This is a genomic window from Gemmatimonadota bacterium, from assembly GCA_016704275.1.
In the GTDB taxonomy this organism is placed as follows: domain Bacteria; phylum Gemmatimonadota; class Gemmatimonadetes; order Gemmatimonadales; family GWC2-71-9; genus Palsa-1233.
Genome location: JADJAK010000005.1, coordinates 115,344 through 230,686, shown reverse-complemented (window position 1 = coordinate 230,686; position 115,343 = coordinate 115,344). Strand labels below are relative to the sequence as shown.

Annotated in this window: 100 protein-coding genes and 3 tRNA genes (2 of these 103 cut by a window edge); 16 read left to right on the top strand and 87 right to left on the bottom strand. The window is 69.2% G+C overall.

All coding sequences use genetic code 11. From position 1 onward, the window contains the following. The 35 genes from IPG05_11765 to IPG05_11595 form a co-directional block, all read right to left on the bottom strand. Positions 1–815 carry the 5' portion of a DUF2264 domain-containing protein gene (locus IPG05_11765; GenBank protein ID MBK6495754.1) on the bottom strand. It extends 436 nt beyond the left edge of the window, so the window shows 815 of its 1,251 coding nt (coding positions 1–815); the start codon lies at positions 813–815; its stop codon lies off the left edge, out of view. Beyond that, positions 812–1,429 carry a UDP-N-acetylglucosamine--N-acetylmuramyl-(pentapeptide) pyrophosphoryl-undecaprenol N-acetylglucosamine transferase gene (locus IPG05_11760; protein MBK6495753.1) on the bottom strand — a complete coding sequence of 206 codons (618 nt, stop codon included), beginning with the start codon at positions 1,427–1,429 and terminating at the stop codon, positions 812–814. Before IPG05_11760 ends, IPG05_11765 begins: the two co-directional genes overlap by 4 nt. Continuing rightward, positions 1,426–1,914 carry a glycosyltransferase gene (locus tag IPG05_11755; protein MBK6495752.1) on the bottom strand — a complete coding sequence of 163 codons (489 nt, stop codon included), beginning with the start codon at positions 1,912–1,914 and terminating at the stop codon, positions 1,426–1,428. The genes IPG05_11760 and IPG05_11755 overlap by 4 nt, the downstream gene beginning before the upstream one ends. Further along, positions 1,911–2,390 (bottom strand): FtsW/RodA/SpoVE family cell cycle protein, encoded by a 480-nt coding sequence (locus IPG05_11750; protein MBK6495751.1) that lies wholly within the window; start codon positions 2,388–2,390, stop codon positions 1,911–1,913. The genes IPG05_11755 and IPG05_11750 overlap by 4 nt, the downstream gene beginning before the upstream one ends. Next, positions 2,324–3,070: an FtsW/RodA/SpoVE family cell cycle protein gene (locus IPG05_11745; GenBank protein MBK6495750.1), complete on the bottom strand. Its 747-nt coding sequence runs from the start codon at positions 3,068–3,070 to the stop codon at positions 2,324–2,326. Before IPG05_11745 ends, IPG05_11750 begins: the two co-directional genes overlap by 67 nt. Further along, positions 3,067–4,437: a UDP-N-acetylmuramoyl-L-alanine--D-glutamate ligase gene (gene murD, locus IPG05_11740; GenBank protein ID MBK6495749.1), complete on the bottom strand. Its 1,371-nt coding sequence runs from the start codon at positions 4,435–4,437 to the stop codon at positions 3,067–3,069. The genes IPG05_11745 and murD overlap by 4 nt, the downstream gene beginning before the upstream one ends. Further along, a complete protein-coding gene (locus tag IPG05_11735) occupies positions 4,434–5,555 on the bottom strand; it encodes a phospho-N-acetylmuramoyl-pentapeptide-transferase (protein ID MBK6495748.1) in 1,122 nt (373 codons plus the stop codon). The genes murD and IPG05_11735 overlap by 4 nt, the downstream gene beginning before the upstream one ends. Positions 5,556–5,561: 6 nt before the next feature. Next, positions 5,562–6,917 carry a UDP-N-acetylmuramoyl-tripeptide--D-alanyl-D-alanine ligase gene (locus tag IPG05_11730; protein ID MBK6495747.1) on the bottom strand — a complete coding sequence of 452 codons (1,356 nt, stop codon included), beginning with the start codon at positions 6,915–6,917 and terminating at the stop codon, positions 5,562–5,564. Further along, positions 6,914–8,362: a UDP-N-acetylmuramoyl-L-alanyl-D-glutamate--2,6-diaminopimelate ligase gene (locus tag IPG05_11725; protein ID MBK6495746.1), complete on the bottom strand. Its 1,449-nt coding sequence runs from the start codon at positions 8,360–8,362 to the stop codon at positions 6,914–6,916. Before IPG05_11725 ends, IPG05_11730 begins: the two co-directional genes overlap by 4 nt. Then, the gene (locus tag IPG05_11720; protein ID MBK6495745.1) at positions 8,359–10,332 is read right to left on the bottom strand and encodes a penicillin-binding protein 2; all 1,974 of its coding nucleotides are present in this window, start codon (positions 10,330–10,332) and stop codon (positions 8,359–8,361) included. The genes IPG05_11725 and IPG05_11720 overlap by 4 nt, the downstream gene beginning before the upstream one ends. After that, entirely contained in the window at positions 10,333–10,638 is a 306-nt protein-coding gene (locus tag IPG05_11715) for a hypothetical protein (GenBank protein ID MBK6495744.1), read from the bottom strand. Further along, positions 10,604–11,539, bottom strand: a complete 936-nt coding sequence (gene rsmH, locus IPG05_11710) for a 16S rRNA (cytosine(1402)-N(4))-methyltransferase RsmH (protein ID MBK6495743.1) — start codon at positions 11,537–11,539, stop codon at positions 10,604–10,606. Before rsmH ends, IPG05_11715 begins: the two co-directional genes overlap by 35 nt. Positions 11,540–11,593: 54 nt before the next feature. Beyond that, positions 11,594–11,667 (bottom strand) — tRNA-Asp (locus tag IPG05_11705). Between the two features lie 49 nt (positions 11,668–11,716). Continuing rightward, on the bottom strand, positions 11,717–13,450 hold the full coding sequence (locus IPG05_11700) for a hypothetical protein (GenBank protein MBK6495742.1): 1,734 nt from the start codon (positions 13,448–13,450) through the stop codon (positions 11,717–11,719). 65 nt (positions 13,451–13,515) lie between these two features. Next, positions 13,516–13,589: transfer RNA gene (locus IPG05_11695), tRNA-Val, on the bottom strand. Between the two features lie 13 nt (positions 13,590–13,602). Next, complete coding sequence (locus tag IPG05_11690) at positions 13,603–13,794, bottom strand: hypothetical protein (protein MBK6495741.1); 192 nt, start codon at positions 13,792–13,794, stop codon at positions 13,603–13,605. A gap of 11 nt (positions 13,795–13,805) precedes the next feature. Then, positions 13,806–14,732 carry a hypothetical protein gene (locus tag IPG05_11685; GenBank protein MBK6495740.1) on the bottom strand — a complete coding sequence of 309 codons (927 nt, stop codon included), beginning with the start codon at positions 14,730–14,732 and terminating at the stop codon, positions 13,806–13,808. Beyond that, on the bottom strand, positions 14,717–15,556 hold the full coding sequence (locus IPG05_11680; protein MBK6495739.1) for a tetratricopeptide repeat protein: 840 nt from the start codon (positions 15,554–15,556) through the stop codon (positions 14,717–14,719). The genes IPG05_11685 and IPG05_11680 overlap by 16 nt, the downstream gene beginning before the upstream one ends. Further along, positions 15,553–17,175, bottom strand: coding sequence for a tetratricopeptide repeat protein (locus IPG05_11675; protein MBK6495738.1), 1,623 nt, complete (start codon positions 17,173–17,175; stop codon positions 15,553–15,555). The genes IPG05_11680 and IPG05_11675 overlap by 4 nt, the downstream gene beginning before the upstream one ends. Beyond that, the gene (locus tag IPG05_11670; protein MBK6495737.1) at positions 17,175–19,127 is read right to left on the bottom strand and encodes an ATP-binding protein; all 1,953 of its coding nucleotides are present in this window, start codon (positions 19,125–19,127) and stop codon (positions 17,175–17,177) included. The genes IPG05_11675 and IPG05_11670 overlap by 1 nt, the downstream gene beginning before the upstream one ends. 7 nt (positions 19,128–19,134) lie before the next feature. Next, positions 19,135–19,740 (bottom strand): GTPase domain-containing protein, encoded by a 606-nt coding sequence (locus IPG05_11665; GenBank protein MBK6495736.1) that lies wholly within the window; start codon positions 19,738–19,740, stop codon positions 19,135–19,137. A gap of 2 nt (positions 19,741–19,742) precedes the next feature. Next, positions 19,743–20,210, bottom strand: coding sequence for a hypothetical protein (locus IPG05_11660; protein ID MBK6495735.1), 468 nt, complete (start codon positions 20,208–20,210; stop codon positions 19,743–19,745). Then, a complete protein-coding gene (locus tag IPG05_11655) occupies positions 20,210–20,527 on the bottom strand; it encodes a roadblock/LC7 domain-containing protein (protein MBK6495734.1) in 318 nt (105 codons plus the stop codon). The genes IPG05_11660 and IPG05_11655 overlap by 1 nt, the downstream gene beginning before the upstream one ends. Beyond that, entirely contained in the window at positions 20,481–21,314 is an 834-nt protein-coding gene (locus tag IPG05_11650; protein ID MBK6495733.1) for a roadblock/LC7 domain-containing protein, read from the bottom strand. The genes IPG05_11655 and IPG05_11650 overlap by 47 nt, the downstream gene beginning before the upstream one ends. Beyond that, on the bottom strand, positions 21,307–22,224 hold the full coding sequence (locus IPG05_11645; protein MBK6495732.1) for a DUF4388 domain-containing protein: 918 nt from the start codon (positions 22,222–22,224) through the stop codon (positions 21,307–21,309). Before IPG05_11645 ends, IPG05_11650 begins: the two co-directional genes overlap by 8 nt. Positions 22,225–22,227: 3 nt before the next feature. Further along, a complete protein-coding gene (locus IPG05_11640) occupies positions 22,228–23,382 on the bottom strand; it encodes a tetratricopeptide repeat protein (GenBank protein ID MBK6495731.1) in 1,155 nt (384 codons plus the stop codon). Position 23,383: 1 nt separating this feature from the next. Then, positions 23,384–24,004, bottom strand: a complete 621-nt coding sequence (locus IPG05_11635) for a chemotaxis protein CheC (GenBank protein MBK6495730.1) — start codon at positions 24,002–24,004, stop codon at positions 23,384–23,386. Between the two features lie 61 nt (positions 24,005–24,065). After that, complete coding sequence (locus IPG05_11630) at positions 24,066–25,565, bottom strand: chemotaxis protein CheW (protein MBK6495729.1); 1,500 nt, start codon at positions 25,563–25,565, stop codon at positions 24,066–24,068. Beyond that, complete coding sequence (locus IPG05_11625) at positions 25,562–25,927, bottom strand: response regulator (protein ID MBK6495728.1); 366 nt, start codon at positions 25,925–25,927, stop codon at positions 25,562–25,564. Before IPG05_11625 ends, IPG05_11630 begins: the two co-directional genes overlap by 4 nt. A 20-nt stretch (positions 25,928–25,947) precedes the next feature. Next, positions 25,948–26,307, bottom strand: a complete 360-nt coding sequence (locus tag IPG05_11620; protein ID MBK6495727.1) for a chemotaxis protein CheW — start codon at positions 26,305–26,307, stop codon at positions 25,948–25,950. Continuing rightward, positions 26,300–27,298 (bottom strand): RluA family pseudouridine synthase, encoded by a 999-nt coding sequence (locus IPG05_11615; protein ID MBK6495726.1) that lies wholly within the window; start codon positions 27,296–27,298, stop codon positions 26,300–26,302. Before IPG05_11615 ends, IPG05_11620 begins: the two co-directional genes overlap by 8 nt. Before the next feature lie 16 nt (positions 27,299–27,314). Beyond that, complete coding sequence (gene lspA, locus IPG05_11610) at positions 27,315–27,824, bottom strand: signal peptidase II (protein MBK6495725.1); 510 nt, start codon at positions 27,822–27,824, stop codon at positions 27,315–27,317. After that, positions 27,808–28,191: a TraR/DksA C4-type zinc finger protein gene (locus IPG05_11605; GenBank protein ID MBK6495724.1), complete on the bottom strand. Its 384-nt coding sequence runs from the start codon at positions 28,189–28,191 to the stop codon at positions 27,808–27,810. Before IPG05_11605 ends, lspA begins: the two co-directional genes overlap by 17 nt. Further along, positions 28,188–31,394 carry an isoleucine--tRNA ligase gene (locus IPG05_11600; protein ID MBK6495723.1) on the bottom strand — a complete coding sequence of 1,069 codons (3,207 nt, stop codon included), beginning with the start codon at positions 31,392–31,394 and terminating at the stop codon, positions 28,188–28,190. Before IPG05_11600 ends, IPG05_11605 begins: the two co-directional genes overlap by 4 nt. 11 nt (positions 31,395–31,405) lie before the next feature. After that, complete coding sequence (locus IPG05_11595; protein MBK6495722.1) at positions 31,406–32,095, bottom strand: YggS family pyridoxal phosphate-dependent enzyme; 690 nt, start codon at positions 32,093–32,095, stop codon at positions 31,406–31,408. Between the two features lie 109 nt (positions 32,096–32,204). On the opposite strand from IPG05_11595, the gene IPG05_11590 reads away from it, so the two are divergent. The 3 genes from IPG05_11590 to IPG05_11580 are packed head-to-tail and all read left to right on the top strand — an operon-like array spanning position 32,205 to position 35,249. Continuing rightward, positions 32,205–32,771 carry a sigma-70 family RNA polymerase sigma factor gene (locus IPG05_11590; protein MBK6495721.1) on the top strand — a complete coding sequence of 189 codons (567 nt, stop codon included), beginning with the start codon at positions 32,205–32,207 and terminating at the stop codon, positions 32,769–32,771. A gap of 2 nt (positions 32,772–32,773) precedes the next feature. Next, positions 32,774–35,098, top strand: coding sequence for a serine/threonine protein kinase (locus IPG05_11585; GenBank protein ID MBK6495720.1), 2,325 nt, complete (start codon positions 32,774–32,776; stop codon positions 35,096–35,098). Next, positions 35,088–35,249, top strand: a complete 162-nt coding sequence (locus IPG05_11580; protein ID MBK6495719.1) for a hypothetical protein — start codon at positions 35,088–35,090, stop codon at positions 35,247–35,249. Before IPG05_11585 ends, IPG05_11580 begins: the two co-directional genes overlap by 11 nt. Positions 35,250–35,261: 12 nt before the next feature. Here the strand turns inward: IPG05_11580 and IPG05_11575 are convergent, their stop codons facing one another. From IPG05_11575 to IPG05_11460, 24 genes are all read right to left on the bottom strand, one after another. Further along, entirely contained in the window at positions 35,262–37,634 is a 2,373-nt protein-coding gene (locus tag IPG05_11575) for a hypothetical protein (GenBank protein MBK6495718.1), read from the bottom strand. 86 nt (positions 37,635–37,720) lie between these two features. Further along, entirely contained in the window at positions 37,721–40,087 is a 2,367-nt protein-coding gene (locus tag IPG05_11570; GenBank protein MBK6495717.1) for a DUF2723 domain-containing protein, read from the bottom strand. Then, the gene (gene folP, locus IPG05_11565) at positions 40,084–41,259 is read right to left on the bottom strand and encodes a dihydropteroate synthase (protein ID MBK6495716.1); all 1,176 of its coding nucleotides are present in this window, start codon (positions 41,257–41,259) and stop codon (positions 40,084–40,086) included. Before folP ends, IPG05_11570 begins: the two co-directional genes overlap by 4 nt. Beyond that, positions 41,256–43,241, bottom strand: coding sequence for an ATP-dependent zinc metalloprotease FtsH (gene ftsH, locus IPG05_11560; GenBank protein ID MBK6495715.1), 1,986 nt, complete (start codon positions 43,239–43,241; stop codon positions 41,256–41,258). Before ftsH ends, folP begins: the two co-directional genes overlap by 4 nt. Continuing rightward, on the bottom strand, positions 43,234–43,773 hold the full coding sequence (gene hpt / locus IPG05_11555) for a hypoxanthine phosphoribosyltransferase (protein ID MBK6495714.1): 540 nt from the start codon (positions 43,771–43,773) through the stop codon (positions 43,234–43,236). The genes ftsH and hpt overlap by 8 nt, the downstream gene beginning before the upstream one ends. A gap of 1 nt (position 43,774) precedes the next feature. After that, positions 43,775–45,085, bottom strand: coding sequence for a tRNA lysidine(34) synthetase TilS (tilS, locus tag IPG05_11550; protein MBK6495713.1), 1,311 nt, complete (start codon positions 45,083–45,085; stop codon positions 43,775–43,777). Continuing rightward, positions 45,082–45,900, bottom strand: a complete 819-nt coding sequence (locus tag IPG05_11545; protein ID MBK6495712.1) for a cation transporter — start codon at positions 45,898–45,900, stop codon at positions 45,082–45,084. Before IPG05_11545 ends, tilS begins: the two co-directional genes overlap by 4 nt. A 61-nt stretch (positions 45,901–45,961) precedes the next feature. Further along, positions 45,962–48,343: a prolyl oligopeptidase family serine peptidase gene (locus tag IPG05_11540; protein MBK6495711.1), complete on the bottom strand. Its 2,382-nt coding sequence runs from the start codon at positions 48,341–48,343 to the stop codon at positions 45,962–45,964. Continuing rightward, positions 48,316–48,954: a pyridoxamine 5'-phosphate oxidase gene (pdxH, locus tag IPG05_11535; protein MBK6495710.1), complete on the bottom strand. Its 639-nt coding sequence runs from the start codon at positions 48,952–48,954 to the stop codon at positions 48,316–48,318. Before pdxH ends, IPG05_11540 begins: the two co-directional genes overlap by 28 nt. Beyond that, a complete protein-coding gene (locus IPG05_11530; GenBank protein ID MBK6495709.1) occupies positions 48,951–49,466 on the bottom strand; it encodes a GNAT family N-acetyltransferase in 516 nt (171 codons plus the stop codon). Before IPG05_11530 ends, pdxH begins: the two co-directional genes overlap by 4 nt. Continuing rightward, positions 49,463–50,758 (bottom strand): fumarylacetoacetase, encoded by a 1,296-nt coding sequence (gene fahA, locus IPG05_11525; protein ID MBK6495708.1) that lies wholly within the window; start codon positions 50,756–50,758, stop codon positions 49,463–49,465. Before fahA ends, IPG05_11530 begins: the two co-directional genes overlap by 4 nt. Next, positions 50,755–51,639 (bottom strand): hypothetical protein, encoded by an 885-nt coding sequence (locus IPG05_11520; GenBank protein MBK6495707.1) that lies wholly within the window; start codon positions 51,637–51,639, stop codon positions 50,755–50,757. The genes fahA and IPG05_11520 overlap by 4 nt, the downstream gene beginning before the upstream one ends. Before the next feature lie 92 nt (positions 51,640–51,731). Then, the gene (locus tag IPG05_11515) at positions 51,732–52,502 is read right to left on the bottom strand and encodes a sigma-70 family RNA polymerase sigma factor (GenBank protein ID MBK6495706.1); all 771 of its coding nucleotides are present in this window, start codon (positions 52,500–52,502) and stop codon (positions 51,732–51,734) included. A gap of 145 nt (positions 52,503–52,647) precedes the next feature. Next, entirely contained in the window at positions 52,648–52,953 is a 306-nt protein-coding gene (locus IPG05_11510; GenBank protein MBK6495705.1) for a hypothetical protein, read from the bottom strand. Beyond that, the gene (locus tag IPG05_11505; protein ID MBK6495704.1) at positions 52,919–56,164 is read right to left on the bottom strand and encodes a hypothetical protein; all 3,246 of its coding nucleotides are present in this window, start codon (positions 56,162–56,164) and stop codon (positions 52,919–52,921) included. The genes IPG05_11510 and IPG05_11505 overlap by 35 nt, the downstream gene beginning before the upstream one ends. Beyond that, on the bottom strand, positions 56,161–58,224 hold the full coding sequence (locus tag IPG05_11500) for a VWA domain-containing protein (GenBank protein MBK6495703.1): 2,064 nt from the start codon (positions 58,222–58,224) through the stop codon (positions 56,161–56,163). The genes IPG05_11505 and IPG05_11500 overlap by 4 nt, the downstream gene beginning before the upstream one ends. Then, positions 58,224–59,126: a DUF58 domain-containing protein gene (locus IPG05_11495; protein ID MBK6495702.1), complete on the bottom strand. Its 903-nt coding sequence runs from the start codon at positions 59,124–59,126 to the stop codon at positions 58,224–58,226. The genes IPG05_11500 and IPG05_11495 overlap by 1 nt, the downstream gene beginning before the upstream one ends. Before the next feature lie 7 nt (positions 59,127–59,133). Next, positions 59,134–60,138, bottom strand: a complete 1,005-nt coding sequence (locus IPG05_11490) for a MoxR family ATPase (protein ID MBK6495701.1) — start codon at positions 60,136–60,138, stop codon at positions 59,134–59,136. Positions 60,139–60,178: 40 nt separating this feature from the next. Further along, positions 60,179–60,949 (bottom strand): DUF4159 domain-containing protein, encoded by a 771-nt coding sequence (locus IPG05_11485; GenBank protein MBK6495700.1) that lies wholly within the window; start codon positions 60,947–60,949, stop codon positions 60,179–60,181. Further along, positions 60,949–63,396, bottom strand: a complete 2,448-nt coding sequence (locus IPG05_11480; protein MBK6495699.1) for a tetratricopeptide repeat protein — start codon at positions 63,394–63,396, stop codon at positions 60,949–60,951. Before IPG05_11480 ends, IPG05_11485 begins: the two co-directional genes overlap by 1 nt. Continuing rightward, positions 63,393–64,379, bottom strand: a complete 987-nt coding sequence (locus tag IPG05_11475; protein ID MBK6495698.1) for a hypothetical protein — start codon at positions 64,377–64,379, stop codon at positions 63,393–63,395. The genes IPG05_11480 and IPG05_11475 overlap by 4 nt, the downstream gene beginning before the upstream one ends. Next, positions 64,376–64,768, bottom strand: a complete 393-nt coding sequence (locus IPG05_11470; GenBank protein MBK6495697.1) for a hypothetical protein — start codon at positions 64,766–64,768, stop codon at positions 64,376–64,378. The genes IPG05_11475 and IPG05_11470 overlap by 4 nt, the downstream gene beginning before the upstream one ends. A 1-nt stretch (position 64,769) precedes the next feature. Further along, positions 64,770–66,584, bottom strand: coding sequence for a VWA domain-containing protein (locus IPG05_11465; protein ID MBK6495696.1), 1,815 nt, complete (start codon positions 66,582–66,584; stop codon positions 64,770–64,772). A 91-nt stretch (positions 66,585–66,675) separates the two neighbouring features. Then, the gene (locus tag IPG05_11460) at positions 66,676–67,218 is read right to left on the bottom strand and encodes a hypothetical protein (protein MBK6495695.1); all 543 of its coding nucleotides are present in this window, start codon (positions 67,216–67,218) and stop codon (positions 66,676–66,678) included. A gap of 165 nt (positions 67,219–67,383) precedes the next feature. Between IPG05_11460 and IPG05_11455 the strand changes: the two genes are divergently transcribed. Beyond that, entirely contained in the window at positions 67,384–68,031 is a 648-nt protein-coding gene (locus IPG05_11455; protein ID MBK6495694.1) for a hypothetical protein, read from the top strand. A 15-nt stretch (positions 68,032–68,046) separates the two neighbouring features. Here the strand turns inward: IPG05_11455 and IPG05_11450 are convergent, their stop codons facing one another. Beyond that, the gene (locus IPG05_11450; protein MBK6495693.1) at positions 68,047–71,199 is read right to left on the bottom strand and encodes a protein kinase; all 3,153 of its coding nucleotides are present in this window, start codon (positions 71,197–71,199) and stop codon (positions 68,047–68,049) included. A gap of 142 nt (positions 71,200–71,341) precedes the next feature. Here IPG05_11450 and IPG05_11445 point away from each other — a divergent pair, with 142 nt between their 5' ends. After that, entirely contained in the window at positions 71,342–73,303 is a 1,962-nt protein-coding gene (locus IPG05_11445) for a hypothetical protein (protein ID MBK6495692.1), read from the top strand. After that, positions 73,300–73,893, top strand: a complete 594-nt coding sequence (locus tag IPG05_11440) for a hypothetical protein (protein ID MBK6495691.1) — start codon at positions 73,300–73,302, stop codon at positions 73,891–73,893. Before IPG05_11445 ends, IPG05_11440 begins: the two co-directional genes overlap by 4 nt. Before the next feature lie 31 nt (positions 73,894–73,924). On the opposite strand, the gene IPG05_11435 is transcribed toward IPG05_11440, so the two are convergent. The 6 genes from IPG05_11435 to IPG05_11410 form a co-directional block, all read right to left on the bottom strand. Continuing rightward, positions 73,925–75,010, bottom strand: a complete 1,086-nt coding sequence (locus IPG05_11435; GenBank protein ID MBK6495690.1) for a hypothetical protein — start codon at positions 75,008–75,010, stop codon at positions 73,925–73,927. A 182-nt stretch (positions 75,011–75,192) separates the two neighbouring features. Continuing rightward, a complete protein-coding gene (locus IPG05_11430; GenBank protein ID MBK6495689.1) occupies positions 75,193–75,843 on the bottom strand; it encodes a hypothetical protein in 651 nt (216 codons plus the stop codon). Between the two features lie 2 nt (positions 75,844–75,845). Next, entirely contained in the window at positions 75,846–77,033 is a 1,188-nt protein-coding gene (locus tag IPG05_11425) for a hypothetical protein (GenBank protein ID MBK6495688.1), read from the bottom strand. Positions 77,034–78,257: 1,224 nt separating this feature from the next. Further along, positions 78,258–79,169 carry a hypothetical protein gene (locus IPG05_11420; protein ID MBK6495687.1) on the bottom strand — a complete coding sequence of 304 codons (912 nt, stop codon included), beginning with the start codon at positions 79,167–79,169 and terminating at the stop codon, positions 78,258–78,260. 80 nt (positions 79,170–79,249) lie between these two features. Next, positions 79,250–81,496, bottom strand: a complete 2,247-nt coding sequence (locus IPG05_11415; GenBank protein MBK6495686.1) for a TonB-dependent receptor plug domain-containing protein — start codon at positions 81,494–81,496, stop codon at positions 79,250–79,252. Positions 81,497–81,601: 105 nt separating this feature from the next. After that, a complete protein-coding gene (locus tag IPG05_11410) occupies positions 81,602–82,717 on the bottom strand; it encodes a PAS domain-containing sensor histidine kinase (protein MBK6495685.1) in 1,116 nt (371 codons plus the stop codon). A gap of 157 nt (positions 82,718–82,874) precedes the next feature. Between IPG05_11410 and IPG05_11405 the strand changes: the two genes are divergently transcribed. Next, positions 82,875–82,948 (top strand) — tRNA-Met (locus IPG05_11405). 346 nt (positions 82,949–83,294) lie between these two features. Here the strand turns inward: IPG05_11405 and eno are convergent. The 3 genes from eno to IPG05_11390 all read right to left on the bottom strand — a co-directional run bounded on the left by eno (position 83,295) and on the right by IPG05_11390 (position 85,338). Next, entirely contained in the window at positions 83,295–84,575 is a 1,281-nt protein-coding gene (eno, locus tag IPG05_11400) for a phosphopyruvate hydratase (GenBank protein ID MBK6495684.1), read from the bottom strand. Positions 84,576–84,656: 81 nt separating this feature from the next. Beyond that, entirely contained in the window at positions 84,657–84,812 is a 156-nt protein-coding gene (locus IPG05_11395) for a hypothetical protein (protein ID MBK6495683.1), read from the bottom strand. Continuing rightward, the gene (locus IPG05_11390) at positions 84,784–85,338 is read right to left on the bottom strand and encodes a hypothetical protein (GenBank protein MBK6495682.1); all 555 of its coding nucleotides are present in this window, start codon (positions 85,336–85,338) and stop codon (positions 84,784–84,786) included. Before IPG05_11390 ends, IPG05_11395 begins: the two co-directional genes overlap by 29 nt. Positions 85,339–85,403: 65 nt before the next feature. On the opposite strand from IPG05_11390, the gene IPG05_11385 reads away from it, so the two are divergent. Then, positions 85,404–85,568: a hypothetical protein gene (locus IPG05_11385; GenBank protein ID MBK6495681.1), complete on the top strand. Its 165-nt coding sequence runs from the start codon at positions 85,404–85,406 to the stop codon at positions 85,566–85,568. Between the two features lie 43 nt (positions 85,569–85,611). On the opposite strand, the gene IPG05_11380 is transcribed toward IPG05_11385, so the two are convergent. The 12 genes from IPG05_11380 to thrS all read right to left on the bottom strand — a co-directional run bounded on the left by IPG05_11380 (position 85,612) and on the right by thrS (position 98,070). After that, complete coding sequence (locus IPG05_11380; GenBank protein ID MBK6495680.1) at positions 85,612–85,881, bottom strand: hypothetical protein; 270 nt, start codon at positions 85,879–85,881, stop codon at positions 85,612–85,614. Positions 85,882–85,993: 112 nt separating this feature from the next. Next, positions 85,994–86,929, bottom strand: a complete 936-nt coding sequence (locus tag IPG05_11375; protein MBK6495679.1) for a hypothetical protein — start codon at positions 86,927–86,929, stop codon at positions 85,994–85,996. 53 nt (positions 86,930–86,982) lie between these two features. Further along, positions 86,983–87,435 carry a hypothetical protein gene (locus tag IPG05_11370; GenBank protein MBK6495678.1) on the bottom strand — a complete coding sequence of 151 codons (453 nt, stop codon included), beginning with the start codon at positions 87,433–87,435 and terminating at the stop codon, positions 86,983–86,985. Next, positions 87,408–88,397, bottom strand: a complete 990-nt coding sequence (locus IPG05_11365) for a hypothetical protein (protein MBK6495677.1) — start codon at positions 88,395–88,397, stop codon at positions 87,408–87,410. Before IPG05_11365 ends, IPG05_11370 begins: the two co-directional genes overlap by 28 nt. Before the next feature lie 367 nt (positions 88,398–88,764). Further along, the gene (locus IPG05_11360; protein ID MBK6495676.1) at positions 88,765–90,453 is read right to left on the bottom strand and encodes a M28 family peptidase; all 1,689 of its coding nucleotides are present in this window, start codon (positions 90,451–90,453) and stop codon (positions 88,765–88,767) included. A gap of 116 nt (positions 90,454–90,569) precedes the next feature. Next, positions 90,570–90,959 (bottom strand): hypothetical protein, encoded by a 390-nt coding sequence (locus tag IPG05_11355; GenBank protein ID MBK6495675.1) that lies wholly within the window; start codon positions 90,957–90,959, stop codon positions 90,570–90,572. A 5-nt stretch (positions 90,960–90,964) separates the two neighbouring features. Further along, entirely contained in the window at positions 90,965–92,209 is a 1,245-nt protein-coding gene (locus IPG05_11350) for a serine hydroxymethyltransferase (protein MBK6495674.1), read from the bottom strand. Between the two features lie 26 nt (positions 92,210–92,235). Then, the gene (rpiB, locus tag IPG05_11345; GenBank protein MBK6495673.1) at positions 92,236–92,676 is read right to left on the bottom strand and encodes a ribose 5-phosphate isomerase B; all 441 of its coding nucleotides are present in this window, start codon (positions 92,674–92,676) and stop codon (positions 92,236–92,238) included. 170 nt (positions 92,677–92,846) lie between these two features. Next, positions 92,847–93,914: a Glu/Leu/Phe/Val dehydrogenase gene (locus IPG05_11340; GenBank protein MBK6495672.1), complete on the bottom strand. Its 1,068-nt coding sequence runs from the start codon at positions 93,912–93,914 to the stop codon at positions 92,847–92,849. 76 nt (positions 93,915–93,990) lie between these two features. Then, positions 93,991–94,839, bottom strand: coding sequence for a 3-hydroxybutyryl-CoA dehydrogenase (locus IPG05_11335; protein ID MBK6495671.1), 849 nt, complete (start codon positions 94,837–94,839; stop codon positions 93,991–93,993). 61 nt (positions 94,840–94,900) lie between these two features. Continuing rightward, a complete protein-coding gene (locus tag IPG05_11330; GenBank protein ID MBK6495670.1) occupies positions 94,901–96,088 on the bottom strand; it encodes an acetyl-CoA C-acyltransferase in 1,188 nt (395 codons plus the stop codon). A gap of 14 nt (positions 96,089–96,102) precedes the next feature. Beyond that, positions 96,103–98,070 carry a threonine--tRNA ligase gene (gene thrS, locus IPG05_11325; protein MBK6495669.1) on the bottom strand — a complete coding sequence of 656 codons (1,968 nt, stop codon included), beginning with the start codon at positions 98,068–98,070 and terminating at the stop codon, positions 96,103–96,105. Between the two features lie 78 nt (positions 98,071–98,148). Here thrS and IPG05_11320 point away from each other — a divergent pair, with 78 nt between their 5' ends. From IPG05_11320 to IPG05_11305, 4 genes are read left to right on the top strand one after another with little or no spacing between them, the layout of a single operon-like run. Continuing rightward, entirely contained in the window at positions 98,149–98,595 is a 447-nt protein-coding gene (locus tag IPG05_11320) for a hypothetical protein (protein ID MBK6495668.1), read from the top strand. Continuing rightward, the gene (locus tag IPG05_11315) at positions 98,592–101,261 is read left to right on the top strand and encodes a valine--tRNA ligase (protein ID MBK6495667.1); all 2,670 of its coding nucleotides are present in this window, start codon (positions 98,592–98,594) and stop codon (positions 101,259–101,261) included. Before IPG05_11320 ends, IPG05_11315 begins: the two co-directional genes overlap by 4 nt. A 44-nt stretch (positions 101,262–101,305) precedes the next feature. Continuing rightward, the gene (locus IPG05_11310; GenBank protein MBK6495666.1) at positions 101,306–102,556 is read left to right on the top strand and encodes a carboxypeptidase regulatory-like domain-containing protein; all 1,251 of its coding nucleotides are present in this window, start codon (positions 101,306–101,308) and stop codon (positions 102,554–102,556) included. Next, the gene (locus IPG05_11305) at positions 102,553–103,098 is read left to right on the top strand and encodes an HAD family hydrolase (protein MBK6495665.1); all 546 of its coding nucleotides are present in this window, start codon (positions 102,553–102,555) and stop codon (positions 103,096–103,098) included. Before IPG05_11310 ends, IPG05_11305 begins: the two co-directional genes overlap by 4 nt. 4 nt (positions 103,099–103,102) lie before the next feature. On the opposite strand, the gene IPG05_11300 is transcribed toward IPG05_11305, so the two are convergent. Then, the gene (locus tag IPG05_11300) at positions 103,103–105,727 is read right to left on the bottom strand and encodes a carbohydrate binding family 9 domain-containing protein (protein ID MBK6495664.1); all 2,625 of its coding nucleotides are present in this window, start codon (positions 105,725–105,727) and stop codon (positions 103,103–103,105) included. A gap of 146 nt (positions 105,728–105,873) precedes the next feature. On the opposite strand from IPG05_11300, the gene IPG05_11295 reads away from it, so the two are divergent. From IPG05_11295 to IPG05_11280, 4 genes are read left to right on the top strand one after another with little or no spacing between them, the layout of a single operon-like run. Beyond that, on the top strand, positions 105,874–106,464 hold the full coding sequence (locus tag IPG05_11295) for a phosphoribosylglycinamide formyltransferase (protein MBK6495663.1): 591 nt from the start codon (positions 105,874–105,876) through the stop codon (positions 106,462–106,464). Between the two features lie 22 nt (positions 106,465–106,486). After that, positions 106,487–108,016: a bifunctional phosphoribosylaminoimidazolecarboxamide formyltransferase/IMP cyclohydrolase gene (gene purH / locus IPG05_11290; protein ID MBK6495662.1), complete on the top strand. Its 1,530-nt coding sequence runs from the start codon at positions 106,487–106,489 to the stop codon at positions 108,014–108,016. Positions 108,017–108,070: 54 nt separating this feature from the next. Then, positions 108,071–110,227, top strand: coding sequence for a DUF2723 domain-containing protein (locus tag IPG05_11285; protein MBK6495661.1), 2,157 nt, complete (start codon positions 108,071–108,073; stop codon positions 110,225–110,227). Between the two features lie 10 nt (positions 110,228–110,237). Then, positions 110,238–111,266 (top strand): oxidoreductase, encoded by a 1,029-nt coding sequence (locus tag IPG05_11280; GenBank protein MBK6495660.1) that lies wholly within the window; start codon positions 110,238–110,240, stop codon positions 111,264–111,266. Here the strand turns inward: IPG05_11280 and IPG05_11275 are convergent. The 5 genes in view from IPG05_11275 to IPG05_11255 are tightly spaced (at most 26 nt apart) and all read right to left on the bottom strand, a layout consistent with a single transcriptional unit that may run on beyond the window. After that, positions 111,263–112,099, bottom strand: a complete 837-nt coding sequence (locus tag IPG05_11275) for a 2,3,4,5-tetrahydropyridine-2,6-dicarboxylate N-succinyltransferase (GenBank protein MBK6495659.1) — start codon at positions 112,097–112,099, stop codon at positions 111,263–111,265. The two genes, IPG05_11280 and IPG05_11275, sit on opposite strands and share 4 nt — an antisense overlap. Next, on the bottom strand, positions 112,096–112,986 hold the full coding sequence (locus tag IPG05_11270; protein ID MBK6495658.1) for a 4-hydroxy-tetrahydrodipicolinate synthase: 891 nt from the start codon (positions 112,984–112,986) through the stop codon (positions 112,096–112,098). Before IPG05_11270 ends, IPG05_11275 begins: the two co-directional genes overlap by 4 nt. A gap of 2 nt (positions 112,987–112,988) precedes the next feature. Beyond that, positions 112,989–113,651: a 4-hydroxy-tetrahydrodipicolinate reductase gene (locus tag IPG05_11265; protein ID MBK6495657.1), complete on the bottom strand. Its 663-nt coding sequence runs from the start codon at positions 113,649–113,651 to the stop codon at positions 112,989–112,991. Positions 113,652–113,677: 26 nt separating this feature from the next. Continuing rightward, positions 113,678–115,024 carry a lysine-sensitive aspartokinase 3 gene (gene lysC / locus IPG05_11260; GenBank protein ID MBK6495656.1) on the bottom strand — a complete coding sequence of 449 codons (1,347 nt, stop codon included), beginning with the start codon at positions 115,022–115,024 and terminating at the stop codon, positions 113,678–113,680. Then, positions 115,021–115,343, bottom strand: partial view of a M20/M25/M40 family metallo-hydrolase gene (locus IPG05_11255; protein MBK6495655.1) — the end only. It continues 688 nt past the right edge of the window; the window shows 323 of its 1,011 coding nt (coding positions 689–1,011); the start codon falls outside the window, past its right edge; the stop codon is at positions 115,021–115,023. The genes lysC and IPG05_11255 overlap by 4 nt, the downstream gene beginning before the upstream one ends.

Below are 115,343 nucleotides of genomic sequence, written 5' to 3'. Positions count from 1 at the left end.
GTCACCCGGGAGGCGATCTCCTTCCACGCCGAGACCTTGGGGCCAACCGTGCCGAGAATGTCGAGCAACATCGGTTGGATCACGAAGCTGTTGTAGTAGTCCCAGTGGAAGGCGGGACCGTCACCGTACATGCCGTCGCCCTTGTACCAGAGCTCATGCTGCCGCACGGCGTAGTCCACCCGCATCTGATCCCACGACTCACCGACGGAGGCGAGCGCCGCCTCGACCATGGCGCTGAAGAGGAGCCAGTTGTTGTAGCCTGGTCGGATGACGCGGGTGGCCCGCAGCGACGCGAGCACGTTGGCTTGTGTTGCCGTTGGCAGCTCTTGCCACAGCGTGCGCGGGGCGCGCAGCATCGCATGCGCGAGAAACGCCGCATCGACGAGCGGCTGCGCCCCGTCGGTGAAGTTCATCCGATCGGGCGACGACGGCTTGGTGGCCGCCTCCATCCCCTGCTGCGCCAACGTGGCCAGGCGCGCGCGGCTGCGTTCCTCGTCGCCGCTCGGCAGCCGCTGCTCGAGCCACGGCGACAGCCCGGCGAGCAATCGCCCGAACCCTTCGAGGTATGTCACCTTCCGGCGATCGGCCTCCGCACCAGCCACGGCCTCGACCGGCATGCGGGCCTTGAGTTCGCCGCGTGCCAATGCACCAAGCAGTGGATCGGCCATCCGCGTCGCCACGGCCACCCAGCGCGCACGATCGTCGGCGCCGGTCGCCGGCACGGGCGCGGGCTCCGCACCGGCGCGCGACCCCAACGACGCGTGCACGGCCCCACCGGCCGTGACCGCCTGCAGAAAATCACGGCGCGACGTCACTGCGATCCACCCGAGGCCATGAGCGCCTCACACCGTTCGGCGATCACCTGCGCCGCGTCGGGCTTGCCCCGCATGCGCGCGGCCGTCGCCATCGCGGTGCGGCGCGGGGCGTCGGCCAGCAGCGCCGTGAGCGTCTCGCCCAGGTGCTGCGCCGTGAGTCCCGCCTGTGGCAGCATCACGCTTGCGCCCGCCGCGGCCATCGCCTCGGCGTTATGGCGCTGGTGATCCGCGGCGGCGGTGGGCAACGGGACAAGCACTGAGGGAACTCCCCAGGCGCAAAGCTCGGCGAGCGTCATCATGCCGGCACGCGCCACACAGAGATCGGCCACCGCCCACGCATCGGCCATCGGATCGAGGAACGGCACCACGGTCACATCCGGTGGCAGGTGATGGTGCGCGAACTCCTGGTAGCTGCCCCGCCCGGTGGCCCAGATCAGGTGGGCATCCGCCGCACCGCCGTCGCGCAGCCAGTCGGCCATCAGGCGGTTCATCGCGAGGGAACCCTGACTGCCACCAGTCATCACCAGCACCGGTCGCTCGTCGGTCAGGCCGAACTTCTGTCGGGCGGCATCACGACGCATCAGGTCGGGCGGTGTGATCGGCGCGCCGGTCACCACACCGCGCGATGCGGCCGCGCTCCCCAGCGCGGCGAGCCCTCAGAGGATGCCGTCCAGATCTCCTGGACCATCGGCGCCGCACGGCGGGTGGCGAAGCCTGGCCGCACATCGAGTTCGAGAATCGCCGTGGGGATCCCGCGACGCGCCGCTCGCCACACGACGGGGCCGCTCACGTAGCCGCCGGTCCCGATCACCAGGGACGGACGTTCGTCGTCGAGCATGCGATCGACGGCACGGGCCACGCGCCAGGCAAGCAGCGGCCACTTGAGGTTGCGCCACCACTGCCGGCGATGGATCGGTTCGAAGGGGAAGAGACGGTGCGGCACGCCACGTTCTGGGAGGACGGTCGCCTCGATGCCACGTTCGGCGCCCGCGAAGACCATTCGCCACTCAGGATGACGTGCCTGCAACTGCTGGGCAATCGCGAGCGCCGGCATCAGGTGACCGCCCGTGCCACCACCAGCCAGCAGGACGGTGGTCATGATTGCCGCGCGGGCCGCCCGCGGCGACGGCCGATGCTGACCAGGACGCCTGCCGACAAGAGGTACAGCACCAACGAGGAGCGGCCCGCCGACATGAAGGGCAGCGTCAGCCCCGTCACTGGTCCCATCCGCGTGACGACGGCGGTGTGGAAGAGGGCCGTGAATCCGACGGCGACGACCAGCCCGGTGGCCAGGTAGGTGCCGAAGGGGTCTCGGGCTGTTCGCGCGATTCGGAGGCCGAGCCAACAGAAGAGGGTAAAGCCGATCCAGACGAAGAGCACGCCAACGAAGCCCCACTCCTCGCCAATCACCGAGAGGATGAAGTCGGAATACGCCAGCGGGAGGTGACCGAGCTTCTGCGTCCCCTGGCCGAAGCCGACGCCGAAGACGCCGCCACTCCCGAACCCGATCAGCGACTGGCACGATTGGTCATTGCGCGGAATGCACTCGAGCGCGGAGACGGACGCCGTCTCCATGCGCCCCTTGCGCACGTCGTCGAACTTGAGGACCGCGACCAGGGCCAGCGCCGCGATCGCGGCCAGCGGGAGGAAATGGGGATGCGAGCACCCGCGGTGAAGATGATCATCGTGCCGATCGCCGCCAGCACGATCGACATCGACAGCGAGGGCTCGATCGCCACCAGCAGGACGGTCCCGATCACGACGCCGATGATGGGCAGGAAGCCGGTCGTGAAGTGTCGCAGCTTCTGCCCGGCGTCAGCCGCCCGCATGGCGATATACGCGGCGAGGGTGAATCGGGCGATCTCGGAGACCTGCACCTGCACGCCGACCCAGATCCAGCGATGGGCCCCGAGCTTGTAGGGAAAGATCCGGTCGAGGAACGAGGGCGCCTTGCCCCGGTGCCAGATGATCGAGACCACCGCCAGCAGGACAAGTCCCGCCAGGGTCGCGTAGAACATCGGCTTGGCGAACTTCCGCCAGACGTTGTAGTCGACGTACGCGGCCACGATGAAGAAGACGCCGCCGATGAGCGCACCCGAGAGTTGCTGCGACGACTCGGCATACCACCGTGTGACGTAGCTGCCGGTGCTGTAGCAATTCATCACGCCGAAACCGGTGAGCGTCAACGTCACGCAGGCCAGGAGGTTGGTCTCCCAGCGCAATTCACCCGGATGGCGCACCGCGGACGGGCTCACCAGGACTCCACAATCTGGCGGAAGGTGCCGCCACGGTGTTCGTAGTGATCGAACATGTCGTAGCTGGAACAGGCCGGCGAGAGGAGCACGGCCCCGCCGCGCGGCGCGAGCGCCCGCGCCGTCGCCATGACCTCCGCGAAGTCTCCGGCAGGCACCACACGGATGTCGGCGCCGAGGTCTGCCTGGATGAGTCCAGCCGCTTCACCATAGGCCACCACCGCCACGCCATGTGCCGCCAGTGGCTTGCGCAGCGCGGTGTAGGGCTCCCCCTTGTGACGGCCGCCGAGCAGGAGGACGAACGGCCGTTGCATCGCCTCAACCGCCACGACCGTTGAGGCCACGTTGGTCGCCTTGGAGTCGTTGACCCAGAGCACGCCATCGACCTCGCGCACCGGCTCGAGCCGATGGGCCATCGGGCGGAAGCTGCGGATGCCGTCGGCGAGTGCGGCGTGGCCGATCCCGGTGGCGTGGAGCGCCAGCGCCGCCGCGAGGACGTTGGCGACGTTGTGGTCGCCAAGGAGCGGGAGCGCCTCGCGCGGCAGCAGTGGTGCGCCGGCAAGCATCAACTGGTCGTTGGGACGGTCATACCAGGCGTCGGCGCGAACACCTGGCGCCACCGAAAAGGCGAGGTGACGACCGGGGACGGCGGCGATCATCCGCCGCGACTCAGGATCATCGAGGTTGGTCACCCAGCATGACGTCCCCGAGGCCCGCGCAAAGAGGCGCGCCTTGTCGGCGTAGTAGGCGGCCAGGTCCGGATAGCGATCGAGATGGTCGGGGGCGAGGTTGGTGAGAATCCCCACGGCCGGCATCAGGTCGGGGCAATCGTGCAGCTGAAAGGACGACAGTTCCACGGCCAACCACTCGGGCTGGGTGCCGCTGCGCGCAACGTCCGAGAGCGGCAGGCCGATGTTGCCCGCCGCGACGGCGTGCCGGCCAGCGGCCTGCATCAAGTGCTCGAGCAGGGCGGTGGTCGTGGTCTTCCCGTTGGTGCCGGTCACCGCGATGTACGGGACGCCGGCGAGCGCGTCGAGGCCGAGCTGCGCCTCGGCCAACACCGGAACGCCCGCGTCGATGGCGGCGCGCACCACGGCTGCCGTGGGCGGGATCCCGGGTGAGAGCACCAGGGCCGCGGAACGACCGATCCGCGCCAGGTCATGTGCGCCAACCTGCACGTCAAGCTGCGGGTCGTTCAGCGCCCGCAACTCCGCGGCGACTGCGAGCACCTTCTCCCCCGCCCCGCCATCCGAGACATACACTGGAATCCCGCGCGCGCGCAGCAGCTGCGCCGCGGCGGCGCCGCTCCGGGCGAGTCCCGCCACGGCGACCTCGCGACCGTCCGCCTGCCACGTCGTGAAGCGACTCATCGGAGCTTCAGCGTGGCCAGTGCCACCAGCGCACAGAAGATCCCGAGGATCCAGAAGCGCACCACCACCGTCGTCTCGGCCCAGCCGAGCTTCTCGAAGTGGTGGTGCAGCGGCGCCATCCGGAAGACTCGGTGCGAGTCGGCATACTCCCGGCCCCGGGTCCGCTTGTTCCACTTGTACACCGAGGTCTGCAGCATCACCGAGACCGCTTCCGCGACGAAGACGCCGCCGATGATGACGAGCAGGAATTCACTCTTGAGCAGAATCGCGACCGTGCCGAACGCACCGCCCAGGGCGAGCGAGCCGGTGTCGCCCATGAAGACCTTGGCCGGATGCGCGTTGAACCAGAGGAAGCCGAGGCACGCTCCCATCAGCGCGGCGCAGAAGATCGAGAGTTCGCCCGAGCCGGGGAGGTAGAAGAGGTTCAGGTACGCCGTCGTGTCGACACGGCCAAGCACATACGCGAAGGAGGCGAAGGCGCCGGCCGCGATGGTGGAAAGACCTGTCGCGAGTCCGTCCAGTCCATCGGTGAGATTGACGGCGTTCGAGAAGCCCGTCACCACGCCGGTGACGAAGACGACATACAACCACGGCGCGAAGGTGACGACCAGATACTTGAAGAACGGAACCGTCGTCCCCTCGGCGGGAATCATCGCCGGATTGACCACCGGCCAGACAATCAGCAGGATGCCGAGGGAGACACCGAAGGTCACCTGTCCGGTCAACTTCCACTTGGCGACGAGCCCGCGTGACTGGCCCTGGACCACCTTGAGGTAGTCGTCGAGGAAGCCGATCGCTCCGCACCAGAGCATCGCCACCACACTCACGATGACGAAGCGGTTGGTGAGCGGCGCAAAGAGCAGCGTCGGAATCACCGTTGCCAGGATGATGATGATGCCGCCCATCGTCGGCGTGCCGCGCTTGGCCTGGTGGCTGGCCGGCCCTTCGGCGCGGATCACCTGCCCCACCTTCAACGCGTGCAGCTTCCGGATGATCACCGGGCCAAGCAGGAACGCGATGCCGAGCGCGGTGACCATGGCGGCCGCCGCACGGAAGGAGATGTAGGTGAGGAGGTTGGACAGCAGCCCCGACTTGCCGGCGAGCAGGTGGTAGAGCATCGGCCCTCAGGCGGTGGTGGCGGCGCGTGGCAGGATGGCGGGAAGGATACGCTCAAGGGTCACCCCGCGAGAACCCTTCAACACCACGAGTTCATCCCCCTTCAACCGCTCCGCCAGCAAGGGCCCCATCGTCTCGGCGTCGGGGGCCTCGAGCAGTCGGCCGGCGAAGGCGGCCCGGTAGGGCGCGAAGGCCGGCACAAACTCCCCGACCAGTGCCAGGAGCTCGGGGCGCAGCTCGGCCAACTGTGCCGCCACCTCGGCGTGGAGCGCCGGGGCGTGGTCGCCCAGTTCCCGCATCGTCCCCGCCACGAAGACCAGCGTCTTCCCGGCCCGCATCTCCTGCGCGAGGGCGATCACACTGGCGAACGACTGCGGATTGGCGTTGTAGCCATCGTTCAGGACGGTCAGCGCCCCGTGCTGCTTCAGTTCGCCACGGCCGCCGGGAATGATGAACGATTCCAGCGCCTTCGCGACGGCATCGAGATCCAGCCCAAGCTCCCTGGCCACGCCCCAGGCGAACATGGCATTCCCGGCCTGGTGCCGGCCACGGGCCGCGAGGTGGAAGGTGCGGCCATCGATCGATACGACTGGCCGTCCGTCGGCAGCGAGCGTCACGCTGGTCGGCGTGACGTCAGCGTCGCCGAGCCCGGCGGTGATCACTCGCTGTGCAAGGGCACGAGCACCCGGGACGAGGTCTGCCGGTTCGAGCCCGACGATGGCCAGCGGCACGTCGCGCGTGAGTGACAGCTTCTCCTTGACGACGCCGGCGACCGAGCCGAATCCCTCGAGATGCCCAGCACCGGCATTGGTGACGAGGGCGATGTCGGGGCGGAGGATCTCGCGGTACCGCGGAATCTCGCCCGGCACGTTGGCACCGGCCTCGACCACCATCGCCTCGGTGTCCTCGGGCGCCTGCAGCACGGTCAGCGGCACCCCGACGAGGTTGTTGTCATTGGCCCGGGTGCGGTGCGTCTTCCAGCGCGTGGCGAGCACCGCGGCCACCATCTCCTTCGTCGACGTCTTCCCGTTCTGCCCCGTGATGGCGATCACCGGGCCGGTGAAGCGTTCGCGCCGTGCATGCGCCAGCTCGCCGAGCGCGTGAAGCGTGTCGTCGACCGGGTAGAGCGTCAGGCCCTCAACCGGCGGTGTGCCACGGCGGACCACGGCAGCGGTGGCGCCGGCGTCCCGTGCTGCGTCGAGATAGTCGTGGGCATCGAATCGGTCACCCACCAGCGCGACGAAGAGCGAGCCGGGGACGAGCGCGCGGGTATCGGTACCGACCTGTGCGTAGTGCGCCTCGGATCCTGGAGCGGCGAGCCCAAGTGCCTCACACACCTGTGCGGCCGTCCACGCGATGCTCATCGGCCGACCAACCCCAGCACGATCGCGCGCTCGTCGAACGGCTCCTTCTCGTGGCCGATCACCTGATAGGTCTCGTGCCCCTTGCCGAGCAGCAGCACCACGTCGCCGGGGCGCGCCTGGCCGGTGGCCATCGCGATCGCGATGTAGCGGTCGAGCTCGCGCTCGTACGACCCTTTCGGCATCCCCGCCGCGATGTCGTCGATGATCCGGTCGGGGTCCTCAGTGCGCGGGTTGTCGCTGGTGAGGATGACGTGATCGGCCAGCCGCGCCGCGATCTCACCCATGATGGGGCGCTTCCCGCCGTCGCGATCGCCGCCACAGCCGAAGACCACGATGATCCGCCCCGGAGTCAGCGGACGGATGGTCGCCAGGACCCGCTCGTAGGCATCGGGGGTGTGGGCGTAGTCGCGGATCACGTGGAACGGCGCATCGATGATCCGCTCCATCCGGCCGGGGATCTGCGGCGACTCGCCGAGACGCGCCACGACCTCGGCCATCGGCATCCCGAGGCCGAGCATCACCGCGGCAGCACCGACCGCGTTGGCGACGTTGAATTCGCCGGGGAGCGGGATCGCCACCTCGGCGGTCCCGAAACGACCGGTGAGGGTGAATCGGCTCCCGGCGGTGAGCGCCACCAGTTCCTCGATACGGAGATCGGCATCGGCGGCATAGCCCCAACGCACCGCCCGCCGATCGCCGTGCAGCGCCGACCACGCCGGATCATCGGCGTTGATCGCGAGGACGCCATCGGGGGCGACGAGGTCGGCGAGCCGCAGCTTCGCGGCGAGGTACGCCTCCATCGTGTGGTGGTAGTCGAGGTGTTCGCGCGTCAGGTTGGTGAAGATCGCGCCGGCGTACGTGATGGCATCGAGTCGCCCCTGGTCGAGCGCGTGCGACGACGCCTCCATCGCGACATGGCGCACGCCCGCGTCGACCATCGCGCGGAGCGTCGCCTGCATGTCGACGCTGCCGGGTGTCGTCAGCGTGCCGGCCGTTGAGCTCACGGCCCGACCGCTGCCATCGAAGGCGCCCAGCGTGCCGATACTCCCGGCGGTGCCCTCGGCGTTGAGGAGGTGACGCACCAGCGCCGTGGTCGTGGTCTTCCCGTTGGTTCCGGTGACCGCGACGATCCGCAGGGCATCCGCCGGATGGTGGTACCACGCCTCCGCCAGACGGCGGGCCGCGGCACGGCCGTCCGTGACGACGATCTCCGGAGCCGCGCTTCCCATCGGGTGCTCGACCACCACCGCGCTTGCCCCCGCCGCGACGGCGGCGGCGACGTAGGCATGGCCGTCGGCATCACTGCCGCGCTCCGCGATGAAGAGTGTCCCTGGTGTGACGCGACGCGAGTCCACCGCCACTCCGCCCACCGCCGGATCGTCGGTTGGGGCGGTCACGAGGAGATCGTACTGTCGGAGCACGGCAACCAGCGACTGCAGCGTCATGGGATCGAGTCGGCGTAAAGGGTCACGATGCGGGCGCGCGCCAGCGTGTCGCCGCCCACAGGCAGGGTGTGGCGGGCCAACCCGGTGGCGCGTCCAGCGAGCTGCACCTGATAGCCGGCCCGATGCAGCGCCACGATGGCCTCGCGCACCGGGAGTCCTTGGACGATCGGCACGGCGGCTGTCGCACCGGGTGCTTCAGTCGGTGCGGCGAGCGGGAAGGCCAGCTGCTTGATGGGGCCCGCCGTGGTGACGACCAGTGGGGCCTCGCGGCGCGCCGCCAACGGCGCCTCGATACTGGGCCGATTCAGCGGGGAGGTCCGCGACGCGAGCGACTGCTGCAGGATGTTCCGCACCATCGGCGCCGCCACCAATCCGCCGTAGAACTCCATCCCGCTCGGCCGGTCGATCATGACGTAGACCACGACCTCAGGTGCCTCGCCCGGATACAATCCGGCGAACGAGCCACGATAGACGCCGGTGACGTACTGCCCACGCACCAGCACCTTCGCGGTCCCCGTCTTTCCGACGACGGTGGCGCGGTCGAGTTGCGCCTTCGCCCCGGAACCGCCGGTGTCGGTGGCGAGCCGGAGGTACGACATCAACTGGTGCGCCACCTCGGGGGTGACCGCCTCGCGGACCTGGGTCGGCGTGTGACGCCAGCGCACGGTGTTGGCACCGCCGTCCCGCACCTCGCGCACGATGGAGGGTGCCATCAGGCGGCCGCCGTTGGCGATCGCGGCGTAGGCCGTGGCCAACTGCAGCGCCGAAGCCTCGTAGAAGTAGCCCTGCGAAATCGAAGGCTGGGAGAGGACGGGAATGTCCCAGTCGACCGGATTGCGCAGGGAGCCCGTCGTCTCGCCGGGAATGCCGAGCAGCGCCGGCGTCCCGAAGCCGAAGTCTCGCAGCGCGAGGAACTGCTGCTCCCGCGTGAGGCGCAGCCCGAACTTCGAGATGCCGATGTTGCTCGACACCTTGATCGTCTCTCCGAGCGACAGCATCCCCGACTCGGCGTGCACGTCCTCGATCGAACGACTCTTCCCACCCGGGAGGGCGACCCGCCAGATGCCGCCCTCACCCGAGACCGGCGTGGTGTCGGCGCGCTCGCGCAGGACGGCCGCCGCGGTGAAGAGCTTGGCCGTCGAGCCGGGCTCATTCGCCTCGACGAGCGCCCCCAGGTTCGGCACCAGCCGCCCGGTGGCGGTGTCGGTGCGAAGGGAGGCGGAGGCCAGCAGCTCACCGCTCTTCACGTCGAGCACCACGACGTCGCCGCCCTTGGCCCGATACTCGGCCACTGCGCGTCGGAGTTCGCCCTCGACAATGCCCTGGAGGGCGTGGTCGATGGTGAGGTAGACATCCTTGCCGGCCACCGGTGCGCGCGTGACCGAGCTGGGGATCTTGACCACCTGGTTGTTGACGTCGCGAAGGTAGATCGCCAACCCCGGCGTGCCGGTCAGCACGGTGTCGAGCATCCGCTCGACGCCACCGGAGGCGCGGCCCTTGTCGTCGAGTCGACCGAGGAGCGGCCGCGCCAACTGTTCCAGGGGGTAGACGCGCCGGCGCACGACGTCGAAGTGCACCCCCTTCATGTCGCGCAGCGGGGCAATCTCTTCGGCACTCAGTTCGTCGTAGAAGTTCGGGTAGCGCTTCGCCATCGCCTTGGCGACGCGCTCGGCGCTGAAGCCCGGCAGACGCAGCAACAGCTTGACGACTTTGGCGCTGTCGGTGAACTCGTTCTTGGCGAGGGTGATCCGGTAGGCTTCCTGGGTCTCGGCGAGCGGCACGCCGTTGCGGTCGAAGATCGTGCCGCGCCGGGCGTCGATGCTGTCACTCTCGGTGCGGAGCGCCCGCGCCCGCGCTTCCCACCGCGCGTGCTGGACGACCTGCAACTGGAACGAGCGCCCCAGCACGATGGCGCCGCCGAGGACGAGCAGCGCCTGGACGGCGACGAGTCGGGCGGCGGGCGTCGCCATTCAGCGCGCCCGCTCGACGCGGAGCGAGACCACTTCGGAATCCGATGCGGTGCGCAGACCGAGCAAGGCGATCTTGGGGCCGAGGACGGGGCGGCTCTTGAGCGCCGCCAGCTTCGACTGGAGATCGGCGCGTGCCTCACGCAGGCGGTCGCGATCGATGCGCAGGCTGTCGACGCGTCGGCCCGCCTGGTACGCGGCGCGCTGGCGCACGACGATCGCCCCGGTGGCGGCCAGGAAGACGATGGTCCACGCCAGCACGAAGTGGCGTCCCCTAACCTGCACGCGTTGGCGATTGGTCGCTGGCATCGCTGTTCCGGAAGAAGCGGAGCCGGGCACTGCGGGCGCGTGAGTTGGCGCGGGTCTCCGCGTCGTCGGCAATCACTGCCTTCCGCGGCACCGAGCGTCCAAGGGGCACTTGCCCGCAAATGCACTGGGGAAGGCCCGGTGGACAGGTGCAGCCGGCGCTCCACAACCGGAACGCCCCCTTCACCAACCGGTCCTCGCCCGAATGATAACTGATCACGGCAAGGGTCCCACCCGGCCCGACGGCCTCCCGAAAGAGGGGGAGGACTTCCTCCAGACCGGTCAGTTCCTCGTTCACGGCGATCCGAACCGCCTGGAAGATCCGGGCGAAGTCCCCTGGCCCGCTCCGGGGGCCCAGGGAGGCCCGAATGGCATTGACCAGGTCATCGCTGGTGACCAACGCACTGGTCTCCCGCCGACGGACGATCTCGGCGGCCATACGGCCCGCCTTCGGCTCGTCGCCATACTCGCGCAGCACCTGCTTGAGCTCCGCCTCGTCGACCGAGGCGAGCCACTCGGCAGCGGTCGGCGCATCCGGCCCCATCCGCATGTCGAGCGGCGCGCCTGGCCGGAAGGTGAAGCCACGCGATTCATCGTCGAGCTGCCGGGAAGAGACGCCAAGGTCGAGGAGGAGGAAGTCGGGGCGGAAGGCGCGCACCGCGGCCACGGCCTCGGGGGAGGCGTAGGGGGCGTTGACGTAGTGCATCCGGACGTCGCCGAGTCGGGCCCGCGCCGTGGCGATGGCGTCGGGGTCGCGATCGATCCCCAACACCTCGGCGCCGGCGGCAAGGAAGGCGGCCGCGTGTCCGCCATGTCCGAGCGTCCCGTCCACGACACGCGTCGCGCCCTCGGCACGGGCGAGGATCGGAGCGAGGAGAACGGGAACGTGCAATGCGTCGGTCATGGGGTCCTGGAAACAAAACACCCCGCCCGGCATGCCGGGACGGGATGATGTAAACGGGGCTGACGGGGCTCGAACCCGCGACCTCCGCAGTGACAGTGCGGCACTCTAACCAACTGAGCTACAGCCCCCGATTGGGCAGGTCGCCAATATAGGCGGCCCGCCCCGTCGTGGGAAGGGCTACTTGCAGCGCTGGGCGAGCATCTTCACGACTTCGCCCTTCTCGGACTGAACCGACGGGAGCAATCCCTTGGCGAAGTTCGCGATCGCCGCGGTGGTGCTGGTCGCGGCCGAAACAAGCGCCGGCTCGATCCTCGTCAGCACCGCTTCATACGCCTTCGTCGATTCGCAGGTCGCCTGAGGCGTCCGCACGGCCGTCGACATCTCACGAACCGACGTTGACAAGCCAGCCGAGATGAAGAAGTTGGCGACGACGATCACCTGATTGCTCGTCGGCCCGACCGAGAGGGCCGCGTCGCTCATCGCGATCATCAAGTCATTGTCGGGCGGAGTGGCTTTGCGAACCTCGTCGGCAGCGTTCACCAACAAGCCGGCGTAGTTGTTCTTGGCGTCCAGGTCCGTGAGCCCCTTGACCGTGGGTGCCAGAGAGACCGCCTCGCGGTACTTCTTGCCATCCACGAGCGACTTCACGATCCGCATGAACGCATCAACCTTGGTGTCATCCACCATGATCATCTTGCGCGCCGTGGCCACCGACGAGTCGGACTGACCGGCCCAACCGTAGGCGATCGCCAGCTCTTCGAGGATGTCGGCCCGGCTGTCGTACTTGGCGGCGCCACGCTTGGCCCACATCACGTACTTGGCAGTGTCCGGCTTTTCCTTCGCGGCGTAGAGGATCTTCGCATAGAAGCTGGTGTCGGCCTTGGTCGAGTCGATGCTGAAGACTTCTTCGAGCGACGCCACGGCGCAGGTGAAGTCACCCTTGCCAATACAGACGTTGCTCTTCAAGTCGTACCAGTCGGTGTTGGCCGGGTCCATCTTGATCCCTTCCTCGACGACCTGCATCGCGGCGTCAGGCCGGCCAAAGCCCTGGAAGATCTTGTACGACTGGTCGCGGAGCACCTGGTTGGTCGGCGCGACGCGCAGCATCTGCTGGTACGTCTCGACGACCTTGCCCGAATCGCCCTTGAAGTTGTGGATGAAGGCGATGTGCTGCCACGCCGTCAGCGAGTACTGGTCGGCCTTGGTGACGTCCTGCCAGGCCTGCATCGTCGCCGGTCCGACCGAGTCGCGCTTGCTGGCGATTTCGGCCAGGCAGTAGCTGGCCAGACCGTGGCCGGGCTGCGCCCGGAACGCCTTCTGGGCCGCCTCGTTGGCCTTGTCGAGCTTGGTGGTGCTCTGGTCGAGACACACCTTGGCGTCGTTCCACCCCTTGATCGCCGGGATGATCGCCTCGGCCGCCTTGCCACCGAAGTCGGCCAGCGGCTGGCCGGGGAGCTGCGCGACCGTCGCCACATGGCCGACATCGAGCGACGCGCTCGACCCGGAGACGCGCACGATGAGCGAGAAGCGGCCATCGGCGCCCTTGCTCAGCGTCGACGTGACCACGGTCCGGGCATCGATCTGGTTGGCCAGGCGCATCGCCGACGCGGCGTTGAGCACTTCATTGTCGGCGAAGCCGTAGGCAGCGAGCGCCGTGTTCATGTCACGCTTGGTCAGGATCGTGAACGTTCCCGCCACGGCCTTCGTGATCTTGTCGCGCATCCCGTCGCCGATCGCCACCGAAGCGGCCGAGTCGGTCGAGGTCGCGAGGGCCGGATTGGCCACCATGAGGCGCGGCGGCGGCGCAGCAGTGCGCCCACCGATCGAGGAATTGGCGCGAATCTGCGATGGGGCCGGCGAGGCCGAGGCCACCGTTGCGATGAGCGTGATCGACATGACGTGCTGCAACATCCCGTAGACCTCCGTGAGGTACGCCCTAAAAGACGGTCGAAGTGGCGTGCACAGACACGCCGACATGGGCGAAGAGGGATTCGAACCCCCGACATCCTGCGTGTAAGGCAGGCGCTCTAACCAGCTGAGCTATTCGCCCGCAGTCCTGCCGATCAGGCCAGCAGAGCCAGCGGGAAGAGCACGCAATAGCCGAGGACCAGCAGGACGGCGGCCGCGCTGGCCGAGCCGCTGACCAGGACCGCGTAGCCCGCCACCAGCGTCAGCAAGGCGACCCCGAGCAGGAGCAGATTGCGGCGCGTGAAGAGCGTCGTGGGACGCTCGGACTGCGTTTCTGAGTTTGACATAGCTCAGGAGCCTAGCGGTTCAACTCGGGTGGGTCAAGCGGAATCGGCAGAAATTCGTCAGTTGTAATCGGTTCGTCATCCGGCGGTAGGCTCCAGCCCACGTTGAGTGCCTCCCGCCGCGGTGCATCCAGATGCCGGCGATACGCCTTGGCCCATGCCAGGAGGAGTGCCAGCACCACCCAGACCCCACCCGTCGCCAGCCAGATCCCCCAGTTGTACCGCCGACGGGTCGCCAGGTGCCATGTGTCGGCAAATCGGTCCGCAGTGAGGCCGGTGGTCGCCAAAACCGCCTCCTCGAAGGGGGTGCCCCCCGCCAGCCGCTGGAGGAGCGGATCGAGCGTCCCGGTCGGGTGTCGCCGGCCGAGCTCGGCCACGGCCGACGCGGCCAGCGCATAGGCCGCGGTGGCGTCCCCTTCACTGCCACGCAACGAGGCGTCGAGCGCCGCGAGGGTCGGCACCCGACCGGCGGCCACCGCCAGGTTGAGCTGCAACGCCGCCAATCCGCCGTACTCACGGGACGCCAACACGGCATACCCTTCGTCGAACCAGAGTGGGACGCGGACCTTCACCTTGCGGTGGAGTGCCACGTGCGCCAGCTCGTGTCGGAGGGTGACGTCGGCGTCGCCGCCATCGGCGCGGAGCAGCACCATGCCGCTATTGGGGAGGGCCATGCCGGCGCCCCAGGAGGGGAGTCGGCCCCGCGACCAGCGCTGGAAGGTCTGACGATCGGGGACGATCGCCAGGGTGATCGGTCCCAGGGCGATCCGCCCCAGGCCAAGCCATTGCTGCGGCGCGGCCGCGACCGCCCCGAGCCGCCGGCCGAGCGGCTCCAGCCGGGGGACGGTCACCACGGTGACATTCCCGACGGTGAATTCCACCGCATCGCGGGGGACCGGCCCGCCCTGGAGGGCGAGCAGCAGGGTCAGGCCGGGGACCAACGTGGCGGCATCCCTCCGGCAGCCGTGACGGTCTCCAGATCCAGGCAGCGCGTCTGGTGCGGCGAATGCCGGATGCCGGCGCCGACCCGCCACGCCTCGCGCGCGTCGGCGGGCGCGCCGGCGTGCCAGAGGGCGATCCCGAGCTCGGCCCACCCTTCCCCGAGGTTCGGCCCCAACGTCACCGCGCGGCGGAGCGACGCCACGGCGGAACCGAAGTCCTCGCGGCGCAGCGCGACCACGCCCAGCCAGTAGTGGGCGTAGAGGACCGCGCGCGGATCGGCACTCGCGCTGGCCGTGACATGGCCGAGGTGGACGGCGGCCTCGTCGAATTGATCGCGCTGTAGCAAGGCGACGCCGACCGCGACCCGAGCGAGCCCGTTCGCCGGGTCGGCTTCAAGAATCGGGCGGCAGAGCGCCACCGCGGCATCGACCTCCCCGGTGCGCACCAACGCCCACGCCAGCAGCGCCCGCGCCGTCATGCTGGTGGCGTCCCGCGCGATGGCTTCGCGAAGTGCGGTCGCGGCCGCTGTCCAATCCGCAGCCGCCAGCGCACTCCACCCACGCTCGATGTAACTCGAGGCACCGATATGGTCATGCCGCACCGACACGGCCGCCTCACCGGGCAACGTCTTGAAGCGGTCGACCAACTCGCGAATCGACTCCTTGAACGTGGCGAGCTCGGTGATCAACGTCTCCGCCCGTCGGAAGAGTGCGACGATGTCCGCCTTGATCAGGGCACGCTGTTCGGCCGATGGAGCGGTCGCCAGCGCCGTGGCGAGCCGCGCGTATTCCGCCTGCAACGCGGGCAGGGTGTCGTCGGTCATTGACCCGCCCGCGAACCACTGAGGTTGGCCCGCGCCAGCGCGTGCTCAGGATTGAGCCGCACCGCTTCCTCCCAATGCTGCCGTGCGGTGGGCATGTCGGCGCGCCGGCAGGCCAGATTGCCGAGCTTGAAGAAGAGGTCGTCCCCAAGGGCCGGTGCGAGTTTCGCGGCGCGCAGGTAGGCCTCCTCCGCCTCATCCCATCGCCCGGCCCGATAGAGCAGGTCGCCGAGGTTCTTGGAGATCTGCGGAATGGTGGGGTCTTCGCCGAGCGCGTGGCGCAGGTGCGCCTCGGCCTCGCCCACCTCACCGGACGCCTCGAGCAGGACCCCCAGCGACGTGCGCAGCACGGGATGATCGGGGTACTGCGTGACGCCCTCGCGCACGGTGGCGAGAGAATCCTGCCACGCCTCGGACAGCGCCTGGGCGCAGCCACAGCCCCAGTACCAACGCGCCGGCGGTGTCGCCGTACCAATCAGGTCACGTGCCCGTGCGAAGCGCTCCAGCGCCGACGGCCCCTGGGCACGGCGCAGCGCAAGCAGGCCCCAACCAATCCAGAGGCGCGGGTCGTCCTTCTCGCGCTGGATCGCCTCGGAGAGGGCGGCGTCGGCCTCGTCGAGTCGGCCAAGTGCCTCGAACGCGAGCGCAAGATTGTGGAGCACGGCGGGGCGTGGACCGCTGCGCTCGGCGGCGAGCTTCAGCTGCGTGATCGCCTCCTCCCAGCGCGCCTCACGCAACGCGATCAGTCCGAGGTGGAACGGCCCCTCGCCGTTCTCCGGACGCAACTCCGCCACGCGGCGAAACTCGCGGTCCGCTTCTGCCAGCATGCCGGTGCGATAGAAGGCGATGCCGAGGTTGCGATGTTCGTCGAGTCGCGAGCCGCTCTCGCGGGGTGGCGCCGCTGGGGCCGTGGCGACACGCCGCAGCCGACCGGCACTCAGCAGCCCGTACAGGACACGGCACACCTCGAAGTCGGTCAGCCCGGTGGTGTCCATCAGGTCGCGCGCCGTGCGAATGCCATCCAGCAACGGCAGCAATCGCCGCTCCGTCTCGACCAGCGCCTCGTCGCCCTCGGCCCCGCCGCGCACGTCACCCTCGAGCGCGAAGACGGCATCGAGCGAGGGGATCTTCTTGGCGATGACGCTCCATTCGTCGACGCGTCGCGCGCCTTCGAGCAGGAGGCCGTCGGGATTGAGACGCAGTGCCGCTTCGGGTTCCTCGGGTCGGACACCGGCCTCGAACGAGAAGGTGCCGCTGGTCCAGGTGAAGAGCGTGTAGATCGTCTCCTCGACCTGCCGACGGACTTCGCCCTCGACATCCTCGGGGGTGAGGTAACCCAACTGGCGCAGCACCGCCCCGAGACGCTGCCCCGGCATCGCCTGCTGCACGGCGATGGCCTGCGCCAACTGCTCGGGACGCAGGCGCCCGGCGGCGAGGAGGCGCTCGCCCAGGCGATCGGGGCGCGAGACCATGCCGGCGAAGGTGATCCACCCGTCGTCAAACCAGATCGAGCCGAAGTTCCGCTCGTTGGCGACCGAGAGGCAGCCGGTGCGCCGCCCCAGGAAGAGCAGCTGCACGACGTCGGCCAGCGACGCTTCGCGGAGAGAGCCCTTGATCGCCATCAGCTCCACTCCTCCATCAACCGCTCGGCGATGTCGGGCCACGTCTCGATCATCTTCTCACGGGACCGAATGGCACCACCACCAGGCGCGAGGAGTCCGCTGCCGCGACGGGGCGGCCGTGGCGCCGGAGCCGCCGTGCCATCGAGGATGCTGCGCGCCGTCGTCAGCGTGAGTGGCGCCTGGCGTTCCTCGGCCGCCGCGAGGAGCCGTTGCACCAGCTGCTGCGTGTCACGCAGGGTGACGGCGGGGCGAGCAGCGAGATAATCGACCAGGTCGACATCGCTCGCCAGCGCACCAAGGAGCCGGACCACTTCCTGCACGCGCGCTTCACGATCCGGCGCCCCAAGCTCGAGCACGAGTCCGCCGGCGAGGCGCGTGGCGAGCCGCGGCTCGAACCCTTCCAGCTGCGACGGGGTGACCGTGGTGGTGAACGCCATCTGCCGCCCCGACTCGAGCAGCAGGTTGTAGAGCAGGTAGAGCTCCTCTTGCGAGCGCTCCTTGCCGGCCAGGACCCCGACGTTGTCGAGCAGCAACGCGTCGACGCGGCGCAACCGATGCCGCCAGCGGGTGATCGAGCCATCGGCCAGCGCCGCCACCAGGTCGTCGACGAACTGCTTGGCGTCGAAGACGGCCACACGCTTGAGGCCGGCGGCACGCAGTTCGTGGCCAAAGGCGTGCAGCAGGTGACTCTTGCCGGTGCCCGAACGCCCGACGATCACCATCGGGTTGTAGCGCTGCCCGGGGGCGGTCGCGGCGGTGTGGATCGCCTCGACGACATGTCGCGACGTCTGCCCGACGGCAAAGGCGGCGAGCGTGTAGCGTGGGACCGGGCCGGGCAGCGGCGCACCGCTCTCGCGCGCCTCTTCCACGAGGGCTTCCGCCTCGGCGAGCAGATCCGGGTCGTGCAATGACTGCTCGGAGAGCAGCGCCGGGGCCAGCGTCTCGATCTCCTGCCGGAGGACGCGCAGGCGTTCGACATCGGCCTCGTACTGCGCGAGGATCTCGGCAGGGTCGACCGCCACCTCCTCGGCGAGGAGTGCCTCCAGGCGCGACGTCCGCATCCCTTCGGCGCCGAAGCGCAGCATCGCCTCGGTGATCCGCTGCCGCCACCGATCCACTTGCACCGCGACGGTCGCTGAGAGATCGGAGAGGAAGTCCGAGAACTCGTCGAGCGCCGGGGCCTCGTCAGGCTCCACGGCAATCGGCTCTGCCACGACCGGCTCGACGACCACGGCGCCGTGCCCGAGGCTCAGCATCAGTTGCCGTACCTGGTCGCTCGCGAGCGGTGCGGTCTGGACGGCCTGCTGCGCCACGAGGCGATTGTGCGCGCCAAGCAACTCGCGGACGGTGGTGATCGGCAGCTGGGCGACGACGTCAAGCACCTCGGGCGCGAAATGCACTTGCCGGTCGTTGCTGCGGCGAGTGAGGATGGCCAGGCGTGTCTCGTAGTCCGGTGCACCGATGTCGATCACCAGGCCGCCGGCGAAGCGGCGGATCAGCCGCTCATCCAGCGACTGGATCTCCTCGGGGGGACGGTCGCCGGCGAGCACGATCTGTCGATCGGCCGCCATCAACAGGTCCATCAAGCGGAGGAGCTCCGCCTGCAGCTCACGGCGATCCGACAGCAACTGGGCATCGTCGAGCAGGACGACGTTGGCCTCGGTGAAGCGGCGGCGATACGCCTCCGCCTGACCGGCGGCAATGGCTGCCTGATAGGCCTCGACGAAATCGTCGACCGTGACGTACTCCACCACGCGCGAGGCATCGATCGCCAGCGCCTCGTTCCCGATCGCCATCAGCAGGTGCGTCTTACCGAGGCCTGGGCGGGCATAGATGAAGAGCGGGTTGTAGACCGCACCCGGCGATTCGGCGACGGCCTTGGAGGCGGTAAAGGCAAGCCGATTCGCCGAACCGACGACGAAGCTCCCGAAACGCGCGTGGGGATTCAGCATGCGCCGCTCACGTTGCTGCCTCGGGGAGGGCGATCACCTGGCGCATCACGGTCGCGATGAGCGACTGCAGGGCGCGGAAGACTCCTTCGCCGCGGACTAGATCGCAACGAAAGAGCGGCGCCCCCTCGGGGTTGAGGATCGCGGCGAGCACGGGCTCGTCCAGCAGCAACTCTTCGGGCAGGTCCTGCTTGGTCACGGCGAAGACCACCGGCAGCACCCGCGTGGTCCCGTTGGCGTCCGGCCACTGGGCGTAGAGCGCGGCGAGCGCCGCGATGTTGGCCTCGAGCCGACTCGCCTGCGCATCCACCACGAAGAGGACGCCATCGGCCTGGGCCAGTACCAGGCGCCGAGTGGCGTCGGCCTGTTCTTGCGCCGGCACGGCATAGAGGTGGACGCGGGTGCGCCAGCCGGCGACGTCGCCGAGGTCGAGTGGCACCCAATTGAGCGGCAGTCCGACATCGGATGGCTCGCCGACCGGTTCCTCGTCGCCTCGGTGCGCGAGGGCGATCCGTTCGTGGATCGCGCGCAGCACGGCGCTCTTCCCGGCACGCGCCGCGCCGTACACGACCAGCGTGAGCGAGAGCGTCCTGGCGTCCTGATCGAGGCGCGCCATGCTCAGGTCCCCCCGAAGAGGGCGCGCAACGACGCATCGAGTTCGCGCTCGAAGCCTTCGGCCAGCACCTCTCGCACCGGCACGCTGCGCGGGGCGGCGGCGGCGAGCCGCTCGACGAAGCGCTGGAAGAAGAGCCGGACGAGGCCAACCGTGGATTGCTCCCCGAACGCGACCAATGCGATCCAGCGGCCGCGCGGCGTGTCGAAGCCGGCGAGCCAGAGGCCGCGTTGCACACCCTGGTGCACCACCACGCGATAGCCGCCGGTGGCATCCACCATCCGCGCGAGTTCGCCGGTCGTGGCGAGGATACCGGCGCCGAGCGACGCCGCCGCCATGACATCGAGAGACCTGGCGAAGCCGTGTTGCGCGATCACCTGCCCGGAGGCCGTGGTGATCAGGGCGAGCCGTGCCGCGGACTCCCGCAGGAACTCGGCGAGCGGTGCCTCCACCCACGGTTCGAGGACGCGCATCAGTCCACCGCCCCGGCGAGGTCGCCCAGCAGGACGCGCAGCCGACCGACTTCGGCCCCCGGCTCGGCGACCGCCACCAGCCAGAGCGGGGTCCCGGCATCGACGGCGAGCAGGGTGCCACTGTCGCCCGCGAGATGGATGAGCCGCGGTGCCGCGGTCGGAATGCTGCGGGCCACGCGCGTGGCGCGCGCGACCAGGGCCGCCACGAGGGCGGCGACATCGGCACCGTCCAGTTGATCCATCGCGGCCTCGGCCACGACCAGACCGTCATCACTCGCCACGAGCGCCGCGCCGCGCACCCCCGGGATCGCGATCACCTCGCACAGCAGCCGCTCCCAACGCTCGAGGCTCATTGGAGACCGCCGATCCATTGCGTCGCCACGGTGGCGGCACGCTGCGCGATGGCGAGCAGTCGGCCGATCGGTGTTGCGGCGCTGCGCACCGCGAGCAGCGCCGCACCGGGGCGACCGGGAGCACGGCGAGACGAGCGTCGGCACACTCGACGACCAGGTACTTGACGCCGCCGAGGCCGAGCAACCGCGCACTGCGCGTCGCTTCGCGCAGCAACCCGGCCGTCTCCGCCGCCGCGGCGTCCGCAGCGTCGGCACTGCGCTCGGGACCCACGCCACCACTCAGCCGCATCCCGTCGGCATCGCAGAGGAGCAGGCCACTGGCCGGATCATCGAGTCGAATTGGCTCATCGGCGGGTACTGACGGGCGACGACTGCGCACCCGGTCGAGCGCACCGAGCAACGTGGCATCGTGCGGGGCGCGAGCCACGGCCAATTCGAGATGGCGTTCGGCGGCAGCGAAGTCGTGGCCACGGAAGGCCAGGAAGGCGAGTCCCTTCAAGGCACCGAGGTGGCCGGGCTCGCAGGCCAGCGCGGCGCCCCATGCTTCGGCGGCGGCGCGATCGTCGCCCCGATCGGCCTCGATGCGACCGAGCAAGTCATGGCCGGCGGCGAGGGTCGGCCATTGACGCAGTCCGTTCATCGTGACGGTGGCCGCCGCGTCGAGTTGGCCGTGCTGCCGCAACCGCTCCCCGAGGTCGAGGAACGACGGCGCGCCCGCAGGCGTCGACGAAGGGGAGAACGAATCACTCACGATGGTCGTGCAATGCCTCCAGCATGGTGCGTGCGGCGGCGATCAGCGCCCCGGCTTCCTGCGCCAATGTCGGGTCGGCCTGTTGCCAGGACTCCCAGGCGCGGATGGCGCGGTCGAACCGCCCTGCCCCGACTTCCGCGAGGCCCAGCAGCCGCCATGCCTCGCGATCGGTGCGGACGCTGCCGACCCGCTGTTCCAACAACGCGACGGCCTCATCGTAGCGGCCCGCCTCGATGGCAGCGCGCGCCGCCAAGGCATCGTTGGCCGGTGCCGCCGCCAGTTCAAGTATAGTGGCCCCCTGCAGTGCCCGGACGCGATCACCAACCGTCTCCAGCGGCTCGTCGAGGGTCCCGGCGATTGCACTGACGTCCCGGCGCCCATCGACCGCATCGAGGATCCGCCAATCGAGCGGGTCGAGCTCCGGCGGCGCTCCCACCGCGAGCCGATCGTCGGCCACGAAGACCGGAATCGCGTGGAAATCGTCGAGGAGCGCCGCGAGCTCCACCCGCTGCGACTCGCGCCCCACCAGTTCCAGCAGGATGGTGTCGACCGCGATGTCGAGCGGCCCGTCATGGCCCTGCTCTTCGGCAAAGTCGAATCGCCCACGGGCCCAGTGCAGCATGTCCGCGAGGGTCCGCATCGCGAGCTCGTGTTGCATCGCGTCGCGCGACTCGGTGGCGAGGTCCGGGCGAATGGCATCGGTGACGGAGAGGTGGCGCGCCACCAGGGCTCGCTCGACCGCGGCCTCGCCCGCGTCGGGCTCGACCGACACGACCCGGCCGGCGCGCAACCTGACCGTGCGCGGTGCCGCCGGATCCAGTCCGACCACCTGCAAGGTGCCGTGCCGCGCGCCGCGTCCCAGCAACTGCAACACCTCGACCAAGCCGATCTCGTGTAGTGGCCCGTGCATCGGTCAGCCCGCCCGCGCGGCAAAGAGTGCGGCGAGCTGGCGCGCCGAGCGTGCGTGACGGCGTGACATCGTACCGAGGGGACTCTCGGGATCGGTGCGACCCACCGCCTCCCAGTCGGCCAGCGCCTCGTCGTATCGCCGCAGCTTGGCAAGCACGACGCCGCGGTGGAAGAGGGCCGCGGGTTGGGCCGGATCGCGAACGAGCACCTGATCGAAGACCGCGAGCGACTCCCCCAGGTGCCCGGTCTCGAGCAACGAACGCCCCAGCGCCAACAGCACCTCGTCGGTGCCGTCGGACGCACCAGGGCGCTCGCTCCCCGCCGGGAGCTCCACTGGGATACTGCCGGGCACCGGCGTCAGCAGCCACACCTGCGGCAGATACCACGGCGAGAGCAGCAGCCCACGTCGCGTCGCGGCGAGTGCGGCGGCGGGGTGGCCCAGCCTGTCATGCGCGAGGCCGAGGGTGAAGTGCGCGCGGGCCAGGTCGTGCTCGAGTTCCACGGCGACCTCGAGCGACTGCAGGGCATCGGCGGCGGCACCGTCGAGGAGTGCCGCGTAGCCCGCGAGCGCGTAGAGCGCCGCCGTCGGCGCACTCGCCGTCAGCGCCTGGGTGACCGCACGGCGCGCGGCCGGCACCTCGCCGCGTCGCAGGAGGGCGAGCGCATGATTGTGCGTTGCCCACGGGGCGCCGCCGGCAATGGCGCGCTGCCACGCGCTGTTCGCGGCGTCATGCTCGTGGCGTTGTTCGTGGAGCACCGCGAGCCCGTCGGACGCGGCAGCCGCGAGATGCGAGACGGAGACGGCGGCGAGGTAGCAGGTCTCCGCGACAGCAAGCGCCCCTTCGCGATGCGCGGCGACGGCGGCCGCCAGCGCCGATGCGCCACCGGAGATGTCGACCGGCGGGTGACGTGTGGCGCTGGCGGGGGCGAGAAGGAGACCGTCATTCCGGCCGGTGACCAACCGTTCAAGCGTCTGCCACGCGGCGCGCGGCGCGCCGGGTTGCGCCACGGCCTCCCGCACGGCCTCGATCGCCGCCGCGTGACTGCCACGACGCGCGGCGAACCAGGCGAAGTTGGTGAGCGTCGCCGGGGAGGCCGCGCCGAGGCGTCGGCGCAGCGCCGCGATGCGCGCCGCTTCCGGACCCTCGGGGGTGGCCATCTCAGTCGAGCCGGATCGCCTCGAGGATCGCCTGGATCGAGGCCTGGTCGGGCATCAGCAGAAACGCGCCGGTCAGCGGCGCTTCGGCGCCCTCGGCGCGGAAGGCGGTGTCGACACAGAAGACCAGGTCCGATCGCGACTCATTCGGATCCACCGTCGCCGCGATGGCGTCGGCAGTCCGGCCGATCGTCAACGAGGGGACGGAGGGGAGCAACATCATCCCCATGAAATTCGACAGCGCGGTCAGGTACGCCGAGCAGACGATGTTGCCGACTTCCTTGAGACCCGACTGCTCCAGTTCGCCGAGGGCCCGCTGCGGACCGATCGGACGGCGGAGGATCAGGTCGCAGAGTCGCGTCGCATCGGCCTCGCCGAAGACCAGCAACGAGCGGCCGGTGAGGTCGCCGAGCATCCGCATCGCCACCACGGCGACGTGGTCGCCGAAGAGCGAGACCATCGCGGGCACTTCGCCGAAATTCACGCGCCGCACCTGCGGCACCGAAATCATGATCCGCCGATCGGTCAGCTGTGACAGCGCCGTGGCGGCGTGCCCCGCGCCAATGGTGGCAACCTCGCGGAGACCATCGCGGCGAAGGGTGTCGAGGTCATTGGGATTCGTCATCTGCACTCCAAGTGAAGTCGGACAAATCGATGATCGATCATCGATCATCGATCATCGATTCCTACACTACGCTGGCCAGGTCGAGCAGCAACGCCGGTCGACCATTGTCGAGCACCGTCGCGCCGGTGATCCAACGCGGCATCCCGCGCGGTCGATCCATCGGCTGCACCACGGCATCGACCTGGCCGTGAATCGCATCGGCCAGGAGAGCGACGCGCTGCCCGTTGGCTTCGAAGACGAGCGCCGGGCGGCGGGCGGGTGGCGCCTCGCCGCGATAGAGCAGCAAGCGCCGCAGGTCGAGCACCGGGATCAGCTCGCCACGCAAATCGATCACCGCACGGCCATCGACGTGCTGCACCGCCTCCGGTTCCCACGGCAGGAATTCGGCGACGTGCGTCAGCGGCATGACGTAGCGCTCCTCCCCGATCGAGGCGACCAGCGCCCGCACAATGCCGAGGCGGGTCGGCAACCGCACCACGAAGGTCGTGCCCCGCCCCGGCACCGTGGTGAGGGAGAGCGACGCGCCGAGGTCGTGCAAGCGGGACGCCACGACATCGAGCCCGACGCCACGGCCGGAGACATCCGTCACCGAGGCCGCCGTGCTGAAGCCGGGCCGAGCCAGCACGGCGAGCAGTCCGTCGTCATTGAGCGAGGCATCGGATTCGAGAATCCCCTGCGCCACCGCCCGCGCGGCGACGGCCCCCCGATCGATGCCGCGGCCATCGTCACTCAGTTCGAGCACCACCGAATCCCGATCGCGGCGTGCCTTGAGCGACACCGACCCGGCCGGGCGCTTGCCGAGGGCGCGGCGCACGTCGGGGGATTCGAGGCCGTGGTCGACGGCGTTCCGCAGCAGGTGGATCAGCGGCTCGGCCAGTTGATCGAGCACGGCGCGGTCCACCTCGAGTTCCTCGCCCTGCACCTGCACCGTCACCTCTTTGCCGAGCTGCCGGGCGAGGTCGCGCACGATCGGCGGGATCCGCTCGAACACCTCGCTCAACGGCGCGAGGCGGACATGGAGAATCCGGTCCTGCAGCGTGTCGAGTCGGCGCGCCATCACCTGCGCCGCACGTGCCACCGGCGACAGGGTGTCCCGCTCGGCGTGGCGCTCGAGTTCCTGCCGAGCCGTCACCAGCCCGCCGAGGTCCTCGAAGAGCGCATCGAGGCGATCGAGGTCGACGCGGACGATCCGTGCCGGCGCGGCGGCCTGTCCGCTCGGGGCGGCCTCACCCTCGGCTGCCGCGGCGGCCTCGCAGCCGATGGCGATCTGGTCGAGCGTCGCCTCGAGGTCACGAAGCCAGGCCCGATCCGCCGGGTCGCCGCTATCGCGCACGGCGACGATCGCGCTCTCGGTGGTGTGGGCCAGTTCGGCGATCGCCTCGTATTCGAGCGAGGCGGCCATGCCCTTGATGGTGTGGAGGGTGCGGAAGACCTCGTCGGCGGGGGCGCGCTCGGCGGGGTCATCGCGCCAGGCCGCGAGGGCCCGGCGCGCGCCGGCCAGCAGCGAGCGCGACTCCGCCGCGAAGAGCGCGACGTACCGCGCCCGCCGCACCTCGGTCATCCCGCCAGAACGCGCTGGACGGCCTCGAGGACGCGGGCCGGCTGGAACGGCTTGACGACGAAATCCTTGGCCCCGGCCTGAATCGCCTCGACCACGAGCGCCTGCTGCCCCATGGCGGAGCACATCAGGATCTTGGCGTCGGGATGGGCCGTGACGATCGCCCGGACGGCGTCGATCCCGCCCATGTCCGGCATCACGATGTCCATGGTCACGATGTCGGGGAGGAGCGCCTTGTACCGCTCGACGGCCTGCAGGCCGCTTTCGGCCTCGCCGACGACGTCATAGCCGGCCCCGGTGAGAATGTCGGCGATCATGGTTCGCATGAAGATCGCGTCGTCGCAGATGAGCACCCGATGGGCCACGCTGGCCTCCGGCTGAAGGGTCAGGCAAAGATCGCGGATGCGACCTGGTCGAGGTCCAGCGTTGCAAGGCCCGTGCGCGGCTCGGCGGCCAGCTCCACGACCCCGTCGACGGCCACCGCGAAGCGGTGTCCCCCGGCGTCCACGACGACCACGTCGACCTCTCCCCCAGTATCGCCCGACAGCCCCAATGCCCGGATAGGGTCGGCCACGGTCAGCACCCGGCCGCGGTGATTGACCATCCCCCGGACCGCCGGTGGGGTGCCCGGGACCCGCGCCACGACCGCCTCGCGGAGGACCTCGATCACGCCGGTGACCGGGATGAACCAGCGGGTGCCGGCGACCCGGACGACCAGCCCGCCCACCCCGGCCCGCTCAGCCATCCGACCCGAAGAAGCCGATCGCGTCCAGGACCTCTTCCCGCGGCATCGTCAGGTCCCCGGCGCCGGCGGCCTGAAGCAATGGCCAGAGGTCGGCCGGCCAGGCCGAGCGCAGCTCCAGCGGCACCCCGCTGCTCGGGTGGCGGAACGCCAGAAGGGCGGCGTGAAGTGCCTGCCGGGGGGCCAGGGCCTCGAGTTCCTTCGCCTTGGCCTTCCCCACCCCGGTGATTCGCTTGGCCCCACCGCCGGGGTAGACCGGGTCTCCCACGATGGGGTGCCCGATCGACTCGAGGTGGACGCGGATCTGGTGGGTCCGGCCGGTGTGCAGCTCGAGCCGGACAATCGAGACCGGCCCAAGCCGGACGATCGGGAAGGCATCGGTCCGAGCGGCCCGTCCATCGGCCTGGATCGACATCCGCTTCCGGTCCTTCGGGTGCCGTGCCAGGGGCGCCTCGATGATCACCTTCTCCTCGTCGAGGTGGCCCCAGACCATGGCGGCATAGACTCGCGAGACGCGCCGCGCGGCAATCATCTGCCCGAGGCGACGGTGGGCCAGGTCGGTCTTGGAGACAATCAGCAGTCCACTGGTGTCGCGGTCGAGCCGGTGCACGATGCCGGGCCGTCCCTCGGCACCGCCGGCGAGCGTGGTGCCCCGAGCCACCAGGGCGTTCACCAGCGTGTCATCCCAGTGCCCGGGGGCAGGATGCACGACGAGGCCCGCCGGCTTGTCGATGACGGCGAGGTCTTCGTCTTCGTGGATGACGGTCAGGTCGATCGGATTCGGCGTGATCCGCCGCGGTTCCTCGGTCTCGGGAATGTCGACCGTGACGACGTCGCCGCGCGCCAGGAGATGCGACGCACGGAGCACCTTGGCGCCGCAGCGAATGTGACCGGCGGCGACGATGCGCGCCGCCACCGTGCGCGAGAGTTGCAACTGATCGGCGAGATAGCGGTCGAGCCGCTCTGCCTGCACTGGGACGACGGAGAATTCCACGACCGGGCCTGACCGCCTAGGCGGTCGGCGCGGGAGCGCGCCGCGCATCCTCGCGCCAGAGAGAAATCGCGAGGGCCAGCGCCCCGCAGGTGACAGCAATGTCGGCGACATTGTAGGTCGGCCAGCGCAATCCTTCGCCGATCCCCATGTCGATGAAGTCGACCACCCCGCGCGCCGAGAGGACGCGATCGATGAGGTTGCCGACCGCGCCACCCGCCACGAAGGCGAGGGCGAGCTGACGGAAGCGGTCGGCCACGTCGGCCTCCCGCCACATCTTGTACAGCACGACGACAGCGACGCAGGCGATCAGCATGAAGGCCCAGCGCGAATAGCTGCCGAGATGGAGCCCGAAGGCGGCGCCGGTGTTGTACACCAGCCGCCATCGGGTGAAGTCCCCGATGACCGGGATGGGCGCGTCGCCCCACACCAGACGGCTCTCCGCGATCATCTTGGTGATCCGGTCGAGCAGCACGGTGACGGCAAGCACGCCCCAGAACGGGACCCGGCGATCAGCGCTTCTTGGCATCCTCTTCCTTCTCCTTGCAGGAGATGCAGAGTCGGGCGTGGGGCAGTGCGTCGAGCCGTTCGAAGTCGATCAGCGCGCCGCACTGATGGCACTTGCCGAAGTTCGCGGGGCTGTTGTACAGCCGGCGGAGCGCCTCGTTGAGGTGCCACAGGTAGCGGCCTTCCTTGGAGGCCATCAGGAACTGCTTCTCGCGTTCCATGGCATCGGTGCCCTGATCGGCCATGTGGAGCGAATACGACGAGAGGTCGCCGTCGGCGCCCTGCAGCGTGTTGTTGAACTGCTCGTCGTAGTAGCCGAGTTCCTTCATGACGCGCGCGCGCTCCTCCAGGAGCCGCCCCTCGAGATGCTTGAGCTGGGTCTTGGTCACGATGCGTTCACCTGTGCGGGGCCGGAATGGGTCCGGCCGTTCCCGAGCTGGCGTACCGCGAGTGCGCCAGCGTGTCCCTCGACTTCGAATGCCTCCTGCCGATCGGGCTCCGTCGCGGCCTCCCCGATCGTGAACTCGCGCGCCAGCGTCTCGCCGGCGATGTACTCCTGATGCACCCGCGCCGCGTCGAGCAATGCGGCATCCCCCGTCAACGAGAGCGCGATACGCGCGCTCACCGCAAAGCCGGCATCCTTCCGGAGCCGCTGGACGCGACTCACCAGCTCGCGGGCGAGCCCTTCCTGGGCCAGCGCCGGCGTCACGACCGGATCGAGCGCCACCACGAACGGCCCGGCACTCGCCACCGGCCAGTCGGTGACCACTTCGCGCTCGATGGTCACGTCCTCGGGGAGGAGCGTGTAATCGGCGGTGACGGTCTCGCCTTGCTCGAGCGCACGCAGTTGGTCGGCGGTGAGCAGCGCCACCGACGCGGCGACTCCCTTCACTTCGGCACCGAAGCGCTTGCCCAAGGTCCGGAAGTTCGGCTTGCCGCGCAGTCGGACAAGATCGGCGTCCGACGTCACGATCTCGACACGCTTGACGTTGGTCTCGCCCTGCAGCAGCGGAATCAACGCGTCGAAGTCGGCGCCGCGCACCTCGACCGGGACGGCGACGCGGATCGTGGCCAGCGGCTGCCGGACCCGAAGCGATGCCGTCTCCCGCGCCGCACGGCCGAGCGAGGCCAGGCGCCGGATGCCGTCCATGGCCCGGTCGAGCGCCGGGTCCAGGCGGCCAGCATCCACCGGGAACGGCGCCAGGTGCACGGAGGTTCCCGTCATCGCCCGGTGGAGCCAGTCGCTGGCGAACGGCGCCGCCGGGGCGAGCAGGCGCGACACCGAGACCAGCGTCTCGCGCATGGTGGCCACCGCCGACGGATCGGCCTCGCGGCCAGGCGCCCAGAAGCGACCACGATTGAGCCGCACCCACCAGTTCGACAGATCGTCGACGACGAACTCGGTCAGCGCGCGCACACCAGTGGTCACGTCGTAGCCATCGAACGCCGCCCGCACCGCCGCCACCGTGGCGTCGAGACGCCCGAGCAGCCAGCGATCGGCGAGCGGACGGTCCGCCGCGGCCGGGGCCGCCGCGCCGTCGGGGCCGGCGTACAGCGAGAAGAAGTGGTACGAGGCGCGCAGCGTGTTGAGGAAGCCACCCGCGGTCTCGACGAGTTGCCGCTCGTCGAAGCGCTTCGGCTGCCAGACCTGACTCGACAGCACCATGTAGAGGCGCGCCGCATCGGCGCCGTGCTTCTCGACCAGCTTCCACGGATCGACGACGTTGCCCTTGCTCTTCGACATCTTGTGACCACTGGCGTCAAGCACCAGCTCGTTCACGATGACGTTGCGGTACGGCGCCGCATCGAACGCCGCCGTGCCGATCGCCAGCAGCGAGTAGAACCAGCCACGCGTCTGGTCGATCCCCTCGCAGATGTAGTCCGCCGGGAAGTGCCGCTCGAACTGCTCGACGTTCTCGAACGGATAGTGCCACTGCGCGTACGGCATCGACCCGGAGTCGAACCAGGTGTCGATCACTTCCGGCACGCGGCGCATCGTCCCGCCGCCCGGCGCGGGCCAGGTGATCTCGTCGACCCACGGCTTGTGGACGTCGAGGTCGCCGGTCGGCGTGAAGCCGGCCTTCTCCTTGAGTTCCGCAAACGAGCCGATCACCTCGACGTACTCGGGATCGCGGTCACTGACCCAGATCGGCAGCGGCGTGCCCCAGTACCGCTCGCGCGAGAGGGCCCAGTCGATGTTGTTGCCGAGCCATTCGCCGAAGCGCCCGGTGCCGACCTCGGGCGGATGCCACGAGATCCCGGCATTCAGCTCCTGCATCCGCGCCTTGACCGACGACGTCCGCACGAACCACGACTCGCGGGCGTAGTAGATCAGCTTGCTGTGGCAGCGCCAGCAGTGCGGATAGCTGTGGATGTACTGCTCGGTCTTGAGATGCCGGCCGAGCTCCTTGAGCTTCCGGATCAGCATCTCGTTGGTGTCGTCGGCGGTCACCAGCTGACCGTTCAGCTCCGGCCACGACGTCCCGACAAAGGTGCCGTCGCCCGCGACCGGGCGCACCAGCGCGAGCCCATGCTCGCGGCCAGCGGCGTAGTCGTCCGCGCCGAACGCCGGCGCCATGTGCACGAGGCCCGAGCCGTCATCGGCGGTGACGAACGCGCCCGTCACCACAATGGAGTGCGCCCCGTCGGCCGGCATCGTCACGATGCCGAACGGCCGCGCGTAGCGGAGTCCGGCGAGCTGCGCCCCCGGCACACTGGCGCCCATCGTGGTGCCCTCGCCCAGCAGCTCTGCCGCCTTGGCCGCACGCGACGCGGCGAGCACGAAGGTCCGCCCCGGATGCGCCGGCGACGTGAACTCCGCGTACTCCAGCTCCGGATTCACCGCGACGGCCACGTTGCTCGGCAGCGTCCACGGCGTCGTGGTCCAGACGACCAGCTCGCGCCCCGAACCGTCGCTGAGCGGGAAGGTCACGTACACCGACTTGTCCTTCACCTCTTGGTAGCCCAGCGCGAGCTCATGCGAGGAGAGCACCGTCCCGCAGCGCGGGCAATACGGCGAGACGCGGTGACCACGGTACAGCAGCTCCTTCTGGAAGAGCCGCTGCAGCAGCCACCAGACCGACTCGACGTATTCCTTGGTGCAAGTCACATAGGCATTGTCGTAGTCGAGCCAGTACCCGGTGCGGTTCGAGAGCTGCACCCATTCGTCGCGATAGGTGAAGACGCTCTCGAGGCACTTCTTCGAGAACTCGGCGACGCCATACGCCTCGATGTCCTTCTTGCCGGCGAAGCCGAGCTGCTTCTCGACCTCGAGCTCGACCGGGAGGCCGTGCGTGTCCCAGCCGGCGATCCGCGTGACCCGCTTCCCCTGCATCGCCTGGTAGCGGCAGATCAGGTCCTTGATGGTGCGCGAGAAGACGTGGTGAATGCCGGGACGACCGTTGGCGGTCGGCGGGCCCTCAAAGAACACGAAGCCTTCGCCGTCGGCGGTCGCGGCCTGCACCTGCTGGAAGAGCCCCTCGGCGTCCCAGCGCGCGAGGAGATCGCGTTCGAGCGCGTCGGCGCCACCGTCCGGCCACGCAGGGTGGCGGGCGGCGGTGAATTCGGTCGAGGGTGTTTCGTCAGCGCTCACGTGGTCGTCGGTCAGGGTTGGGGCCGAGGCCCGAAAAGAATCGATCCGAGGCGGAGCATCGTCGCTCCCTCCGCCACGGCGGCCGGGTAGTCCCCCGACATCCCCATCGACAACTCGGGGAGCCGGTGACCCTCGGCCTGCATCTGGTCTCGCAACGTCCGCAGCATGGCAAAGGTGCGCCGCTGGACGGTCTCGTCGTCGGTGAACTCGGCCATCGTCATCAGGCCATCGACCCGGAGGCGCGGCATCGTGCGCATCGCGTCGAGCAGCGCTGCGAGGTCGGTCGGCTCCACCCCGCCCTTCTGCGGCTCGGCAGAACAGTTCACCTGCACCAGCACCGGCTGGACGGCGGTCGACTCGGCTCGGCGGTCGAGTTCGGCGGCCAGCTCCGCGCGGTCCACCGAATGGATCAGGGCGAACTGCCCCACCGCCTGCCGTGCCTTGTTCCGTTGCAGCCCGCCGATCAGGTGCCACTCGACCGCGAGGTCGGCGGTCGCGGCCATCTTGGGGAGCGCTTCCTGAACCCGGTTCTCGCCAACGGCATCCAATCCGGCGGCCGCAGCGGCCCGGACAGCCTCGGGACCATGGGTCTTGGTCACCGCCACGATCCTGACCGGGTGGGTCCACCCGCCGGCCTGCTGCTGCTCGGCGATCACGCCCCGTATGGCGGCGATTCGGCCCGTGAGGCCCGGTTCTGGCATAACTGGGAAATATAGCCGGAGGGGGGTGGCCAAGCCCGTCCCGCCCCCCACCTTGACGCCACCCCCGTGCCGGGGGAGTATCCGGTATCCCTCCCAACCCCACGGACCGATGGACGCTGCCCGTTCCGACGTGACCACCCTCCTCGCCGCCGCCTCGAGCGGCAGTCCCGACGCCCTGTCGGCACTGCTCCCCGTGGTGTACGACGAGCTGAAGCGGATGGCCGCCGGACAGCTCCGTCTGGAACGGGACGACCACACCCTGGGGGCCACCGCGCTCGTCCATGAGGCGTTCCTCCGGCTGACAGGTGGCACCACGCCGACCTGGGAGAACCGGGCCCACTTCTTCGGGATCGCCGCCCAGGCGATGCGCCGCATTCTGGTGGAACACGCCCGCCGCCGGAACGCCCAGAAGCGCGGCGCCAAGCATCAGGTGACCCTCGACTCGCAGGTCGACCTGGCCGATGGCGCGCCGAGTGAGGAAGTGGTGGCCGTCGACGAGGCCCTCAACCGGCTCGCTGCCCTCGACGCGCGCCAGGCGAAGATTGTCGAGCTGCGCTACTTCGTCGGCCTCTCGATCGAGGAGAGCGCCGACGTCCTCGGCATCTCCCCCGCCACCGTGAAGCGCGACTGGACCTTGGCCCGCGCCTGGCTGCACCGCGAACTCCAGGCGGCCTGACGGTGGCGCTGCCGGCAGATCGCTGGGGCGAGCTCTCCACGCTCTTCGCCGAATTGATCGACCTCCCTGCCGCCGAGCGCGCCACGCGCCTGGCGGCACTGGCGCACGACGCTCCCCTCCATGCTGAGCTCTCCTCCCTGCTCGCATCCGCCGACGACGTCGGCGAACGATTCGAGCAGGCGGCGTCGATGCCTTCAGCGAGTGCACCAGCGATGGTGCCAACCATGGGCCGTCGGGTCGGGCAGTACGAGTTGCTCCGGGAGATCGGTCAGGGCGGGATGGGGACGGTGTACGAGGCACATCGCGCCGACGATCAATACCGCAAGCGCGTCGCGATCAAGATGGTTTCGCTCCTGGGCGACCGGACGCAGGCACTCGCCCGCTTCCAGCGCGAGCGGCAACTCCTTGCGCGGCTCGAGCACCGGAACATCGCGGCGCTCCTTGATGGCGGCGTCACGCCCGAAGGCGAGCCGTACTTCATCATGGAGTATGTCGAGGGGCAGCCGATCGACCAGTGGTCCACCGCCCATCACCTCGGCCTCCGTGACCGACTCGCGCTCTTCCGCCAGGTCTGCGCGGCGGTGCAGTACGCGCACGAACACCTCGTGATCCACCGCGACCTCAAGCCGGGCAACATCCTCGTCGCGGAGGATGGCACCGTCAAGCTGCTCGACTTCGGCATTGCCAAGCTGGCCGATCCGACGGTGCTGGGTGGCGATGACCTGACCCATACCGGCGTGACGCCGATGACAGTGGCGTACGCCTCGCCCGAACAGCTGCTCGGCGGCGAGGTCACCACGGCCAGCGACATCTACTCGCTCGGCGTGGTGCTCTACGAACTGGTGACCGGCGTGCGTCCCTTCGCACCCACTGCGCGTGGTGCCCTGGTCGAGCGCGGCGTGCCGACGGCGCCGAGCCGCGCGGTCACGGCCGAGTCGGCGGTCAGCGAGCAGGACACGGCCGCCCGGCTGCGCCGTTCGCTCGCCGGCGACGTCGACTCGATCGTGCTGATGGCGCTGCGCCCCGAGGCAGAGCGCCGGTACCGGACCGCGCAGCAGCTGGGCGATGACCTGCAGCGCTATCTCGGCGGCCTGCCGGTGCTCGCACAGCCGGACACCATCGGCTACCGGCTGGGGAAGTTTGCTCGGCGCAACCGGATGGCGGTGGCTGCAGCGGCGCTCGCCGTGGTGGCGCTGGTCGGCGGCACCGTCGTCTCGCTGCGGCAGGCGCAGGTGGCACGCGCCGAGCGGGACCGCGCCGTCTTCGAGCAGCAGCGCACCGCGCAGGTGACGCAGTTCTTCCGCGACGTGCTCTCGGCTGCGAAGCCGCAGGAGTCGGGCAAGGGGACGACGGTGGTCGAGGCGATCGATCTGGTGATCCCGCGGATCGACTCGTCGTTCGGTAGTGCCCCCGACCTGCGCGCGGCGATCAAGAACACGCTGGCGTCGACGCTGATCGACATGGGGCTGTACGACCGCGCGCGGCCGCTGATGCTCGATGCGGTGCGGCTGCAGGATTCGCTCGGCGAGCAAGTGTCGCTGCGCGAGCGGGCCGACGGCCTCTACAACCTGGCAGGGCTGGAGACGGAGATCGGGTCGCCGGAGCGGGCGGAGTCGCTCTACCGGCGATCGCTGGTGATGTACGGCAAGGTGCCCGGGATCGACTCGGTCGAGATCTACCGGGGGATGAACAACCTCGCGAATGCCATCTCCGAGCAGGGGCGGGTCGCCGACGCCGCCGCGGTCTACGCGCAGGTTGCCGACCGTATCGCCGCGCTGCGCCCCGATGTGAGCTCGGCCGTGGCGCTCACCAACTACGCCACCGCGCTCGCCACGCTGGGGCGGTATGTGGAGGCGGAGCCCCGGCTCCGTTCGGCGGCGGCAATCTTCGCGAAGACGCGTGGACCGGATGATGTGCGCGTCGGCAATGCGTTGCAGCCGTTGGCGGGGGCGCTGCTCTTCCAGGGGAAGTACGCCGAGGCCGATAGCGTGGCGCGGCGAGCGATCGCGATCTACACCGCCACGCTTGGTGCAGACAATCCGGGGACGCTGGCGGCGGTGCGGATGCGGATCAACATCCTGGCCGATGCGGGGCGGTGCGCCGAAGCGATCGCGCCGGCCGAGGGGATCGTGGCGCTGCGCGGGAAGGGGCTGAGCGAGCGCGACGCGTCACTCAACACGGCACTGCTCTTCCTCGGATGGTGCCAGGCCGAACTCGGCGATCCGGCACGCGGGGAGCGGACCGCACGCGAGGGATTGCGGCTGCGGCGCGCGGCGTTCCCGCCGAATCACTGGGCCATCGCCCAAGGGCGAGAGCATGGTCGGTGACATCCTCGCGCGGCGCGGCCCCGCCTTCCGTGCGGAGGCGGAGCGGTTGCTGCGCTCAGGCTATGAGGGGATGGCGCGCGAACTCGACTCGACGCATGTGCGGGTCAAGCAGGCGAAGGCGCGCATGGAACGGGTCGTTGGAACCAAGTAGGCCCCCAGACCGTCACTTCACCACCGCCAGCCACGCCACCGCCGACGCCGACTCCTCCCCGCCCCGCACCGTCAGCCGCACCCGATAGCGCCCCGGCGCCAGGTTCTGGAGCCCGAGCGACCGGGACACTTCCGCCCGCGTGTCGGTGGCGGTCGTCTCGAAGTCAATCGAGAGCCGTGCCGGCTTCTTGGCATCGTCCTCGGCGCCGAAGAGTTCCAGTCGGGTGGCGTAGCGTGCGCCACTCTTCAGCCCCGCCAATTGGTAATACACTTCCGCCGTCCCACCCTTGGGGTAGGCGTTGAGCGGATGCAGCGGCACGGTCGTCGCCCCCGACTGCCAGCGCACGCCACTGCCCTCGCGGCCAAGGACGATGTCCGAGACGCTCAGCGCGGCGCGAGCGGCCGGGACGACGACTTCGCCGAGTCGTGCGATCGAGCCGAGATCGCCCTGGCTCAGCACCACCGTCGCGACGTAGCGCCCCGGTGCGACCGGGAGCTCGACCAGGCCGGTGAGGTACTGCTCGCCGGCGAGCGGCGCCGCGGTGGCAAAGCGGCGCAGCGTGTCGAGGTCGAAACGGGTGCCGTCGCTCCGACGCGAGAGCATCACTTCGACGCGCACCGGATAGACGGCGCGGCCACCGGCCTCGGGCGGCGTGGTGTATTCGAGCTGGGCCCCGGGGACCGCGAAGGCAACGACCGCGCGTCCGGCGCCGCCGCTGGCGCGATCGAGCCCGTAGATCTGCACCGTGGGCGCGAAGGCGCGGGCGAATGGTCGGGCGTTGTCGTCGGTGGTGGTCGCTTCGGTGATGGCGTCGAGGCCTTTGCGGTGGAGGCGCTGGATGCGGGCAGTGGAGTTCACCCTGGCGTCGAGCTCGAGGCGATCCTTGGAAGGGTTTTGACTCGACGGCGGGGTGTAGTCGCCCATCCCTTCACCCATGATCTTGAGACCCCCACGAGGATCTGCGTTCAAGGTGCAGAGCGACTGGTCGATGCCGCACAACTGCTCACGTTGCAACGGGTTCGCCGTCACCAGTGACGGGACGAGGACTGATGCCCCCGCCTGCCCATCGAAGTTCTCCTCCCGAAACTGCAGGACGAGCGACCCCTCAGGGCGGTCGTAGCGCCACGCTTCGAGGGCGACGCCATCAGCAGTTCGTGCGACCTTCGTTGGCTTGCCGTGGCGAACCCAGATCACGCCGCGGTCATCGATGAGCGTCTGCGTGGTGCGGAAGGCGCGAAACGGCGAATTGGGGCCCATTCCCATCGCATCCCCAGCGAGACGCTGCATCGCAATCGCTCCTTCCTTCCCATCGGGGACCCCCACCGAGTGCAGCGCCTCTTTGATCATCCCGTCATCCACCTCATAGTCCATCGCGAACGCCATCCCGGCGTTCTTCTGCACGCCGACTTGCGGCACGACACGCTGGAAGACCTCGAAGGCGTATTCCATCCGCGTATAGTGTTCGATCAGTCGAGCGCCGTCGGGGCGGGCATCGCGCACGTCACGCCGTGCCCAGAAGTCGCCGAGCCACGCCGAGGCTTGTGCGGGGGGCAGTGAGTCCCAGTCCGCCAGCTCCTGCGGCTCGGCGACCCACGCCAGCTCCTTCCGATAGGCGGCGCGGGCCGCTGGGTTCGTGTCGGCCGCCCCAGCGAGCAGCGCTGCCCGGCCCGCCTGCGGGTTGCCGGCCTGATAGTGGGCCCGCGCCAACACGATCCCAGCGAGGCCGTTCGGTCGGTCGGGAGTGCCTCGGATCGGCGTGAGGAAGCGCACGGCGGCCGGGCCGTTCTTGGCGGTTACCGCCACGACCCCCGCCTGGTATCGGGCCGCCGGACTCAGCAGTCGTTCCACACGCTCGAGCATCGCGAGCCGTTCACCGACGCGCGACGCCCCCTCGCGCGGCACCGATGCCATCGCGAGTGCCTCGGCAGCCAGCACGAACGTCGAGTCCAATTCGAGGGATCGAACCAAGGCGTACCCCGCCCCGGCCTCGTTGCTGACGCCCACCGGGTGCAGCGCCCCGCTGCGCGAGAGGCCGCCGGTCCGCGCCACCTGCAAGCGCGCCACGCCGAGGCCGTACCATGCCACCGGCCACTGGGGGCGCTCGCCGACCACGCGCTCCAGCAGGTCGCGCGCCTTGGTCGCCTCGCCCTTGTCGGTCAGGAGCTCGGCCCGGCGGGTGGAGACCAGCGCTTCACAGAGCCGCTGCAGCGCGGCGTCACCGGGGCAGGCAAACGCCGAGGGCGGAGCGGACGCGGTGGCGGCGCCGAGGTAGTGGAAGAGCGAGTCGATACGGGGGCGGTCGGCCGGCGCCTGCGCGTGGAGCGCCGACGCGGAGAGGAGCACTGACACCACTGCGACGCGGGCGAACGTGGCATGGCCAGGCATGCGGGGCTCGACGGAGGGGGATTGTTGAGGATAACCCGAAGGTGACGGCCAGGGGAACGTGGCGCGCACATTCCCCTGGGGCCGGCCTACTTCCCCGGCACCACCCCCGCCCCACCCCGTCCCTTCAGCTGCGCCAGGAAGCCGGCCACGCCAGGCTGGTCGGCCATCTTCAGCGAGGTCTCCAGGAACGGAATCGCCGCCGCGGTGTCGCCCACCATCACCGACGCGACCGCCGCCTGCACGAACGGGATCGCCCACGTCCCCGACATCGCCCGGATGTTGGCATCGAGACGATCGGTGCCACCGTCGAGCAGCTTGCCGTACTTCCACGTCTCGTTGATGAGCCGCGTCGTGGTCGCGAGGTCGATCGGCGTCTTCCCCGGCCCGACCGCATCACCACCCACCGCGCCCGTCACCGGCACCGTCGGCATCACGATCGCCAACCCCTGCTGCACCAACTGCGGCCCGAGTCCGTAGAGCTTGTTCGCCGTGGTGACCGACCACGCGATGGGCCGCACTCCGGCGTTGGTGATCAACACCTGCAACAGCAGCATGTCCTTGGCGTAGATCGCATCGCCCTTGGTGAGCTCGACCGAAAGGCCGTTGCGAAGCTGAATGGCCTGCGACTTGTCGACCAGGAACGGCGAGAAGGCGTTGATCGCCGAGTCGGAGATGGTGTGGATCGGGCCGTTGAGGTCCGGCACCGGCGCGGACTGCCACACCGCCGCGAGGTTGGCCCGGTCGAGTGGACCTGCCTTCCAGTTCCGCAACTGCCGCTGGTACCACTCCGTCTCGGCCAGCGCGAGGCAGACGATCGTGACATCACGCCGCACGCCCTCCACCGCCTGCGCATACCAGAGCGGGAAGGTGTCGTTGTCGCCCCAGGTGAAGAGGATCCCGCCCGGCGGCACCGACTGCAGCAACGCATGGGAGAAGTCCCGCGCCAGCGTCGCCTCGGGCGTCTGCTTCCGCGTCGCCATCCGCGCGTTGAGCACCGCCGGCAGCAGTGCGAGGCCGAAGACCGCCACCGCCATCGATCGGCGCGCCACCGGTAACCGCAACGCCGTGGCCCGCACCAGGTCGGCAATGCCGAGCGCCGCCCAGAACGCCCACGCCACGAAGCTCGCGACGAAGAAGTAGTCGCGGTCGCGCACCTCGTGCGCATCGAGCCCGGGCCACTGCTCCCACCCGATGCTCGGCCCCGGCTTGAAATTCATGTACAGCAGCAGTCCCAATCCCGTCACCAGGAAGAGGATCAGCATCATGTGGAAACCGGTCCGGTCTTCCCGACGCTGCGCCACGGCACCGCGCATTCCAAGCGACGCAAAGACGAGCGTCATCAGCAGGCGGAACGGGGCGAAGGCGATGTCCCCGAGGGAACGCGCCCACTGCCAGTCGAAGTACTGGGCGTAGTTGGCGAGCTGGTAGCCCAGCATCGTCAGCGTGCGTCCGGTGTTTTCGGGGCCATGGTAGGCGGTCGGATCGTCGAGCGGTGTCCGCACGGGGTACTGCGCCCGCCGGATCACGGCGAGGAGCGCATCCCAGGTCGAGGCATCGGCCTCGTTGATCCACGGACCCTGCTTGGCGCGGAAGTAGATGAAGAGATAGGGCGTCACGCCGATCGCCACGATCAGCAGCGCCATCGCCACGAAGCCGAGTTGCTTCCGGCCGATCGCCCAGACGCCAGCGACCGCCACCAGTGCCGCGGTGCCGAGCGTGAGCGTGGTGCTGCCGAGGCCGAGCGCAATCAAGAGCAGCCAGACCGTGCCAACCACCGCGATGCGAGCCTGCTCCGCTCGCCGCGCGGTCGGGTCGGCCAGCGGGCCCAGCCACGACGCACTCATCAACGCCGCCACCAAGGCCGGCCCGACCAGCAGGCCGAGGAGGTGGTTGCCGATGGAGAGGCCGCCGAGATAGAGCAGGACCAACAGCAACCGTGCACCGTGGCCACTGGTGCGCGCCTCGCGCCACCGCGTCACCGTCCATGCGGCGAGCGCGATGATCATCATCGCGACGGCATAGACCTCGGTTTCGACGGAGTTCTGCCACATCGTGAAGGAGAAGGCGGTGACCAGGGCCGCGGACCAGCCGGCACCCAAAGCGAGAGGCGAGAAGCGAGAAGCGAGAAGCGAGGTCTCAGAGCGAGCTGCTTCGCCCCGGGCCACGGACGTGTAGGCGACGAGGAACCAGCAGCCGGCGGCGATCGAGCTGCAGATGGCGGAGAGCAGGTTCAGGCGCCAGGCGTACTCGCCAACCGGCAAGAGCATCGCCCAGACGTGGGCCACCATCACGAAGAGCGGGGTGCCTGGCGGATGCGGAACGCCCAACGTCTTCGCGGCGGCAATGAATTCGCCGTCATCCCAGAAGGTGACCGACGGCGCCAGCGTAACCAGGTAGCCGAGCAGCACGACCAGCGATGCGGCCGCGGCCCAGCGATACGGTGGGCGGTTCACTGCCGGCTCCGCCATAGTGCCTCCGCAACGGCCAGGGCATCTCGTGTCCCTTCGGGATCATGGACGCGGAAGAGTCGGGCCCCGCGGTCGAGCGAGAGGGCGCAGGCGGCGGCGGTCGCACGGTCACGATCCTCGAGCGGACGACCGGTGACCTCGCCGAGGAAGCGCTTGCGCGAGGCACCGATCAGGACCGGCGATCCGAGGGCCACGACGGCAGCCACCTGATCGAGGAGCGCGATGTTCTGCTCGGGGTGCTTCGCGAAGCCGAATCCGGGGTCGAGCACGATGGCCTCCATGGCAATGCCGGCCGCAAGCGCGGTGGCGCGTGACACGTCGAGTTCCCGCGTGACGCCGCCGGCCACATCGCCGTCGTACTCCGCGGCGTCGTAGCTGGCGAGGCGCCCGACCTCCCCACGTGAATGGGAGAGGACGATACCCGCCTTGTGACGCGCCGCGACGCCCAAGAGTTGCACGTCGTGCCGCCCGGCGGTGACGTCGTTGACGATCGCCGCCCCGGCGTCGAGTGCGGCCTGGGCCACCTCATGCTTGACGGTGTCCACCGAAATGAGCACGTCGGGGTGCTCCCGGACGATCGCCATGACCGCCGGAAGGACCCTGGCCATCTCCACGTCGAGCGGCACCGGCGGCGCGAACGGCGCCGTCGATTCGCCACCCAGGTCAATGACCCCCGCCCCACCGGCCAGCAAGGCGTCGACACGGCGCAGGACCGCGGCCTCATCGGTCGCGGTGCCGCCATCGCTGAAGGAGTCGGGGGTGACATTGAGGATCCCCATCAAGACCGGGGACTCGAGTGAGAGCGCGCCGCGGGCGTGCCGCCATTCGACGGGACGGTCCGCCGGCATCGCCATCCCTATGGCATGGGCCAGATCGCGCACCGCCTCGGGCTGCACCCACGGCCGCGCAAAGGCGCCGAGTCGCGACCGGGCCCCGGTGAGGATGATCCAATCCTCACCGGTGACCATCTCGAGGCCGAGCTTGTTGGCGACGGGGAGCATCGCCTCGATCATCGTCGAGGCAATGCCGGTGACATGGAAGGCGGAGGTTTCGAGGCCGGAGGCGGTGAGCCGACAGACCTCGCCCTCCCATCCGTGGGACAGGAGGGCGTCACGGATCGCGGCGGGAGCGCGATCCGAGAGGGGGGTGACGATCACGCGCCGGCGGGTTCTGCCGGTGGCGCCCCGAGGATCGGCGTCCGCATCCCGGTCGACTCCGTCCGCACCGGTGACACCGGTGGGGCGGGCGGCAGCGGGGGCGGCGGCGTGACCCGCGGCGGGAGCGGCTGGTTGTTGTTCAGCAGCTCGAGATCATCGCGGTCGATCGTCTCGCGCTCCAGCAGCGCCTGCGCAATCCGCTCGAGGAGGTCGCGATTCTGGTTGAGGAGCAGCAACGCCTTGGCGTACGCCTCGTCGATCAGCCGCTTCACTTCGCCGTCGACCATCCGGGCGGTCTGCTCGGAGATCTCACGACGCGCGCCGAAATCGCGACCGAGGAAGACTTCCTGCTCGCGCTCGCCGACGGCCATCAGGCCGATGACCTCGCTCATGCCGAACTGGGTGACCATGCGCCGCGCCAACGCGGTGGCACGCTCGATGTCGTTCCCCGCCCCGGTCGTCACCGCACCCTTGCCGAAGATGATCTCCTCGGCGGCCCGGCCGCCGAAGAACATCGCCAACGAGCCGATCAGCCAGTCGAGGGTGTAGTTGTGCCGGTCGGTCTCGGGCAGCGAGGCCGTGAGCCCCAACGCCCGGCCACGCGGGATGATGGTGACCTTGTGCACCGGATCGGAGCCCGGCGTCTTCATCGCGACGACGGCGTGGCCGGCCTCGTGATAGGCCGTGAGCTTCTTCTCGTTCTCGGTGAGCACCAGCGAGCGACGCTCGACGCCGAGCATCACCTTGTCCTTGGCGTCCTCGAAGTCCGACATCTCGACCGACTGCTTGTTGTTGCGCGCGGCGAGCAGCGCGGCCTCGTTGACGAGGTTCGCCAGGTCGGCGCCCGCCATCCCCGGCGTCCCCTTCGCAATCGTCGCGAGGTTCACGCCCGGAGCGAGCGGGATCTTGCGGGTGTGCACCATCAGGATCCCTTCGCGGCCCTTGACGTCCGGCGCATCGACGACGATCTGACGGTCGAAGCGGCCCGGGCGCAGCAGCGCCGGGTCGAGGACGTCGGGACGGTTGGTCGCGGCGATGAGGATCACGCCGTCGTTCGACTCGAAGCCGTCCATCTCGACCAGCAACTGGTTCAGCGTCTGCTCGCGTTCATCGTGCCCGCCACCCAGGCCGGCACCACGATGACGGCCGACCGCGTCAATTTCGTCGATGAAGATGATGCACGGCGCGTGCGCCTTTCCCTGCTCGAAGAGGTCGCGGACGCGGCTCGCACCGACGCCGACGAACATCTCGACGAAGTCGGAACCCGACATCGAGAAGAAGGGACGGCCCGCCTCGCCGGCCACGGCCTTGGCGAGCAGCGTCTTGCCGGTGCCCGGCGGACCGACCAGCAGGGCGCCCTTGGGGAGCCTGCCGCCGAGCCGCGTGAACTTCTGCGGGTCCTTGAGGAACTCGATCACTTCCTGCAGCTCGACCTTCGCCTCGTCGGCGCCGGCCACGTCGGCGAAGGTCAGCTTCGGCGTGTCGCCGGTGAGCAGCTTCGCCTTCGACTTGCCGAACGCGAACGCGCGGTTGCCGCCGGCCTGCATCTGCCGGAAGAGGAACCACCAGAGGCCGATGATGACGACCCACGGCAGCGCCGTGATGAGGAGCACCGAGAGGCCGTTCTTGGTCTTCGAGGCGGTGACCGCGACGCCGGCGTCCTCGAGGCGCGTGATCAGCGCCTCGGAGTCCTTCACCGGGAGGAGGACCGTGAATTCCTTCACCGGGCGCCCATCCTGGGTCACGGCGGTGCGGAACTCGCCCTTGATCATCTCGCCCTCGACGACGTCCGCCTTCGCGATGTTCCCGCCGGCCAGCTGCCGCGTGAACTCCGTGTAGGTGAACTCGCTCGGCGAGCGCTGCTTCCCCATGTACTGGAAGAGCGCGATGAAGAGCACCGCGATGAGCGCCCAGAACGCGAGGGTCTTGCTCAGGTTGCCCCAGCCAGTGGACGGGGGACGGGGAACGTTGCGATCAGCCATCAGTCAGGTCACCGATGAACGGGAGGTGGCGAAAATCTTCGGCATGGTCGAGGCCGTAGCCCACGAGGAACGCCGGGGGTGCCGTGAATCCGACCCACCGCAACTCGGGGATCGGGGTCGGGAGCAGCTTCTTGTCCAGCAACGAACAGACCGCGACGGAGGCCGGATTCCGTGCCTGCAACAGGCCGAGCAGCTTCAGCATCGTGCGGCCGCTGTCGATGATGTCCTCGACAATGACGATGTGCTTTCCTTCGAGCGGCGTTTCCGGATCGTAGAGCAGGCGCACGGTGCCACTCGAGACCGTCCCCGTGCCATAGGACGACGCCACCAGGAAGTCGAGATGCAGCGGGCGGTCGATCTGCCGGACCAGGTCGCTCAGGAAGATGAAGCTTCCCTTGAGCAGGCCGAGGACCAGCAACTCGCCCTCGGGATAGGCGGCCGTGATCTCGTGCCCCAGTTCGCGCACCCGGTCGGCGATCGTCGCCTCGTCGAAGACGACGCGGAGAGCGTGACCGCCTGCGCGGCGCTGCATCTCAGGCGAAAGCTGCGTGGGCACAGAGCGCCTCGGTTCCTTCCGTGGGGATGCGGGCATCCGATCGGCAGATGCCCGGCACCCAGACAATGGTCGCGTCCGCATCGACGACGACCGGCCAATGACTGCGACGACCGGGAGCGATCCGGGCCTCGCGGAGCAGCACCGAGACCTGGCGATGGCCTCGACCCCCAAGGGGACGAATCCGGTCCCCCGAGTGCCACGCCCGAACCGTGTACTGTCCGGGGTCCATCGCGGTCGACCACCCCTCCCGAACCAGCACGGGTGCCGGTGCCAGCGCGGCGCGGAGCGTGAGCGGTCCGAAGGTGATACCCGCCCCCTGCCCCAGAGTTACCCATTCCGGTGCGGGGCCCGCCGGGAGACGAAATGCCAGCCGTCCGAAGGCGAGTTCCGCCTCGAGGCCAGCCGCCAATCGAATCCGCGCGTCGCGGCCCGACAACAGCCGATCCACGGCCGCCAAGCGCCGGGCCCCGAGGGGCACCCCGCACCGTCGGCCGAGGGCTGCCACCACCGCATGTCGCAACGCCGAACGATACCCCCGGAGGAGGGGGGCGGCAACGGAAAAGCCCGCCGGCTCGGCGGTCAACGCCAACTCCGGCAGCTGGTCCAGCAGCTGGTCCCACCCCGTTCGGGCGTCGCGCGCCTGCCAAGCTGCGGTGAGTAGCCGCTCACGGACATCCGGAAGGCGTGCGGCAACCGCCGGGAGGACCTCTCCCCGAAGCCAGGAGCGGAGATGGCGGACGTCGCGGTTGGCGGGGTCCTGCCACGCCTCGATCCCTTCCGCCGCCAGATGCGCCGCCAGGCGCTCTCGGGGGAGTTCGAGCAGCGGCCTGACCCATGGCCCATTCCGAGCGGCCATCCCCGCCAGTCCGGCCGGACCACTCCCCCGAAGGAGTCGAAGGAGCACGGTCTCCGCCTGGTCGTCGGCGTGGTGCGCCAACACAATCACGGGAGCTCCGGCCTCGGCGGCCAGCTCGCGAAGCGCCGCCCGCCTGGCCAGCCGCGCCTTCGTCTCGGTCGTTCCGGCGTCGAGGTGCAGCGTCGTGGTGAAGCAGCGAAGACCGCGAGCGCTGGCCGCCCGTGCGACCGACTCGGCCACTGTGGTGCTCTCCTTCGCGATGCCATGATCGACGTGGCCAACCGCCAAGGTGCGCCGGTGCAGTGTCGCGCCGCGATGCAACAGGTCGAGAAGCGCGATCGAGTCCGGACCGCCCGAGACGGCGACGAGGCAGCTCTCCCCATCCGCGGTCAACGCCGTGAGGCGGTCGGCGACTTCCGCCACGAGGCTCATTGCGGTTCGTACGGCTCCATGTGGACCAGCACATGACACACCGCCGGCACCGAACTCCGGATGCGACCCTTCACGATCCCGCTGAGGATGTGCGCCTCGTGCAGCGTGAGCGCGGGATCGCCCTGCACGTGGAGATCGACGTCGAACTGCGTGCCGACGCGTCGGGCGCGGAGCTTCTCGATGTGGCGCACCCCTGGCGTCTCCATCGCCGCCTGCGAGACGGCCGCGAGGAACTTCTCCTCTGGCGCGCCGTCCATCAGCTCGTGAATGGCGGGGCGAATGATTCGGACGCCATTCGCCAGAATGACGAACGCGGCCACGATCGCGGCGGCCTCGTCGCACCACTCCCACCCCTTGCCGCCGACCAGTGCGGCGGAGATGCCGACGAACGCTGCTCCAGAGGTGATCGCGTCGCTGCGATGGTGCCACGCGTCGGCATGTACCGTCCCACTGTTGTCGACCGCAGCGGCGCGAAGCACCCGGCGGAAGAGCGTCTCCTTCACGATGACGACACCGACCAGCACCGCGAGCGTGAAGGGGGCGGGCGGGCGATGGGGAATCAGCATCTCGCGCACTGCCTCGAGCATGATGCCGAGCGCGGCGCCGAGCAGCATCAGGCCGACGGCGGCGGTCGCGAGCGGCTCCGCCTTGCCGTGGCCGTACGGGTGGTCGTGGTCGGCGTCCCGTGCGGCGACCGAGAGGCCGCCCCACACCACCAGCCCGCCGGCGATGTCGGCGACCGACTCGACGGCATCGGCGATCAGCGCGTAGGAATTGCCCAGGATGCCGGCGAGTCCCTTGAAGATCGCCAGCATCAGGTTGACGAGCACGCCGAGGCGCGCGGTCCCGATCCCCTCGCGCTGCGGCGGCTTGGCGTCAGTCACGCTGGCCCGCGCTGCCCTTCGGCAGCCAGCGATCGAAGAGGTCGAGGATGCGCCGATACTCGTCGGTCCAGGAGTCGGGGCGCACGAAGCCGTGATCCTCCACCGGATAGACGGCCAGCTCCCAGCGCGTCTTCCCGAGCTCGATGAGCCGCTGCGAGAGGCGGACGATGTCCTGGAACTGCACGTTGGCGTCGACCATGCCATGCGCCATCAGCAGCGGATCCTTGAGGCCGTCGGCGAAGTAGATCGGCGACGAGCGTCGATACGCCGTGGTGTCGTCCTGCGGCTCGTTGAGGATCTGCGCGGTATAGCCGTGGTTGTAGTGCGCCCAATCGGTCACCGACCGCAGTGCCGCGCCGGCGCCGAAATAGTCGGCCCGCGTGAAGAGCGCCATCAGCGTGATGAAGCCGCCGTAGGAACCACCATAGATGCCGATCCGTTCCGCCTCGATCCCCTGCGTGCGGAGCCAGCGCGAGGCGTCGACCTGATCCTCGAGATCGCGGCCGCCCATGTGGCGATAGATCGCGGTGCGCCAGTCCCGACCCTGCCCTGCCGACCCGCGGTAGTCGAGGTCGAGCACGATGTAGCCCTTCGACGCGAGCAGGTGGTGGAACTGGTATTCGCGCGAATAGGTGGACCAGTACTCGTGCACGTTCTGCAGATAGCCGGCGCCGTGGACGAAGATCACCGCCGCGCCATTCGACGTCGCCCCCATCTGCTCCGGGCGGTAGATGCGGGCCGGCACCTTGGCGCCATCGCTCGCCGGAATCTCGACGATCGCCGGCGCGATCCACTTCGCGGCGCGCCACTCGGCTGTCGGTGAGGTGGTCAGCCGCGCGGCACTCGCCATCGGCTTGGCCGATTGCAGGAAGAGTTCAGGCGGCGTGTTGCTGCTCGACGCAACATCGGCCAACCACTTGCCGTCGGGCGAGACCACGACCTGATGTCCGCCCTTCGCCGCGGTGTAGCGCGTCCGCGCCGAACCGTCGAGGGCCATGGTCCAGAAGTGGCGCTCGTAGCGCGAGCCCTCGGAGGTGTGCATCTGGAAGCGCGTCCGGTCGGGCGAGATCGCCACGTCGAACACCTCCCACTGCCCCTGCGTCAGCTGCTTGCGCGCGGTACCATCGGCCTGTTGGGTGTACAGCTGCGCCCAGCCATCAGCCTCGCTCACCCACCAGAGCCCGAGCGTGCCCGGCAGCCAGCCGCCGCAGCCGCTGCACGGTCCGCCGACCCAGGCGGAATCGCGCAGCGTCTCGATCGGGGTCAGTCGCGCGGAGTCGGCGTCGACCCGCGAGATGATGCGCGTGTTGTAGTCGGCCGTGCCGGCCACGATCAGCGCCGATGTGCCGGCGTCATTCCAGCCCCACGACGTCAGGGTGGAGTACATCCCGCTGCTGTCGCTGGCGATCGGCCGGAGCCAGGTGGCACGCCCCGTCGCCAAGTCGAGCATCGCCATCCGCGAACGACCGATCGCGTCGCCCACCTTGCTGCGGCCCGGCCGCTGCTCGACATACCCCGATGCCGTGATCCAGACCGGCATCGTCGTCGCTTGGGGCGTCGCGCTGGTGCCGACAGTGATGAGTGCGTGGCTACCCCGCGGCGAGAGCCACATGCTGCGCAGCGATTCACCGCGCGCCAGGGTGATCGGTCGGAGCCCGGTCGCTGCGGCTTGCCCGGCGCCGCCACGTCCCGCCCCGCCGCGTCCTGCACCACCACGACCACCGGCCGAATCGCCGAAGGTGCGGTCACGGATGACTTGAAAGAGGTCGCGCTGATCGCGCTCGAGCTGCGTGCGTTGCGCGGAGGGCGGCGCTGGCCGGCCCGCACTGTCTGCCGCACTCGGCGGCGCAAGCCGGATGTCGGTGAGTTGCTCGACATAGCCGTCGGCGAGTCGGAAGGCATAGGCGTTGTCGCCCACGCGGTAGAAGATGCGCGTGTCATCGGTGGACCAACCGAGGGCCTGTTCGGCCTGCGCCGTGCTGGTCAGCTGTCGGCGCACGCCGGTGGCGAGCGTCGCGATCCAGAGGTCGCCGCGAATGGCGAGGAGGCGGCGCTTCCCGTCACGCGACAGCGGACCGGTGGCGAACAATGGGGCGAACGAATCCACCTGCGCCCGCGTGAGCTTCTCGGGGACGGCTCCCGCTTCGGCACGGACGCGGTAGCTCTCGGTCGTGGCTCGCCAGTCGCTCCCCGGCGGCAACCACGAGAAGTGGATCCACCGCGAATCCGGCGTCCACTGGATGCCGGTTGGCTCACGCCCCACCGTCTCGGGCCCGCGCATGATCGACGGGATGTCGAGCTGGAACTGCTGGGCCGAGAGCGGCACAGCGGACACCACGAGGGCGATCAAGGCGAAAGACGGACGCGCTGCCATCCAGACTCCGGGGATGAGGTGTAGAGGATCCGATCATGCAGCCGATTGGGCCGCCCCTGCCAGAACTCGATCTCGGACGGCACCACGCGGTAGCCGCCCCAGTGACTCGGCCACGAAATCGGCGTCGTCTGAAAGTGCTTGACCAGCTCGCTCACCTTTTCCATGAGCAAGGCGCGGTCTTCGAGCAGGGCGCTCTGCAGCGATGCCCAGGCGCCAACCTGCGAGCCGACCGGTCTGCTCAGGAAGTACGCCATCGACTCGGACGCAGGGATGCGCTCGACGCGGCCCACCACGCGCACTTGCCGCTCCAACTCGCCCCAATGGAAGGCGAGTGCCGCGTGCGGATTGGCATCGAGTTCGCGCGCCTTGCGGGAGCGATAGTCGGTGAAGAAGACGAAGCCCAGCTCGGAGATCCCTTTGAGCAACACGATCCGCGCACTCGGCCGACCGTCGGCGGTCGCCGTCGCCAGTGTCATCGCGTTCGGCTCGAGCAACTTGGCCGCTTCGGCTTCGGTGAACCAGCGCCGGAACTGGGCGTAGGGATCGGGATCGGTATCGGCAATATCCAGATCGGCGCGCGCGTAGTCGCGGCGCAGGTCGGCGAGATTCATGTCGGCAATTCCCGCAGTTGATGCTCTTCGCGGACGATGGTGAAGCCACGGGCCAGATAGTTCGGCAACGCCGCCGGACCGTCGAGGGTACAGGTGTTCAGGATGACGCGGCTCGGCGCGGTGGCCCAGGCCAGCGCAATGGTGCGGTGCAGCAACCAGCGTCCCAGCCCCTGCCCCATCGCCTCGGGCACCAGCCCGAAGTACCGAATCTCCATGGCCGATCCGGATGGTGCCAACTCCACGTAGCCGAGTTCGACGGGACCACGGCGCGCGACCCAGAGTTCGACGGCCGGCGCATGCAGCGCGGCGGCCCAATCCGACGGCGCCCACGCCAACCGATCACGCCAGTGCCACGCACCGCCCACGGCGCGATAGAGTCGGGCTGCCGCCTCTGCGGCCTCGGGTGGCATGACACGCACCAGCGTGACACCGGGAGGGTCTCCAACGAGCGGGGCAGCCGGCGGTGTGCGCATCTCGAGGTAGGTCACGACCACGGGCACCACGCGCGTCATGCCGGCGCCACCACCCCGCGACACGAGCCGAAGCCGATCGACACGGCGCCCGGTGACTCGCAGTGCCCGGTGATCAGCACCTCGTCGGCATCCTCGAGGAACTTGCGCGTGGTGGCATCGGGGAGCGTGAGCGGCTCGGCGCCGCGCCACGTGCGCTCCAGCAGGCAGCCGCGGCTCTCCGGCGCAAGACCGGAAATCGTGCCGCTCCCCAGGAGGTCGCCCGCGAGCAGGTTGCAGCCGTTGCTGCCATGGTGTGTCACCAGCTGCGCGGGGCTCCAATACATCGCGTCCGCGAAGTCGACCCGCGACACCACGAACGGCGCATCACCACGCGACCGCATCGCGGCGGTCTGGAGCGCGACCTCGAGCCCGATGTGCCAAGTGCGATCCCCCGGCACCTGCAGGTACGGCAGCGGAGCGGGGTCGCCGGCCGCACGCGCCGGCATCGCGGCACGAAAGGGCCGCAACGCGTCGGTTGTCACGACCCACGGCGAAATGGTGCTGGCAAAGTTCTTGGCGAGGAACGGACCGAGGGGCTGGTACTCCCACGCCTGCAGATCACGCGCGGACCAATCGTTGAGCAACACCACGCCGAAGATCCGGTCGGTGGCCGTTGCGCTGGTCACCGGCGTGCCGAGGTCGTTCTCCCCGCCGATCACCAGGGCGACCTCGAGTTCGTAATCGAGCGAGCGCGACGGGCCGAAGGTCGGCGTCTCGGCGTCCGCGGCCTTGGTCTGGCCATGCGGGCGGCGAATCGGGGTGCCGTCGAGCACGATCGACGACGCACGCCCGTGGTAGCCGATCGGCACCCACTTGTAGTTGGGCAGCAGCGGATTGTCGGGCCGAAACATCGAGCCGACATTGGTCGCATGGTGCACGGAAGCATAGAAGTCGGTGTAGTCGCCAATGTGCACCGGCAGCAACATCTCGACCGCATCCTGCGGCATCAGTGCGGGCGAGAGTCGCTCCTGCCACGCCGGATCGGAGAGCGCATCGCTCAGCGCGAGCCGGACCAGCGTCCACTCCCTCGGCGATGCCGCGGCGAGGTGATTGAGCGGACCGAAGACGATCCGCGTAATCGCGTCGATCGAGAGTTCACTCCCCCACCCTGCCTCGACCGCCGACCGGAGGTGAAGCACCATGTCGCCGATCGCGACGACAATCTCCGGCTCCTCCCCCTGACCCTCGATCACGCCGAAGGGGAGGTTCTGGATCGGGAAGTCGCGGTGGCCGTTGGCCGACGCGACCCACGAGGTGCGGGCTGGGTCGTGACTGCGATCGAGGTCGGTCATGCCACCTGCTCCGGAAGTCCGAGTTCGTCCACCGGCTCACGGAAGGAACAGGAGCCGAACGAGGTGAAGGCGCGGTCGCGTGCCCGGGCGAGCTCATCCCACGGGAAGTGGTGGCCAAGCGCGCGGATGCCGGCGTCGTCACGCTCGAACGCCTCGGGCCCAACCGCTTCGAGGATGGCCTGCGCGGTCTCGCCATCGCCACTCCGCAGGAGCAGCGCCGTCGCGACCAGCAGATTGACGAAGCCGTACATCCAGCCACGTTCCGCCTCCGGCGCATACGTCAGGCGATACTCGCCGCGGTAGGGATGATGCAAACCAGCCGTGGCCTTGAAGCGCACGCCCTGCCCCGTCGCCGCAATGAGGAAGGCAGTCAGTTGCTCGGGCGCGGGAAAGAGATCGGCGGTGGTGCCACCGGTGCGCACCTTGGCGAAGGCACCCACGCGCCCGATCGCGGCGACGAGTGGGCCGTACGGGCCTTCGTGCGGGACCTCGAAGAAGCGCTGATAGGCGGGAGGGATCTGCTCGGCGACCGTCAACAGTTGCCCGACCGAGCTCACCTTGTACTCGAGGGCGTCGACCGTCACTCCGCGACCTTCCCAGGCGGCGCGAAACGCGTTGACACGTGAGAGTTCGTCGGGAAGGTGGACGCCCATGACCGCGGAGACGCGCCAGGGATCGTGCCGTGGGGTAGAGAGCCCCTCGCTCTCGATCGCGGTGCCGAGCTCTTCGAGGCGACTCGCGGCCACGATGAAGCGCCCGAGCATCCAGCGATCGGGGCCGCGCCGCTCGCGATCATACTCCCGCACCGCGTCGGCCATGCCGAGGGCGGCGGGAGGAAAGAGACCGGCATAATCCACGAGTGACGCGAAGGCAGCGCGCATCGATCCCTCCGGGGGGACGGAACTTCGATGCGCAAATGTAAGCGGAACGATCAACCGAGGTTCAACGCAAAGCGCGGAACCGCTTTACGCGTTCAGTCGCGGGCGTACGCGAGTCTGGGAATCCGGCGGAGCCTGGCGATCCCCTGGGCTCGGAGCTGGCAGACCCGGGACTCGGTGACCCCGAGCTCGGTGGCGATCTCCCGGAGCGGCTTCTCCTCCAGAAAGGAGCGCGCCAGCACCAGCCGTTCCCGCTGCGGCAGCTCTGCCAGCGCCTCGTGGAGCACGCGCTTGCGGTCCGACTCCTCCATCGCGTCCTGGACCGGATCGCCCTCGGCGTCGCCCAGTCGATCCGCGAGGCTGTGGCCACCCGGCTCCCCTTCGAGCGAGACCGGACCGATCGTCAACGTCCGTTCGCGCCACCGATGGATCGTCTCGTGGTCGACCCCCAGGTGACTGGCGATCTCGCCGGTGCTCGGGGCCCGGCCCAGCCGCTGTTCACATTCCGCCACGGCGCTGTCGAGCCGGCGCGCATGGGCGCGGTCGACGCGGGAGAGCGGATCGCGCGCACGGAGTTCATCGAGAATGGCGCCGCGGATCCGGCGCATGGCAAAGGTCGAGAACGCGAGCCCACGCTCGGGCTCGAATCCGGCCATTGCCTGCAGCAGCCCGACCGAACCGGCCGAGACCAGCTCTTCGAGGGAGACGGCGTCGCGGACGCGCGGAGCCATCTCTCGCGCGGCGTGATGGACCAGGCCGAGGTAGCGCCCCAGCAGCTCTCGGCGGGCATCGGCGCAGTTGTCCTTGCGCCACCGCTGCCAGAGGGCATCGGTCGAAGTCTGGTTCGGGCGTTGCGGAGTGGTCATAGGGAAGACTACTGACGCAAAAGAAGGTCCACGCTGACCAAGCAAGTGAGGTGCCATCAACGGCCACTGCCGACCGTCGCATCCATGCGACGCTCGGCAGCAGATTCGCCGTCAAATGGCGCTGTGGCGGGCTTCCGGCAGAATCTCAGGGCCGCCGGGCGAGCGACCTGTAGTACTCCTCCACCAGTGCCCGGTACTCGGCAGGCACCTGGCCCCGCGGACCCACCGCTGGCGTGCCTTCGCCGCCGTTGGCCCGACGCCAGAGCGTGAACTCAAAGGTCTTGAGTCCCTCGATCACGGCGGATTGGAGCGCCGCGACCCCCTGCGGCTTGTCGCGGGCGATCTGTGCCTCGAGATCGCGGAGCGACGCAATCGCCCGATCGAGCTCGCCGACGTCGCCCCCTTGGGCGGCCACTTCACCGCGAAGCGCCTCGGCCTCCTGCCGCCGCATGGCAACTTCCCGCCCGAGTTGCCGCGGGGACCCGGCGTCGGCGCTGCCGCCCGCCGCGCCGCCCGGTCCGCCCATCCCTGCCATGCCAGTGCGCCCGCCCTGGCCCTGACCACCGCGCTGGCCCCGCCCCTGCCCCTGCCCCTGCCCCTGCCCCTGCCCCTGCCCCTGCCCCTGCCCCTGCCCCTGCCCCTGCCCCTGCCCCTGCCCCTGCCCCTGCCCGCTGTTCGCTGTTCGCCGTCCTGTTCCGCAGCGACTCCATCTCCCGCACCAGGTCCCGCGTCCGTTCGAGCGTCCGTTCCTGACGGCTCCCCTCGGATTCGCGCACGGAGTTCGCCGCAGAGGTGATCTGCTCGCGCACCGCGCCGACCTGCTCGCCGACCTGTGACTCCAACGCCCGAGCGTATTCGGGCGAGCCGGTCCGCACCGTGTTCTTGGTGTAGCTCACCGTGCGGGGCAGCGCGGTCTCACGAATGCGTGCCGCCGCCGAGTCGAGTCCACGCGCCGCCGCCGGCTGGTCACGGCGCACATCGCGGGCGAGCCGTTCCGCTCCCTCACGCACCTGTTCGAGGCCACGCGAGAGGGAATCCTTCTGCTGGTCCAGGCGGCGGAGTTGCTGCGCACGATCACTCGGCGCGGCCGCGCCCAATCGCTCGACCCCGCTGGCGATGCGCTCCTGCTGCGCCTCGAGTTGCCGTGCCTTGTCGTCGAGTTGCCGGATATCGTCCGTCACGCTCCGCTGCCGGACTCCCTCCGCACTGCGGGCGGCGTTGCGCAGCCGGTCGAGTGCGGCGTTGCCTTGCCCCGCCGCACCCGTGCTCGCGCGGCGCATCGCATCGGCGGCCTCCTGCGCTGCGCGTGCGGCGTCGGCCAACTCGGGCGACTGCTGTTCACGCGCCAGCCGCTCCAACCGTCGTGCCTCTTCTTCTGCCTGCCGTGCCAGCTCCCGCTGGCCACTCCCGCCACCGCTCGAGGCGGCGCCGAGATCGCGGCCGAGTCGTTCGCGCAGGGCGGCGGCCTCGCGCTGCTCTCGCTCATTCTGCTGCTGCTGCCGCGCCGCCAGTTCCCGCAACCGCTCGGCCGCACTGTCGACCTGCTGCTGCGTCGTGGTGCTCCGCTGCTGCTGCACCGCCTCGTACTGATTCCGCATCTTGTCGGTGTCGAGCTGAAAGAGATCGGCAAGGTCCTGCTGCTCCCCACCACCACCTCCCCCGCCTCCGCCGCCACCACCGCCCCCGCCCTGCTGGCGGCGGATCTCGATGTCGCGGAAGACGGCCTGCGCGCGCTGCAGGTGCTGCAGCGCCTTCTGTTCCTCGGCACTCGCGACCGCGGTCCGAGCCAGGCCCAGCGCTTCCTCGGCCACCTTCATATGCACGCGCGCGGAGTCGAGCTCGCGCTTGACGCTCGTGAACGCGGTGTCTTCGCTGGCGAGCTCGCGCGAGGCGATCCGCTCGGCGACCGCCGCCACGTCCTGCCGCAACTTCCCCTGCGCAATCGCCAATGTCGTGAGATTCTCGCGCCGGACACGCGCGGGCGTCTTGGCACTGTCACGCACCCAATTGAAGGTGCCCGACACGACTTGCCGCTGCCGAGCCGCGAGTTGATCAGGCGTGGCGTTCGCGTCGCCGCCCTCCCCACCGCCTCCGCCACCCTCACCACCTGCGGCGGCAGCCTCCTCGCCGGCGCGGTAGTTCAAGCCGAACGGGCGCACCTCGAGGAAGAAGATGTCGGAGCTGGCCGTCTGTCCTGCACCATCCTTCACGACCGCGTGGTAGGCGATCACATCGCCCGGCACCAGCACGACCTCTTCGAGGAAGAGGGTGTGCGCGGCACGCAGATCCACGCCACCAGCCGCCTTCCCCTCGGCAAGGACAATCGTCTGCTCCGCACCGCCATTGACCTGGTAGCGCAATTCCATCCGGGTGACGCCGTAGTCATCGGCCGCACTGGCCGCGATCGGAACTTCTTCCGTGCCCGTCACCTTGATGTCGCGCCCCGGCGTCTCGATGCGCACGCTCGGCGCGCGGTCGTCGAGCTTCGCGATCGCGTACTGCACCGTCCCCGGCACCATGGCACCATCGGGTGCCATCAGGTCAATGCGATAGAAGCCATCGCGCGTGACACGGAACTCGCCGACGACCTTGCCCGCGGAGTCGACCGTGAGCGGCACCGTCGAACCGTCGTCGAAGCGCAGGGTCCCACCCTTCACCGGCATCGTGACGGTGCCTTGCACGCGCACCGTGGTGCCGACGAGCGCTGCCACATCCCCGCCCGACTCGATCTCCTCGGGCGGCAGACGGGTGTATCCCGGGAAGCGCAACTGCAGCGCCACGTTGGACACCGCCGGCAGGTCCACCACGGAGATGCTGAATTCGGCCGACCGAAGGCCATCGGCCTCGAGGTAGTACTTCGTCGGCGCGAGCAGGTCGAAGAGTCGCCCGGCAAAGCCGCTTCCGGTGGAGTCGCGTTGCATCGGTGCGCGCAGCCACTCGGTGGTGCTGTCGGCACGGAAGACGATCTCGGCCTCGGCGGCGGTGAAGCCGCGCAGCACGCCACGCACGTCGAGCGCGGCACCGCGCGGGACGGTGATGTCGCCCGGCGTGACCGACACCGCGAATACCGGCTCGGACGCCGACGCGGTCCAGGGCACGAAGAGGAGGCGCGCCGCGTCGCGCACGGCACCAGGGCCGAGCAGCACGAGTGCCAGCCCCACGGCGGTTGCTCCGGCCAGCAACGCGCCGGCACGACGTGCCCGCGGCCGCTCCAGCGCAGCGCCCTGCTCCAGCTCGGCGACTGCGGCCGTCGCCTGACCGATCACCCGAGCCGACAGGCCGGCCGAGGAACGTTCCGCGAGCGGGCGCTCCAGTTCGTGGACGGCGCTCAGCAGCGTCTGCCGAAGGTGTGGTGCCCGTTCCTCGACATAGAGCGCGATGCGCTCGTCGCTGACGGCCCCAAGCAAGGGATAGATGACGAAGCGCGCGGCGGCAACCGCGATAAGCAGGTAGCCGATCACGCGCACGGCAATTGTGGTGTCACTGCCCGGCCCCATCAGGCTCCGCACCACGGCACCCACGATCAGTGCCAGCAGGACCGCGGCGACCGTGGCCGTCACCCCTTCGAGGAGGAGTCGCCGACGACGATGCCCACGGACCCGCGATACGGCGGTGCGAAGGGCGTCATCTCGCGTCGCGCTGTCGACTCTGAGGTCGGTCATGTGGCAGCTCCTCCAGGGGGAGTCTCAACCGCGAGCCGCGTGGCGGTACCCCGCCACCCGCGGCTGCCCAGCAACGATTCCATCACCAGCACGACACCAACGATCAGCAAGAGGATGCGCCAGAGCCGTTGCCGTGTTTCCACCTCGGCGATCGGCGGGATCTCGGCCGCCGAGGGATCGCCGGCCTCCTCGCGCACGCCGAGCAGGAGTTCGCTGGCTGGCGAGGCCGTCAGATCGGATTCACGAATCGGGACGTTCACGGCGACGGTGGCGATCGGGTCGCCGACCGCCCGTTCCCGATAGGCGCGGTAGAAGCCGAGCGCTTCGAGGTCGGCGGCACCGCGAGTGGCACCCGAGTCCGGACGGAGGAGTGAGCCGGAAGGTGTCGCGATCACCAGATCGGCCACCGTGCCGACCGGCCGCCATCCTTCGCCGGTGGTGCGCCAGAGGGGCTGCGGCTCGTAGCCGGCGGTGTGGAGCGCGAGGCGCCGTACGAACGGAAGGTAGGCCGCCTGCAACGGGAAGTCGCCTCCCCGGGCATCGAGGGGAATGGCGCTCAGCAGGAGGCGACCGCTCCCCTCGGCACGCTCCAGGAGGGCCGGCAGGCCATCGTCGAAGCGGGCCAGGACGACGCTGCCGGTGTCCGCCGCCAACTGGGCGTAGCGAATGAAGCGTGCGCTGCCGAGGGCGGCGCTGCCCCCGCCGCGGAAGGGCGAGAAGATCGGATGCTCCAGCGCCACGTCCCCAATCGTGCCGCCGCGCTCGGCGAGGCGATCCATCTCCCCGGTCACCCGACCAGGCAGCTGACCGGGTTGGGCCCGGACGGTGCGGAGCCGCGGACCGGCGACGATCACGGCTCCGCGTCCGGCACGGACCCAGTCCCGGAAGGCGTCGTTGGTGGGCGGGAGGACGTCGAGGAAGATCACCAGCGCCACTGAGGCAAGGCGCTGAGCCGTAAGTGTTCCCACGCTGCCGCGCTCGACGACGAACGCCGGGTCGCTGCCGATCGCGAGTGCACGCTCGAGGAAGAGCGTCGATTCGGGGGCGAGATCGCCGGCACCGACCAGCAGGATGCGCTGCGATGCTTCGGCCGGTACGACGGCGTGAAAGCTGTCGTCCGCCGTGAGTGCGTCGGGGTCGAGTGCGATCGAGACCTGTGCTTCGCCGGGCGGCAAGGCCACGGGGTCGAACGCCACGGTGCGAAGACCGCTCACCGGAAGGTCCACCGTGCGCGTGCCGGCCTCGCGGTTGTTCACGGTGAGCGTGACGGTGGCGCGCCGTGCCGACGCCAGGGCGTTGCTCCGCACATCCGCAGAGACCGCTATGCGCCCAGCGGCCCCACCGCCGAGCCGTTGGACCGTCAACCCGGTGACGGAGGTGTTGGCCGCCGATGGGGCCGCCACCACGATGCCGCGCACGGCGAGGCCCTTGGGGAGGGCCAGATCGGTGAGTCCACCGGTGCCGACGCGCTGAAGGTCGGAGACGACCAGCACTTCGGCCCGCGGCAGGTTGGCGGCCGCCATCTGCTGCCGTGCGGCGCGGAGCGCCGCGGCGAAGCGCGTCCCCCGGGCCCCGGGACGCACCGTGCCGAGGGCGGCGAGGGCGGCAGCGTGGTCCGTCGTCATCGGCTGGATCACGCTGGCATCATCGTCGAAGGCGATCACGGCAATCCGGTCGCCGGCCTTGAGCGCGCGGATGATGGCGCGGGCCGAGTCCATCGCCACCGGCCAGACGGCGGTGTGTCCCATGCTCATCGAGCGGTCCACCGCAAGAATGACCACGCGCTCCGGCGGGGCGCCGAGCGCCTTGCCGGCGCGCTGGAAAACGGGCCGCGAGAAGGCCAGCACCGCAAGTGCCACGGCGAGGGCCCGGAGCAGGAGCAGCGGCAGGTCGGTCACTCGGCGACGATGCGACGTCTCGATGGCAATCCGGCGCAGGAACATCAACGAGGGGAAGCGCAACGGCTTCTCCTTGTCGCGCTGGCGCAGGTGCAACAGCAGCGGCACTGCCAACGCGGCGAGTCCGGCAAGGAAGGCGGGGACGAGGAAGGCGAACGGCATCAGCGGACCTTCGTCCCCATCAGGCGGCGATCGAGAAACGCGCGCAGCGCGCCGTCGAGGGGCTGCTCGGTGCCGACCGCCTGATAGTCGACGTTGGCCGCCGCGAGTCCGGTGCTGAGCGCGGCCGCGTGCTCGACCACCATGGCGCGGTAACGATCGCGCAATTCTTCAGGCTTCAGCGGAAGGCGGATGCCGGTCTCGGCATCTTCGAACGTCCCGGGTGCCCCATAGGGGAGATCGCGCTCGGCCGGATCGGTGAGGTGGAAGACCATCACGTCGTGGCCGCGGCTGCGCAGTCCGCCGACGGCACGACAGAGCGCGGCCGGTTCCTCGTAGCAGTCCGAGATGAGGACCACCATCCCGGAGCGTCCGCGCATCTGGGCGACCTTTTCGAGCACGCGCGGCAAGTGCCCCTCACCCGCGGCGGTGCTCGCCGCGACGGTATGGAGCAACAGATTGAGATGTCGGGTCGAGGGGGGCACCACGTCGACCATCTCGTCGCGGACCGTCACCAGGCCGACGCGATCTCCCTGCCGCTGCGCCAGCCAGGCCAACGACGCCGTCAGGTAGCGCGCGTAGTCGAACTTGGTGAGCCGCCCACTGGCGAAGTCCATGGAGCCGGAGCTGTCCAGCACCAGCATCACGTCGGCGTTGGTGTCGGCCTCGTACGTCTTGAGATAGAAGCGATCGGTGCGCCCATAGACGCGCCAATCGATCCGCCGCAGGTCATCACCCGGTTGATACGGGCGATGTTCGGCAAAGTCGAGCGAGGTCCCGGTGCGCACGGAGCGGTGCAGGCCGTGCAGGAAGCCGTCCACCACCGTCCGGGCGAGGAGGGAGAGATCGCTGATCCCGGCAAGCAGCGCGGGATCGAGGAAGGCGGCGGGGGCGATACCGCTCACGTCGGACTCAGAGCCCCGACCGCGGCATCGGCGCGACGTCGAGGAGGCGATCGACCAACTGATCCGTGGTCACCTTCTCCGACTGCGCCTGGAAGTTCCGGAGCAACCGGTGCCGGAAGACCGGACGGGCAAGGGCGCGAATGTCGTCGAACGACACGTGCGCCCTCCCCTGCACCAGTGCCCGCGCCTTGCCGCCAAGCACCAGCGCCTGCGCCGCGCGCACCGAGGCACCGTATGCCAGCCACTGCCGCACGAAGTCCGGTGCGCCATCGACCGGGCGGCTCAGCCGCACCAGCTTCACCGCGTACCGGACCACGGCATCGGCGACGGGTACGCGGCGCACCAGCCGCTGGAAGGCGAGGATCTCGTCGCGCGAAACCACCGGGTTGATCGCCTCCGGGGGGACGGTCGTCGTCGCCTGCACGACGGCGACCTCTTCCTCCTCGGGGAGGTAGTCCAGCAGCACCTCGAACATGAAGCGGTCGAGCTGCGCCTCGGGGAGCGGATAGGTGCCCTCGAGCTCGATCGGGTTCTGCGTCGCGAAGACGAAGAACGGCGGCTCCAGCGGATAGGTCTTCCCCTGCACCGTGACGCGACGTTCCTGCATCGCCTCCAGGAGCGCGGCCTGCGTCTTCGGCGGCGTGCGGTTGATCTCGTCCGCCAGGACCACGTTGGCGAAGATCGGCCCCGGCAGGAAGGCGAGCTTGCGCCGCCCGGTCTCCGGGTCGTCGGTGATCATGTCCGTACCGGTCACGTCGCTCGGCATCAGGTCCGGCGTGAACTGGATCCGCGAGAAGCGCAGATCGAGCGCGCGCGAGAGCGAGTGAATCAGCAGCGTCTTGGCGAGACCGGGGACGCCGACCAGCAGACAGTTGCCGCCGGCGAAGAGGGCGATCAGCGCCTGCTCGACGACCGCATCCTGGCCGACGATCACCTTGCGCAATTCGGTGGTGATCCGGCGGCTGGCGTCGGCGAGTCGCTCGGCGAGGGCGCCATCGTCGAGGCCGTCCAATGCGCTGGAGGAAGGGGTGTTGGTCACGCCGGGGCCTCTGTCAGTGAGTGAAGGAGTAGATCACGTAGTTGATGCCCAACTTGAAGGCATCGCCAGTGGGCAGCGGATCGCGGCCGGTGAAGGACCACTCCCACCGCTCCGAGATGTCGTAGTTGTAGTTGACCACCATCATCAACCGCTTGGCGGGGTCGTTGTCCTGGAAGATGCCGTACAGTTCCGGACCGGCACTCCGCCCGAACGCCTCACCGAAGGAAAGGTCGGTGATCTGGTAGAAGGTGTCGAAGAGCGGATGACTCACGTCGAGCCGGATCCGGCGCGTCCCCGGGAGGACCCGGGCGAGCTGCCGATCGAAGTTGTCGAGTTCCTGCGCGCCGCCAAAGTCATCGACGATCACGAAGCCGCCCTTGACCAGGTAGCTCCGCAGCCCGACGACCTCCGCCTCGCTCGGCACCCACGCCCCGACCTCGCAGAGATACGCCACCGGGAAGCGATGCAGGAGCGGGTCGTCGGCGGTGTACACCACGCTGCCGTCGATGCGCGCCTTGATGGTGCTCAGCTCCGAGAGGATCTGCGGAAAGGTCCGATCGGAACGTGGATAGTCATGGTTCCACATCGGATCGAAGCGGCCACGGAAGCCGCCACGACCCATGTCGACCGCGGTGTACTTGATGCGGGCGTACGTAAAGCGGCCGTCATACGGGACGTTGTTGATCTCGGTCGGATAGCCCCCGCCCCGCTGTGCCGACAGGGCGGTACCACCGACAAGCAACACGGCCCCGACGAGCAGCGGGCGCCAGCTAGTTCGGATCATCACTTCCCTCCTCGCAGGTCGAGCAGGAGTTCCTGGGCCTTCTCGAAGCCGGGCGCTTCCTCAAGGATGCGCAAGAGCTCGGTGCGGGCGGCGGCAACACCTCCGGCGCGCTGCAGCGCCTTGGCCAACTGGTACCTGGCCTCCAACGGATTCGGCGGTCGCAGGGCAATGACCGCCCGCCGCTCCTGCACCGCCAGCGCGAAGCGGCCGGACTGATCCGCCAGCCGCGCGAGCCATTCATGTCGGGCAATGTCCCGTGGGGCAATCCAGAGCGCTCGCTGCACGGCATCGGCGGCGCCGCCGGGGTTGCCCAACTGCTCGAGCACCGTCGCCTGCAACAGGTTCGGCTCGAGCGCCGTTTCGCCCTGGGCGGTGATCCGCGCGAGCAGGGGCGCCGCGTCGGCCGGTCGCCCCGTCGCGGCGTAGTGCTTGGCGAGGGGCCATGCCGGACCATCCGCCGCAGGATACCCGGGGAAGAGTCGCTCCGCTTCGGCCAATCGAGCGAGCCCGGCCGCCACCTGCCCCGAGGCCAGGAGCGTGCTCCCTTCCTTCACGGCCAGCCGGATCGGGTTCGGGGTCGGGGCCCCGGCGCTCGTTGTGCCGATCGCCGCCAACGGGATGGCATACCGTGCGCGCAGCCACTGATCGAAGTGCGCGTCGAACGCCGCGGGTGTCAGCCGGACCGTCCGTTGCAGCACCGTCGCCATGTCCCAACCGCGTGCAAAGCCGGCCAGCATCGCCCGCAATGCCGCGACACCGTGCTCCGCCTCGATCATCTCGCAGACCAGCGAGGCCTGCAGGTAACTGTCGCCGATCTGCTCCGGATAGCTCGGCCGCACCAATCCTTCGTTGATCCGGCTGACCGGCAGCAGCTTCCCCGCCGCGACGGTCTCGAGGAAGGTGAGCGAGACCTGCATCCCCCACCCATGCCCGGTACGCCGTTCCTCGAGAACCGACAGGCCTTCGGAAATCCACCGCGGCACCCGGTTGTCCGAGAGGCCGAGCGTGAAGGTGTGTGCCAGTTCGTGCCACGCCGTCGACGCGTAGTTGAAATCGCCCGGCGCACGGGCCGCGGGAGCGTCCATCGCCAGCACCGTCCCGAAGGAGACGCCGAGCGCCCCGATGCCCGCGAGACCGCTGGTGCGCACCGAGAAGTCGGCATGTCGATCGTAGAGCTCAAGGCGGATTGGCGTCGGCGGGCGGTAACCGTAGCGCAGCGCGAGGGAGTCGTAGGCCGACTCCAGCAGCGGCACCAGGTAGAGCGACAGCAGGTCGGCCTCGGCGGCCGGCATGACGAGCTCGAAGCGCGCACTCTTCACGGTGCGAAAACCATCGAGCCGATCGAGCAAGTCGAGCGTGTTCTTGTGCCAGAGATTGAATGGATCGAGTGCGAAGGCACGACCCAGGGACTGTCTGGCCGATGCCACGCGACCGAGGCGGAGTTCATTGACGCCGAGGACCCCGAGCACGCGCGGGGCGAGGCTATCGAGTGCGGCACCCTGCGCCGCGTACCGTGCGGCATCGGCATAGCGACGCACTCGCGCCGCGGTCTCCCCGAGTTCCGCATAGAACTCGGTGGCCAGCGGGTTGATGGCGAGGGCCCGACGTTCCGCAGCGCGCCAGGCGGTCGTGTCGGCGCGCAGCCAGGCGATCGCCGCGCGCGTGGCCCAGGCCGCCATCGCCGTCGAATCCACCGCCAGCGCCCGGTCGACCGCCGCCGAGGCAGAGTCGTATGCCTCGGCCTCGAGGTGCAGCCGCGCGAGCAGGAGTTCCGCTGGAACGAGACGCGGATTGCTTTGGAGCGCCCCACGCACCGCCGGGAGCGCCTTCCCGTCGCCGAGGAACGCCATCACCTTGGCGAGACCGAGGCGGGCGCGGGCGTTGCTGCTGTCGCGCTGGAGCACCGCGCGGTACTCCGCTTCGGCATCGGGCGCGTTGTACTTGTCGAGGAAGAGGTCGGCCACGCGGAGCGAGGCGTCGGGGTCCGCCGGATCGGCCTTGGCGGCCGCATCGAAGGCCGCGAGTGCACTGCGGACCGTGGCCGCATCCCCACCGAGGATGAGGTAGGCGCGTCCCGCGGCGACACGATCCTCCACGCTCCATTCGGCGGCGCGTTGCGTGTAGGCCTGGGTCACCAGCTGCGCCAGCTGCACCGCCGAGGCACGGTCGCCACGACGCAGTGCGATCTCGGCGCGACCGACCTGGGCCGCTCGGGAACGTGGACCGACGCCAGCGTACACCGAGTCGGCGGCGGGCAGTTGTCCGCGGAGCACGAGGATATCGCCGAGGACCGGCTGCAGTGCGGCGCCCCCGCTCCTGGCCAACGACTCCGCGGCAGCAAGCTGGCCCGCGTCCGCGAGGCGGCGGACCGCTGAGGCCGACGACTGCTGGGCTTCGAGTGCGCCCGGCACGACGAGCAGGAACAGCACTCCAAGGAGGCGTCTCATCGTGGCCCGCCCTGTTCGATCTGCCGAATGGCGCGCGTCCGCTTGGCAATCTCAAGCAGCAGATTCTCGAGGTCCCGTTCGTAGACCGTCGAGTCCGTCGACGCCTTCCGTGCCCGCAACGCGGACAGCTGTGCTTCGAGCGCACGACGCTCCGCGATCAGCGCCACGATCCGGGGGTCGGTGCTCTCGGCCCGGCGTTGGAAGGTGGTGCGGCCTGCCAGCGCGCCGTCGAGCGACGGGGCAACACCGGGATCGACGCTGCCGAGCTTGTCACCATTGTCATCGAGCTGGGCGTGCTCGGTCAGCAGCTTCTTGTCGTCGTCGTAGGCACGCGCCACCGCGGCCTTCGCAAAGCGATACGCCTCGAGGGCCGAGACCGCGCCATCCTTGTCGGCGTCGGCGTCCCCGCTGGAAAGCGCGCGAGAGATGCGCGACGCAAAGATCGAGGCGTTGCGTTCGCTGGGGCTCTTGGTGGCGGTCATGACCACGCGATTCGTCCCGGACAGCTGCGGCAAGAAATCGCCGCTGCCGCTTGCGGCCACGATGGCCACCACGGTCTGCTGGGCAAAGCCCGAGAGCCAGAGATTCCACTCCGCGGCCGTCGGATCCGGCCCGGGGAGGTTCACTCGGGACTCCGCTCCCTCGCCACTGCCATGTCCGATCACGACCACTAGCAGCACATCGCCGGCCGCCGCACGCCGGGAGAGGCGCAGCATCGCCGCCGCAATCTCCTCCCGCGTCGAGCGACCGCTGATTCGGGCTGAGTCTTCGGCCGGTCGTTCCGCCAGGAAAATCAGCGACGAGTCGGCCACGCCCCACCGGGTCCGCGCCGTCTCGTGAATCTGCGTCGCCGCCTCGACGAAGCCGCGTCCCTCTGCCGGCTCGCCACCCAATCCGGTGACGAGCAGCACGTGGACGCGACCATCCTGCGCAGCGAGCGGCGCAACCCAGGCCAGCAGAAGCAGCAAGGCGAGGCGCCTCACGACAGCCCCCAGCGGCGGCGCAGGCCCCACTCGGCCACCAGCAACGCCAGGAGCGCGAAGAAGACGATCGGCGCATCCCAGAGATCGCGCGCGTCACGCACGGTGATGCCGCTCTCGGTGAGTTGGACATCGTCAACCAGCTTCTCGGCATCGGCCAGCGGGTAGTAGCGACCCCCGGTTTCATCGGCGATCTGCCGCAGCAAGGGCGTGCGCAGCTCCGCCCGCTCCATGTCGACACCCAAGGTGTCGGCGAGGAGGATCTGCGGTGCCGCGAAGGTCGTGTCGGTGAAGCGTCGTGCGGCGGTCGCGAGCGCATACGGCCCGGCGTCCGTCGCCGTGAACCGGCCGAGGTACGTCCCTTCCTCGCGCGGCACGCGATCGAGTGTCACGTCATAAGGCTCGCCGATCGGCGGCGTCACCGTCACCACGACGCTGGCATCGTTGACATCCCCGAACGTCTCGTCGGCCACGCGTGCACGCACCGTCACGACCTCGCCGGGTCCGACGCGCTCGGGAATGGTGGCAACCTCGACCCGATCCGGCACTTCGTCGAGCAGACCCCGCAAGGTTTGCCGCCAGAAGGTGGCATGGGCCATGTCTTCCAGCGGCGCCTTCGGATCCATCCGCCAGAGCCAGGAGTCCTGCAGGGCCAGCACGGCACTGATGCCGCGGCCATAGCGCTGCGTGGCGAAGACGGGTCGAGCGGGACCACCACCGGCCGGCGTGCCCTCCAGCCAGAGAGTGGCACCGGGGCGGAGCGGGCCGAGCCGATTCACCGTCGTCGCCGGCGGCAACGCTGCCCACCGCGCCTGGTTGGCGGTCCGTGTCGCGGCGAGTTGCAGCATCGGCTGACCGATCCCCGGCCGCCGTGGGTCGGACGGCGAGCTCGGCGAAACTCGGATCGTTGCCACTGGCCCGAAGTGCGAATGGCAAGACTTCATCGACCGGCGTCCCCGCGTAACCGCCCTCGCCGAGGGTGCCGCGCCCGCCGAGCATCAGCAGCCCGCCGCCACGCTGCGAGACGAAGTCGGCCAGCATCCGCAACTGGTCGCCGCTGAAGAACGCCGCCTCGATGTTGCCCAACACGATGGCGCGGTAGCGGAAGAGCTCGGCACGGCGGACCGGGAAGCCGCTGGAGAGATCGAGCGAGTCATCGACCCCGAGCCGGAGGTACTTCCCCTCCGCGCTCCGCAGGAGCGCGACGAGCTGGAGCGCGCTGTCCTCGGCGACGGCGCGACGGATGAAGGCGAACTCCGGCCGTGGCTCACCGTCGAGATAGAGCACCTTCTCGCGCCCGGGGCGCACGCGCAAGACACCCTGGGCCTCATTGTTCTCGAGAATCGCCTCGCCGTCGAGCGGTGTCGCGATCACGCGGATCAGGTGCGTCCCCTTTGGCAGCGGCGGGATGCGGAGTGGCACCGAGACGGCTTCGCGCTTGTCGCGCAGCGTCGTCGTCTCCTGGTGCACCACGCGCCCATCGGCCTCCACGGTCAGCTTCACGTCGACGCCGTCGTAGCCGCGCACACCGAGGGTCACGTCGGCCACGGCGGCACCACCCTCGAGTACCGAGCGCGGCAGCGAGACGCGATCGACCGCAATGTCCCGGGCGAAGCGCTCGGTGCCCACGCCGACGGTGTAGAGCGGCACGCGCCGGACCCGGTAGCCAAGCAACGGCGGCTCGAGGTCTGAGGCGGTGTTGTCGGCGCCGTCGCTCACGACCACGACGCCGGCGAGCGGGACGTCGGCGAGTTCCTGGCGAACCGCCTCGAGCGAGGTCGCAAGGTCGGTGCGCGTCCCGGCGGCGGTCCAAGAGGCGCGATCGGTCAGTGGGGTGGCGGTCGCGCTGAAGCGGAAGAAGCGGAGGGCGAAGCGCTCACTGAGCCGTCGGACCAGTGCGGCGGAATCGGCAAAGACCTTGCGCGCGGCATCGACGCGGCGAGTGGAGTCGGCATCGGCGATGCGCATGCTGCGGGAATCGTCGACGAGGATCGCGAGGACATTGCGCTGCGGGACCGCGCGCGACACGATGACCGCGGGTCGTAGCAGGCAGGCGATCACCAGCAGCAGTGCCAGGGCGCGCAGCGTGCCCAGCGTGATCCGCTCCGCCCGCGATGGACCGCGCAATCGTCGCGCGGCGAATACCGCCAGCAGGACCGCCAGCAGGGCCAGCACGGCCAGTGCCCACGGCGCGACGACCGGCGCCACGACCAATTCCCCCCGCGCGAAGAGGCGTGGGGGATACTTGAAGAGGAAGGTGCTGATCGACTCGATGACGGCGCCCAGGGGGAGCTCCGCTCTACTTCTTGTCGCCGGCGCAGCGAACCCGCATCAAGCGGAGTTCAATGCTCGGCTGACCTTCCCCTTCGTTGCGCGGGATCAAGGCGCCGTCAGAGGAACGGCGATAGATGATGCGCTGCGGGAATTCCTTGCTGGCACGCTCGAAGAGCAGATACTCGCTCGCCTGGCGCACCAGCTTGTAGACATGCTCCGGCTTGCCATCGGCCGCGGCGGCGAAGACGATTCCCGAATCCGTGGCTTCGATCCGCGTGAACTCGTAGCCCGTCGCCCGACCCTTCGTGAGGTAGCGGGTGGTGGCCAGCATCAGGTTCTCCGAGGCCGCACTCCAGTCTTCCTCGACACGCGTGTCGTTGCCGGTCTCGGCGGCCCAGCAGCCCGACATCCACTCGACCTTGTCGAGCTTGAAGAGCGGCTTGGTGCGGGCCTTTGACTTGGCCGAATCGGCACTCGCGGGCTTGGCGTCGACCTTGGGCGCAGGGGTCTGAGCCGAGGTGGCGGCGGCGGTGAGCATGAGCAGGGCGACGAGCGGGAGTGAGCGCATCGAGGAACCGGGTGACTGGGGGGCAGGACGAAAGGCAGCGGAACAAATACTTACCCCGAGATACGCCGGAAAGGATCCCTTGGTTGCAGCCCCGGAGTGCAACCAACCGGAGAATCCGTCGTATGTTTGGAACCACCCCCCCAATTCGCCCCACTGGAGCCCATCATGACCCGTCGCGCGGCCTGTTCCGCTGTCCTGTTCCTGACATTGGCGCCCCTGGCCCTGACCGCCCAGGTGACCCCGCCGCCGGGCTGGAGCTGGCATCACGACGTCCGCGGTGTCTCGCCAGACTCGGCGGGGTGGGCCTTCACCTCGATGGCGCCGGGGTTCCACCTCACCACCACCACCTCGGGGGCGAATCTCTTTCCAACCGACCAGCGAATCGTCGGTCGCCGCGGCGCAGAGGCGAAGGTGATCCTCTTCCCGGGCACGGGAGGCGGCGCCTATGGCCTCGGCGTGATCGATCTTGACGCGCCCGATTCGTGGGTGGGCGTGTTGGTGCGCCGGAACGGGTCGGTGGCCGTGGCTCGCGTGCAGCGCGGGATGGAACAGCCGGCCTCGTGGGCGCCCGCCGAGGCGGTGGTCAAGCCGGACTCGAACGGCTATGCGACCAACCTGCTCCGGATCGCGATCGGTACCGACGAGGTGGTCTTCCTGGCCAACGGCAAATCGATCGGCTCGATGCCGCGCACGTCGCTCCCGAACCGTCCCGCGATCGCCTTCCGCATGGGGCCGGCGCTGAACATGCACGTCACCACCTTCGACATGATCACGCCGATGGCGCCGGTGCCGGCGGTGAAGAAGACGCCGTAGGCTCCGGCACCGGATTCACCCCGATTCGCCCTGCAGCTTCGCCATCCGCTGACGGACCTCGCGGACGCGCACCTGCAGGGCCGGGTCTGCCTTGGCCCACTGCTCGGTAAACTGGCCATAGCGCTCGAGCGCCTTGGCCCGATTGCCCTTGGCCTCGTACAACTCCCCGAGGTACTGCAGCACCGGCGCACGCCACTGCATGTCCAGTTCACCCGTCGCATCCCGCGCTGCGAGGAATTGCTCGAAGGCGGCGATTGCCGAGTCGGCGCGACCCAGCTCGCGATAGGCCAAGCCGCGCACCAGGGCCGCCATCCGCGGGCGGGTCGAGAAGCGCTGCTCCGAGAAAGTGAAGTCGCGGATCGCGTCCTCGTAGCGACCCTCCGCAAAGGCCACCGCTCCGGTAAAGCTCGCCCGGACGCCCTGCGAGTCTGCGGCCAGCGGAATGAGGTCGCGATCCGCCCCGGCGAGCGCCTCACGCGCCCACTTCGGTTCCTTCGCGATCACGCCGAAGTTGCGCAGGTTGTACCAGGGCCGCTCGCTCGGGGCGAGTGACGCAGGCGGCACGCGGGCCAGCGCACGCTGCACCGTCGCGGTGCCTGCGGCCTTGCTGACATACATGAGCTCGAAGTACACGCTGTCCATAGCAATGCCGAGCAGGTTGGCGGGCGTGGGCTGGGCCCGATACAGCGCCTCGGAACTCTTGGCCTGCCACTCCCGTGCCTGGCCGAGCCGACCGCCGTACTCGCTGAGGCCGGCGACGCCGCTGGTCGCGCGGACCGTCTGGCGCAGCGACTTGGGCGCGGCCGCCACCGCACGACTGATCGATTCGGCGCGGACGATGTTCCCCTTGGCCCACGCCGTGTACCACTCGGCTTCCCAGAGCCCGGCGTTGCCGGGGAATCGCTCGCGATACTGCTGCACCGTGGAATCCAGCGATGCGATGCGCCCGTTGGCGATCTGTTCGGTCAGCAGGTTGGTGTAGGCACCCCCGAAGGTGTGCTTGAGCTTGACCACGCGGCGATACAGCGACTCCGCGGCCTCGTGGTCGCCCATCTCCCCGAGCACGACGGCGGCATTGTTGATCGCGGACGTACTGGTGGAATCGATGACTGCCGCGGCCCGGTACGCGGCGATCGCCTTCTGACGATCGGGCGTCGGCCCCCGGGTGTAGTAGAACCCCTCGGTCAGCTGCCGTTCCATCTCGGTCAGCCGTTCCCGGTGCCGGTAGGCGGTGCTGATCGCGGCGATCATCCGGGGCCGATCCTGATCCTCGTTGTTGAGCAGGACCGAAATCTTGCGCCACGCCATCGCGAACGACGTGTCCAGCTGCACCGCTTCCTCGAGCAGCGCGAGGCCGCGCTCACTGTCGTTCTCCTCGTCGGCGATGCGCGACCCCTCGACATACTTGCGCAGCGCGGCGAGCGACGGCGTGGTCACGCGCTCCAATTCGTTGCTGGCCCGGATGGTCTTCATCGACTCACCGGCCTTGGTGCGGACCTGCTTGGAGAGCTTGCCGATCGCCGCGAGGAGGGCGTCCTGACTGGACGCCTCTTCGCGGAAGAGCGCGAGGTCCTTGCCATCGAGCGCCGTCACCAGTCGGGCGGAGACGATGTAACTGGAGCCAAGTTGCTCAATGCTGCCATCGAGCACGGCTTTGGCGCCTTCCCGGGTGGCGATCTCGCGCGCCAGATCGAAGCGGAGCGCGCTTTCGATCGGCTTCTGCATCATCGTGAGCGCTTCACGAATCACTGAACGGGTCAGCACGCGCAGCGACGTCGACTGCGCCAAGTCGGTCCGCAACGCCTCGGCCACCGTCGCGCCCAGCGTCGAGTCGCTCGGCGGCGAGGTGAAGTCGGCCACCATGAGCGTCTCGCGCTCGCCGAAGGCGCCCTGCCCTTGCAGCGAGGCCATCGGCCCGATGCCGAGTGCCCGCATCACCATGAAGGCGATCACGAGCGCGGCGAAGCCACCGACCGCGATCCCGCCACCGAGCCACGCCCGCCGCCAGGTCAGGTGGGGTGAGGCCTTGATGGCCAGCGTCGCCATGGTGCCCTGCGGCACCACGGTGCCGGGAGTCGCGGTGAAGGCCCGGTAGGTGGTGCGCTGCGCGAACGCGGTGAAGGCGATGACCGGGAGGCCGGCCAGCATGATCGCGACCGAGCCGGGGAGCACCCATTCTGGCAGGCCAATCGCCAGCGTGGCGGCCCAGGCGGTCAACGCGACGATTGCCGTCGCCGCTGCCCAGAGCGCGGTGGCACGACCGAGTCGGATACGGCCACCCTGCAGGATGGCGGGCGTTGAAGCGCCGGTGCCACTGGTCGTGACGGTGTCGAGGACCCGCGCCACAGCACGAGCCTCCTGCGGCCGACCTTCCGGCTCCTTGGCGAGGCAGGCCATGACCACGGCGGCGAGCGCCGGAGGACAATCGGGGCGGACACTCAACAGGTCGCGGGGCGCCTCGCTCATGTGCGCCGCGAGCAGCTTCGAGGGCGAATTGGCCTGGAACGGCGGCTGACCGGCGATCAACTCATAGGCCATCACGCCGAACGCGTAGAGATCGGCGCGATGGTCGGTGTCGGGATCGCCGAGCGCCTGCTCCGGCGCCATGTAGGCGGGCGTGCCAATCGACATCCCCGCCTGGGTCAGCGTGGCGTTGGCATCGCCCTGCGTCGTGCGGGCGGCGTTGATCGCCTTCGCGATGCCGAAGTCGGTAACGGTCGCGCTGCCGCTGGAGAGGAGGACGTTGTCGGGCTTGATGTCCCGATGGACAATGCCGTTGCCATGCGCGTACGCCAGCGCGCGCGCCACGTCGCGCAGAATCGACACCGCCTCGGCGAGGGGCACGGGTCCCTTCGCGAGCCGGTGCCGCAGCGAGTCGCCATCGACGTACGGCATCGTGAACCAGGGGACGCCATCGGTGTCGCCGGCGGTGAGGACCGGGACGACGTGCGGATGTTGCAGCTGGGCGGCGAGGAGGACTTCGCGGCGAAAACGCTCGACCGAAATTCCGGCGAGGAGTTCCGGCGCGAGCACCTTGACCACGACACGGCGATTGAGGGCGTCCTCGCGCACCAGGTAGGTGCGTGACATCCCGCCGCCGCCGAGTTCACGCTCGAAGGTGTACTGACCTGCCAGCGCGTTCTCCAGCTTGGCGCGGAGCGCATCCATCCGGGGGCTCGATTGTTGGGGGAACCGGGGAAAGGTGGGAGGGGGTGCCCCGATGGGCAAGGTTGCGGGGTCGGTCGTGAGAACCCATTCTTGGGGCATAGCATGCCCGCCCCGGCCACGCCCAATCCCTGCAGCTCAAGAGGTGCCGCTCGTGCGCCTGCTCACCTCCGGCCTCCTCGTCGCCGCCCTCGCGGTGTCCCTCCCCGGCGCCGCGTCCTCCTGGGCCGCTTCTGCGCCGCCCGCCGCGCGTTCCACATTCCGGCTCTTTCCGGACCCGCAGCTCTTCTTCGGCGCCAATCGCGTCGGCATGCAGCTCCGGAACACCGGGGAGTTTCTCCAAGGGACGCAGGCAGCGGGAGTATGGCCGAGGGGCACGTCCAACACCTATCTCTTCGCGGGCGGACTACAGTTCGCGGGGCTGATCCGCGGCACCAAGCCCGCGAATCCCTGGGGCGGTGACACCAGCGGCGCGATGTTCTTTGATGCCTCGGGTACGCGGAAGCACGGCACGGCGCTCACACCGATCTATTCCGGCTCCAATCCCGCCGACGTGGCAAGCTGGCCTGACCTGGCGTTGGTGCCGAGCGGCGATCCGGTCGCCGCGTTCTACGACCCGACGCTCCAGGGGCGCAAGAATGCCTCGGATGCCGATGCCTACTGGATCACCTGGGACGGCGATCCGGTGTTGCTCAGCGGGCGGCCCCATCCCCTCGGGCTGGTCGTCGAGCAGCGCGTCCTCGGGTGGAACTATCCGAGCGGCAACGCGGACATCATCTATCTGGTGGCGACCTACTACAACGTCTCCTCGCTCCGCGCCGCAGACTACGCCCAGCACCGCCCTGCCATGCGCACCTTCCTGATGCAGAAGGCGCAGGACTTCCACGCGCTCAACAACGCTCGCTTCGGCATCACGCTGCCCGAGGCGGGGTACGCCATCGACGAGCTCTACGCGGGCTGGCGGAGCGACCCCGACATCGGCACCGCGGGTGGCAACTTTGCCTCGGTCAACCTGCCGTTCGCCCTCGGCTTCTCCTGGAACGCGAAGTTTCCCCAGCTGGCCACCTGGCGGTACGATCCGGAGCTCTTCGGCTCGCCCTTCTTCCCCGGCACCGGGCTCCTCGGCATCGCCTTCCTCGGCACCGCGACCGGCCCTGCGGCGATCTGGCAGTACTCGAACACCTGCGGGAGCTCCGTCTGCCCGACGGACCCGAGCAGCGTGAGCCGACTCTGGCGGCAGTTTGCAGGGCACTTCGATGTCGCACTGGGAGACCCTTCGTGTAGCATCCCTGGCCCCCTCAGCCTCTCCCATGTCTGCTTTGTTCATCAATCGGGCGTGGATGTTCGCGACTACCAGTCCGCCGCCGGCCACACGCTGCTCCCCGGTGCGAGTGCGACGATCGTGGTGGCGCTGGTGCATGCGGCCCCGGTCGCCATCCCCGGCTTCACCGCAACGACCGCCACGAACGTCCGGCCTGGGCAGCCGCTGTGGATCGCCTCGGTCGACTCGATCGCGAAGTACGGTGGCGTCAACCAGATCGATTCGATCGCCGGCTTCCTCGGCTTCACCGACAACGGCGACCGTATCCCGCAGGCGCGGGAGTTCAACCTCGTGCCTCGCTCATTGCTGGCGAAGACGCGACTCGCACAGCAGATCTTCGGCAACAAGTTCCTGCTGCCCTCGGCGCCGGCCGCGCCAACGTTCACCGTGACGACGGCGAATGGCACGGTCACGGTTTCGTGGCAGCCATCGGGCACCGAGCAGAGTGGCGACCCGTACTTCGCCGCCGCCTCGACCGCCAACCGCGCCGGTGCCAACGACCCGAACGCGATGTACGATCCGAACTTCCGCCGCCTCGATGTCGAAGGGTACCGACTGTACCGTGGCCGGACCGATGACCCGGCCACGCTGGAACTCGTGGCCCAGTGGGACTACGCGGGGACGTCGTTCACCGACTTCGGCGGCAACGTGGTCGAGGTGGACTCCTGCCGCAGACGCCGGACTGTGCACCTGAGCTCGGGCGCGGAACACCGCCACAGTGCCGGGCGGTTTTCTCGCCGATCACGCCCGGTGTCACTGCCACAGGATCGGTCGCGTACCCGTTGAATGGCACGCTGGTGCAGGTGGACTACGGCGGCCGCACGCTCCTGGCGTCGGGAAACGTGCTGATGCTGCAGGGTCAGGTGGACACCGCGCTCACGACGCGCGGCTTCCCGGCGCTTCGCGACAGCGGCGTTCCCTTCACCTATGTCGACCAGGATGTTCGCAGCGGCGTCCGGTACTTCTACACGGTCACCGCCTTCGACATCAATTCGATTCGCTCGGGACCGAGTTCCATGGAATCGCCGAAGGTCCTCACGTCAGTGACGGTGACTGGCACGACCGGCCCGAGCGGCTCCGATCCGCTCGCCCAGGTGCATCCGGTGCCGGACCCGTACTACGTAGCCTCCAGCGCCTCGGCGGGCGCCAACAGCGAAGTCACCTTCGTGAACCTCCCCGTCGGGGCGCGCCTTCGGATCTACTCGACCTCCAGCAGGCTGATCCGCGTGCTTGATCCCCCGGCGGGCTTCGCCGGTGGCAGCGTGATGTGGGACCTTCGTGATCGCGGCAACACGCTCGTCGCCTCGGGGGTGTACTTCTATCACGTCGAGGCCGGCGGGCGGAGCCGGATCGGTCGGATGACGATCGTCCGCTAGGCGCGGCGCCAGACCGGACGGCGTCCACCGATCAGCGGAAGATCAGCACCGCGAACACCAGCACCACCGCCACCGCGACAAACCACCAGATCCACTCCCCCCCGCTCTTCGCCTCGATCGGGGGCCGCGGGGGGAGTGGAATCAACCGTGCCGCCTGCTGCTGCCGAACGAGCTCATCGCGCAACTCGGCCACGTTGTCGAACGGTTTCGCCTCTTCCGGATCCAGCGCTCGCTGAATCAGGGCCGCAAGCGGCGCCGTCGGCGCTCCCTGACTCGCTGTCAACACGTCGCGCAGGATGGTGCCGAGCGCCATCAGCTCGGCGCGCGCGTCCCCGGCGGCGAACGGGAGCGTGACCCCGCGCGACGTCACCTCGCGGAGCACCATCCCCGCGTCGCGCCCCTGGGTCAGTGCGTCGCTCAGCCGCGCCATCAGGGCGACGACGTCGCCGGAGCTCGTCAACCCGAGGCGGGCCGGGACATCGCCATCGAGCAGCTGACGAAGCGCATACCCGATGCGCCCGTCGGGAAGCGGCCCCGCACTGGCCACCGTGACCACGTCGGGAAACTCCATCGCTGCGAGCAACTGCGCCGAGCGAGTCAGTTCGACCGTGCCCCCGCGCGCGGGAACGGGAATGGTCTGTTGCAGCTTGAGGAGATCGCTGCGCAGCTCGGTGACCGATTGATACCGGTCGGGCGCCTCGGCGTCGAGGGCCCGCCTGATGATGGTCTCGACAACCGGCGGGAGTTGCGCCGTTCCCTTCGGCAGCATGCTGCGCAGCAACGTCCCGAGCCCGGCCACCTCCGCACGGCTGGCCGCGATCGGTGCGCCATCGACCGTCACCTCGTGCAGCACCATCCCGGCCGCCTTCCCCTGGACCAGGAGGTCGGCCACGCGCGCGACGAGTTGCACCGCCTCGCCGATCCGCGCCGCGCCGGTGCTCGGCAGGGCGCGCGCCTCGGGGAGGATGCGCAGATCGTAGCCGGTCTTCCCATCGGGGAGCGGTTCGACGTTCACCACGCGCACGACACCGGAGTGATCGAGCATCGCGAGCAGCTCGGCGACGCGGGCCGAGAGCGCCGCGGCGGCGGGCGACACGGCCGCGCCGGCGACGTTCACCCCTGGCGGGGCGAGGTCGGCGGCGGGAGGGGTCGGGCGCGAGATCGGTGAGGTCGTGGGGTGCTCCGGGCGCGTGGGGCCTGCTAGCGACTCCAACGATAGATGTGTCGCTCGAAGAATGCGTCGGTCGGGGCGAAGCTGGGCATCGAGGCGGGATGATGACAGCCTGGTGCGGGCGAGGACTAGTAGAGCGCCCGCGGCCCGGAGGGGAGCGCGTTGGCCATCTTGAGCAACGCCAGCCCCGCACTCCAGAGCTCGTGCCCTTCCTGCGCGTTCGGCGACCACCGCTGCACGAAGCTGTAGCCGTTGGCATCCACGCGCTCGAAGCGCCAGTCGGAGCCATCGAGTCCACCAGGCGTGCGCGACTTGACCTGCCAGAGCCCCAGGCGCTCGAGGGTGGTCCGCATCGCCTTGCAGTCGCCCGCGAGCAGCGGCACGGAGTCCTGCCGGATGATCTTGCCGGGAGTGGTCGCAGCGGCCTCTGACAGACCGGCGCTATCCGGCGTCCTCAGAGAAATGGTCTCCTCCGGCTTCATCTCGGTGGTTATGACCGCGCATTGCTTCGGCTCCATGACGAATCGGACCGCCACGTAGGGATGAAACGACCGCGCCCACACAAAGCGGATCACCGTCGTGCCGGGGCGGAGCTTGGCCCCGACCAGGGGCGGCTCGCCCATCTGCCGAACCGCAGTGGTGACGTAGTCGAAGGAATCCGGCAGTTGTGAATACGCGGCGCGACTGGTGTCGGCCGAGTACACCACTGCGGGGCCCTCGGGGCGCGAGGTGCAGGCGGCGGCGCCGATGGTGAGCAGGAGCAGGCTACTCGTCGGCACTTTCACCGTCGCAGCCGGTGGATCCGCAGCACGACCACGTCATCCTCGCCCTTGTGCCGCAGCAGGACGCGGTCCTCGCCGACAGCCACGATCTCCGATGACGGCGGGAGGAACGCGCGCCCGAGAAGCCGCCCAGCCGTGTCGAGCGCTGTCATGCCAATCGCGGGATCGCCCGGCACCTTCTGGTCGACGAGCCAGAGCGTGCCCCGCGGGGCGACGTATTCCCTCCCGAAGGGGGCGACGACCTCGGCCATCGGGGTGCTTCGCGCATTGAATTCCGCTTCCTCAGGCGTTTCCATGGGTGTCCTGCCCGCCGCGATCACGCGCTCGCTCCTCCGGCGTCGTTCTGCGGCCACGCTGTCGAGCAACGCAGGGGTCGAGTGGCGCGCACCGTCGACGACGCGAATGACCGACCGCTGCCCCCCCGCGACGGGGGGCGTGAGGACGAGTTCCCAGCGATGATTGTCATACAGGGCCACCTTCCCACCCCACGCGAATCCTCGCCCGGGATTGGTGAATTCTGGAATCACCACGCCCCGCTCCTCGCGGCCCCGCATCTTCGTGACAACCCGCACCGCCTTCAGCGATGTGAGAAACCCAACCGAATCCCGCCGCGGCGGTGCCGCGAACGGGTCGACATGGAGGACCGGCACCCCACGCTCGAGGCCAAAGGCAGGCGCACCCATCCCCACGATGACCCAGGACGATGGGCTGGCCACCCAGCTCCCGTCAGGAAGACCTCCATTCAAGGCATACGCGTTCCCGCCGAGGGATCTCTCGAAAGGTGCCTGACGGACCACGCCACCCGTTGGGTGGAGAATCGTCACGCGGGCCGTCGACACATCGGTGACCGCCAGGGTGTCATCGACGCCGCGCGCGACGCCGCTCTCCACCTCCTCGAACTCTCCCGGCCCCTCACCCCGACGACCGATGACGCGCTGCAAGGCGCCGACCGAGTCGACGATCCAGACACCAGCCCGCATCGGGTCAAAGAAGGCGAAGCCGCCGTCGGAGAGCGCGACGCCAGCAAAGACGCGCGAGAGATCGTCCGAGGTGGAGTCACCGCGAACTTCGGCGAACGGCACCGAATCAAACGCGATGAGCGGTGCGCGTTCCAGCGCGCCGGCAGGATGCTCGAGGATGGTGACGCCGCGCGAGGCCCCGAGAAGGCTGCCGTCGCGTTCCCTCATAGGCCTCGAGGACGGCGTCGACGTAGCGTTCGATGCCCCCGGTCGGCACCAGCTTCTCTACAGGAGATTCCCCGGCGACCGGGTGCGGCGGCGCCGCTTCGGATCGGCCTTCCGTTGGCATCGGCGACGCGATACACCGCGAGCACTTCACCGGTCGGGGTGACACCGGATCAACCATCACCGTGGCGCGGCGTCCGCAGTTCGCCGAGCCGCTGTGACATCTCCTCGATCTCGGCATGGGTGAAGGGCTGCAACCGGGTCGGCGAACGTTAGATGTCCCGGACCACCGTCCCGTCGGCGCCACCTTTTGCCAGCGATGGCGGTAGTACGTCGCCCCGGCCCAGCAGCCGCCGGAGGCGCTGGCGCCCCAGGCCGGGTAGTGTCGCCGATGGTACGCCCCCCCTGCCGCGGCACCACAATCTAGGTCGGTACCGGACCGAACCGCGTCGGTCAACTGCGCCTTCGGCGTCAGTAGCGCGAACCTCCGTTCCTTCGGCGTTCGGGATGTTGACGACGCCCGGCCGTCCGTGAGGACGACGTGTTCAAAAACGCCTGGGTGCCCTGCGGCAGTGGATCACTGCGCCCACGACCGACTTCACCGAGATCGTCGTCGACCCGGCCGACGGCCCAGCAGACTCATTGAGTCCCCACGAGCACGGGACGACGCGAGGACGCGATACTCACCCGGGCCGTCTCCCAGCGTGCCGATCGCCCGAGCAGCCTCCCAGCGATCGTATCGGAGGATTGGCGCTTCGCCATGGATGTCGGACACGCGGCGTCCCGCCGTCGCGCAGGGCACGGAGTTCGCGTGCTCCGGGATGCCAGCTCCTTGTCCGGTCGCCTTGCCGATGACGGCGACCTTCTCGAGCGTGACCGTGCAGGTTGGGCAGGTGCCGGGTTCGAGGCGAATAAGCGTGGGCGGCTGCTGGGCGGTGGCCGAGGGGGTGAAGGCAACGCGCAGGCAATGGCGGTCGGGCGAATCAGCATGAGGGCCTCGAGGGTCTGGTGCTGTTGGCGCGGATCATCGCCCGTTCACAATCCGGAATCGGACCACGGTGGGGACATCGTCCTCATCCCGCACGACGGCGTAGAGATGGCTACCGAGCACCACCCGTGTGAACCGCGGGTAGAGCAGGACCGGGATCGACACGCGCGCGGCCAGGGGGCCCCAGCCTGTGAATACACGTCGTATCGCTGGCCCGACGCATCCGCCGTCAGGGACCATCACCCAGACCGATGCTCATCATCTTCCACCACCGACATGATTGCGGGTCGCTTGGTCGGTATCGTACTCGCGTCGACATCCCCCTCCTTTCCACCGGCCTGTACGACCGCCCGGCGGAACTCCGCGATCGCGCTGTCACGGATCGTCGACGGATGGCGGATAGGCGCTGCGCTGCCGGTGATCGCGCGCAGCGTGTCACCCTGGCCGAGCCGCAATTTGAACGCGCGGTAGTTGCCACCAGCACTACACCAGACGGCGCCGTCCGCAGTGATTTCGGAAATGGCCGCAGGCAGCAACGGATACACCATCGGACGATTGGCCACGCGGAGCATCCGAGTCGGTTGGGGGCCGAGCAGCGGGCACGACGGGACGGTGAGCGTATCGAGGACCGTGCCGTCCTTCGAACGTCGCTGCATCGCGATATCGAAATTGGGCGACTGCGGATTGCGAATCACCTGCATGAGCAGGTGCCCGGCGCGATCCACTTGCACAGGGACATGGAGTCGATCGGTGTTCATGATCGGCATGGTACGGAGATAGCTGCCGTCTGCGCCCATCACCGTGACCCGGCTGTTGCCGGGATCATTGATCCAGAGCGTGCCGTCCGACGCGCGCCCCCACGGCATCATCGACCGGAACTCGCCCGGCCCACTGCCCTTCCCACCGGCACTGGTGAGGAAGCGCCCGTCGGGCCCGAAGCGCAGGATGCGCTGCGTGGCTTCCTCCTGCACCAGCACCGCCCCGTCCGGGGCGACGGCCACGCCGAGCACCTTCGTCAGTTCCGCCCGAGGATCGGTCGCGGAGCCATAGCGTGCTTGCTCGACCAGTCGCCAGGCAGCTTGCGCCCGAAGCTGACCGACGCCAAGCAGCAACAGGGAAGCCGTGAGCAGGCCAGGAACGTGGAACAACATTCTCATCTCGATGTCAGGAGGTGGCCCCCGGAGGATCTCTCCTGACCTCGCCCAGCGCAAGCTGGCGCCGCCACCCGCTGCTACCGCGCCACCCGCACCCCCACCCGCAGCGCCCGACCGCTCCCGGGGGTGAAGTGCAGCTCCGTGACTGGCCCGGCTTCGCCACGGAGCCGGGAGGTGGTCGCGAACTGCGCCTCGTTCCACTCCACGTTGAAGAGGTTCTCGACGCCGCCGATCAGGACCCAGCGCCCCAGCGCGAGTTCGGCCGAGAGCTCGGTGATCGTCTGCCCCTCGGCGATCACCTCACCGCGTTCATCGGCGGCGCGGGCGCCGATGTGCCGCACGCGAATGCCGGCGGTGAGGGGGCCGCGGTCCCGGAGGGAGAGCCCGGCCGTCGCGGTCAGCGTCGGAGCAAGTGGGATGCGATCGGCACCTGCCGGCTCATCACGGAAGCGCCCCCGCGCCAGGTTCAGATCGGCGTCGGCCCACAGTCCCGGCGCGAGGCGCACGCGACCCTCCAGGTCGGCGCCAATCCGGCGCGTCCGTCCACTCGCCTCGGTGACTCCTTCGTCGCCCACGAAGACCAGTTCACTCTCGAGCGTGGTTTGCCAGAGCGCCGCCGCCACCGAGCCGCCCGCCCACGTCCGCCGCGCGCCGAGCTCCATGCCCAGCGCACGGGGCAACACCGCGACGGCACGCGGGGCCTGCACCACGTCACGGGCATCGTTGCTGTGGAAGCCCGCGCCCATCTGCGCAGTGATCCGGACGCCCCGCCCCGCGACGGCGTCGAGGGAGAATCGTGGCGATACCACGCCGGTGGTCCGGGTCCCTGCGACGCCCCCCGCCAGCCCGGTGGTCCGATCAACGACCGACTGCCGGAAGACGTCGCCGCGCACGCCAAGCGTGGCATGCACGCGGCTACTTAGCGCCGCCGACTGCGACAGCGCCGTGAAGTAGTTCGATTCCGCAATGGTTGATACCAACCGGTCATCGCGCAACACGCGCCGCGTCTGATTGCGCAGCGCGACGTCGACGCCGTCCACCCGCACTCCCATCAGCAGCGCGAACTGCCCCTCACGCCCGAGGAGCATCGTCGGCCGGGCCATATCGGCCTGCAGGCCACCGATGGTGCGCGACTCGTGCTGGGCGATGCCATCGCCGTTCACCGAGTCGGCCAGGAAGTAGGTGAAGTTCGAGTAGAGCGCGAAGTCCGACCGCACCGCGTAGGCCCGCAGTTGCCACGGCGCATCCGCACCACGCGAGCGGAGCGCGAGCGACACGTCGCCCCGACGCGTGTTGCCCCCTTCGCTGGGGTCGATCGAACCGAAGCGTGAGATGGTGCCCGACGTCACCGCGCGTCGCGGGATCTGGCCCGAGGCATCCCACGTCGCGTCGAAGGCGGAAAGCGTCGCCACGAACTCGGCCGCCGCCGTGATGGGTGCGGTAACCTTGGCAAAGCCGTTGGCCCGTCGGTACCGCTGCGGGGCGAGGAATGGGCCGTCGGTACGTGCCACGGCACCCGCTGCGTAACCACCGAACGCACCCGCTCCGCCGCCGAACGGCACCAGCAGCCGTGCGCTCGTGGCATTGAAGGCACCGGCACGCACCTCGGTGCTGGCGCTCGCCAAACGATCCACCGTCGTGAACGCGACCGCACCGGCCGTCGCGAGGTTGCCATCGCGCACATCGAACGGCCCCTTCCGCACCTGCAGCCCGCCGACCACTTCCGGCAGGAGGAAATGCAGGTCGGCATACCCCTGCCCATGCGCATGGCTGACCATGTTGACCGGTGTCCCATCAACGGAGATGGCGACGTCGGTGCCATGATCGGCATCGAAGCCACGCAGGAAGATCTGCTCGGCCTTGCCGCCCCCGCCGTGCTGCGCAATCACGAGCCCGGGCACCAACCGCAGCAGCTCCTGCGAGGAGTCATGCGGCCGCAACGCACGATCGAGGTCGCGCACCTCCTGCGCGCCACGCTCGGCCACCAGCGGCGACGTCACCGTCGTGATCGGCGAGAGCTGGATGGGTGCCGGACGGAGATGCAGTACCACGGTGGCGGATGCGACACGAACCGAGTCCGGCGCGAAGCCTATCTGCGCCGCGACAAGCCACTCGCCCAGGGTGGTGGTGACGCGAAAGCTCCCCTCACGCGAAACGAGCACCCGCCGCCCCGCCTGCCGCAGGGTGATCGTCGCGCCCGCGAGGAGGGTGGCATTGGCCGCCGACCGGACCGTTCCGGACACAACGAGCGCGCCCTGCGCGCCCAGTACTCCAGGCGCGGCGAGGGTCGAGCACAACAACAGGAGTGGCAGGCTGTGCCGCATTGGGGGGCGTCCTCGGCTGGGTTGCCCGAAGTACGCCGGAGGACGGGAACTGGATTGCTCGGGCGCCGATGACGCTCACGCGAAGGGCGGCATGGGACCCGACGCTTACCCCATCGGCAACCAGAGGAAGAACCGCGTCCCCGCCGCCTTGCTCGACGTGAAGTCGACCCGGCCACCGAGGTAGACCTCCACGAACAGCCGCAGGCTGTAGGTCCCGGTCCCGCGGCCGCTTCCCTTCGTGCTGAAGCTCCGCTGGAAGATCTGCCGCTGGATCTCGGCCGGAATGACGCCTTCGTTCCAGCACCAGAACTCGCAGCCTGTTCCCGCACGCGCGGCGCCGAGTCGGACAGTCGTCCCGGGAAGGGTCGCCTCCAGGGCGTTCCTCAACAGGTTGCCGAGAATGTGCTTCAGGAGGGAGGGATCGGAGCGCAGCATGAACGAGGGGAGGTCGGCCTCGAGCGCGATCTCCTTCCCCATGGCGTCAGGATGGAACTGAAACGCCTCGCGTACCTCGCGCAGCAGGTGGTCCGCCACAACGGGCTCCGGCAGGACGACGAGCTTGCCGAGCTCGGCGTCGATCAGCTGTTGCTGGCCCTTGATCTCCGTGACCAACGCCTGCGACGAGATCGCGAGGTCGTCCTTGATCACGGGGTAGAGGGAGGGTTCCCGTGCGGCCTCCGCCAGGAGCCCGGAGACCCCGGTGGCCATGCTCAGGACATCATGGAACAAGACCCGTTCGAGCATCTCCCGCCGCTTCTCGGCGCTGATATCGGTCAGCACGAGGAGCGCGTACTCGTCGCCCTGCCAGACGAACGGGGAGGCGGTCAGCTGAAGTTCGTAGCAATCGCCTGACTTCGTGGTGATCAGCTGTTCGGTGGTCACTTCCTGACCTCGGAGCGCCGTGGCGGAGGCCTGGAGCTCCCCACAGGTCCGGCACCCCCTGGCGGTCCCACAACCCGAGCCATCGCTTTCCAAGTTCCGGCAGGCAACCATCTCGCCCACCCGCATCCCCTGGACGTCGGTGTGCCCGAGTTTTCCCGCCAGGCGGGTGGCGGCTCGATTGGCGAAGAAAATTTGCCGGTCGCTGTCCAGAATGATGACAGCGGAGGGGATCGCGTTGAGCACCGATTGCATCATGCCGAGATCGGAAGGCTGCGGCTTTGCGTCCTCGAGGAGGTCGGGGAGGAGCGATTCAGGCGGTGCAGCGCAGGTGTTCAGCATGACAACCCTCCGTTTCAGGCGAAACCGCGATCCTGTCACGGAGAGGAAGGGCAATTCGAGCGCCAGCCGGGAGCGGGGGCCGTCGGGCCGAGGGAAGTTCCCTTCGGGGGGGCGGGTTGCTACTTTGGTGTCCCGACCAAGGACACGAGGTCGGCATGGCAGGGTAGCTCAGCTGGTTAGAGCACGGCACTCATAATGCCGGGGTCGCGGGTTCGAGTCCCGCCCCTGCTACTCCACGACAGAGCGACCCGCCGCCCCATTGGGCGGCGGGTCGCTTCGTTTGGTACTCGGGGGTCAGCGGCCCGAATCCCCTCGCTCCAGCCGGATCGACATCTCCCCGGGCCGGATCACCCCCCACTCCTCGCGCGCCACCCGCTCCTGCACGGCGGGCGACGTCTCCAGCGAATCATGGAAGCTCCGGAGCGAATCGACCTGCCGCTGCAGCGACTTCAGCTCGGCTGGAGCGCCTCCTCCTCGCGCCCGAGCGCCCGGGCATCCCCCGCGGTGAACATCCCCCCGCGGAAGCCGAAGATGATCGCGAGGAGCAGCACGCCGAGGGCAAGCCAACGACCCACCGTCACTGCGGATAAAGCTCCGCACCGGGGTAGTGCGCGACCGGCCCCAGCTCCTCGGCGATCCGGAGCAGCTGGTTGTACTTGGCCATCCGGTCGGTGCGCGACGCGCTGCCGGTCTTGATCTGCCCCACGCCTGTGGCGACCGCCAGGTCAGCGATGAAGGTGTCCTCGGTCTCACCCGAACGGTGCGAGATGATGGCACCGAAGGCACTCGACTTCGCCATCTCGATCGCCTGCAGCGTCTCCGTGAGCGTGCCGATCTGGTTGACCTTGATCAGGATCGCATTGGCAGCGCCCTCTTCGATCCCGCGGCCCAGCAATTCCACGTTGGTGCAGAACAGGTCGTCCCCAACAATCTGACAGCGGTCGCCGAGCGCCTCGGTCATCAGCTTCCAGCCGGCCCAATCGCCTTCGGCAAGTCCGTCCTCGATCGAGACGATCGGGTACTTCTTGCACCACCCCTGATAGAGCTCGACCATCTCCGCGGCCGAGCGACGGGAGCCATCGCCCTTCTTGAAGACGTAGCCACCGTCCTGGTAGAGCTCCGACGCCGCAACGTCGAGCGCGATCGCAATGTCGGCCCCGGGACGGTAGCCGGCCTTCTCGATCGCCTCCACCACCGCATCCAGCGCCGCCTCGTTGCTCGGCAGGTCCGGCGCAAAGCCGCCCTCGTCGCCGACGGCCGTCGAGAGCTTCTTGCCGCTCAGCACCTTCTTGAGCGCGTGGAAGACCTCGACGCCCATCCGGAAGCCCTCGCTGAACTCCTCCGCGCCGACCGGCACGATCATGAACTCCTGCGCGTCGACGTTGTTGCTCGCGTGCGCGCCGCCATTGATGATGTTCATCATCGGCACCGGCATCACGCGCGCCATCGGCCCGCCGAGGTAGCGATAGAGCGGCAAGTCCGACTCCATCGCCGCCGCACGCGCCGTTGCCATCGAGACGGCGAGGATCGCGTTCGCGCCGAGCTTCGCCTTGTTGGGCGTGCCGTCGATGTCGGTCATCTCCGCGTCGATCGCGATCTGTTCGAAGACGGAGATTCCCTCAAGCCGCGGCCCGATGATCTCGATCACGTTGCGCACTGCCCCGCGCACTCCCTTGCCGCCGTAGCGCGCCGGGTCGCCATCGCGCAGCTCGACCGCCTCCTTCTCACCGGTCGAGGCACCACTCGGCACCGCGGCGCGGCCGCGGGAACCAGAGGCGGTGATGACTTCGGCCTCGACGGTCGGGTTGCCACGGGAATCGAGGATTTCGCGGGCGGTCACTTCGATGATGGTGCTCATCGGGAATCTCGGACTGGGTAAAGGGGGAAACCAGCATGGAAGGATGGACGGGGCCGCCAGTGGAATCAACGGCGGTGACGCTCAGAGGCGGTGTTGAAAGCCGGTCAGCGCCACCGGGACGCCCCGAAGCGTCGTCTCGACCCCGGCACCGGCCACGACGTCGCCAATCCGCGTCAGGACCACCCCGGCGGCGGGCTCGCACTCCCGGTCAGCCGCAAACCCGGGCGGCATGGTCACCAGCAGCTCGTAATCCTCGCCACCGACCGCGGCAAACGTGGCAAACGGCTCGCCGCGGCGTGGCCACCCGATGGACCGAAGGATGGATCGGGCAACGCTCAAGGGTGAGGCGCAAGGCGACGGCGGAGGCCGCCGCCGGGTGCGCCGCGTCGCCACCGAGCCCGTCACTGATGTCCATCATCGCCGTGGCACCCTGCGCCGCCAGCCACTGCCCCGCCATAATGCGCGGCTGCGGGCGGGCGAATGCCATCCGCGCCGCCGGGCTCGGCGTTTCGCCATCGAACCAATCGAGGAGGGCCGCACGTGCCGCGCCAAGCGCCCCGGTCACGTACACCCCATCGCCCGGCTGCGCCCCGCGACGCGACATCGGCGCGGGACGCGCATGGCCAAAGACCGTGACGGTGAGGGCGAGCGACGGCCCGGACGACAGATCCCCACCAAGTACCCGACACCCCGCCGACTGCGCCGCTTCGCCGACACCCGACATCACCGCGACGAGCCCCGCATCGTCGAGATCGGGCGGCACCACCAACGCGACGGTGATCCCCTGGCGTCGCGGCGGCGGCCGCGAGATCGGAGAGCGCGCTTGCCGTGGATCGCCAGCCGATTTCGGGGAGCGTCAACCACTCGCGCCGGAAGTGCACCGCCTCGACGGAGGCATCGGTCGAGACCACCATGATGCCGGGCCGCGTCGGGATGGCCGCCGTGTCGTCGCCGAGCGCGCCGGCGGACGGCCCCAGTGCGGCAGCGATCTGACGAATCCGATCGAACTCACGTCCGCCACCCAGCGAAATACTCGTCATCGCCCTTGCAACCGCAGGCGCACCAGCCCTTCCGTCGTGCCGATCCAGAGGTAACTCCCCTCGCTGGCGATCGCCGTCACGCCACCGGGGAGGTCGGTCGGTGCATACAGGATGCGCAGCAGCGGTGACATCGGCCGCACGAAGCCGGCCCCGCGGTCACCACCAACCCAGATTCCATCCGACGTGACAGCGAAGGCGGTGAGTCGACCCAATCCGGAAAGCAGTGGCCCCGCGGTCCAGGCGCCGCTCAGCGGATCGCGCCACAACAGTTGATTCGGTCATCGCGACCAACGTGTCCCGCGACGTAGCCGATGCCTCGCACCGGTACGCGCGCCCCACCCAAGCCGGGCGAGCCCCTCGGGCTCGGCGAGTCCAACCTCACCCGGCATCCATGCCCGCAACCCGAACGGCGCCCCCACCCAGAGCGTGTCGCCGCGCGAGAGCACGGGCGTAGGCCGGATCGATGAATCGCATCGCCAGCCGCTCGGCGTGCCATCGTCCTGCACCTCCGCGAGGCCGCGCATCGTGCCCGCCACCATCCGCCCCTGATGCAGCACCGGGCTCAGCGTGCGCGGATCGGGCAAAGCCATTCACCTCGTTCCAGCGGGTGGTCCGTCGGTCGGGAAGCGTGAGCCGCACCACGCCCTGATCGGTCGCCAGCCACAGCGCGCGGTCGAGGCGACGATCCGGCGCGCTGCCGCGAACGGCAGCCCGAACGGCGGTGCGCCGTCGACGCTGGTGCTGTCGAGAGATCGAGCGGCAGGAAGGCCAGCTCGGCAGAGGTGCGCAACTCCGCGTCGGTGGCGACCCAGATGCCGTCAGGCAGCAAGGCGATCGCGCCGACGCTCGTGCCGCGCAGGCCGAGGGCGAGCGGCGGCGCCGAGGCGCCGATCCGGTCGAGCTTGAGCACACGAGATTGCTGGTGCCGAGCAGCCAGGTGGCACCATCAGAGAGCGGTGCGGCCGCGGTGAGCCGACCCTGCTCCAAACCGGGTCCGGTGACGAGTCGCGGCGCGATGGTGCGGAGTTGCGGCACATCGCGCAGCGCGTCGTCGATCGTCGGGGCGATCTGCAGCGAGCGGGACGGTGTGGCAAGCTGCGTCGCGCCACCGATGCGGGCCTGTCGATACCAGCGTCCGTCGATCCTGAACCACGCGCCGCCGATACCGTCCGCCGGGTCGACGCCGATGGCGGTCGGTGTCCCGGGAAGCGGGCCCTCGTCCCACCGCTCGAGCGTCGGGGTGTAGTGGATCCACCCCTGCGCCGTCCCGAGCCAGAGCGACTGATCGGCAGGGTCGAGGATGGCGAGGCGCACGTCGCGCAACATCGCGGGGCGTGGCGGCGTCCGCGGTACCTCCCACCGCTGCGTCAGAGGGCGCCCAGAGTCCTGACGGCCGTCGGGAAGGCGACAAAGACTCGATCAAACGAGGTGGCGATCGCGTTTACCCGGGCGAAGTTGCCGAGCACGACTCGATCCTCTGGTCGGAACGGACTCGCGGGCGATGGCAGCCCCGCCCCACCACCAATCGCGGGCCCACATCCCGCGACGAGCGCGGCAAGCACTGCGATCAGCCGGCGCCTCATTCGCGCCTCGGTGCCGGGAGCTCGAGCAGCACGGGTGCGTGCGGCGTCGATGCGTCGCGGCCCCACCAGCGCCACACATCGGGGAGTGCGGCGATCACATCCATCGGGCGCATCGCGCGCGGTGGTGCGTCGGGCGGCATGATCGGCCGCGTCACCGAGCGCCCAGCCGCAACCGCGGCGGCGTCGAGCGGGTGGTCGAGGTTGGGCCATCATGGTGCCGAGTATCCCCGAGAGCACATCCCCGCTGCCGCCGGTGGCGAGCCCGGATTGCCGGCCGCCACGGTGCGCGTCGGTTGATCATGCTGGGCGATCACCGTCGGCACGCCCTTCAGCAACACGATGCCCGGGACCACCGCGGCGGCCGACTCGGCGGCACCCCACGGATCCGTCTCGAGTGAATGACTGCAGCCGGGAAAGAGGGCGCGGAACTCGCCGAGATGTGGTGTGAGCACCAGCGGCTTCCGCGCCGCGAGCGCGGAGAGTTCAGGCAGCGCATCACGGAGGCGACCAGCGCGTCGGCATCGATCACCGCGCGCGCGCTCTCGCCGAGCACGGCCAGGACGAAGTCGCGACGCTCCGGCGGCGCGTCCCAGTCCGGGGCCGATCACCACGACATCGGCGCTGTGGAGCAGCGCGATCAGCGCATGATCGAGCGGCGCCTCGAACGCATGCTCGAGCACTTGCAGGTCGGGTTCGGCGGTCCGCAACGTGGTCGCCGCCCCGATCGGCGCGACCACGTGCACCAGGCCGCCGCCCGCGCCGAAGGCGGCGCGAGCGGCGAGCCGCGCCGCGCCGGTCATCCCCTCGCTCCCGCCGACGATCACCACCCGGCCGCGCGTGCCCTTGTGACTCCTCGAGGGAAGCTGTGCAAGGCGGCTTGCCGCCCACCCACGCTGCACGAGGGTGGGCCACGACGGATCGGGTGCCGGGAGCCCGATCTCGACCACGACCAGGTCACCCACCTCATCACGCGCGAGCAGATGGCCGCGTCGGGGCGCGCCGAAGGTCACGGTGAGGCGCGCGGGAAGGGCGTCGTAGGAGACGCCGGTCGCGAGGTCGAGGCCCGATGGCCCATCGACCGCGATGATCGGATGCTGCAGGTCGGCGATGCGGCAACAGGTGGTCGATCGGGGCGCGCGGGGCGCCGTGTGCGCCGGTTCCCCAGCACGGCGTCGATGACCACGCCGACGGTTGGCCATGGGCCGTCGGTCGCGACCGTGCGCACGCCGTCGGCAAGCGCCTCGGCCCGCACCGCCTGCGTGAGCACCGCGCGCGCCGGCTCGCTCTCGACCACCCACACGGGGAGTCCAAGTCGATGCAGCAACCGCGCAGCCACCCAGCCGTCGCCCCCGTTGTGCCCCGCCCCGCAGGCGACGAGCACTCCCTGCGCCGCCTGCGGGCCGACGCGCTCAAGCACCAACTGCGCGACGGCACGCCCCGCGCACTCCATGAGGGTGCGAAGCGGTCGGCCACTCGACTCGGCCAATTGATCCCACGCCGTCGCTTGCACGGGCGTGATCACGGGGATGACGGGCATGTCCGAAAGCTACACCGCCCGCCGAATGCTCATCGATTCTTCGGGGTCACCCACCAGAGGGTGTACGGGACCGGGCCATCCCACCTGGGGCGCTCCGGATCGTCAGCCGCCAGCCAGAGCGCCCCGTAGGAGAGCTTCGAGACATTGCTGATCTTGGCGATGTCGAGGAGGCGTGGTTCATCCGTCGGCTGGTGGTATTCCGGGGTGGTCCCGTTGAAGAACTGCATGATGGGAATGCCATTCTCGAGGTACGGGCCCGCGTCAGTCCGGGGATAATAGAACTCGCTGGTCACGTCCTCGTAGACCTGATCGACGGCGATGAACGGGAATTCCTTCGCGGCGCGCATCAGATGCGCCTGGCTCTTGCTGCTGAGCAACTTCGGCCCGGTGACATAGATCGAATCCGCGGACGAGAGATTCTGGATGCGCGCGCTGTTGGGCGCACGGCTGCGCCCGATCATGTCATTGCTGACGTGGAGCACCAGCTTGTTCGACCACGGGCCGTACGCGATGAAGCGGGTCCCCCACAGCCCTGTCTCCTCACCAGAATCCCAGATCATCAGGATTGAACGCCGAGGCCTCGGGCCGGCCACGATGGCGCGCGCGATCGCCAGATTCCCCGCGCTGCCGCTGGCGTTGTCGTCGGCGGCGTTGTACTGGTTGGGGAGCGTGTTGCCGGGGATCTCTCCGCCGGCGCGGACCGCGCCGTCGAGGTGCGCCGCGAGCGAGATCCACTCCTCCTTCAGCTTCGGGTCGGAACCTTCCCACAACCCGACCACATTGTACGGGCGCGCCTCGGCGGTCGTCGCGGCGAAGTTGATGGTCACGCGCTTGCCGAGCGCGGCCGACTTGGGGTAACGCTTCGTCGCATCCGCGGCGAGGACCTCGGCGGCAGAGACGCCGGTTCCCGCCAGCAGCCTTCTGACGGCGGCTTCCGACAGGACCACGCGGGGGACCTGGTACTGGGCGTAGGCCACCCCCAGTGACGGGTTGAGGTCCTGCCCTGTGGTCGCGCGCCGGTTCCAGCCGTTCAGCAATGCGGGGGTGGGGACCAGCAGGATCCCGAGCGCCCCCTTGAAACGCGCCTCTTCCAGGTAGGTGGTGTAGTCAACACCCATGACGCCCATCGTGTCGGGGGCGCCAAGCACACCGCCGCTCCGCACCTGCCCGCGCACCGTGACGGGATTGACGAGGATCCACTTCCCCTTGATATCCAGGTCTGCATAGGGGTCGATCCCCTTCTTGCGCCGCGCCAGTCCATCCCCGACGCAAATCACGTCCGCCTGACGCACCCCGCCGACCAGGAAGGAGAACACGTAGAAGTCATCGCCCCACTTCAACGGCTCCGTCCCGATCGACCCGGAGACGCGGGTCGTGTCGAGCCTGGACTGCGTCACCGTGTAGTGCGCGAAGTACGTCCCGTTGTCACCCATCGGCTTGACGCCGAGCTCCTTCAGCCGTCGGGCGATGTAGTGGGCAGCGGAGTCGTAGCCAGGGGAGGGCGCATTCGGAAACGGGGTGCGTCGCCCCATGTTGGCGTCGGAAGCGAGGTAGTCGACATCACGTCGGATATCCGATTCGCGAATCTCGCCGGCGGCCTGCTTGGCGGCGGCCAACCTCGACTCGAGCGTGACAGGTCCGACGGTGGGCGCCCGACCTGTCGAGCACGCGGCAAGGACGACCACCGCCCCGGGAAGAATTCGACGCAACAGCGGCATGACGGCCTCGCATCCAGCGCAGAGTATGGGGGGGATGGAACTCGTGGCTCTCGATGACGGATCGGATCGCACGGTGGAAAGGGACGACCAGTGGGTCACTGCGGCGAACGACTGGCCTATGCGGCGGGGTCCCACCGCATGGCGCCGATCGTGTCGAAGGCACCGGCGAACTCGAAGACGTCCAGGAAATCCTCTTCCCGGTCGCCGGGCTGCACGCTCAACAGACCGATGGCCACGAGGGCGTAGACGATCCGGCCGAAGTCCGCGGTCCGCGTCACGCGCCAGTGCTCGAGTACCGGCTGCGCCAGCAGTCCGAAGCGCTCGAGCGCCAGATCCCGACACGCCCACGACAGTTCCGCCCCGGTCACGTGCCGACGTGCATCGAGCCGCTCCTGGAGGAACTCGATCGCCTCGAGCATGAAGAGATAGGCGCGCTCGTCGTACTCCGTTCCCGCGACGGCGCGGATCCGGGCGAGCACCCCGTCGGCGAACTGGAGATCAGGCACCTGGCTCAGCCCTCGGCACCGGTGGTGGCGTAGAGCGGGAACTTCCCCGCCAGTTCCTCGACGCTGCCCTTTACGCGCGCGAGCACGGCGGCGTCGTGATGACAGGTCAGCGCCTGGTCGATCAACTCCGCCACCCGGACCATCTCCGCTGCACCCATGCCGCGCGTCGTGATGGCGGGCGTCCCGAGACGGATCCCCGAGGTCACGAACGGCGACTGCGGGTCGTCCGGGATGGTGTTCTTGTTGACCGTGATGCCAGCCTCGCCGAGCACGCGTTCGGCTTCCTTCCCCGTCAGCTCCTTCGGCCGGAGGTCCACGAGCATCAGGTGCGTGTCGGTGCCGCCCGAGACGATGGCATAGCCGCGCTCGACCATCGCTTCGGAGAGCGTGTGGGCGTTGTCGACCACCCGACGCGAATAGGCCCGGAAGTCCTCCGTCAGCGCCTCACCGAAGGCGACAGCCTTCGCGGCGATCACATGCTCAAGCGGCCCGCCCTGACTCCCCGGGAAGACCGACTTGTCGATCGCCTTGGCGTGTGGTTCGTGGCAGAGGATGATGCCGCCGCGGGGGCCGCGCAGCGTCTTGTGCGTGGTGGACGTCGCGATGTGCGCGTGCTCGAGCGGATTCGGGTGCACGCCACCCGCCACGAGCCCGGCGAAGTGCGCCATGTCGACCAGGAAGGTCGCCTCGACTTCGTCGGCGATCGCGCGGAAGGCCGCGAAGTCGATGATGCGGGCGTAGGCCGAGCCGCCGGCGATGATCAGCTTCGGCCGCTCGCGGCGCGCCATCTCGCGCACCTGGTCGTAATCGATCCGGCCGGTGTCGGCGCGGACGCCATACTGCACCGACTTCCACACCTGCCCGGAGTGGTTGATCGGGGCGCCGTGGGTCAGGTGGCCGCCATGTGGCAACGCGAGCCCCATCAACGTCTCGCCCGGCTTGATCACCGCCATGAAGGCGGCAAAGTTGGCCTGGGCGCCGGAGTGCGGCTGCACGTTGGCGTGCGGCGCGCCAAAGAGCTGCTTGCACCGGTCGATGGCCAGCTGCTCCACCTGGTCGACGACCTCGCAGCCGCCGTAATAGCGCTTGCCGGGGTAGCCCTCGGCGTACTTGTTGGTCAGGCAGCTGCCCATCGCCTCGAGCACCGCGCGGGAGGCGAAGTTCTCGCTGGCGATCAGCTCGAGCCCCTCCTGCTGACGTCGCAACTCCTTCCCGATCAGGCCGGCGATGATCGGGTCGGCGGAGCTCAGCGGGGCGTCATGCTGCAATGCGTCGGTCACGTGGCGTCCTCGATCTTGGCGATGCGGCGTTCGTGGCGGCCGCCCTCGAAGGGAGTGTCCAGCCAGGCGCCGAGGATGGCGCGGGCGGTCTCAGCGTCGATGAAGCGGGCCGGGAGCACCAGCACGTTGGCATCATTGTGCTGGCGTGCCAGGGCGGCCACCTCCGGCGTCCAGGCCACGGCCGCCCGCACCCCAGGGTGCCGGTTGGCCGCGTAGCTCATCCCGAGGCCGGTCCCGCACATCAGGATGCCGCGCTTCGCCTCGCCCGTCTCGACCTCGCGCGCCACCGGGTGGGCGTAGTCAGCGTAGTCGGTCGACTCGTTCGAGTGCGTCCCGACATCCTCGACGTCGAAGCCCCGCCGCTCCAGTTCGGCGACGAGGATTTCCTTGAGTTCATAGCCGGCGTGGTCGGCGCCGATGGGGATGCGTTCTGGCATACGGGAAGATACTCGTTGGGGTGAGAAGTCGTAGGTCGTAGGTCGTAGGTCGTAGGTCGCCGACGAGGTCCTTCGACTTCGTCCGCTGCGCGGACTCCGCTCAGGATGACACGACCCACCCCACGCAACCTACGACTTACGACTTACGACCTACGACTTACGACCTACGACTACCGGTCCCCAGCCACCCACATCCGCTTGAGCGCCGCCACCGACGAAATGCGCTCCTCGGCGAGGCGGTCGGCCGCCTGGTAGGACGGAATGCCGTCGCGGGCCGCGATGGTGTAGACCCGGGTCATCGTGTCGTAGATCTCCTGCGCCTTCCGCTTGGCCCGTTCCATGGTCCAACCCTGCAGCTCGCCATAGACGTTGATCACGCCGCCGCCATTGATGACGTAGTCCGGGGCGTAGAGGATCCCCTTCTCCTCGATCATCTTGCCGTGGCGCTCCTCGGCGAGCTGGTTGTTGGCCCCACCCGCGACGATCTCGACCTTCAGCCGGGCGATGGTGTCGTCGTTGAGGATCGCCCCCAGGGCGCACGGCGCGAAGATGTCGGCCTTGGCATCGAAGATGGCATCGGCTGCCACCGCGGTGGCCCCGAGTTCATCCACGACCCGCTGGACCTTCTGTTCGTCGATGTCGCTGACGATCAGGCGGGCGCCTTCCTGCTTGAGGTGGCTCATCAGGTAGTAGGCCACCTTGCCGCACCCCTGCACCGCGATCGTCTTGCCGGCGAGCGAGTCCTTCCCCCACTTCGCCTTCGCCGAGGCCTTCATGCCGACGTAGACGCCGTAGCCGGTCACCGGCGATGGGTCGCCGGAGAGGTTCAGCAGGCCGGCGACATGCTTCGTCTCGCGCTTGATGAACTCCATGTCGGTGGGCGAGGTGCCGACGTCCTCGGCAGTGATGTAGCGGCCCCCCAGCGACTCGACGAAGCGGCCATGCGCGCGGAACAGCGACTCGCGATCGGCGCGCTTCGGGTCCGCGACGATGACCGCCTTGCCCCCACCGAGGTTCAGACCCGCCACCGCGCTCTTGTAGGTCATCCCGCGCGCCAGCCGCAGGGCGTCGTGCAGCGCCGCATCGGTGCTCTCGTACTGCCACACCCGGGTGCCGCCGAGGGCAGGCCCGAGGGTGGTGTCGTGGATCGCGATGATGCCGAAGTAGCCGCAGGACGGTTCATGGGAGAAGACCACCTGCTCGTGGCCCATGGTCTGCATGCTGGCGAAGGTATCCATGAGAAATCCATTCCGTCAGAAGGTGAGGCTGGTGATCGATCATCGATGATCGATCATCGATCATCGATACTGCACCTTACTTCGTGTATACGTAGAATCCCTTTCCGCTCTTCCGTCCCAGGTGCCCGGCTGCCACCATCCGCTTCAGCAGCGGACACGGGCGGTACTTGTCGTCCCCCAGGCCGGTGTGCAGCACGTTGAGGATCGCCAGGCAGACGTCGAGGCCGATGAAGTCGGCGAGCGTCAGCGGCCCCATCGGATGGGCCATGCCGAGCTTCATGACGGTGTCGATCGACTCGGGCGTGGCCACGCCCTCGAAGACGCAAAAGATCGCCTCGTTGATCATCGGCATCAGCACGCGATTGCTGACGAAGCCGGGGAAGTCATTGACCTCGACCGGCGTCTTGCCGAGCGCCCGCGAGAGGTCCATCACCGTGGCCGTGGTCGCATCCGACGTGTCCTGCCCACGGATGACCTCGACCAACTGCATCACCGGGACCGGATTCATGAAATGCATGCCGATGACCTGCGCAGGGCGCTTGGTCTTGGCGGCGATCTCGGTGATGGAGATGGAGGAGGTGTTGCTGGCGAGGAGGGTGTTTGGGCCGCAGAGGGCGTCAAGCTTGGCGAAGATGTCGAACTTGATCGCGGGGTTCTCGCTCGCCGCCTCGATCACCAGCTCCGCCTGCGCCGCAAGCGCCAGGTCCGTCCCCGTCGTGATCCGCGCGAGAATCTCGGCCGGCGCCTCTGCCGCCAGGGTGCCCTTCTTGACCTGACGGTCGAGGTTGCCGGCGATCGTCGCCTTGGCCTTCTCCAGTGCCGCCGCATTCACGTCGATGAGGGAGACGTCGTGGCCGTGCTGGGCAAAGACGTGGGCGATGCCGTTGCCCATCGTGCCCGAACCGATGACTGCGATCTTCGACATGATCTACCTGCATGGAATATGTGAGGCATCGATGATCGATCATCGATCATCGATCATCGATTCACTCCTTCGCCACGCTCAACGCCACGGCGTTTCCCCCACCCAGACACAACGTCGCCAGCCCCGTCGCCGCCTTCCGATCGTGCATCGCGTGGATCAGCGTGGCGAGGACGCGGGCACCGGAGGCACCGATCGGGTGGCCCAGGGCAATCGCGCCGCCGTTGACGTTGACGCGGTCGTCGTTCCACCCCAGGGCGCGGCCATCGGCGATCGCCTGCACGGCGAAGGCCTCGTTGGCTTCGATCAGGTCATAGTCGCCGATCGCCGTGCCCGACTGCTTCATCAGGTTCTGCACGGCGAGGATCGGGGCAAAGAAGAGCTCCTTCGGCTCGCCGCCACCGGTGGCGTAGCCGGTGATGCGCGCGAGCACCGGAAGTCCGTGGGCCTTCGCGAAGGCGAGCGAGGTCACCATGATCGCGGCGCCACCGTCATTCAACCCGGGCGCGTTGCCGGCGGTCACCGTGCCGTCCTTGCGGAAGACGGGCCGCAACTTGGCGAGCGACTCGGCGGTGGTGTCCGGCCGGACCGACTCGTCGGCGGAGACCATCGTCGAACCGCCCTTCCCGGCGATCTCCACCGTCACCATCTCGGCGGCAAACTTCCCGGCGGCCTGTGCCGCCGCGGCACGCTGATGCGACCGCGCCGAGAAGGCATCCTGGTCGGCGCGCGACACGCCGGCCTTCTCGGCGGTGTATTCGGCGTATTCGCCCATGTGGTTGTTGCCGAACGAGTCCCAGAGGCCGTCGTGAATCATGCCGTCGACGATGGTCTGGTTGCCCGCCTTGATGCCGTTGCGGTAGTTGTAGAGGTAGTGCGGCGCCGACGACATCGATTCCATGCCACCCGCCACGACGCAGTGCGCGTCGCCGGCCTTGATGGCCTGGGCCGCCAGCATCACGGCCTTGAGACCGGAGCCGCAGACCTTGTTGATGGTGAGGGCCGGAATGGTCGCGGGGAGGCCGGCGTGGATCATCGCCTGACGGGCCGGGGCCTGGCCCGTCCCACCCTGCACCACGTGCCCCATGATGACGTCATCGATCAGCTGGGCATCGACACCGGCGCGGCGCACCACGTCGGCAATGGCAAGGGCGCCAAGTCGCGTCGCGGGAAGCGAGGACAAGGCGCCCTGATAACGACCGATCGGCGTCCGGCAGGCGGCGACGATGACGGGAATGTGCTGGTCAGACATGCGACCTCAAGGATTCAGGACGCGGGGGAAGATAATGGGGGGGCGCCCAGGCTCCGCGTCCTCGTCCGCACCTCCTCCACCAGGCGCGCCGTGAACTCCGTCAGCGCGATGACCTCCTGCTTGTTCCCCGCCCCGCGGACCCGGACCGCCACGGCGCCGCTCTCCGCTTCCCGGCCGCCGACCACGGCGAGGTAGGGCACCTTCGCCATCTCGCCATCGCGAATCCGGTAGTTCAGCGTCTCGTTGCGGTCGTCCAGCGTCGCGCGGATGCCGGCGTCCCGCAGCGTCGCCGTCACCGCTTCGGCGGCGTCGCGCTGCGCGTCGCTGATCGGCACGACCCGGACCTGCTCCGGCGACAGCCAGAGCGGGAACGCCCCGGCGAAGTGCTCGATCAGGATCGCGATGAAGCGCTCGAACGAGCCGTTCACGGCGCGGTGGATCACCACCGGCCGATGATCCGCGTTGTCCTCGCCGACGAACGAGAGGTCGAAGCGATCGGCCGCGTTGTAGTCGAGCTGAATCGTGCCCAGCTGCCACTTCCGGCCGAGGGCGTCCTCGACATCGAAGTCGATCTTCGGTCCGTAGAATGCCCCGTCGCCCGGCTTCAGCTCGTACGACTGCCCGGTGGCCTCGAGGGCGTGGCGCAGCGCGCGCTCCGCCTCGTCCCAGAGCTGGTCCGAGCCGATCCGCTGCTCCGGCCGCGTGGCGAACTTCAGCGTCGCCTTCAGGCCGAAGGTCTCGTAGTACTTGAGGATGAACTGCACCAGCCGGTGCACCTCGGCCTGGATCTGCCGCTCCATCAGGTAGATGTGGCAGTCATCCTGCGCAAATTGCCGAACGCGCGTGAGGCCCGAGAGCGCGCCCGAGACTTCGTTCCGGTGCAGCACGTCGTAGGTGACGTAGCGGATCGGCAGCTCCCGGTACGAGTGCTTCTTGCTGCCGTAGAGCAGGTGGTGCGACGGACAGTTCATCGGCTTCAACGAGAAGTCATGCTCATTGCTCTCGTTGTCGAGGACGAGGAACATGTTCTCCTTGTACTTCCCCCAGTGCCCGGAGATTTCCCACAGCCCCTTGTTGTACATCAGGGGTGTGCGGATCTCCCGATAGCCATCCCGCTGCAGCGCGCGCATGTAGTCGTTGAGCGCGTTGTAGATCACCGTCCCCTTCTCGGTCCAGAACGCCGCGCCCGGGGCGAACGGGTGGAACATGAAGAGATCGAGCTGCTTGCCGAGCATCCGGTGGTCGCGCTTCTTCGACTCTTCGAGCCGGAAGAGGTGCTGCGCCAGCTCGTCCTTCTTGAAGTAGGCCGTGCCGTAGATCCGCTGCAGCATCTGCCGCGACGAGTCGCCGCGCCAGTAGGCGCCGGCCCCCGTGAGCAGCTTGAAGTGCTTGAGCTTCGCCGTGCTCGGCACGTGCGGCCCGCGGCAGAGGTCGACAAACGGGCCATCGGTGTAGATGGTGATCGTCTCGTCGGGGCCGAGCTCGCTGATCCGTTCCAGCTTGAGCGGATCGTCGGCGAAGCGGGCGTTGGCCTCCTCGCGGGAGACCTCCTCGCGCACGAAGGGGTAGTCCGCCGCCACGACCTCGGCCATCGCCGCCTCGAGCGCCTCAAGGTCCTCGGGCGTGAAGGGCCGGGGCACATCGAAGTCGTAGTAGAAGCCCTCGTCGATCGACGGGCCGAATCCGATCCCGGCGCCGGGGAAGATCTTCCGCACCGCGGTCGCGAGAATGTGGGCCGCCGAGTGGCGCAGGACCGGGAGGGCATCGGCATCGCGTTCGGTCAGGATCGCGACTTGATCGCCGTCCACCAGCGGGCGGCCGAGGTCGCGGATGTCGCCATTGACCCGGATCGCGACCGCCGCCCGCGCCAGCCCGGCCCCGATCGCCGCGGCCAGCGCCGCGCCGGTGGTCCCCGCCTCGAGCTCGCGAATGGAGCCATCGGGGAGGGTCACGCGGATCGGGGCGTCGAGAGCAGCGGTCATCGGGGCCAGCCTGGCAAAGGGTTCCACACGTGGCGGCAGGGCATAGGCCGTGCCGACCGAGCCTAGTATTTTAGCATCATGCCTCGTTTCGCTGCACGCCGCCGCCCTTCCCGCCCTGACGGCCTCGCTGCCGCCGGCCTTGTCACGGCCGGCCTCGCCCTCGGTGCCGCCCTCGGATTTCTGGTGGGAGAACTGGTCGGCCCCCGGGCCACCCGGGTCACTCGCCGCGACCGCCAGACCGCCCCGGTGGGCGATCGCTCGGTCGCCGAACTGGTCCATGACGCCCAGGCGGCGCTCGATGCCGACGTGCGGCTGCGCGGCCTGCAGCTCGAGGTCGTGCCTGTCGGCCGGAATGCCCTCGAACTGCATGGCTGGGTGCCCGATCGCCGCGCGCGCTCGACCGCCGCGAGGCTCGTGGCCGAGGCGGTGACGGTGGAGCGGCTGGTGAATTGCCTGCTCGTGCGCGGCGAGGACGACCTGGTCGAGCTGGGCGCGGCCGAATTGGGCGACGAGGCGATCGCGTGACCGAACCGCTCGCCCCCCAATACGACCCACGCGCCATCGAGGGCCCGCTCTACCAGTGGTGGCAGGACCGCGGATTCTACACGGTCGACGCCAACGCTCCCGGTGAGCCGTACGTCATCCAGATCCCGCCGCCGAACGTGACCGCCGTGCTGCACGCCGGACACGGACTCAACAACACCCTGCAGGATGTGTTGATCCGTTTCGAGCGGATGCGTGGTCGCAAGGCACTCTGGGTGCCCGGCACCGACCACGCCGGCATCGCCACGCAGAACGTGGTGGAGAAGCTGCTCGCCAAGGAAGGACTGACCCGCTTCGATGTGGGTCGCGAGGCGTTTGTCACCCGCGTCCGCGGGTTTGTCGAAGAGACGGGTGGTGTGATCCTCGAGCAGCTCAAGGCGCTCGGCGCCAGCTGCGACTGGTCGCGCACCTACTTCACGCTCGACGAGGATCTCTCGCGCGCGGTCCGCGAGGTGTTCGTCACGCTGCACGAGCGCGGCCTGATCTATCGCGGCAAGTACATCATCAACTGGTGCCCCCGCTGCCTCACCGCCCTCTCGAACGAGGAGGCGGAGAAGGAAGAGACCGACGGCAAGATCTGGCACCTCCGCTACCCGCGCGAGGACGGTCAGGGCTTCGTCACCGTGGCGACCACCCGCCCCGAGACGATGCTCGGCGACACCGCGGTGGCCGTGCACCCGACCGACCCGCGCTACGCCGCGCTGATCGGCACCCAGCTGCGCCTGCCACTCGCCGACCGACTCATCCCGATCGTCGGCGACGAGGCGGTCGAGGCCGACTTCGGCTCGGGCGCCGTCAAGGTCACGCCCGCGCATGATCCGACCGACTTCGAGATCGGCAAGCGCCACGGCCTGGCCCAGCTCGACGTGATGACCGACGACGCGAAGATGAACGACACCGTCCCCGAACGCTTCCGGGGCCTCGATCGCTTTGAGGCGCGGAAGCGCGTGGTCGCCGAGTTCGACGCGCTCGGGCTGCTGGAGAAGGTGGAGGCGCATCGCCACGCCGTGGGCCATTGCTACCGCTGCGACACGGTGGTCGAGCCGCGCTTGTCGGACCAGTGGTTCGTGAAGATGCAGCCGCTCGCCGATCCGGCGCTGCAGGCGTACCGCGACGGCCGGGTGAGCTTCCTCCCCGAGCGCCAGGGCGACAACTACGCCATGTGGCTCGAGAACATCCGCGATTGGTGCATCTCGCGCCAGCTCTGGTGGGGCCATCGCATCCCGGTCTGGTACTGCGAGGCTGAAGGATGTCGACAGACCATCGTCTCGCGCACCGATGTCGAGGCGTGCACCGCCTGTGGCGGCGCCGTGCGGCAGGACGAGGATGTGCTCGACACCTGGTTCTCGTCGTGGCTGGTGCCATTCTCGTCGCTCGGCTGGCCCGAGGAGACGGACGATCTCCGCGCCTTCTACCCTGGCGCGACACTCGTCACGGCCCCGGAGATCCTCTTCTTCTGGGTGGCCCGGATGATCATGGCCGGCCTCGCCTTCCGCGGCGAGGTGCCGTTCCGCACCGTGTACCTGCACGGCACCGTGCGCGACACCCAGCATCGCAAGATGTCGAAGTCGCTGGGCAACGGCATCGACCCGCTCGAGGTGATCGATCGCTTCGGCGCCGACGCCCTCCGCTACACCATGGTGAGCGGGATGGCGGTGGGGACGGACCTGATTCTCGATCCGGCCGATCTCGACGTCTCGTTCGCGCCGGGCCGCAACTTCGCCAACAAGCTGTGGAACATCGGTCGTTTCCTCCTCGGACACCTCGAGGCCGGCGCCGCGCCGCTCGCGTCGATCGCGGAGCGTGATCTCACGCTCGCCGATCGCTGGATCCTTGCGCGCGCCGAGGCAACCATCCGCGAGGCGACGCTGCAGTACGAACGCTATCGGCTCAACGACGCGGCCGCCGCGGTGTACCACTTCCTCTGGAGTGACCTCGCGGACTGGTACGTCGAGCAGGTGAAGCCGCGCCTCTATGGCAACGCCCCCGGTGGCGAGACGGCACGCGCCGTCGCGGCCCACGTCTTCGATCAGGGCCTGCGCCTGCTGCACCCGGTGATGCCGTTCATCACCGAGGCACTCTGGCAGCGGCTCCCGAACTCAGCACCCGACGCGACCATCTCCCTCGCCGCCTGGCCGCTCGCGAGCGACGGCCGTGCGGATGCGGCCGCGCTCGAGGAGTTCGGCGCCGCGCAGGCCGTCATCGGCGCCGTGCGCGCGTTGCGCGCCGAGTATGCGGTGGCTCCGGGGCAGACCGTGTCGGTGACCGTGAGCGACGCGAGCCCGGTGGCCGCGCGTGCGCTCGCGGCCGAGGGCGAGACGGTACGCCGGCTGGCCAAGGTCGAGACGCTGACCATCGGCACCGCGCCGGATGAGCCGGGTGGGACCATCGTGCTCGACGACCGCACGATCGTGTTCGTGCCGCTCGGCGACCTGGTCGACATCGCGAAGGAGTGCGCGCGCCTCGGTGCCGAGGCCGACAAGCTTGATGCGCTGGTCACCGCACAGGAGACCAAGCTCGGCAACGAGCAGTTCGTCGCCCGCGCACCAGCGGCGATCATCGACAAGGAGCGCGAGAAGCTCGTCGCCTGGCGCGCCCAGGCGGAGGCGCTGCGCGCCAAGCGCATCGCACTCGGGTGCACGGACTGAGGCGGCTCGCACTCGGGGCGTGCCTGCTCGCGGGCTGCGCGCGCATGGCCCCGCCCCCGGGCGGGCCGGCCGATGGTACGCCGCCGCTGCTGATCGGCACCATCCCCGACTCGGTGCGGATGCTCGACGGCTTCGATGGCTGGGTCGAGTTCAGGTTCGACGAGATCATCTCCGAGGGGACGCAGCCGAACTTCGGCACCGGCAACGGCGAACTCGAACGCCTGGTCATGCTCTCGCCGGCACCGGACAGCGTCATCCCGCGCGTACAGTGGAAGCGCAATCGCCTGCTGGTCCGCCCCCGCGACGGCTGGCTTCCCAATACCGTCTATCGCATCGAGTTGGCGCCCGGGATCCGCGACATCCGCGAACCCTCGAACGTGTCGCAACAGGCGTCGGTGATCACGCTCTCCACCGGTGGCGCGCTGCCCGGGCGGTACCTCATTGGGCGCGCCGTCGACTGGGGGACGCAGCGCCCCGTTCCGCTCGCGCTGATCGAGGCGTTGCTGCTGCCGGACTCCCTCCCCTATCGCACGCTCGCGGACTCCAATGGCCGTTTTGCATTCGGTCCGCTGCCGCGGGGCACCTTTCTCGTCGGGGCCGTCGTCGATCAGGATCGCAATCGTCGCCGCGGCCCGAAGGAGTCCTGGGACACCGTGCGCGTCACCGCCGCCACCGACGTGGTCGGCGAGATCTGGGCCTTTCCGCGCGACTCGACGCCGCCGCGCATTCAGTCGGCCGAGCGCGTCGACTCCTTCACGATCGGCGTGGTGCTCACGCAGACCCTTGACCCGCGCTTCGCGCTGCCGGCCGACTCGATCCGGGTGGTGCAACTCCCGGACTCCGGCACGATCGGGCCGCTCGGCGCGCTCCCGCAGCCCGCGCACGATTCGCTCTATCGCGGGCGCGGTGGTCTCACCCCCGTGAAGGCACCGGACGATACCGCGGCGGCCAAGGCCGACAGCACCCCGCCGGACGCGCGCCCCGCGGCGCCGCCGGCACGACGGCCCGTCCGTGGTGCGCCGACCGCACCGCCACCGGACAGCGTTGAGCAGGTGCGCCCGCCGCTCACGACGCGACTGATGGTGCGCACGGCGGGCGTGGTCCAGAGCGCGACCAGCTACGTGGTCGAACTCCACGGCGTCCGGACCATCGGCGGCGGGGTGGCGACGACGCTCCGGATTCGCGTCGAGGGACGGAAGCCCGTACCCAGCAAGGCGGATTCACTCGCCGCCACGAAGGACTCGACCGCCAAGGCGCGCCCCGACTCGACCAGCGGCCGGCCGACGCGCCGATGACAGACCGCGCGCCGGCCGTCTTCCTCGATCGCGACGGCACCCTGATCGAGGACCCTGGCCATCTCGCCGATCCAGCGGGTGTGGTCCTCCTTCCCGGGGTCATCGACGCACTCCACGAGCTGACCCGTCTCGGCTACCTCCGCATCATCGTCACCAATCAGTCCGGGATCGGGCAGGGCTTCTTCACCGAGGCCGACTTCGCCGCGGTGCAGGCCGAACTCCACCGGCAGCTTCTCGTCCACGGCATCACCATCGACGCGGTGTACCACTGCCCACATCGGCGCGAGGACAGCTGCGACTGCCGCAAGCCAGGCACGGCGATGCACCGGCAAGCCACCGAACGCTTCGGCATTGACCTGGCGCGGTCCTGGTGCGTGGGAGACCGGCCCGGTGACCTCCTGCCGGCGCGGACCCTCGGCGCACAGGCCATCCTGGTCCTGACCGGCGATGGGGCACTCCACGCGGACGAGGCCGGCAGCCTCGGATTTCCGGTGGCTGCCGACCTCCGGGCCGCCGTCGCCCTGCTGACGGTGCCGCGCTGAGCCGCTAGCGGTTCAACCAGTAGCTCAACTTCATCATCAGCACCTGCTGACCGGGCTCCGAGAGGAGACGGTCGAAGCTGCTCCCCGGTGCGAAACGTCCCTGCGAATCCTGGTACGCGCGCTGCTGCGTCCAGACCAGGAAGAAGGTCGAGCCAGCGGTGTACTCCCACCGGAACACCGCGTTGCCCCGCAACGACGCGAAGGTGAAATCGGGCTGCCCGATCGTGATCGCGGGGGCTGCCCCGGCTCCATCGGGGTCGACCACACCGGCCGCCCGATCCACCGTCGATCCCTCCGTCCCGAAATCGCGGAAGGCGAAGGTCCCCGGAGCCCGCAGCTCGCGCACGGTGTGGTAGCGTCCCGAGGAGATCAGCGGCTGCGCGAAGAGCTCGATCGACGTCTTCGGGGAGAGGATCCAGTTGACGCGAATGTTGCCGCTCAGCGTCTGCTGGTCGAGATCGCCGAAGAGATAGCGGCGTCCGTACGTCGCGGTTGCGGCGGGATCGTCGGCGGCGCGCAGGTACTGCGCCGGGTTGCGCAGTGCCTCGTAGCTCGGGCCCACGCTGATCGAGACGTTGGAAGCCGGCCGATAGGTGGCGGCGATGGAATAGTTCTGCGCATGCCGCTCGCCGCCGGCATACCGCGACCCGCTCAGCTCCACCTCGAACGACAGCGGCTTCCGCTCGTCGCTGGTCCAGCCAGCGAACGCTTCGAAGCCCCCTGGTGAGGCCATCGCGGGGCCACCGCGCGTCCCGCGCACGTTCGTCGACGCCGGATTGACCGTTCCCCCGAAGTAGGTGCCGGAGAAATTGCTCCAGGTGATGTTGACGTTGTTCCACCACCCGGCGCTGTTGCGCGCCCCGCCAAAGTCCCAGGTGCCGAAGATCGTGGTGGCATAGCGGGCGGAGTTGATCAGGCCGCGCGGCTTGGTCCAGCGATAGCCGCTGGACACATGGGCATTCAGCACGTCGGTGCGGCCGACGAAGCCGAGGTCGTTCGCCTCGAAGCCCGGCGACACCGCGCCCACGGCGGCGTTGAAGAGCGTGCTGCCGTTCTGCTTGTTGAGGGTGAGGCGCCCGAAGGAGCCCGACATCGTCGTCGCGTCGGGATCGAGTTCGACGTGGTCCGCGTCGGGGCGCTGGTAGTAGTGCCCCGCCCCGGCCTGCAGCGCGGTGATGCGGGCGGCCGTGCCGGTCACCCGGCTGATCGCGCCCCAGCCGCTCATGACCCACGTGCGCTTGCTGTCGAGTGTCAGCCACCCATCGAGTCCCGCGAGCTGGGCCCCCGCATCCATCTGGTCGCGCAGGCTGTTGTCGCGAAAATCGCGATGCGTCACCGTGCCGAGCACGCCCAGGCCGTGACGTCCGCCGGCGAAGTCGCGCTGCGCCCGCACCACGCCGTACCCGGCGAGCGGCTCGATCTCGGCGCGCTGCTCGACCGTGCCGTCAGAGAGACGCGCGTGCTCGCGCTGCGTCAGCGCCGACAGGGTACCGACATTCCACGAGCCAAGCCGGCCCGTCAGCTTGGCTGCGCCGAGGATCCGGACACCCTGCGGCGCTTCGCTGAACGGCGACTCCGGAATCCGGCCCTGCGGCGCGCGACCGATGCGGCGCGAGTAGAAGGGATCGAGGTTGACCCAGTTGAAGCCCATGAAGTTGTTGGCCCCGCCGTAGCCGAAGCGGAAGACGTTGATCCCCTCGACAAAGAACGGACGGCGTTCATCGAAGAAGACCTCGACGTCGCTGAGGTTCACGACCGCCGGGTCGACCTCGACCTGGCCAAAGTCGGGATTCACCGTGCCGTCGAGCTGGAAGCCGCGTCCCAGCCCCAGGCGAAAATCCGCGCCCACCGAGGGCGTGGTCTGGCTGCCGGTTCGGAAGGGATTGCCGAGGGTGGTCGGCGCCGACTCGCGCTTCCCGGTGAGGTACGGCAGCAGCTCGGCCCGGCGACGTGGCGTGACCTCGTCGGGCCCGAGCAGCTCCGCGAAGCGGGAGACGAAGCCGCTCCCCTCGCGCAGCCGCGGGATCAGATAGCTCACCTCGTTCCGGCGGCCGATGCCGCGCCCCACGTTCACGCCCCAGCGAATCGACCCCGCCGCAGCGACCCGCAACTGCGAGAGCGGAATGCGCATCTCGACGATCCACCCCTCGCCGTCGCGCCGCACCGACGACTGCCAGACGCCATCCCACGCGTCGTCGCTCCAGTCGTCGTTGTAGAGCGTGCCGTCGCTCTGCACCCCGGCCGCGCTGACCGTGAACTCGTATCCGGTGCGCCGGTCGCCCAGCGGGTCCAGGTAGAGCGAGAAGAAATCGCTCTGACTGGACCGATCGCGACGTGTCAGGAGCGCCATGACGGAATCGGGGGCGCGGTCGCGGAGCCGGGCCGCGACGTAAAGCGCCGCGTCGTCGTAGGCGAGGTGCACCGCCGTAGCCTCGCTGGCAGGGGCCCCCTCGGTCGGTGATGACTGCACCAGCGTGGTGATCAGTGCACCACCACGCCAGGCCGCGTCGTCAAGACGGCCATCGATGGCGACCGGTTCGCTGATCCGGACGGCCCGGAGTTGGGGACGGGGGGTGGTGTCGGCCACGGCGGCAACAACGGCGAGGATGGCGGTCAGCGGAAGCACCACGGCAACACTCCGGGGGGGGTAAAGGTCGGAGGTTGGATGGCACACAAGGAGCCAAGGTTGCACTGTCACCGCAGTGAAACACGGCGTTGCACGGAAGGAACGGGGATCCCCCGCATTCCGGGGAGGCCCCGTTAGATTGGAGGGCTGTGAGCTATCGTGTGGCAGTGGCGGTCTCGGGCCGCGGAAGCAACCTGCTGGCGCTCTGCGACGCCCCGGGCACGGGGGCCGACGTGGTGCTGGTGCTCAGCGACCGCGACGCCGCGGCGCTCGAGACGGCCGAGCGGCGTGGCATCGCCGCGCACCGGCTCCACGACCACCAGGATGGGGCCGAGTGGCTGGCCGCGCTCGAGGGCGGCAGGGTCGACCTGGTCGTGCTGGCGGGCTATCTGAAGCTGGTGCCGCCCGAGGTCGTGGCGGCCTACCGTGGTCGGATCATCAACATTCATCCGGCGCTGCTGCCCAGGCACGGTGGCCCGGGCATGTACGGAGAGCGAGTCCACGCGGCGGTCTTGGCGGCGGGCGACACGGAGAGTGGCGCCACCGTGCATTTGGTGGACGAGGCCTACGACCGCGGCGCCATCCTCGGGCAGGCCCGAGTGCCGGTGCAGCCGGGCGACACGCCCGGGTCGTTGGCCTTGCGGGTCCTGGCCGCCGAGCACCGGCTCCTGCCCGCGGCCGTGACGGCGGCGGCGAGCGCCGGACGACCGGTCCCGTTTGATCTTCCCCCTGCGGTCTGATTCCGCACCGGAGTTTGTGACGATGCAGCGTGCCCTGATCTCGGTCAGCGACAAGCGTGGTGTAGTGGCCTTTGCCCAGGAACTCATTCGCCTGGGATGGGAAGTGGTCTCCACCGGCGGCACCGCGGCGCTGCTCCGGGACGCCGGCTGTTCGGTGACCACCGTCGACGAGATCACCGGGTTCCCCGAGATCCTCGACGGTCGCGTCAAGACGCTCCATCCAGTGGTCCACGCCGGGCTCCTCGCTCGCCCCGATCGTCCCGAACATGTCCGGGTCATGAAGGAGCACGGCATCGCCTCCTTCCAGCTTGTCGCCGTGAACCTCTATCCCTTCCGCGCGACGATCGCCCATCCGGACGTGTCGTTCGAGGACGCGATCGAGAACATCGACATCGGCGGCCCGTCGATGCTGCGCTCCGCCGCGAAGAACTTCGAGTTCGTCCTCCCGGTGGTCGATCCGCGCGACTATGGTCAGGTCCTCGAATTGGTCGCCGGGGGCGAGATCCCGCTCGAGGTGCGCCAAGGCTTCGCCGCGAAGGTGTTCACGCACACCTCCGACTACGACAATGCCATCGCCGGCTACCTCACGCCGCGCCAGGATTCGCTCCCGGAGCGAATCGCCCTGGCGATGGAGCGGCGCCAGGTGCTCCGCTACGGCGAGAACCCGCAGCAGCGCGCCGCCCTCTACGTGACCGAGGAGCCGCGTGGCATCGGTGACCTGACGCAGCGGCAGGGGAAGGAACTCTCCTTCAACAACCTGCTCGACATCGATGCCGCCATGGCGGCCGTCGCGGCCTGGAGCCACGATGTCGCCTGCGCCGTGATCAAGCACACGACGCCCTGCGGCATCGCCCTGGGGCGGAGTGCCACGGAAGCGTTCGAGCGGGCGCGCGCCACCGATCCGACCTCCGCCTTCGGCTCCGTCATCGCCTTCAACACCGTCGTGGATCGCCCCGCCGCCGAGGCGATGCGCGACCTCTTCATCGAAGTGATCGCTGCCCCGGCCTTTCATGCCGACGCCCTCGCGATCTTTGGCGAGAAGCGGAACCTCCGCATCGTCGAGCTCCCCGTCCCCGTCGGCCACAGCAGCCTCGATTGGAAGCGCATTCGCGGCGGCTTCCTGATCCAGGACCAGTTTGCGTTCGACCACAGCGAGGATGGCTGGTCGGTCCCGACGAGCCGCACGCCGACGGCCGAGGAGATGATCGACCTCCGCTTCGCCTGGGCGGCCGTGGCCACCGTGAAGTCCAACGCGATCCTGTTGGCCCGGGGCGAACAGGCCCTCGGCATCGGCGCCGGGCAGATGAGCCGTGTGGATGCCTCCTTCCTCGCCGTCCACAAGGCACGGCAGGCCGGACACCACCTGGATGGCGCGGTACTGGCCTCCGATGGTTTCTTCCCCTTTCCGGACGGCGTCGAAGCCGCGGCCGAAGCGGGGGTTCGAGCGATCATCCAGCCCGGTGGCTCGATCAAGGACCCCGACGTGATTGCCGCCGCGGATCGCCTTGGCATTGCCATGGTGATGACCGGCGCCCGAATGTTCCGCCATTAAGTCGCGGCTCGACCAACCACCACCTTGACCTCCCCCACCGCACCGGAGCCACGCGTGTCCGATACGCCCGCCGAACGCCCGCCCTACCTCTGGGCCGTCGCCACCTTCCTGGTGGTGTTCGTGGTGTACCTCATGACCCTGTCGCCGACCACGGCCTTCTGGGACACGTCGGAGTACATCGCCGCCGCCAAGGTGCTTGGCATCCCGCACCCGCCGGGCAATCCGCTCTTCACGCTGATGGCGCACGCCTGGGGACTCCTGCCGCTGGCGGCGGAGTACTCGGTGCGGATCAACCTCTTCGCGGCGATCACCAGCGCGGGCGGTGCCGGGCTCTGGTTCCTGGTGGCGGAGCGGTGGTTGCGGCCGATCCTCCCGACGGCGCGCGGCCCGCGCATCGCCTCGGCGTTCGCCGGCGTCTTCGCCTCGGCGATGGCGTGGACCGTGTGGAATCAGAGCACGGTGAACGAGAAGGTCTACACGGTGTCGCTGCTCTCGATCGCGATGGTGGTCTGGTGCATGGTGCGCTGGGCCGACGAGCCGGCCGGTGAGCGGCGGGATCGCTGGGTGGTGGCCGCGGTGTATCTCACCGCCTTGTCCTCGACCAACCACATGATGGGCGTGCTGGCGATGCCCGTCGTCGGCATCTATGTGCTGATGACCGATTGGCGCGTCATGCTCCGCCCGCGTGTCATCGCCGCGGTGGCATTGGCCGTCGTGGTCGGGCTCTCGCTCAACTACGTCTACCTGCCGATTCGCGCCGGTCAGTATCCGCCGATCAACGAGGGCGAGCCCGTCGGCTTCTTCTCGCAGGCGCTCAAGGATGTCCTCGGCCGCGTGCAGTACGGCAAGCCGGAGCTCTCGCTGCGGCAGTCGCCGCTCTCCGCCCAGTTGACCAACTACTGGACGTACTGGAGCTGGCAGTGGGGCCGCGACCTCGGCGCCTTCCGCAGCCTGATGGTCGGCATCTTCACGGCCACCACGCTGGGCGGCGTCCTCGCCTTGTTGCGTCGCGACAAGCGGGCTGGCCTCGCCGCCGGGGCGCTGTTGTTCACCGTGACTCTGATGCTGATCTACTACCTGAACTTCAAGTACGGCTACTCGTTCCAGGTCAACAACGCCGCGATCACGCAGGAGATGCGCGAAGTCCGCGAGCGTGACTACTTCTTCGTCGTCTCGTTCGCCTTCGTCGGGGTCCTGATTGCGGCCGGCCTCGCCGCCACCATCCGCTATATCGGCGAGATGCTGGGCGATCGGGTAAGCGACTCGCGGCGCTGGCTGGTCGGCACGCCGGTGCTGCTGCTCGGCCTGGTGCCGTTCTTCGGCAACCGCGTCTCGGCATCGCGCGCCCACGAGACGCTGGCCCGCGACTTCGCCATCGACATCCTCGAGTCGGTCGAGCCGTACGGCATCCTGATCACCGCCGGCGACAACGACACCTTCCCGCTCTGGTTTGCGCAGGAGGTGCTCGGCATTCGCCGTGACGTGACGCTGGCCAACCTCTCGCTGATGAACACCGACTGGCACCTCCGGCAGATCCGCCGCCGCGAGACGCCGACGTTCGACCCCGCGACGGCCGCCGCGCTCTGGCGCCCGCGCAGCGACGCCGACACGGTGCCGCTCGGTGCTCCGGCCGCGGCCAACTGGGTCAAGCCGACCAACACCGTCTTCGCGATGACGACCCAGGGACTGGATTCGCTGCCGGAGTATTCGCAGACGCCGAAGAACGCCGGGATGATGATCGACTCGCTCGTGCTCCGCTTTGGCGGCGAGTACATGACGCGGAGCGACATCGCCACCGCGCTCCTCATCCGCGACAACCTCGGCAAGCGGCCGATCTACTTCTCGTGGAGCACCGGCAACTATCCCGACGCCTCCCTCGGCCTCCGGCCGTACCTGCTCTCGCAGGGGATGGTGCGCCAGGTGATGCCGCGACCGATCACCGAAGGTGGCGCCATCCGGATGACGCAGAACTTTTCCTGGGTCGACGTGGCCCGCACGCGGGCGCTCCTCTTCGGGGTGTACCATCCGGAAGCCGCCGCACGCGAGCGTCCCGCAGGATGGGTCGACGAGCCGTCGGCCTCGATTCTCGGGCTGTACTATCTGGTGTATGGTGGCGGCGCCGAGGCCTTCCGGCAGTTGGGAGACAGCGTGACCGCCGCGAAGGCCGACTCGCTCACCGTCCGGATGCGGAAGTCGCTCCCCAATTACTGAGGTGATTCGCATGCGTCGTTTCGCCGTCGTCGTCGCGTTGGTTCCGGCCGCCCTCGCGGCTCAGGCCCCGGTCGTCACCGAGCAGACGAGCGGGACCACTGCCCTGCTGCAGGCGGTGGCGGCCGTGAACGAACAGGTCGCGTGGGTCAGCGGCCACAAGGGAACGGTCCTGCGGACGCGCGACGGCGGCACGACCTGGGAACTGAAGGCGGTGCCCGGCGCGGAGACGATGGAGTTCCGCGACGTGCATGCGTTCAGTGCCGAGGAGGCATGGTTGCTGGCCGCCGGACCGGGGGCCAAGTCGCGGATCTACCACACCACCGATGGTGGCGCACAGTGGACGCTGCAGTTCACCAACGCGGACACTGCGGCGTTCTTCGATTGCTTCACCTTCTTCGACACGAAGCACGGCGTGGCCTTCAGCGACGCGGCCAACGGCCGCACCATGATGATGCGAACCGAGAACGGCGGCGCGTCGTGGAACCTGCTCCCTGCCAACGCCCTCCCCGCGCCGCTGGCGAGTGAGGGCGCCTTCGCCGCGAGCGGCGGCTGCCTGGTGAGTCAGGGGAAGTCGAACGCCTGGGTGGCCACCGGCGCGCCGGAAGGGCGCCTCCTGGTCACGACCGACGGCGGCAAGCAGTGGAAGCCGGTGCCGACGCCCTTCGTGAAGGGTGACGGCGCCGGGATGACGGCGACCTCGTGGCTCGACGCCAAGCGCGGGATCGGCGTCGGCGCACGCATTGCCCAGATGCGCACTGACACCGCCTCGGCGGTGGTGGGCGTGACCGATGATGGCGGCGCGACCTGGACCATGCGCCCCCGCCCCGCCGTGCGCGGCTCGTTCTTCGGGGTGTCGTGGGTGCCCGGGGCCGATCGCAACACCGCCGTCGCCGCGACGCTCGCCGGACTGCTGGTGACCCGTGACGCCGGCGTCACCTGGACGGCTGCCACCCCCAGCCAGTACTGGAGCGTGGGCGGCGTGGGCCGGACCGCCTGGGGCGTCGGCCCCGGCGGCCGAATCACCAAGCTCGGTTTCTAGCGGATCAAGTCTTCGAGCTGCACCGCCGCGTCGGTGCGCTCGTCGCGGTACTTGACGATCACGGGCGCGTACAGCGAGATCCCGCGCGCCTGCCCGCTCCCGTGGGTCACCGACCGGCTGCCCGGCACCACGACGGCCCCTTCCGGAATCTCCAGCGGCGAGTCGCCCTCACGCCGCAGGATCCGGTCGTGGACCAGGTCCACCACCGCCGTCCCGCCCGTCAGGAGCACACCGGGGGCGAGCACCGCACGCTGCCGCACGATCGTCCCCTCGTACACCCCACAGTTCCCTCCCACCAGCACGTCGTCCTCGATGATGACCGGCATCGCCCCGGCCGGCTCAAGCACGCCACCGATCTGGGCTGCCGCCGAGAGGTGCACGCGCTTGCCGATCTGCGCACAGGAGCCGACGAGCGCGTGCGAATCGATCAGCGTCCCCTCGTCGACATACGCGCCGACGTTCACGTAGGCGGGCGGCACCACGATCACGCCGCGCGCGAGGTAGCTGCCCTCACGCACCGCGGTGCCGCCTGGCACGATGCGGATCCCTTCGTCGATGGTCGTCGCGCGGACGCCGAAGCTGTCCTTGTCGAAGAACCGCATCGGCCCCGCCGTGCCCGCGTCGACGAGCACGCCAAGGCGGAAGCCGAGCAGGATGCCGCGCTTGACCCAGCCGTTGACGCGCCAGGTCCCATCGGCGTCGCGCTCAGCGGCACGGATCGTCCCCTGGTGCAGCGCCAGCTTGAGGGAGGCGAAGGCGCGGCGCGCCTCGTCCTCGCGCCCGGGTGGAACCTGGTCCAGGAACGGGGCGAGCCGGGTTTCGAGAGAATTCACGCAGAGACTCCAAGGCGAGAGGACATCGGGAGAAAGGGCGCCATGCGCTCACGGAGCGGAGCGGTGGCCGACAGGAGCGGGAGGCGCACGGTGTCACTGATGCGCCCCTGCATCGCCAGCGCGGCCTTCACCGGAATCGGGTTCGCTTCGGTGAAGAGCAGGTCGATGAAGGGGAGGAGCGGAAGCAGGTCGGCACGCGCGGTGACGAAGTCGCCCGCGCGCGCATGCCGGACGATTGTGGCGATCGTCCGGGGCAAGGCGTTGCTCGCCACCGAGATGAGGCCCCGTGCACCAGACGCGATCGCCGGGACGACGATGTCGTCATCACCGCACAGCACCGCGAAGGCACTCGGCGTCTGGGCCACCAGGTCCATCACCCGGCGCACGCCGCCACTCGCCTCCTTGATGCCTCCAATCCGGGGATGCTCTGCGAGGCGGGCCACCGTCTCCGGACGCAGATCGACCCCGGTCCGTCCGGGGACATTGTACAACAGCAGCGGGAGGTGGATGGCGTCGGCGATGGCGCGGAAGTGTGCTTCGAGGCCGGCCTGTGTCGGCTTGTTGTAATACGGGGCAGCACTCATGATGCCGGCGACACCCATGGCGGCCTGCGCCTGCGCCTCATCGACGGCTCGGGCGGTGGCATTGTCAGTCGCGCCTGCGAGGACGGGGACACGACCGGCCGCGGAGCGCACGACGGTGGCCGTCACGGCCAATCGTTCGTCCAACGAGAGCGTCGCGGCCTCTCCCGTGCTGCCACAGGCCACGAGGAAGTCCACCCCTTCCTCGATCTGCCAGTCGACCAGCTGCGCCAGCGCCTCATGGTCGACGTCGCCCTGAGGACTGAAGGGCGTGACGATCGCCGTACCGGTTCCGTTCGGGAGCATGATCAACCCTCCTCGAAGAGTGCATCCAGCGTGAACACACCGCGTCGGCCACGCAACCATCGGCCGGCGGTCACGGCCCCTGCCGCGAAGACGCGACGATCCCGCGCCACATGCCGCAGCGTGATCGATTCGTATGGCGCATCGAGCACCAGCTCGTGCTCGCCCGGGATCGAGCCGGCCCGCACCGAGGTGATGGGCCAGTCGCGCGTCGGGTCGCCCGCGCGTGCCGCCTCCTGCAAGCGGAGTCCCGTGCCCGACGGGGCATCACGCTTGGCCGCGTGGTGGCGTTCGTGGAGAAAGCCGTCGAAGGCCGCCTGACCCGCCGACGCACTCGCGAGCACGCGTGCGGCATGGAGGAAGAGGTGAACGCCGATTGCAAAGTTGCTGGCGGCCAGCAAGGCGCCGGGGCCATCTCGCCACGACGCCTCGATCCCCTCGCGCGCAGCGTCCCAGCCGGTCGTCCCGCACACCACGGCGAGGCCGAGCGGCTGCAGTGCCCGCAGGTTGTCGACGACCGCCTCGGGCGTGGAGAACTCGAACACCACGTCGACGCCGGTCAGTCGGGCGGCAGTGATGGCCTGCCCTGCTGCATTCTCGCCACGGGCAATCGTGGTGACCACCGTCTCGCCGGCCGCCTCTGCTTCCGCCCGAATGGCCTGCGCCATGCGGCCGCTCCCGATCAACGCGATCCTCACGTCGGCACCCCGAAGAAGGCGCGATGGAGGGCACGGACCACGCGGGGGCCGTCCTCCTCGCGCACGATGAAGGTCAAGTTGGATGCCGATGCGCCGAGCGAAATCATCTCGACGTTCACATCGGCGATCGCCTGGTACACCCGCGCGGCAATGCCCGGCGTGTCCCGAATGCCACGCCCCACCACGGCCACGATGCTGCGGCCCTCGCGCAGCGTGACCTCACCGATCGGCGCGAGGTCCCGCATGACCGCCTCCAGACGGGGGGATGGATCGACCGTGAGCGAGACGGAGACCTCGCTGGTGGCGAGGACGTCGACCACGATCTCATGGCGCTCGAACACCTCGAAGATCTGCCGCAGGAAACCGAAGGCACCGAGCATCCGTGCCGCGCGGACCTGCATGACCGCAATCCCGCGCTTCGAAGAGATCGACCGGATCGGTACCGTGGCGTCGTACTCGGTCTCCGCGATGATGCGGGTGCCGGGTGCCTCGGGGGCGAAGGTGTTGCGGATCACGATGGGGATTCCCGCTTCCACCAGCGGCAACTGGGTCGCCGGGTGCAGCACCTTGGCGCCGAAGGCCGCGAGTTCCGCGCTCTCATCGTAGGTCGCCTCGGCCAGCACCAGCGCCTCCGGGACGATCCGCGGATCGGCGGTCATCAGCCCGCTCACGTCTGTCCAGATCTCCACCCGCTCGGCCTCGAGCGCAGCGCCCAACAGCGCGGCGGAGAAGTCGGAGCCACCGCGACCGAGGACGGTGGCAGCACCAGCCTCGGTGGCGCCGATGAAGCCCTGCGTCACGGGGAGCGCGCCCGAGGCCAACAACGGCGCCAGCTGCGCGTGGGCGAGCGTACGGATCGCGGCCTGATCGGGAATGGCAGCGCCGTACCGCGCATCGGTGCGAACCACGCGTCGCGCATCGAACCAGGTGGCGGGGAGCCCCCGCTTCTCCAGCGCCGCCGCCACCACCACCGACGAGAGCAGCTCGCCCACCCCGACCACGGCGTCCTGCCAGCCGTCCTGATCCTCGGCGGGTACGGCACCCAGGATCGCGGACAACGCGTCGAGCCGCGCGCAGAGTGGCCCAGCCACCTGCTCCGCGATGCCGAGGTCGGTGGCGACCGCCAGATGCCGCGCGCGGAGCGCCTCACCCCCGCTCGTCACGGCGGCGGCATCGCCCTGCGCCGCGGCGCGGCTGAGCCGGAGCAAGGTATCGGTCACCCCGGAGAGCGCGGAGACGACGACGAGTGGCCGTTGGTCGGCCGCGTTGGCCACCGCCGTCCCCAGCGCCGTGATGGCGCGGGCATCGGCCACGGACGTTCCCCCGAACTTCATGACGATCATCGCGCGTCGCCGGCGAGCAGGGTGCGTACGAGCGCAACGTATCGGTCCACGCCGGCGCGCAACTCGGCGACCGGGATCTGTTCGTGATCGGTATGGGCGACATGAATGGTGCCGGGGCCCAGCTGATAGCCGGTCCCCCACGCCGAGAGCAGCGGCAGGTCGGAGGCGAAGGCCACCGTGATCTCTTCCCAGCCGGGCAAGGATGGTGACCGGAGCGCGGGGACTTCGAGCGGGAACGCCACGGCGACGTCGGGACCCGCCGCGGCGAGGATCGCGGCCCGAATCGGCGCGCCTGAACCGACGAGCCGGACCATCAACT

Coding starts and splice junctions, on each gene's coding strand:
- IPG05_11450 (MBK6495693.1), bottom strand. CDS start 71,199: ATGGATGCGCTCCGCGCCAAGCTGGAGAACGCGCTGGCAGGTCAGTAC.
- rpiB (MBK6495673.1), bottom strand. CDS start 92,676: ATGCCAGAACGCATCCCCATCGGCGCCGACCACGCCGGCTATGAACTC.
- IPG05_11415 (MBK6495686.1), bottom strand. CDS start 81,496: ATGCGGCACAGCCTGCCACTCCTGTTGTTGTGCTCGACCCTCGCCGCG.
- IPG05_11590 (MBK6495721.1), top strand. CDS start 32,205: ATGGACGCTGCCCGTTCCGACGTGACCACCCTCCTCGCCGCCGCCTCG.
- IPG05_11270 (MBK6495658.1), bottom strand. CDS start 112,986: ATGCTCCCGAACGGAACCGGTACGGCGATCGTCACGCCCTTCAGTCCT.
- rsmH (MBK6495743.1), bottom strand. CDS start 11,539: ATGACCGACGCATTGCACGTTCCCGTTCTCCTCGCTCCGATCCTCGCC.
- IPG05_11505 (MBK6495704.1), bottom strand. CDS start 56,164: ATGACCGACCTCAGAGTCGACAGCGCGACGCGAGATGACGCCCTTCGC.
- IPG05_11700 (MBK6495742.1), bottom strand. CDS start 13,450: ATGTTGCAGCACGTCATGTCGATCACGCTCATCGCAACGGTGGCCTCG.
- IPG05_11480 (MBK6495699.1), bottom strand. CDS start 63,396: ATGAGACGCCTCCTTGGAGTGCTGTTCCTGCTCGTCGTGCCGGGCGCA.
- IPG05_11755 (MBK6495752.1), bottom strand. CDS start 1,914: ATGACCACCGTCCTGCTGGCTGGTGGTGGCACGGGCGGTCACCTGATG.
- IPG05_11575 (MBK6495718.1), bottom strand. CDS start 37,634: ATGCCTGGCCATGCCACGTTCGCCCGCGTCGCAGTGGTGTCAGTGCTC.
- IPG05_11660 (MBK6495735.1), bottom strand. CDS start 20,210: ATGCGCGTCCTCGAACCGTGGGTGGAGGCACCGCTCGCCGAGTTCCTG.
- IPG05_11365 (MBK6495677.1), bottom strand. CDS start 88,397: ATGGCCAACCGTCGGCGTGGTCATCGACGCCGTGCTGGGGAACCGGCG.
- ftsH (MBK6495715.1), bottom strand. CDS start 43,241: ATGGCTGATCGCAACGTTCCCCGTCCCCCGTCCACTGGCTGGGGCAAC.
- IPG05_11340 (MBK6495672.1), bottom strand. CDS start 93,914: ATGGATACCTTCGCCAGCATGCAGACCATGGGCCACGAGCAGGTGGTC.
- IPG05_11425 (MBK6495688.1), bottom strand. CDS start 77,033: ATGAGGGAACGCGACGGCAGCCTTCTCGGGGCCTCGCGCGGCGTCACC.
- IPG05_11320 (MBK6495668.1), top strand. CDS start 98,149: ATGCCTCGTTTCGCTGCACGCCGCCGCCCTTCCCGCCCTGACGGCCTC.
- IPG05_11595 (MBK6495722.1), bottom strand. CDS start 32,095: ATGCCAGAACCGGGCCTCACGGGCCGAATCGCCGCCATACGGGGCGTG.
- IPG05_11455 (MBK6495694.1), top strand. CDS start 67,384: ATGACCCGTCGCGCGGCCTGTTCCGCTGTCCTGTTCCTGACATTGGCG.
- fahA (MBK6495708.1), bottom strand. CDS start 50,758: ATGACCGACCTCGATCGCAGTCACGACCCAGCCCGCACCTCGTGGGTC.
- IPG05_11680 (MBK6495739.1), bottom strand. CDS start 15,556: ATGACCGACGACACCCTGCCCGCGTTGCAGGCGGAATACGCGCGGCTC.
- IPG05_11750 (MBK6495751.1), bottom strand. CDS start 2,390: ATGGAGACGGCGTCCGTCTCCGCGCTCGAGTGCATTCCGCGCAATGAC.
- IPG05_11520 (MBK6495707.1), bottom strand. CDS start 51,639: ATGCGCGCTGCCTTCGCGTCACTCGTGGATTATGCCGGTCTCTTTCCT.
- IPG05_11720 (MBK6495745.1), bottom strand. CDS start 10,332: ATGGCGACGCCCGCCGCCCGACTCGTCGCCGTCCAGGCGCTGCTCGTC.
- IPG05_11280 (MBK6495660.1), top strand. CDS start 110,238: ATGCGTCGTTTCGCCGTCGTCGTCGCGTTGGTTCCGGCCGCCCTCGCG.
- IPG05_11540 (MBK6495711.1), bottom strand. CDS start 48,343: ATGGCAGCGCGTCCGTCTTTCGCCTTGATCGCCCTCGTGGTGTCCGCT.
- IPG05_11420 (MBK6495687.1), bottom strand. CDS start 79,169: ATGTTGTTCCACGTTCCTGGCCTGCTCACGGCTTCCCTGTTGCTGCTT.
- IPG05_11545 (MBK6495712.1), bottom strand. CDS start 45,900: ATGCTGGCGATCTTCAAGGGACTCGCCGGCATCCTGGGCAATTCCTAC.
- IPG05_11335 (MBK6495671.1), bottom strand. CDS start 94,839: ATGTCGAAGATCGCAGTCATCGGTTCGGGCACGATGGGCAACGGCATC.
- IPG05_11310 (MBK6495666.1), top strand. CDS start 101,306: ATGGCCCCGCCCCCGGGCGGGCCGGCCGATGGTACGCCGCCGCTGCTG.
- IPG05_11675 (MBK6495738.1), bottom strand. CDS start 17,175: ATGGCGATCAAGGGCTCTCTCCGCGAAGCGTCGCTGGCCGACGTCGTG.
- IPG05_11515 (MBK6495706.1), bottom strand. CDS start 52,502: ATGACCACTCCGCAACGCCCGAACCAGACTTCGACCGATGCCCTCTGG.
- IPG05_11735 (MBK6495748.1), bottom strand. CDS start 5,555: ATGCTCTACCACCTGCTCGCCGGCAAGTCGGGGCTGCTGTCCAACCTC.
- thrS (MBK6495669.1), bottom strand. CDS start 98,070: ATGACCGCTGCTCTCGACGCCCCGATCCGCGTGACCCTCCCCGATGGC.
- lysC (MBK6495656.1), bottom strand. CDS start 115,024: ATGATCGTCATGAAGTTCGGGGGAACGTCCGTGGCCGATGCCCGCGCC.
- IPG05_11635 (MBK6495730.1), bottom strand. CDS start 24,004: ATGACGAATCCCAATGACCTCGACACCCTTCGCCGCGATGGTCTCCGC.
- IPG05_11665 (MBK6495736.1), bottom strand. CDS start 19,740: ATGGCGCGCCTCGATCAGGACGCCAGGACGCTCTCGCTCACGCTGGTC.
- IPG05_11530 (MBK6495709.1), bottom strand. CDS start 49,466: ATGACGCGCGTGGTGCCCGTGGTCGTGACCTACCTCGAGATGCGCACA.
- pdxH (MBK6495710.1), bottom strand. CDS start 48,954: ATGAATCTCGCCGACCTGCGCCGCGACTACGCGCGCGCCGATCTGGAT.
- IPG05_11330 (MBK6495670.1), bottom strand. CDS start 96,088: ATGTCTGACCAGCACATTCCCGTCATCGTCGCCGCCTGCCGGACGCCG.
- IPG05_11410 (MBK6495685.1), bottom strand. CDS start 82,717: ATGCTGAACACCTGCGCTGCACCGCCTGAATCGCTCCTCCCCGACCTC.
- IPG05_11360 (MBK6495676.1), bottom strand. CDS start 90,453: ATGCCGCTGTTGCGTCGAATTCTTCCCGGGGCGGTGGTCGTCCTTGCC.
- IPG05_11645 (MBK6495732.1), bottom strand. CDS start 22,224: ATGCACGGGCCACTACACGAGATCGGCTTGGTCGAGGTGTTGCAGTTG.
- IPG05_11580 (MBK6495719.1), top strand. CDS start 35,088: ATGGTCGGTGACATCCTCGCGCGGCGCGGCCCCGCCTTCCGTGCGGAG.
- IPG05_11305 (MBK6495665.1), top strand. CDS start 102,553: ATGACAGACCGCGCGCCGGCCGTCTTCCTCGATCGCGACGGCACCCTG.
- lspA (MBK6495725.1), bottom strand. CDS start 27,824: ATGCCAAGAAGCGCTGATCGCCGGGTCCCGTTCTGGGGCGTGCTTGCC.
- IPG05_11460 (MBK6495695.1), bottom strand. CDS start 67,218: ATGCGCTCACTCCCGCTCGTCGCCCTGCTCATGCTCACCGCCGCCGCC.
- IPG05_11640 (MBK6495731.1), bottom strand. CDS start 23,382: ATGGCCACCCCCGAGGGTCCGGAAGCGGCGCGCATCGCGGCGCTGCGC.
- IPG05_11730 (MBK6495747.1), bottom strand. CDS start 6,917: ATGAGCATCGCGTGGACGGCCGCACAGGTGTGTGAGGCACTTGGGCTC.
- murD (MBK6495749.1), bottom strand. CDS start 4,437: ATGAGTCGCTTCACGACGTGGCAGGCGGACGGTCGCGAGGTCGCCGTG.
- IPG05_11265 (MBK6495657.1), bottom strand. CDS start 113,651: ATGGCGCAGGCCATTCGGGCGGAAGCAGAGGCGGCCGGCGAGACGGTG.
- IPG05_11715 (MBK6495744.1), bottom strand. CDS start 10,638: ATGCCAGCGACCAATCGCCAACGCGTGCAGGTTAGGGGACGCCACTTC.
- IPG05_11670 (MBK6495737.1), bottom strand. CDS start 19,127: ATGCTGAATCCCCACGCGCGTTTCGGGAGCTTCGTCGTCGGTTCGGCG.
- IPG05_11500 (MBK6495703.1), bottom strand. CDS start 58,224: ATGCCGTTCGCCTTCCTCGTCCCCGCCTTCCTTGCCGGACTCGCCGCG.
- tilS (MBK6495713.1), bottom strand. CDS start 45,085: ATGAGCCTCGTGGCGGAAGTCGCCGACCGCCTCACGGCGTTGACCGCG.
- IPG05_11690 (MBK6495741.1), bottom strand. CDS start 13,794: ATGTCAAACTCAGAAACGCAGTCCGAGCGTCCCACGACGCTCTTCACG.
- hpt (MBK6495714.1), bottom strand. CDS start 43,773: ATGCAGCGCCGCGCAGGCGGTCACGCTCTCCGCGTCGTCTTCGACGAG.
- IPG05_11630 (MBK6495729.1), bottom strand. CDS start 25,565: ATGACCGAGGTGCGGCGGGCGCGGTACGTCGCGCTCTTCGCGGCGGAG.
- purH (MBK6495662.1), top strand. CDS start 106,487: ATGCAGCGTGCCCTGATCTCGGTCAGCGACAAGCGTGGTGTAGTGGCC.
- IPG05_11510 (MBK6495705.1), bottom strand. CDS start 52,953: ATGCGGCGGCAGGAGGCCGAGGCGCTTCGCGGTGAAGTGGCCGCCCAA.
- IPG05_11725 (MBK6495746.1), bottom strand. CDS start 8,362: ATGACGCTGCAGTCGCTGGTTGCCGTGCTCCGACAGTACGATCTCCTC.
- eno (MBK6495684.1), bottom strand. CDS start 84,575: ATGAGCACCATCATCGAAGTGACCGCCCGCGAAATCCTCGATTCCCGT.
- IPG05_11620 (MBK6495727.1), bottom strand. CDS start 26,307: ATGGCTGAGCGGGCCGGGGTGGGCGGGCTGGTCGTCCGGGTCGCCGGC.
- IPG05_11485 (MBK6495700.1), bottom strand. CDS start 60,949: ATGATCCGAACTAGCTGGCGCCCGCTGCTCGTCGGGGCCGTGTTGCTT.